Origin of the sequence: Pseudomonas sp. NFPP04, assembly GCF_900113815.1 — a bacterium.
Lineage (GTDB): Bacteria > Pseudomonadota > Gammaproteobacteria > Pseudomonadales > Pseudomonadaceae > Aquipseudomonas > Aquipseudomonas extremorientalis.
The window spans coordinates 57,672-173,014 of sequence record NZ_FOQS01000004.1 but is presented as its reverse complement, the minus strand read 5'-3'; the positions used below and the strand labels follow the sequence as shown (position 1 = coordinate 173,014).

At 60.8% G+C, this 115,343-nt stretch carries 95 protein-coding genes and 1 pseudogene (1 of these 96 only partly in view); 43 read left to right on the top strand and 53 right to left on the bottom strand.

What is annotated here, in order from left to right:
• Positions 1–1,181, top strand: partial view of an alkyl hydroperoxide reductase subunit F gene (ahpF, locus tag BM017_RS10505; RefSeq protein WP_071488244.1) — the 3' portion only. 385 nt of this gene lie to the left of the window's left edge; only the last 1,181 of its 1,566 coding nucleotides appear in the window; its start codon lies beyond the left edge, outside the window; it ends in the stop codon at positions 1,179–1,181.
• Between the two features lie 52 nt (positions 1,182–1,233).
• Here the strand turns inward: ahpF and gloA are convergent, their stop codons facing one another.
• Positions 1,234–1,755: a lactoylglutathione lyase gene (gene gloA / locus BM017_RS10500; RefSeq protein ID WP_071488245.1), complete on the bottom strand. Its 522-nt coding sequence runs from the start codon at positions 1,753–1,755 to the stop codon at positions 1,234–1,236.
• 195 nt (positions 1,756–1,950) lie between these two features.
• On the opposite strand from gloA, the gene BM017_RS10495 reads away from it, so the two are divergent.
• Positions 1,951–2,487: a DUF4946 domain-containing protein gene (locus BM017_RS10495; protein ID WP_092244413.1), complete on the top strand. Its 537-nt coding sequence runs from the start codon at positions 1,951–1,953 to the stop codon at positions 2,485–2,487.
• 113 nt (positions 2,488–2,600) lie between these two features.
• Here BM017_RS10495 and BM017_RS10490 read toward each other — a convergent pair whose 3' ends face one another.
• The 3 genes from BM017_RS10490 to BM017_RS10480 form a co-directional block, all read right to left on the bottom strand.
• On the bottom strand, positions 2,601–2,963 hold the full coding sequence (locus BM017_RS10490; RefSeq protein ID WP_071488246.1) for a histone-like nucleoid-structuring protein, MvaT/MvaU family: 363 nt from the start codon (positions 2,961–2,963) through the stop codon (positions 2,601–2,603).
• Positions 2,964–3,161: 198 nt separating this feature from the next.
• Complete coding sequence (locus BM017_RS10485) at positions 3,162–4,703, bottom strand: EAL domain-containing protein (RefSeq protein ID WP_092243704.1); 1,542 nt, start codon at positions 4,701–4,703, stop codon at positions 3,162–3,164.
• Between the two features lie 346 nt (positions 4,704–5,049).
• Positions 5,050–5,937, bottom strand: coding sequence for a LysR family transcriptional regulator (locus tag BM017_RS10480; RefSeq protein WP_092243701.1), 888 nt, complete (start codon positions 5,935–5,937; stop codon positions 5,050–5,052).
• Between the two features lie 78 nt (positions 5,938–6,015).
• Here BM017_RS10480 and BM017_RS10475 point away from each other — a divergent pair, with 78 nt between their 5' ends.
• Together BM017_RS10475 and hppD are read left to right on the top strand one after the other, a co-directional pair.
• Positions 6,016–6,939 carry a DMT family transporter gene (locus tag BM017_RS10475; RefSeq protein WP_092243698.1) on the top strand — a complete coding sequence of 308 codons (924 nt, stop codon included), beginning with the start codon at positions 6,016–6,018 and terminating at the stop codon, positions 6,937–6,939.
• A 246-nt stretch (positions 6,940–7,185) separates the two neighbouring features.
• A complete protein-coding gene (gene hppD, locus BM017_RS10470; protein ID WP_058425843.1) occupies positions 7,186–8,262 on the top strand; it encodes a 4-hydroxyphenylpyruvate dioxygenase in 1,077 nt (358 codons plus the stop codon).
• A 57-nt stretch (positions 8,263–8,319) separates the two neighbouring features.
• Here hppD and rarD read toward each other — a convergent pair whose 3' ends face one another.
• The 3 genes from rarD to BM017_RS10455 all read right to left on the bottom strand — a co-directional run bounded on the left by rarD (position 8,320) and on the right by BM017_RS10455 (position 11,471).
• Complete coding sequence (rarD, locus tag BM017_RS10465; protein WP_092244410.1) at positions 8,320–9,201, bottom strand: EamA family transporter RarD; 882 nt, start codon at positions 9,199–9,201, stop codon at positions 8,320–8,322.
• A 275-nt stretch (positions 9,202–9,476) separates the two neighbouring features.
• Positions 9,477–10,487 (bottom strand): aldo/keto reductase, encoded by a 1,011-nt coding sequence (locus BM017_RS10460; RefSeq protein WP_092243695.1) that lies wholly within the window; start codon positions 10,485–10,487, stop codon positions 9,477–9,479.
• A gap of 81 nt (positions 10,488–10,568) precedes the next feature.
• Complete coding sequence (locus BM017_RS10455; RefSeq protein WP_092243692.1) at positions 10,569–11,471, bottom strand: LysR family transcriptional regulator; 903 nt, start codon at positions 11,469–11,471, stop codon at positions 10,569–10,571.
• Positions 11,472–11,571: 100 nt separating this feature from the next.
• On the opposite strand from BM017_RS10455, the gene BM017_RS10450 reads away from it, so the two are divergent.
• Positions 11,572–12,276: an SDR family oxidoreductase gene (locus BM017_RS10450; protein WP_092243688.1), complete on the top strand. Its 705-nt coding sequence runs from the start codon at positions 11,572–11,574 to the stop codon at positions 12,274–12,276.
• A 285-nt stretch (positions 12,277–12,561) separates the two neighbouring features.
• Here the strand turns inward: BM017_RS10450 and BM017_RS10440 are convergent, their stop codons facing one another.
• The gene (locus BM017_RS10440; protein WP_092243682.1) at positions 12,562–13,872 is read right to left on the bottom strand and encodes an MFS transporter; all 1,311 of its coding nucleotides are present in this window, start codon (positions 13,870–13,872) and stop codon (positions 12,562–12,564) included.
• 160 nt (positions 13,873–14,032) lie between these two features.
• Between BM017_RS10440 and BM017_RS10435 the strand changes: the two genes are divergently transcribed.
• From BM017_RS10435 to BM017_RS10410, 6 genes are all read left to right on the top strand, one after another.
• Entirely contained in the window at positions 14,033–15,139 is a 1,107-nt protein-coding gene (locus BM017_RS10435; protein WP_092243680.1) for a sugar diacid recognition domain-containing protein, read from the top strand.
• 91 nt (positions 15,140–15,230) lie between these two features.
• On the top strand, positions 15,231–16,370 hold the full coding sequence (locus BM017_RS10430) for a glycerate kinase (RefSeq protein ID WP_092243677.1): 1,140 nt from the start codon (positions 15,231–15,233) through the stop codon (positions 16,368–16,370).
• Positions 16,371–16,472: 102 nt separating this feature from the next.
• On the top strand, positions 16,473–17,750 hold the full coding sequence (locus tag BM017_RS10425; protein WP_092243674.1) for an AAA family ATPase: 1,278 nt from the start codon (positions 16,473–16,475) through the stop codon (positions 17,748–17,750).
• Entirely contained in the window at positions 17,747–18,469 is a 723-nt protein-coding gene (locus BM017_RS28805; protein ID WP_139216851.1) for an HNH endonuclease, read from the top strand. Before BM017_RS10425 ends, BM017_RS28805 begins: the two co-directional genes overlap by 4 nt.
• A gap of 62 nt (positions 18,470–18,531) precedes the next feature.
• Complete coding sequence (locus BM017_RS10415) at positions 18,532–19,596, top strand: DUF1176 domain-containing protein (RefSeq protein ID WP_092243669.1); 1,065 nt, start codon at positions 18,532–18,534, stop codon at positions 19,594–19,596.
• A gap of 61 nt (positions 19,597–19,657) precedes the next feature.
• Positions 19,658–20,170, top strand: coding sequence for a GNAT family N-acetyltransferase (locus BM017_RS10410; protein ID WP_092243666.1), 513 nt, complete (start codon positions 19,658–19,660; stop codon positions 20,168–20,170).
• Here the strand turns inward: BM017_RS10410 and BM017_RS10405 are convergent.
• The 3 genes from BM017_RS10405 to ccoN form a co-directional block, all read right to left on the bottom strand.
• Positions 20,167–20,859 carry an aspartate/glutamate racemase family protein gene (locus BM017_RS10405; RefSeq protein WP_092243663.1) on the bottom strand — a complete coding sequence of 231 codons (693 nt, stop codon included), beginning with the start codon at positions 20,857–20,859 and terminating at the stop codon, positions 20,167–20,169. The two genes, BM017_RS10410 and BM017_RS10405, sit on opposite strands and share 4 nt — an antisense overlap.
• 90 nt (positions 20,860–20,949) lie before the next feature.
• Complete coding sequence (locus BM017_RS10400) at positions 20,950–21,159, bottom strand: cbb3-type cytochrome c oxidase subunit 3 (RefSeq protein ID WP_092243660.1); 210 nt, start codon at positions 21,157–21,159, stop codon at positions 20,950–20,952.
• Between the two features lies 1 nt (position 21,160).
• Entirely contained in the window at positions 21,161–22,588 is a 1,428-nt protein-coding gene (gene ccoN, locus BM017_RS10395; protein WP_092243657.1) for a cytochrome-c oxidase, cbb3-type subunit I, read from the bottom strand.
• A gap of 166 nt (positions 22,589–22,754) precedes the next feature.
• Between ccoN and BM017_RS10390 the strand changes: the two genes are divergently transcribed.
• Complete coding sequence (locus tag BM017_RS10390) at positions 22,755–23,249, top strand: hypothetical protein (protein ID WP_092243654.1); 495 nt, start codon at positions 22,755–22,757, stop codon at positions 23,247–23,249.
• 90 nt (positions 23,250–23,339) lie between these two features.
• Positions 23,340–24,008, top strand: a complete 669-nt coding sequence (locus tag BM017_RS10385; protein WP_071488282.1) for a DUF3313 domain-containing protein — start codon at positions 23,340–23,342, stop codon at positions 24,006–24,008.
• Between the two features lie 60 nt (positions 24,009–24,068).
• Here BM017_RS10385 and BM017_RS10380 read toward each other — a convergent pair whose 3' ends face one another.
• The 3 genes from BM017_RS10380 to BM017_RS10370 all read right to left on the bottom strand — a co-directional run bounded on the left by BM017_RS10380 (position 24,069) and on the right by BM017_RS10370 (position 30,056).
• Entirely contained in the window at positions 24,069–25,469 is a 1,401-nt protein-coding gene (locus BM017_RS10380; RefSeq protein WP_092243651.1) for a DUF1254 domain-containing protein, read from the bottom strand.
• A gap of 159 nt (positions 25,470–25,628) precedes the next feature.
• Positions 25,629–25,994: a response regulator gene (locus tag BM017_RS10375; protein ID WP_092243648.1), complete on the bottom strand. Its 366-nt coding sequence runs from the start codon at positions 25,992–25,994 to the stop codon at positions 25,629–25,631.
• A 231-nt stretch (positions 25,995–26,225) separates the two neighbouring features.
• Positions 26,226–30,056, bottom strand: coding sequence for a hypothetical protein (locus tag BM017_RS10370; RefSeq protein WP_092243645.1), 3,831 nt, complete (start codon positions 30,054–30,056; stop codon positions 26,226–26,228).
• Positions 30,057–30,325: 269 nt separating this feature from the next.
• On the opposite strand from BM017_RS10370, the gene BM017_RS10365 reads away from it, so the two are divergent.
• From BM017_RS10365 to BM017_RS10345, 5 genes are all read left to right on the top strand, one after another.
• Positions 30,326–33,823: a response regulator gene (locus BM017_RS10365; RefSeq protein WP_092243642.1), complete on the top strand. Its 3,498-nt coding sequence runs from the start codon at positions 30,326–30,328 to the stop codon at positions 33,821–33,823.
• Entirely contained in the window at positions 33,824–34,654 is an 831-nt protein-coding gene (locus BM017_RS10360; RefSeq protein ID WP_012724198.1) for a CheR family methyltransferase, read from the top strand. It abuts the gene before it with no gap.
• The gene (locus tag BM017_RS10355; RefSeq protein WP_092243639.1) at positions 34,651–35,256 is read left to right on the top strand and encodes a chemotaxis protein CheB; all 606 of its coding nucleotides are present in this window, start codon (positions 34,651–34,653) and stop codon (positions 35,254–35,256) included. The genes BM017_RS10360 and BM017_RS10355 overlap by 4 nt, the downstream gene beginning before the upstream one ends.
• Positions 35,250–36,443: a hybrid sensor histidine kinase/response regulator gene (locus tag BM017_RS10350; protein ID WP_092243636.1), complete on the top strand. Its 1,194-nt coding sequence runs from the start codon at positions 35,250–35,252 to the stop codon at positions 36,441–36,443. The genes BM017_RS10355 and BM017_RS10350 overlap by 7 nt, the downstream gene beginning before the upstream one ends.
• A gap of 78 nt (positions 36,444–36,521) precedes the next feature.
• Positions 36,522–36,899 carry a response regulator gene (locus BM017_RS10345; protein ID WP_092243633.1) on the top strand — a complete coding sequence of 126 codons (378 nt, stop codon included), beginning with the start codon at positions 36,522–36,524 and terminating at the stop codon, positions 36,897–36,899.
• Positions 36,900–36,950: 51 nt separating this feature from the next.
• Here the strand turns inward: BM017_RS10345 and BM017_RS10340 are convergent, their stop codons facing one another.
• The 5 genes from BM017_RS10340 to BM017_RS10320 form a co-directional block, all read right to left on the bottom strand.
• The gene (locus BM017_RS10340; RefSeq protein ID WP_092243630.1) at positions 36,951–41,615 is read right to left on the bottom strand and encodes a hypothetical protein; all 4,665 of its coding nucleotides are present in this window, start codon (positions 41,613–41,615) and stop codon (positions 36,951–36,953) included.
• Between the two features lie 163 nt (positions 41,616–41,778).
• On the bottom strand, positions 41,779–43,449 hold the full coding sequence (locus BM017_RS10335; protein WP_092243627.1) for an ATP-binding protein: 1,671 nt from the start codon (positions 43,447–43,449) through the stop codon (positions 41,779–41,781).
• A complete protein-coding gene (locus BM017_RS10330; RefSeq protein WP_092243624.1) occupies positions 43,446–44,951 on the bottom strand; it encodes an ATPase domain-containing protein in 1,506 nt (501 codons plus the stop codon). The genes BM017_RS10335 and BM017_RS10330 overlap by 4 nt, the downstream gene beginning before the upstream one ends.
• Before the next feature lie 106 nt (positions 44,952–45,057).
• Positions 45,058–46,116, bottom strand: coding sequence for a tetratricopeptide repeat protein (locus tag BM017_RS10325; RefSeq protein ID WP_092243621.1), 1,059 nt, complete (start codon positions 46,114–46,116; stop codon positions 45,058–45,060).
• Positions 46,117–46,186: 70 nt separating this feature from the next.
• Positions 46,187–47,080 (bottom strand): bestrophin family protein, encoded by an 894-nt coding sequence (locus tag BM017_RS10320; protein WP_092243619.1) that lies wholly within the window; start codon positions 47,078–47,080, stop codon positions 46,187–46,189.
• Positions 47,081–47,281: 201 nt separating this feature from the next.
• Here BM017_RS10320 and BM017_RS10315 point away from each other — a divergent pair, with 201 nt between their 5' ends.
• Genes BM017_RS10315 through BM017_RS10300 form a run of 4 tightly spaced genes read left to right on the top strand, consistent with a single transcriptional unit; the run spans position 47,282 to position 51,168 of the window.
• Positions 47,282–48,049, top strand: a complete 768-nt coding sequence (locus tag BM017_RS10315; protein ID WP_071488294.1) for an SDR family NAD(P)-dependent oxidoreductase — start codon at positions 47,282–47,284, stop codon at positions 48,047–48,049.
• Positions 48,050–48,061: 12 nt separating this feature from the next.
• On the top strand, positions 48,062–49,246 hold the full coding sequence (locus BM017_RS10310; protein WP_092243616.1) for an acetyl-CoA C-acyltransferase: 1,185 nt from the start codon (positions 48,062–48,064) through the stop codon (positions 49,244–49,246).
• A 9-nt stretch (positions 49,247–49,255) separates the two neighbouring features.
• Complete coding sequence (locus BM017_RS10305; protein ID WP_092243613.1) at positions 49,256–50,383, top strand: acyl-CoA dehydrogenase; 1,128 nt, start codon at positions 49,256–49,258, stop codon at positions 50,381–50,383.
• An 11-nt stretch (positions 50,384–50,394) separates the two neighbouring features.
• Positions 50,395–51,168, top strand: a complete 774-nt coding sequence (locus BM017_RS10300; RefSeq protein ID WP_092243611.1) for an enoyl-CoA hydratase — start codon at positions 50,395–50,397, stop codon at positions 51,166–51,168.
• Between the two features lie 138 nt (positions 51,169–51,306).
• Here the strand turns inward: BM017_RS10300 and BM017_RS10295 are convergent, their stop codons facing one another.
• The 12 genes from BM017_RS10295 to arnC form a co-directional block, all read right to left on the bottom strand.
• Positions 51,307–52,458 (bottom strand): acyl-CoA dehydrogenase family protein, encoded by a 1,152-nt coding sequence (locus BM017_RS10295; RefSeq protein WP_092243608.1) that lies wholly within the window; start codon positions 52,456–52,458, stop codon positions 51,307–51,309.
• A 3-nt stretch (positions 52,459–52,461) separates the two neighbouring features.
• Positions 52,462–53,565, bottom strand: a complete 1,104-nt coding sequence (locus tag BM017_RS10290; protein WP_092243605.1) for an enoyl-CoA hydratase/isomerase family protein — start codon at positions 53,563–53,565, stop codon at positions 52,462–52,464.
• 141 nt (positions 53,566–53,706) lie between these two features.
• Positions 53,707–54,417 carry an HPP family protein gene (locus tag BM017_RS10285; protein ID WP_092243602.1) on the bottom strand — a complete coding sequence of 237 codons (711 nt, stop codon included), beginning with the start codon at positions 54,415–54,417 and terminating at the stop codon, positions 53,707–53,709.
• Positions 54,418–54,592: 175 nt separating this feature from the next.
• Positions 54,593–54,826 (bottom strand): type VI secretion system contractile sheath small subunit, encoded by a 234-nt coding sequence (locus BM017_RS10280; protein ID WP_139212853.1) that lies wholly within the window; start codon positions 54,824–54,826, stop codon positions 54,593–54,595.
• Positions 54,827–54,994: 168 nt separating this feature from the next.
• Positions 54,995–56,617, bottom strand: a complete 1,623-nt coding sequence (locus BM017_RS10275) for an ArnT family glycosyltransferase (protein ID WP_092243597.1) — start codon at positions 56,615–56,617, stop codon at positions 54,995–54,997.
• A 3-nt stretch (positions 56,618–56,620) separates the two neighbouring features.
• Positions 56,621–58,000, bottom strand: a complete 1,380-nt coding sequence (locus BM017_RS10270; RefSeq protein ID WP_092243595.1) for a UDP-glucose dehydrogenase family protein — start codon at positions 57,998–58,000, stop codon at positions 56,621–56,623.
• A complete protein-coding gene (gene arnF, locus BM017_RS10265; protein WP_092243593.1) occupies positions 57,997–58,410 on the bottom strand; it encodes a 4-amino-4-deoxy-L-arabinose-phosphoundecaprenol flippase subunit ArnF in 414 nt (137 codons plus the stop codon). Before arnF ends, BM017_RS10270 begins: the two co-directional genes overlap by 4 nt.
• Positions 58,407–58,754, bottom strand: coding sequence for a 4-amino-4-deoxy-L-arabinose-phosphoundecaprenol flippase subunit ArnE (arnE, locus tag BM017_RS10260; protein WP_092243590.1), 348 nt, complete (start codon positions 58,752–58,754; stop codon positions 58,407–58,409). The genes arnF and arnE overlap by 4 nt, the downstream gene beginning before the upstream one ends.
• On the bottom strand, positions 58,751–60,406 hold the full coding sequence (arnT, locus tag BM017_RS10255) for a lipid IV(A) 4-amino-4-deoxy-L-arabinosyltransferase (protein ID WP_092243588.1): 1,656 nt from the start codon (positions 60,404–60,406) through the stop codon (positions 58,751–58,753). The genes arnE and arnT overlap by 4 nt, the downstream gene beginning before the upstream one ends.
• Complete coding sequence (arnD, locus tag BM017_RS10250) at positions 60,403–61,287, bottom strand: 4-deoxy-4-formamido-L-arabinose-phosphoundecaprenol deformylase (protein WP_092243585.1); 885 nt, start codon at positions 61,285–61,287, stop codon at positions 60,403–60,405. The genes arnT and arnD overlap by 4 nt, the downstream gene beginning before the upstream one ends.
• Positions 61,287–63,278, bottom strand: a complete 1,992-nt coding sequence (gene arnA / locus BM017_RS10245; protein WP_092243582.1) for a bifunctional UDP-4-amino-4-deoxy-L-arabinose formyltransferase/UDP-glucuronic acid oxidase ArnA — start codon at positions 63,276–63,278, stop codon at positions 61,287–61,289. Before arnA ends, arnD begins: the two co-directional genes overlap by 1 nt.
• A gap of 2 nt (positions 63,279–63,280) precedes the next feature.
• Entirely contained in the window at positions 63,281–64,306 is a 1,026-nt protein-coding gene (gene arnC, locus BM017_RS10240) for an undecaprenyl-phosphate 4-deoxy-4-formamido-L-arabinose transferase (RefSeq protein WP_092243579.1), read from the bottom strand.
• Between the two features lie 377 nt (positions 64,307–64,683).
• Between arnC and BM017_RS10235 the strand changes: the two genes are divergently transcribed.
• Positions 64,684–65,481 (top strand): M949_RS01915 family surface polysaccharide biosynthesis protein, encoded by a 798-nt coding sequence (locus tag BM017_RS10235; protein WP_071488310.1) that lies wholly within the window; start codon positions 64,684–64,686, stop codon positions 65,479–65,481.
• A gap of 25 nt (positions 65,482–65,506) precedes the next feature.
• On the opposite strand, the gene BM017_RS10230 is transcribed toward BM017_RS10235, so the two are convergent.
• Positions 65,507–66,004, bottom strand: a complete 498-nt coding sequence (locus BM017_RS10230) for a hypothetical protein (protein ID WP_092243576.1) — start codon at positions 66,002–66,004, stop codon at positions 65,507–65,509.
• Positions 66,005–66,286: 282 nt separating this feature from the next.
• Here BM017_RS10230 and xerC point away from each other — a divergent pair, with 282 nt between their 5' ends.
• Complete coding sequence (gene xerC, locus BM017_RS10225; RefSeq protein ID WP_092243569.1) at positions 66,287–67,201, top strand: site-specific integrase; 915 nt, start codon at positions 66,287–66,289, stop codon at positions 67,199–67,201.
• Between the two features lie 42 nt (positions 67,202–67,243).
• On the opposite strand, the gene BM017_RS10220 is transcribed toward xerC, so the two are convergent.
• Positions 67,244–68,101, bottom strand: a complete 858-nt coding sequence (locus BM017_RS10220) for an SDR family oxidoreductase (protein WP_092243566.1) — start codon at positions 68,099–68,101, stop codon at positions 67,244–67,246.
• Between the two features lie 139 nt (positions 68,102–68,240).
• The gene (locus BM017_RS10215) at positions 68,241–69,449 is read right to left on the bottom strand and encodes a multidrug effflux MFS transporter (RefSeq protein ID WP_092243563.1); all 1,209 of its coding nucleotides are present in this window, start codon (positions 69,447–69,449) and stop codon (positions 68,241–68,243) included.
• 131 nt (positions 69,450–69,580) lie between these two features.
• Here BM017_RS10215 and BM017_RS29605 point away from each other — a divergent pair.
• Positions 69,581–70,360, top strand: a pseudogene (locus tag BM017_RS29605) (MCP four helix bundle domain-containing protein); the annotation flags it as partial.
• Positions 70,355–71,218 (top strand): methyl-accepting chemotaxis protein, encoded by an 864-nt coding sequence (locus BM017_RS29600; RefSeq protein WP_371322057.1) that lies wholly within the window; start codon positions 70,355–70,357, stop codon positions 71,216–71,218. The pseudogene BM017_RS29605 and the gene BM017_RS29600, both read left to right, overlap by 6 nt.
• A 60-nt stretch (positions 71,219–71,278) precedes the next feature.
• On the opposite strand, the gene BM017_RS10205 is transcribed toward BM017_RS29600, so the two are convergent.
• Positions 71,279–71,638, bottom strand: coding sequence for a winged helix-turn-helix transcriptional regulator (locus BM017_RS10205; protein ID WP_092243557.1), 360 nt, complete (start codon positions 71,636–71,638; stop codon positions 71,279–71,281).
• Positions 71,639–71,739: 101 nt separating this feature from the next.
• Between BM017_RS10205 and BM017_RS10200 the strand changes: the two genes are divergently transcribed.
• Positions 71,740–72,489, top strand: a complete 750-nt coding sequence (locus tag BM017_RS10200; RefSeq protein WP_092243554.1) for an SDR family NAD(P)-dependent oxidoreductase — start codon at positions 71,740–71,742, stop codon at positions 72,487–72,489.
• Positions 72,490–72,596: 107 nt separating this feature from the next.
• On the opposite strand, the gene BM017_RS10195 is transcribed toward BM017_RS10200, so the two are convergent.
• Positions 72,597–73,211: a dTMP kinase gene (locus BM017_RS10195; protein WP_092243551.1), complete on the bottom strand. Its 615-nt coding sequence runs from the start codon at positions 73,209–73,211 to the stop codon at positions 72,597–72,599.
• 204 nt (positions 73,212–73,415) lie between these two features.
• On the opposite strand from BM017_RS10195, the gene BM017_RS10190 reads away from it, so the two are divergent.
• The 3 genes from BM017_RS10190 to BM017_RS10180 all read left to right on the top strand — a co-directional run bounded on the left by BM017_RS10190 (position 73,416) and on the right by BM017_RS10180 (position 81,096).
• Positions 73,416–74,618, top strand: a complete 1,203-nt coding sequence (locus BM017_RS10190) for a M48 family metalloprotease (RefSeq protein WP_092243548.1) — start codon at positions 73,416–73,418, stop codon at positions 74,616–74,618.
• On the top strand, positions 74,606–80,044 hold the full coding sequence (locus BM017_RS10185) for an AAA domain-containing protein (RefSeq protein ID WP_092243545.1): 5,439 nt from the start codon (positions 74,606–74,608) through the stop codon (positions 80,042–80,044). The genes BM017_RS10190 and BM017_RS10185 overlap by 13 nt, the downstream gene beginning before the upstream one ends.
• Positions 80,045–80,226: 182 nt before the next feature.
• Complete coding sequence (locus BM017_RS10180; protein WP_092243542.1) at positions 80,227–81,096, top strand: isocitrate lyase/PEP mutase family protein; 870 nt, start codon at positions 80,227–80,229, stop codon at positions 81,094–81,096.
• A gap of 43 nt (positions 81,097–81,139) precedes the next feature.
• Here BM017_RS10180 and BM017_RS10175 read toward each other — a convergent pair whose 3' ends face one another.
• Positions 81,140–84,139: a type III effector HrpK domain-containing protein gene (locus BM017_RS10175; RefSeq protein ID WP_092243539.1), complete on the bottom strand. Its 3,000-nt coding sequence runs from the start codon at positions 84,137–84,139 to the stop codon at positions 81,140–81,142.
• A gap of 492 nt (positions 84,140–84,631) precedes the next feature.
• On the opposite strand from BM017_RS10175, the gene BM017_RS10170 reads away from it, so the two are divergent.
• Positions 84,632–85,954 carry an OprD family porin gene (locus BM017_RS10170; protein WP_092243535.1) on the top strand — a complete coding sequence of 441 codons (1,323 nt, stop codon included), beginning with the start codon at positions 84,632–84,634 and terminating at the stop codon, positions 85,952–85,954.
• Between the two features lie 48 nt (positions 85,955–86,002).
• On the opposite strand, the gene BM017_RS29510 is transcribed toward BM017_RS10170, so the two are convergent.
• Both BM017_RS29510 and BM017_RS10160 read right to left on the bottom strand, forming a co-directional pair.
• A complete protein-coding gene (locus BM017_RS29510) occupies positions 86,003–87,358 on the bottom strand; it encodes a methyl-accepting chemotaxis protein (protein ID WP_092243530.1) in 1,356 nt (451 codons plus the stop codon).
• Between the two features lie 114 nt (positions 87,359–87,472).
• Complete coding sequence (locus BM017_RS10160; protein WP_092243524.1) at positions 87,473–87,961, bottom strand: winged helix-turn-helix transcriptional regulator; 489 nt, start codon at positions 87,959–87,961, stop codon at positions 87,473–87,475.
• Between the two features lie 107 nt (positions 87,962–88,068).
• Between BM017_RS10160 and fabF the strand changes: the two genes are divergently transcribed.
• The 3 genes from fabF to BM017_RS10145 all read left to right on the top strand — a co-directional run bounded on the left by fabF (position 88,069) and on the right by BM017_RS10145 (position 91,832).
• Positions 88,069–89,337, top strand: coding sequence for a beta-ketoacyl-ACP synthase II (gene fabF / locus BM017_RS10155; protein ID WP_092243522.1), 1,269 nt, complete (start codon positions 88,069–88,071; stop codon positions 89,335–89,337).
• Between the two features lie 64 nt (positions 89,338–89,401).
• Positions 89,402–89,782, top strand: coding sequence for a RidA family protein (locus tag BM017_RS10150; RefSeq protein ID WP_028616142.1), 381 nt, complete (start codon positions 89,402–89,404; stop codon positions 89,780–89,782).
• Between the two features lie 70 nt (positions 89,783–89,852).
• Positions 89,853–91,832, top strand: a complete 1,980-nt coding sequence (locus tag BM017_RS10145) for a peptidase U32 family protein (protein ID WP_092243520.1) — start codon at positions 89,853–89,855, stop codon at positions 91,830–91,832.
• Here BM017_RS10145 and BM017_RS10140 read toward each other — a convergent pair.
• A complete protein-coding gene (locus BM017_RS10140; RefSeq protein ID WP_092243518.1) occupies positions 91,810–92,712 on the bottom strand; it encodes a DMT family transporter in 903 nt (300 codons plus the stop codon). The two genes, BM017_RS10145 and BM017_RS10140, sit on opposite strands and share 23 nt — an antisense overlap.
• Positions 92,713–92,821: 109 nt before the next feature.
• On the opposite strand from BM017_RS10140, the gene BM017_RS10135 reads away from it, so the two are divergent.
• Positions 92,822–93,262 carry an Lrp/AsnC family transcriptional regulator gene (locus tag BM017_RS10135; protein WP_071488330.1) on the top strand — a complete coding sequence of 147 codons (441 nt, stop codon included), beginning with the start codon at positions 92,822–92,824 and terminating at the stop codon, positions 93,260–93,262.
• Positions 93,263–93,494: 232 nt separating this feature from the next.
• Here the strand turns inward: BM017_RS10135 and xylB are convergent, their stop codons facing one another.
• Genes xylB through BM017_RS10110 form a run of 5 tightly spaced genes read right to left on the bottom strand, consistent with a single transcriptional unit; the run spans position 93,495 to position 99,455 of the window.
• Positions 93,495–94,955, bottom strand: a complete 1,461-nt coding sequence (gene xylB / locus BM017_RS10130; RefSeq protein ID WP_092243516.1) for a xylulokinase — start codon at positions 94,953–94,955, stop codon at positions 93,495–93,497.
• Positions 94,956–94,962: 7 nt separating this feature from the next.
• Complete coding sequence (locus tag BM017_RS10125) at positions 94,963–95,964, bottom strand: LacI family DNA-binding transcriptional regulator (RefSeq protein WP_092243513.1); 1,002 nt, start codon at positions 95,962–95,964, stop codon at positions 94,963–94,965.
• A gap of 21 nt (positions 95,965–95,985) precedes the next feature.
• Entirely contained in the window at positions 95,986–96,918 is a 933-nt protein-coding gene (locus tag BM017_RS10120; RefSeq protein WP_092243510.1) for an ABC transporter substrate-binding protein, read from the bottom strand.
• Positions 96,919–96,952: 34 nt separating this feature from the next.
• Positions 96,953–97,930 carry an ABC transporter permease subunit gene (locus BM017_RS10115; RefSeq protein WP_025854715.1) on the bottom strand — a complete coding sequence of 326 codons (978 nt, stop codon included), beginning with the start codon at positions 97,928–97,930 and terminating at the stop codon, positions 96,953–96,955.
• Positions 97,923–99,455, bottom strand: coding sequence for a sugar ABC transporter ATP-binding protein (locus BM017_RS10110; RefSeq protein WP_092243508.1), 1,533 nt, complete (start codon positions 99,453–99,455; stop codon positions 97,923–97,925). Before BM017_RS10110 ends, BM017_RS10115 begins: the two co-directional genes overlap by 8 nt.
• Before the next feature lie 323 nt (positions 99,456–99,778).
• Between BM017_RS10110 and BM017_RS10105 the strand changes: the two genes are divergently transcribed.
• Genes BM017_RS10105 through BM017_RS10095 form a run of 3 tightly spaced genes read left to right on the top strand, consistent with a single transcriptional unit; the run spans position 99,779 to position 102,726 of the window.
• Positions 99,779–101,119, top strand: a complete 1,341-nt coding sequence (locus BM017_RS10105; protein ID WP_071488336.1) for a sensor histidine kinase — start codon at positions 99,779–99,781, stop codon at positions 101,117–101,119.
• Entirely contained in the window at positions 101,104–101,487 is a 384-nt protein-coding gene (locus BM017_RS10100) for a response regulator (RefSeq protein WP_071488337.1), read from the top strand. Before BM017_RS10105 ends, BM017_RS10100 begins: the two co-directional genes overlap by 16 nt.
• 9 nt (positions 101,488–101,496) lie before the next feature.
• Entirely contained in the window at positions 101,497–102,726 is a 1,230-nt protein-coding gene (locus BM017_RS10095; RefSeq protein WP_092243506.1) for an EAL domain-containing response regulator, read from the top strand.
• Positions 102,727–102,958: 232 nt separating this feature from the next.
• Here BM017_RS10095 and BM017_RS10090 read toward each other — a convergent pair whose 3' ends face one another.
• Entirely contained in the window at positions 102,959–103,957 is a 999-nt protein-coding gene (locus tag BM017_RS10090) for a M14 family metallopeptidase (protein ID WP_092243503.1), read from the bottom strand.
• A gap of 91 nt (positions 103,958–104,048) precedes the next feature.
• On the opposite strand from BM017_RS10090, the gene BM017_RS10085 reads away from it, so the two are divergent.
• Complete coding sequence (locus BM017_RS10085; protein ID WP_092243500.1) at positions 104,049–104,684, top strand: TetR/AcrR family transcriptional regulator; 636 nt, start codon at positions 104,049–104,051, stop codon at positions 104,682–104,684.
• A gap of 7 nt (positions 104,685–104,691) precedes the next feature.
• Here the strand turns inward: BM017_RS10085 and BM017_RS10080 are convergent, their stop codons facing one another.
• From BM017_RS10080 to BM017_RS29505, 4 genes are read right to left on the bottom strand one after another with little or no spacing between them, the layout of a single operon-like run.
• Positions 104,692–105,390 carry an ABC transporter permease gene (locus tag BM017_RS10080; RefSeq protein WP_092243497.1) on the bottom strand — a complete coding sequence of 233 codons (699 nt, stop codon included), beginning with the start codon at positions 105,388–105,390 and terminating at the stop codon, positions 104,692–104,694.
• A 7-nt stretch (positions 105,391–105,397) separates the two neighbouring features.
• Entirely contained in the window at positions 105,398–106,102 is a 705-nt protein-coding gene (locus tag BM017_RS10075) for an ABC transporter permease (RefSeq protein WP_092243494.1), read from the bottom strand.
• Positions 106,103–106,104: 2 nt separating this feature from the next.
• Positions 106,105–106,959: a transporter substrate-binding domain-containing protein gene (locus BM017_RS10070; RefSeq protein WP_170856065.1), complete on the bottom strand. Its 855-nt coding sequence runs from the start codon at positions 106,957–106,959 to the stop codon at positions 106,105–106,107.
• Positions 106,960–106,984: 25 nt separating this feature from the next.
• The gene (locus BM017_RS29505) at positions 106,985–108,979 is read right to left on the bottom strand and encodes an aminotransferase class I/II-fold pyridoxal phosphate-dependent enzyme (RefSeq protein WP_092243489.1); all 1,995 of its coding nucleotides are present in this window, start codon (positions 108,977–108,979) and stop codon (positions 106,985–106,987) included.
• Between the two features lie 306 nt (positions 108,980–109,285).
• Here BM017_RS29505 and BM017_RS10060 point away from each other — a divergent pair, with 306 nt between their 5' ends.
• Complete coding sequence (locus BM017_RS10060) at positions 109,286–110,212, top strand: LysR family transcriptional regulator (RefSeq protein WP_092243486.1); 927 nt, start codon at positions 109,286–109,288, stop codon at positions 110,210–110,212.
• A gap of 58 nt (positions 110,213–110,270) precedes the next feature.
• On the top strand, positions 110,271–111,623 hold the full coding sequence (locus BM017_RS10055) for a cation:proton antiporter (RefSeq protein WP_092243483.1): 1,353 nt from the start codon (positions 110,271–110,273) through the stop codon (positions 111,621–111,623).
• On the opposite strand, the gene BM017_RS29305 is transcribed toward BM017_RS10055, so the two are convergent.
• The 3 genes from BM017_RS29305 to BM017_RS10045 form a co-directional block, all read right to left on the bottom strand.
• A complete protein-coding gene (locus tag BM017_RS29305) occupies positions 111,614–111,748 on the bottom strand; it encodes a hypothetical protein (protein WP_010210499.1) in 135 nt (44 codons plus the stop codon). The two genes, BM017_RS10055 and BM017_RS29305, sit on opposite strands and share 10 nt — an antisense overlap.
• Positions 111,749–111,759: 11 nt before the next feature.
• Positions 111,760–111,972 carry a hypothetical protein gene (locus tag BM017_RS10050; protein ID WP_071488344.1) on the bottom strand — a complete coding sequence of 71 codons (213 nt, stop codon included), beginning with the start codon at positions 111,970–111,972 and terminating at the stop codon, positions 111,760–111,762.
• A gap of 85 nt (positions 111,973–112,057) precedes the next feature.
• Complete coding sequence (locus BM017_RS10045) at positions 112,058–112,603, bottom strand: hypothetical protein (protein ID WP_092243481.1); 546 nt, start codon at positions 112,601–112,603, stop codon at positions 112,058–112,060.
• A 372-nt stretch (positions 112,604–112,975) separates the two neighbouring features.
• Here BM017_RS10045 and BM017_RS10040 point away from each other — a divergent pair, with 372 nt between their 5' ends.
• Complete coding sequence (locus tag BM017_RS10040; RefSeq protein WP_092243478.1) at positions 112,976–114,385, top strand: circularly permuted type 2 ATP-grasp protein; 1,410 nt, start codon at positions 112,976–112,978, stop codon at positions 114,383–114,385.
• A 2-nt stretch (positions 114,386–114,387) separates the two neighbouring features.
• Complete coding sequence (locus tag BM017_RS10035) at positions 114,388–115,338, top strand: alpha-E domain-containing protein (protein WP_092243475.1); 951 nt, start codon at positions 114,388–114,390, stop codon at positions 115,336–115,338.
• Positions 115,339–115,343: the final 5 nt, after the last annotated feature.

The following is a 115,343-nucleotide window of genomic DNA, read 5'->3' as shown; positions in this document are numbered from 1 at the left end:
AGAACTGCCCGGACGTAGTCCAGGCGTTGAACCTGATGGCCGTGCTCAACCCTAACATCCGCCACGTCGCCATCGACGGCGCACTGTTCCAGGCTGAGGTGGACGAGCGCCAGGTCATGGCAGTGCCCAGTGTGTACCTTAATGGTGTGAACTTCGGCCAGGGTCGCATGGGCCTGGAAGAGATCCTCGCCAAGCTCGACACCAGCGGCATCGAAAAAGCCGCCGAGAAAATCAGCGCCAAAGAGGCCTTCGATGTACTCGTCGTCGGCGGCGGTCCTGCCGGTTCATCGGCTGCGATCTACGCCGCACGCAAAGGTATTCGCACCGGCGTCGCCGCCGAGCGTTTCGGCGGGCAAGTGCTGGACACCATGTCCATCGAGAACTTCATTTCGGTACAGGAAACCGAAGGCCCGAAATTGGCCAGCGCCCTGGAAGCCCACGTGCGCCAGTACGACGTGGACATCATGAACCTGCAGCGCGCCAGTGCCTTGATTCCGGCGAAAAACGCCGGTGACCTGCACGAAATTCGCTTCGAAAGCGGTGCGACTCTCAAATCCAAGACCGTGATCCTGGCGACCGGCGCCCGCTGGAGAGAAATGGGTGTCCCGGGCGAGCAGGAATACAAGGCCAAGGGTGTGTGCTTCTGCCCGCACTGTGACGGTCCGTTATTCAAGGGCAAGCGTGTAGCGGTGATCGGCGGCGGCAACTCCGGCGTGGAAGCGGCCATCGATCTGGCCGGTATCGTCAGCCACGTGACCTTGCTCGAGTTCGACAGCAAGTTGCGCGCAGACGCCGTGTTGCAGCGCAAGCTCTACAGCTTGCCGAACGTCGATGTGATCACCAGCGCGCTGACCAGCGAAGTGAAAGGCGATGGCCAGAAAGTTACCGGTCTGGCGTACAAGGACCGTGACAGCGGCGAGTTCAAGACCATCGACCTGGAAGGGATCTTTGTGCAAATCGGCCTGCTGCCCAACACCGACTGGCTCAAGGGCACCGTGGAACTGACGCCGCGTGGCGAGATCATCGTCGATGCGCGTGGCGAGACGTCACTGCCGGGCGTATTCGCTGCCGGTGATGTCACCACAGTGCCGTACAAGCAGATCGTGATTGCGGTGGGCGAGGGCGCCAAGGCTTCCCTCAGTGCGTTCGATCATCTGATCCGGACTTCTGCCCCGGCGTAAGGAAGGCCGCGCAAATGAAAAAACCCCATGAGCGATCATGGGGTTTTTTTCGTTACAGCGGCGCCGGCTGGATAATTTCGACCCAATACCCATCCGGGTCCTTGATGAAGGCCAGGCTCTTCATGCGACCGTCGGTCAGGCGCTTCTGGAAATCGCAGCCCAAAGCTTCGAAGCGCTCGCAGGCAGCGACGATATCCGGCACCGAGATACAGATATGGCCAAAACCACGTGGGTCGGTATTGCCGTTGTGATAGGCGAAGTCAGCGTCGTTTTCGGTGCCGTGGTTGTGGGTCAGTTCCAGGATGCCTGGAATCGACTTCATCCACTGGGTGCGCTCGGCAGCGTCGGCCGGAATCTGTGATTTATCGACCAGAGCGAGGAAGTACAGGCTGAATTCGGCTTCCGGGAAGTCGCGTTTTTCAACCAGGGAAAAGCCCAAGACACGGGTGTAGAAGTCCAGCGACTTGGTGATGTCCTTGACCCGCAGCATGGTGTGGTTGAACACGAAATTGGCGGTGGCGGTGTCAGGTTGGGCAGTGACGCCCGGGAAAGTGTTCAGTTCGTGCAGGCTCATGGGCCCTCCAGAAAAAATGGGGCAAACGCGGCTCTGAAATGTGAGCGGTTCCTTGGCTTGCGGCTGGCATCCGTGCAGCCGCTCCATGATACGCAAGGCTCGGTCCGGTCGCCAGATGAAAAAGCCACGCAGGCCTTGCGGCCTGTGGAGGCTGGGGCTCAAACTTTGGCCATTGAACCTTGGGTGTTTTTGGTAATGACTGAATTTCGTAAACCGCTGTTGGGCATGCTGTGCGTGTGGTTGGGCAGTTCCTGCGTAGTGGCCGCCGAGCCCGAAATTCATTGGCCTGGTGGGTGGCAGGTCGAGGAAGTCGTCGCGGATGAACAGGCACCTGTAAAACCCCAAGCAGTATCACGCCAGCGGGCAATCAAGAATGATGAAAACGGTACGACCCTGATGGTCATGGAGTTGACCGGGACACCGATTGAAGTTGGCCACAAGGTTAATCTTCAAGGCGTACTGCTGGAGATGCGCAAATCCATCCAGAAGGATTTTGCCCAGGGCGGTTATCAAAGCGTGTGCAGCAAGATGCGCCCTTCAACATTGAGCCGTCTTGAAGCGCTGGAAACTACTTGCGTGATAACCGAGAACGGGCGGCACGTGCTCTCGCAAACATTGGTGGGCGCGGTTGATACCGATAAGGCGTATGTTTTTTCATACGCAGGTCGGGCCGATGCGTATGAAGCAAGCAAGGAGGAAGTCAGTTCGGTACGCGATAGCCTGAAACTTTAAGTGCGTGAGGCATGTCGATTTTGAACAAAGTGAAATGTTATTTAAGTTCGATTTCGAACCTTATAAGATAAAAAAGCCCCGCGTCAGCGGGGCTCTTTATAAATCCGGTACGATCAGCCGCGAAGCCAGGAATCTACAGTGGCAGGGCCGTACTGTTCTTTCCAGGCCTTGAGGCCACGGTGGTTACCGCCTTTGGTTTCGATCAGTTCACCGGTGTGCGGGTTCTGGTAAACCTTGACCACTCGCGCACGGCGCTGTTTGGGTGCGGCAGCAGCGGCGCTGGACTTGCCCGGGTTTGGATCAAGGATGGAAATGATGTCGCGCAGGCCTTTGCCATAGCTCTTCATCAGGGCTTGAAGCTTTTCTTCGAATTCGATTTCTTTCTTCAGGCCAGCATCGTTCTTCAGGGATTCCAGCTGGGCAAGCTGCTCTTGAAGGGCTTTTTCTGCTGCGCGAAATTCGGCGAGTCTGGACAAAATCTGTACTCCAATAGTGTAGTTGGCTGATATCAACTGCAGACAAAGCTATAAGCCAAGCGCTTTAAGGCGACCCAGGAAAGAAGTCGTCTCGCGAGTTCTGCACAGGCAGGAAAAATTGTAGTAGTTAATGCGCCACGAGTAAATCATGTCTTTTCTCCAGACCCAACTATTTCAGTACAGGTAGTGCATGGCTATTCAATGACGCGCCAGCGATTTAATAAATTCATCACAGGGTAAAGGCTTTCCAAACAGGTAGCCTTGCAGGAAGTCCACCCCTTGAGCGGCCAGGTAATCACACTGTTCGCGCGTCTCCACACCTTCTGCAACAATGCCCAAGTCGAGCTTGCCCGACAGCTCTATGATGCTGTCCAGAATATGCCCCGATAGTGCATCTGCACCGATCATGGCGACAAAACTCTGGTCAATCTTCAAGTAGTCCACATTGAAGTTGCGTAAATAGCCCAGGCTGGAATGGCCGGTGCCAAAATCGTCAATGGCAATCATCACCCCCAATTGATGCAAGGCGTCGAACAAGCGGCGGGTAATCTCGGTGGGTTCGATCAACTCGCGTTCGGTCAACTCCAGCACCAGAGTCACCTGGCCTACGGGAAAGGCGGCGAGAAACTCACGGCAGTCCTCCACCAGTGCCAGGTCCTGGCAGTGGCGTGCAGTGATGTTCACACCAATATGGAATCCCGGGCTGAAACGCGTGGCATGGGGCGCCAGTTGCGCGGCGGTCTGGCGCAGGAGAGCACGAGTCATCGGCACGATCAGGCCCGAATGCTCGGCCAGGGGGATAAACAGATCGGGTCGCACCAGCCCTTCCTTAGGGTGTTGCCAGCGCATCAGTACCTCGCAGCCTGCCCATTCACGGGTATCACCGCGCACCACGGGCTGGAAGTACGGAATGAATTCGTTGGCGGCCAATGCCCGATACAGTTCATGGGTGGGGGCCGAAGAGCGTTTTTGCAGCCAATGCGCCAGCGCCCCAGCCAGCAGGCCAAAGAACACCAGCAGGCTGAACAACGCCGGGTATCGAGCCTGCATGTAGCGCCAGACTTCGCCAGCCGGCATGCCTGCGTCGACGCTGTAGTGATAACGCGAGGATGCAAGATGATGGTGCGCCACGGCAAATAGCGGCACCGCGGTGTCATGCACTTTTCCATCGGCCCCCAGCCAATGGGGCCCGACTTGCAGTACCAGGTCGGCGTAACGACTGATCAGGCGCAAGGCGTTGGTCAGGTGGTAGCCGTCGATCGACGCAAATGCGGCCTTGTCACCCTCGACCAGCCGGTACACCAGCAGAGCGGTATCCGGCGTCACCGGGTTGCCATCCATCAACCACAACTTGCCGTCTACATAATCATCCGGATTGACCGGCGACGCGTATTGGTCGCCAAACAACGAGCTGCAGTAGATGTTTCTCTGCCAGGACAAGGTGGTCGCCCGCACGAATGGACGGCGCGTGACCTGCTCGCGCAATGCCAGCTGCGCGCCGTTATCACAGGGTTGACCTGCCAGTGGCAGCAACGCCTGGGCGGCGAGGGCGGTGTTATCGAGCATCAAGTCGAATTGGCGCACAGCTTCCTGCGCGGTCTGGGCGGTGCTTTGTTCAAGGGTGCGTTCGGCCTGCCAATGGAGGATCGCCACGCCCAATGCAACGGGCACCATGGCGCAAAATACGCTGATCAGGTTACGGGTGGCACGGCTGCGCGGGCCTTGGACGGTCAGGGGCATGGGGTAAAAGCCTGGTACGAGGTGAGAGAGGCGTCAGTACGGCGGGTCGGACATGACTCGATGATAGTTGCAGTCGCCGCAATAAGCTCGGGATACCTACCCGTTCGGTCAGTAGGCAGCCTTGCGGGCGTTATCTGGGACTGCTACTGGCAGTGCTGCTGCACGGTGGACCGGCGACGGTAAATGCCGGTGTGATCATCAACGGCACGCGCCATATCTACTGATCGCCCCACGGTCCGCCACCCGCCTGTCCTTCGACGCGATCCTGAAGTTGCCATCCGGCGCTGCCAGCCTGCGCTTCAGTACCGTGGATGACAACGGCGCGCTGCGCCATCATCGCCACCCGCTATAGCGGTGTGACATGCCCATAGTCCAGGCCTTGTGCCACGCGAATAAACGCCAGGGTGGCGGGTGACGCCTGGCGGCGGTCCAGCACCGCCAGTCCAATCGAACGGGTAATGGCCGGTGCCAGTGGGCGTGCCACATAACGCGGGTCTGGCGTAACCGGCAGGGAACCCTGGGCCACCACGCTGACGCCATCGCCACGGCTCACCGCTTCCAGCGTGCTGAGCAACTGCGCGCAACGGTAACGCACCTTCGGGGTCAACCGGGCATCGGCGAACAGGCGCGAGACCAGCTCCGACGAGCCGGCCTCGGTCAGGATGAAGGGCGCCTCGCAGAGATCTCCAAGGCGCAGGGCAGGGTGTGCGACCAGGGGGTGGTTGGCCGGCAACAGCGCGACCATCTGATCGGTGAACAGCGTGAAGGTGTCGAATCGCTCTTGCTCCAGCACCACGAAACCCACGTCGATGCGCCGCTCATCCAGCCATTGGATGACCTGGCGGTCCGGGCCTTCATCGACATGCACCTCAATGTCGGGGTAGGCCTGGCGAAACGGCCGAAGGATCTGCGGCAACAGCCGATTGGACGACGTTGGCCCGAAGGAGCCGATGCGCAGCGTGCCGCGCTTCAAGCCCCGGGCATCGGCGGCCTCCTGTTCAAGGGTGCCGGCCAGGCCGAGCATGGCGCGGGCGCGCAGCAGCAATTGTTCGCCAATGTCGGTCAACGCCACATGGGCTTGATGACGACGGAACAGCTCCACCCCCAGTTCCTGCTCCAGGCCCTTGATGGCATGGGACACCGCCGATTGGCTGATACCCAGGCGGTTGGCCGCATGGGTAAAGCCTTGCAGCTCAGCGACCAGGGAGAAAATTTCAAGTTGGGTCAGGGTCATGAGTATTTACTCATTTTACGATGATCAAGTATCAGGCAAACACTAGGCTAACTCGTTCAGCACCAGAGCAATACCACCATGAAACCTTCCACCGATTGTTTGACCTACTTGAAGCTCGCTGCCGTCTCCATGATCTGGGGCGGCACCTTCGTCGCCGGGCGCTACCTGTCCGGTGCCATCGACCCGCTGCTGGCGGCCAGCCTGCGTTTTCTGCTGGCCAGCGTCGCGCTGTTGCTGTTCATGGCGTCTGCGCGCATTCCCCTGGCCCGTCCAAACCTGGAGCAGTTGGGGCGACTGGCATTGCTGGGATTTTTCGGCATCTTTTTCTACAACCTGTGCTTCTTCTACGGCTTGCAGTACATCGGCGCCTCGCGGGCATCGCTGATCGTCGCCTTGAACCCAGCGGTGATTGGCCTGACGTCCTGGCTGTTATTCAAGGAACGCCTGGGGCTTGGCAAGGCACTGGGGATCGGGTTGTGCCTGGCGGGCGCGGCGGTTGTCATCATCAACCGCGACCCACTGGGGCTGCAGGGTGCGACCAACGACTGGCGCGGCGATCTGCTGATCGCCGGCTGCGTGGCGGGGTGGGGCGTCTATTCGCTGGGCGCACGCGCGCTTAACCAGCGCCTGGGGCCCTTGCAGACCGTCACCTGGTCGGTGTTGCTGGGAACGCTGATGCTTACGCTCATCACGCTGTTGAGCGGGCGACTGACTCTGGTTGCGCTCAGTGCTATCCACCTGCCGCAGTTGTACAGCCTGCTCTACCTCGGGGTACTGGGCTCGGCCCTGGCGTATATCGGCTATTACGATGGCATCCGGCGTATTGGCGCGACCCGCAGTGGTGTATTCATCGCGCTCAATCCGCTGACGGCGGTGATCTGTGGCGCCGTGCTGCTGGACGAGCCTTTCACCCTGCCCATGCTGATGGGCGGTGCGATCATCCTGGCGGGCATCTACCTGTGCAATAAACCCCTTGCACGGGTGCGGGTAATGGGGATTTGATAAGAGTACGGACAAACGCAGTTACGCTGTGTAGAATCGATTTACGCATACAAGAATATGGACTTGTGCTCACGCAAGCCTAAGCCGTCAGAGACCGATGACATCATGAAGCTACTCGGCTCCCCCCTCATCTTTGGTGACTTCCTCGCCCGCAGTGTGCGAGGTCTTTCCTGTGCGCCGCCCGTGCTCCCCATCCTTGCTGGCAATTGAAACCTTCAAAACACAAGAATGATGAGGCGCCAAATCATGGCAGATCTATACGAAAACCCAATGGGCCTGATGGGCTTTGAATTCATCGAATTCGCGTCTCCGACGCCAGGCACCCTGGAGCCGATCTTCGAGATCATGGGCTTCACCAAGGTCGCGACCCACCGTTCCAAGAACGTGCACCTGTATCGCCAGGGCGAGATCAACCTGATCCTCAACAACGAACCCAACAGCATCGCTTCCTACTTCGCTGCCGAACACGGCCCGTCGGTGTGCGGCATGGCGTTCCGCGTCAAGGACTCGCAAAAAGCCTACAACCGCGCGCTGGAACTGGGCGCCCAGCCGATCCACATCGAAACCGGCCCGATGGAGCTGAACCTGCCAGCCATCAAGGGTATCGGCGGCGCGCCGCTGTACCTGATCGACCGTTTCGGCGAAGGCAGCTCGATCTACGACATCGACTTCGTCTACCTCGAAGGCGTGGAGCGCAACCCGGTGGGTGCGGGACTGAAGGTCATCGACCATCTGACCCACAACGTGTATCGCGGCCGCATGGTTTACTGGGCGAACTTCTACGAGAAGCTGTTCAACTTCCGTGAAGCGCGTTACTTCGATATCAAGGGCGAGTACACCGGCCTGACGTCCAAGGCCATGAGCGCGCCGGATGGCATGATCCGCATCCCGCTGAACGAAGAGTCGTCCAAGGGCGCCGGCCAGATCGAAGAGTTCCTGATGCAGTTCAACGGCGAGGGCATCCAGCACGTGGCGTTCCTCACCGACGACCTGGTCAAGACCTGGGACGCGTTGAAGAAGATCGGCATGCGCTTTATGACAGCGCCGCCGGACACCTACTACGAAATGCTCGAAGGCCGCTTGCCGAACCATGGCGAGCCGGTGGATCAACTGCAGGCACGCGGCATTCTGCTGGACGGTTCCTCGGTTGAAGGCGACAAGCGCCTGCTGCTGCAGATCTTCTCGGAAACCTTGATGGGGCCGGTGTTCTTCGAGTTCATCCAGCGCAAGGGCGATGATGGGTTTGGCGAGGGTAACTTCAAGGCGCTGTTCGAGTCGATCGAACGCGACCAGGTGCGTCGTGGGGTGTTGACCACCGACTAACGCACACGAAAAAGCCCGGCCATGGGTAACCTGGCCGGGCTTTTTGCTGTCTGCCGATCAGGCTTTACGCTGGCGTACCAAGTGCTTGAACCCTTCAAACACCAGCACCATCACCGCCAGCCAGATCGGGATGTAGGTCAACCATTCGCCGCCCTTGATCCCTTCACCCAGGATCAACGCCACTCCCAGCAGTAGCACTGGCTCAACGTAGCTGAGCAGCCCGAACAGGCTGAACGTCAGCAGGCGGCTGGCGATGATGTAGCTCACCAGTGCTGACGCGCTGATCAGGCCCAGCGTCGGAATCAGCGCGTATAGCTTGGGGTGCGCATCCAGCACCGCAAAGCCTTGCTCGCCGCTTTGCACAAACCACCAGGCCACCGGCAGCATCAACGCCATGTCCAGCCAGAGCCCACCCAAATGGTCGGTCTTGAGGTACTTGCGCACGATGAAATAGACCGGGTAGCCGATGATCACCACCAGCGTGGCCCAGGAAAAACCACCGGCCTGGTACAGCTCGTTGAGCACCCCAAGGCCGGCGAAACAGACGGCGATCTGTTGTAAGTACGACAGCTGTTCGCCCCACACCAGGCGGCCGGTCAGGACCATGGTCAGCGGCAACAGGAAGTACCCCACCGACACATCCAGGCTGCGTCCATTCAGCGGTGCCCACATGAATAACCACAACTGCACGCCCAGCAAAGCCGAAGACACCAGCACGCCCGCGATCAAGGCAGGTCGGGCCGCCAACATCCGCAGCAGCTCCCACACCCGTCGCCATTCGCCGCTGACGATCATGAACACCGTCATGCACGGCACGGTGAGCAACATGCGCCAGCCGAAAATTTCCAGGCCGCTCAAAGGCGTGAGCAGTGACGTGAAGTAATACATCACGGCAAACAACACCGAGGCCAAGATCGATAACACGACACCTTTAGACACGCTGTCCTCGCGAAAAACCATTGATACGAAAAGAGGGGAAATTTCAGGAGGGGATTATGGTGCTTTTAGCAGGAGAGGGGTGCGCTGTTTTGGGGCGTTTTTCAGCAAATTTTCGCGTTAGTCCGCTGCGGGGGCGGGCTAACTGTGGCGAGCGGGCTTGCCCCGCGTTGGGTTGCGTAGCAGCCCCAAAAAAACTGGGAGCGCTGCGCACTCCAACGCGGGGCAAGCCCGCTCGCCACAATACTGTGTTCTGCTCAGTAACAGGGCTACCGGGCTTAAGCTCGCGCCACGCGCCCCGACACAAAATGCCCGACGTCATTGAACCCTGGCGTCGACGAATGCCCCGGCGTCACCAGCGAATCGATGAACGCTTCATCCTCGATCGTGATCTTCACGTCCAACGCCCCGAGGTAGGCATCCCATTGCGCTTCGGTGCGCGGCCCGACAATCGCCGAGCTCACCGCCGAATTGTTCAATACCCAGGCAATCGCAAACTCCACGATCCCCACACCACGCCCTTGGGTGTACTGCTGGATCTGCTGGGCGATGCGCAGCGATTCCACGCGCCATTCGGTTTCCAGGATGCGCTTGTCCTGGCGCGCCGCACGGCTGCCGGCCTCGGGGGTGACGTCCGGCGCGTATTTGCCACTGAGCACGCCACGGGCCAATGGGCTGTAAGGCACCACACCCAGGCCATAGGCGGCTGCGGCAGTGAGCTGCTCGACTTCGGCCTGGCGGTTGACGATGTTGTACAGCGGCTGGCTGATGATCGGCTTGTCGACACCCAGGCGTTCGGCCACGCGAATCACCTCGGCAATGCGCCAGCCGCGATAGTTCGACAGGCCCCAGTAGCGGATCTTGCCCTGGCGGATCAGGTCGCCGATCGCCGATACCGTCACTTCCAGCGGGGTGTTGTGGTCTTCGCGGTGCAGGTAGTAGATGTCCAGGTAATCGGTATCGAGCCGGGTCAGGCTGGCTTCCAGTGCATTGAAAATACGTTTGCGGCTCAAGCCGCTGCGGTTGGGCAAACCGTCCACCGGGCCGATGCCAACCTTGGACGCCACCACCCAGTCCTGGCGATTGCGCACGATGGCTTCGCCGACGATTTCCTCGGAACGTCCGCCGGTGTAGACGTCCGCCGTGTCGATAAAATTGATGCCTTGGTCCCAGGCCTTGTCGATGATGCGCAGCGAGTCCTCGGTGTTGGTCTGTTCGCCAAACATCATGGTGCCCAGGGTCAAGGCGCTGACCTTCAACCCGGACTGGCCCAATGTGCGGTAAATCATGGAAAACTCCTCAAGGCAGGGAAACGTGCCCAATGCAATACCAGACTCGGCCGCTCTGGGACAAGCCCTGCACGCGTTTCTTCATGGACTCAGCAGCACCTGACAACGCTGCTGCAGGAAACGGTGCAGCACCTTCACCCGTTCCGACACCTGCAGCCGGTGCGGGCACATCAGGTTGAAGGGCGTCGGTTCGCCCTGCCAGTCAGGCAGCAACGGCACCAGCCGACCGGCCTTGATGTCCTGGGCAATATCCAGGTTGGCCTTGTAGGCGATGCCGTGACCGGCCAATGCCCAGCGCCGCACGATTTCGCCGTCATCGCTCAAGTAGTCCCCCGACACTTCGACCTCCTGCAACACCGCGCCCTGGCGGAAATACCAGGTATTGTTGGCACGGCCCCGACGCATGTAGCGCAGCGTGTTGTGTTGTGCCAGGTCGGCCGGAGTCCGGGGCGTGCCGTGACGCGCCAGGTAATCCGGGCTGGCGCAGGGGATGCGGTGGTGGTCGGGCACCACTGGCAGTGCCACTAGGCTGGAGTCCCGGGGGACACCAAAGCGCAGGGCAATGTCCACGGTGTCGCGGAACAGGTCGGCATTGCTGTCGTTGAGCAGCAATTGCAGGCGGATATTCGGGTGTTCGAGCTTGAACGCATCCAGCCAGCCCAGCAGCACATTGCGCCCGAAGTCCGAGGGCGCCGCCAGTTGCAGCAAACCGCTGAGGCTCTGGCCCTGCTGCTTGATCGCCTGTTCGCCCTCGGACAGTGCCTCCAGTGCGACGCGCACGCTCTCCAGGTAGCGCCGACCTTCTTCGGTCAAGCGCATGCTGCGGGTCGAGCGCGCCAGCAGGCGAATGCCCAGGCGGGTTTCCAGGCGCTTGAGGGCGATACTGGCGGCGGCCGGGGTCAAGCCGAGCCCGCGGGCGGCGGCAGACAGGCTGCCGGTGTCGGCGGTGCGCACGAAGACTTCAAGGTCGAGGGTTGAGCTCATTTGTAAAAATCCTTTAAAGATCTTGTCGTTTTACCGGGATTTTTCGTCGATTGCCAAGCTGGGAAAATGAACCCTCACTTTCTCAATCAGGAATTTCCCCATGACTTCTTCCCTCAACGGCAAAACCGTCATCGTGATTGGCGGCAGCAGCGGAATCGGCGCAGCCGTGGCCAAGGCCGCCGCTGCGCGCGGGGCGCAGGTGGTGTTGGCCGGGCGGCGCTTGGTCAGCGGCGTGGTAAACGGCCTGCGCAGCGAACCGGTGGACGTCACTGATGCAGGGTCTTTGCAACAATTGTTCGAACGCGTGGGGCGGTTCGACCACCTGGTCTACACCTCAGGGCCAACCGTGCGTGCCAAGACCTTGATCGAAACCGATCTGACCGAGGCTCAGGACAACTTCAACTTGAAACTCTGGGGCTCGTTACGGGCGATCCAACTGGCGCTGCCATTCCTGGATAAGCACGGCAGCATCAGCCTGACCTCTGGGCAACTGGGACGTAAATTGGCGCCGGGCCAGTTCATCAAGACCGGGATCAACGCCGCCACCGAAGCTCTGGGCAAACAGTTGGCCAAAGAACTGGCCCCGCGTCGGGTCAATGTGATCAGCCCAGGCGTGATTGATACGCCAGCGTATGGGGGGTTGTCTGAAGAACAACGTCTGGCGATGTTCGCCAAGGTGGGAGAGGGGGTGCCGGTAGGGCGAGTGGGACAGGCTGAAGAAGTAGCACAGGTCTATGTGTTGGCGATGGAGAATGGGTTTATGACCGGTGCTGTGATCGATATCGACGGCGGCGGTACGCTGTAGCTTGTTGAGAAAGGTGATTGAACGAAATTGTCCGGCAGACCACATAGCCCATGAGGGCTGCTCGAGCCGAGCAGCCCTTCACGTTCATTTTCTGGAGAGAGCCCATGTCAACAGTGAATCACCCCACACCGTTCCCAGGGGCCAACGCCCTCATCGAGTCGATTATCGGCACGATTCAAGGCCGGCAACCCACCGAACAAAGACCACTGACGGATGACCAGAAGCGAGTGCTGGAGGGGAAACCCGTAGCACCCGATTCGAAAATCACTTATTGACGCAGGCCGCTTAGCCCTTAAGGGTACGCGTCATCCGCAACGCCAACACGCTGCCGGCGACAATCACCGCCGCCAGCAGGTACAGCGCCACATCCGTGGACCCGGTGGCATCCTTCACAAAACCCACGATATACGGGCTGAGGAAGCCGGCCATCTGGCCCATGGAATTGATCAACGCCAGGCCGCCTGCCGCCGCGCCCGCACTGAGCATGGCGGTGGGCACCGGCCAGAACATTGGCAGGCCGGTGAGGGCGCCCATGGTGGCGATGGTCAGGCCAAGGATCGCAATCGCCGGCGTGGTGGCGAAGTTCACCGCGATTACCAGGCCGATTGCGCCCATCAGCATCGGCACCACCAAGTGCCAGCGACGCTCCTTGCGCAAGTCGGCGGAACGGCCCACCAGCAGCATGAATACCGCCGCCAGCAGGTAGGGGATAGCACTGAGCCAGCCGATCACCAGGTTATCGCTGAACCCCAGGTTCTTGATGATTGACGGCAGCCAGAAGTTGATGGCGTACACGCCGCTCTGGATGCAGAAGTAGATCAGGCCGAACGCCCAGATCGCCGGGTTCTTGAACACTTCGGCCAGCGAATCGGTGGTGGTTTTCGGCTTATTGGCCAGGTCAGTCGCCTGGTCGGCTTCCAGCACCGCGCGTTCGTGGGGCTTGAGCCACTTGGCGTTGGCGAAACTGTCGCTGAGCAGGAAGTAGGCAAGGGCGCCCAGAATCACGGTCGGGATGCCTTGCAGCAGGAACATCCACTGCCAGCCTGCAAGGCCACCCTGGCCGGCAGCGAAGTGGTTGAGGATCCAGCCGGAGAACGGGCTGCCGAGCAAACCGGACACCGGAATGGCCGACATGAACAACGCCATGATCCGCCCACGGCGGAACGTCGGGAACCACTGCGAGAGGTACAGCACCACACCGGGGAAGAAGCCCGCTTCAGCGGCACCGGTGAACAGGCGCAGGGTGTAGAAGTGCGTCGGTGTGGTGACGAACAGCAGGCAGGTGGACAGCGTGCCCCAGACGATCATCATCAACGCAATCCAGCGTCGCGGACCGAACCTGGTCAACGCCAGGTTGCTCGGCACCCCGCACAGCACGTAGCCGATAAAGAAGATCCCGGCCCCGAGGCCGTACACGGTTTCGCTGAATTTCAACGCGTCGAGCATCTGCAGCTTGGCAAAGCCGACGTTTACCCGGTCCAGGTAGTTGAACAGATAGCAGATGAAAATGAAGGGGATCAGGCGCAGGGTAATGCGCTTGTAGATGGCGTTTTTATCGTCATCGGTGGCCAGTGTGGCTGCGGCGCTCTGTGACATGGGAGTCTCTCTTTATTATGATTTTTCGCGATGCGAGGGTAACGTTGATCGCCTGAAGAGTCTCGGCCCTCTGGCAGGCCGCTGTCTTTGTGCTTGCGCACAGCGAACCCTGCTTTGCGCTGTGCCGATGAACAATCACCCTTTCAAGGAATTTAGCCGCATGTTCGAGCTGGATCATGACCTGGCGCAGGATATCGTCGATCGGACCATGGCGATCCTGCCTCACAACGTCAATGTCATGGACAGCCAGGGCCTGATTCTCGGCAGCGGCGAACCCGAGCGTATCAATACCCGCCATGAGGGCGCGCAACTGGTGCTCGCCAATGGCCGAGTGGTGGAAATCGACGGCCAGACCGCCAAGCACCTCAAGGGCGTGCAGCCGGGTATCAACCTGCCGCTGCTGCACGACGGCCGCCTGATCGGCGTGCTGGGCATCACCGGCGAACCGGAAGGCCTGCGTACCTACGCCGAACTGGTGCGCATGACCGCCGAAATGCTGGTGAGCCATCGCCACCAGCAGGCCGAACAACAATGGCGGCGCCAGCGTTGCGATGACCTGCTGGCCCTGCTGCTGGCGGAAACCGGCGACTCGCCACGCCTGGTGGACGAAGCCCAGCAACTGGGGCTCAAGCCGCAGATGGCGCGCACCCCTTATCTGTTTGAACTCGGCGCGGGGCAATCGGCAGAGGCGTTGGGTAGCTGGCTGACCTCGCGTTATCCGGACAGCTGGTGTGTCAGCTCGGCGCAGTATTCATTGTTGTGGTGCCGGCCAGCCGCGGTGCCGGTCGACAACCCGCGCCTGCTGGAAAAACTCGACGGCCTCGGCTGGCATGTCCTGCGTGTCGCCGTGGGCGGGCAAGCGGATGGGCTGGCGGGGCTGCGTCGCTGCTATCGGCGTGTCGGTGATTTACTCGCCTACGGTCGCGATGTGTTGCCGCAGTCACGCTTGCTGACGCTCAACCGCTATCGCCTGCCGGTAATGCTCTGGCGCCATCGCAACGACGACGCCCTCGACGAACTGCTCAATCCGCTGCGCAAAGTGCTGGCCAAGGACGGCAATGGCCAACTACTGGCCACGCTGCGCAGCTGGTGCGAACACGACGGGCAAAGCCAGGCCTGCGCCGACGCCCTGGGCATTCACCGCAACAGCCTGCGTTACCGCATGGAGCGGATTGCCGAACTCAGTGGCGTCGACCCGTTGACCCTGGACGGCATGCTCGCCCTCTACCTGGGCGTACAGCTGTTGCCCCAGGCTTTGTCGGAATGAACAACAAAGCACCGCCACACTTGTGCATTGGACCGGCGTCAGCAGCCGTGCCAACTGGCAGCATGGGGGTTATAAAAACCGGAGAAAGCCCATGAAAATCATCATCGCCCCCGACTCGTTCAAGGACAGCCTCAGTGCCGAAGGCGTCGCCCAGGCTATTGCCGAAGGGCTGGCACAGGTGTGGCCCGATGCCGAGTTGGTCCAATGCCCAATGGCGGACGGTGGTGAAGGCACAGTGGATGCGGTGCTCGCGGCGTGCAACGGCCAATTGCGCCACCACGTCGTGCGTGGCCCGCTTGACAGCGCAGTTGAAGCACACTGGGGCTGGTTGGCCGACAGCCACACCGCGATCATCGAAATGGCCGAGGCCAGCGGCCTGCAGTTGGTACCGCCGGGCCAGCGCGACGCATGCACCACCACCACCCATGGCACTGGCGAACTGATCCGTGCGGCACTGGATGCCGGCGCTGAGCGCATCATCCTGGCGATTGGCGGCAGTGCCACCAACGATGGCGGTGCCGGCGCGATGCAGGCGCTCGGTGTGCAGCTGTTCGACGCCGACGACCAACCGCTGCCACCCGGTGGCCTGGCCCTGGCGCGCCTGGCGCGGATCAGCCTGGAACACCTCGACCCACGCCTGGCGCAGGTACGCTTTGAAATCGCCGCGGACGTGAACAATCCGCTGTGCGGCCCCCACGGCGCCTCGGCGATTTTCGGCCCGCAAAAAGGCGCGAATCCCGAGCAAGTCCAACAACTCGACGCCGCCCTTGGCCGCTTCGCCGATCACTGCGCCAACGTGCTATCCAAGGATGTACGCGATGAACCCGGCAGCGGCGCCGCAGGTGGCTTGGGCTTTGCGGCCAAGGCCTTTCTCGGCGCGCAGTTCCGCGCTGGCGTAGAGGTAGTGGCCGAACTGGTCGGCCTGGACGCCGCCGTACGCGGCGCCGACCTGGTGATCACCGGCGAAGGCCGTTTCGACGCCCAGACCCTGCGCGGCAAAACCCCGTTCGGCGTGGCGCGCATCGCCCGGCAGCACAAGGTGCCCGTTATCGTGATCGCCGGCACCTTGGGCGATGGCTACGAGCAGATGTATGCCCATGGCGTGGATGCGGCATTTGCCTTGCCCTCAGGACCGATGACTTTGGAACAGGCCTGCGCTGAGGCGCCGCGTTTGTTGCGCGAGCGCGCGGCGGCTATTGCACGGGTGTGGCGCGTAGCAACGGAGTGCTGATAGCGGCCACCGTCAGCGTCGTGACAGATCAGTCGATAATTACTATGATCCGTGCTTACTTTGAGGACTGGCTGACCCGGCCAGGCACGTTGGAAGCCGATCATGCAGATCAAGCGTTTTACCCTTGTCAATTTCCGCGGTATCGAGAAGATGGAGCTCGATTTCGAGGGTAGGCAGACTGTCGCTTTAGTGGGCGTCAATGGGGTGGGCAAGTCTTCGATTCTGGATGCGTTGGCTATTACGCTTTCGAATTTGACATGCCGGATCATTGATCAAGCTTCGAAATCCAGAGCCATTTCCAAAGACGACATCACAGTTGGCAAAGACTACTCGCGCCTGGCGGTTGTAGTCTCATTGGCTAATGAGGAGGTCGACTGGGCTATCGCGTTGAACCGACGCTCCGGTAAGGGTAAGCATCCTAAAGAGCAAAGTAGTGACTTGGTGCGTTTGAACAGGGCTATTGCTCCTGTTGAAACCAGTGCATTCAATTACGAGTTGATCGGCGGCGAGCCTGTCGAATTGCCGTTAGCTGTTTATTACGACGTCCATAGAGCTGTTCTGGATGTGCCGTTACGAGTCAGGGAGCGTTTGATCAATGCAATCGCTGAAGGTTATGACGATGCACTTGGCCACGGAGGTGCGGACTTCAAGAGATTTTTCATTTGGTTCCGCAATCAGGAAGATCTCGAAAATGAACGCAGCCGCGACTTGCCCGGGTATCGAGACTCGGAGCTTTCGGCAGTTCGTGATGCGATCGAAACGTTCACTGGTTTCAAGGACGTTAGGATTCGCCGTAAGCCAACCCTGAGAATGACTGTTCTTAAAGAAAACCTTGAATTCAACGTTTTACAGCTTTCTGATGGCGAGAAATGTCTGTTAGCGATGGTCGGGGATCTGGCGCGCAGGCTTACGTTACTCAACCGAGAAGTGCTTGAACCGCTTAAAGGAAAGGGGGTCGTGCTTATTGATGAGCTAGACCTGCACCTTCATCCAGGCTGGCAACGTACTGTCGTTGAAAAGCTTGAGCGCACGTTTCCCAATTGCCAGTTCATCATTACCACCCATTCTCCGCAAATCCTGGGTGAGCTGCCTGCCGGGGCCGTGATGCTTTTGAAAGACGGTCAATATCTGGGCCACCCAGAGCGCTCGCTGGGCCTTCGCAGTGGCGAAGTCATTGAAGAGCTGATGGGGGGCGTTGCCCAGAACAAACATGTCAGTCATCAACTCAGAAAAATCTACCGCGATCTCGACGATGACAATCTCGAATCGGCCCAAGCCCAACTAACGCAATTACGCGAGAGCGTCGGGAAAATACCTGATGTGCTCGAAGCCCAAGCCAATATCGACTCTCTGAGGTCAATCGAAGAGGGCGAAGCGTGAAGTCGATCAGAAAAGGGGCTGAACCACGAGCATTGATTGAGTGGCGAAGGGTAAATCGCGACACCCCCCACAACCTTTTCTACGGCAAGGGAAGCACCTTCCCGAGTGAAGCAGTGCGCCAGGCGCTCCTGAAGGAACAGTTTCATTTATGCGCCTATACCTTGCGACGGCTGCCGACAGCCGTTGAGTGTCAGGCTCGAGATCATGGCACGCAGTTCAGTTGCCATATCGAGCACATCATTCCACAAAAGCACCAACAGGCTGACAGCAACATTGCTTACAAAAACTTAGTCGCCTGCTATCCGTCCAGTCAAAGCAAAGTCGCTTGCGGCTACGGCGCGGTGGAAAAGGCCGATTACAACACGGTGACAAAGCCGTTTGTTTCACCGCTGACAGCCAATATCGAGCGGCAGTTTCGATATTCCCGTGATGGTTATGTAGAGGGCCTGACTCCCGAGGCGATTGCCACGGTCGAAGTGCTCAAACTCAACCATCCAACGCTGGTCAATGATCGGGCTGCCGTCATCAAAGGCCGTTTGAAACCACGCGGCACGCCTATTTCTGCCGCAACCGCTCGGCGTCTGGCCGATGACGTCGTAAAACCAGACGCTCAACATTGCCTGCCTGAGTACTGCCTGGCCCTCAAGCAGCAAGCCGAGCGTCACGCGCAAAACCTGGAAAAACGCGCAGCCCGAGTTCGTGGTCAAGCCAGACCCTGACAGCTACCGCCACAAACCCCGAACATGGGACAATCCGCGCCTTTTCGACACGGAGAGTCCCCATGCTGCGCCCCGCCTTCCTGGTCCTGTTACTCACTGGCGCCACCCCCCCGGTCTTCGCCCAACCACCCTCCGAAACCGTACCGCTGCTGCGTGAGATCAAGCAGTGGGTGGTCGGTTGCGACAACCTGCGCAATTGTCATGCCCTCAGCGCGCCCAGCGGCGTGGATGAAGAGGACTACAGCTCGTTGACGTTGCACATCTGGCATCAGGCCGGCCCGCAAGGGTATCCGCGTTTGCGCTTCGATCATCGAGGTCAGGACGTTGACCTTTCCACTTTGACGCTGGACGGCCAGCCCCTGGGCCTGGAGCTGACGCGGGAATTGCACGTTGAGCTGGATGACCAGGGCGGTGATCCCGAGGTGCAGTCGTACGGGGTGATTGATGACGCAGCGACGCGGCGCTGGTTGCAGCGTCTGCGCAATGGCCAGCGCCTGCAGTTGCCAGGCGAGGGCGCCGCGCACGTATCGCTGAGCGGGTTGAGTGCTTCGCTGCTGTTGATGGATGCAGTACAGGGACGCGTGGACAACGTGACGGCCCTGGCTCGACCTGGCAAGGGCGCGCCCAGCGAGGTGCCACCACAGGCGCCAACGCCGATATTGCGCAAGTTTACGCCAGCGCCGCCGTTGACCGCGCAGGAGCAGGCCGGGTTGGTGGCGGCTGCATTGCAGGCCGTCACGCCGGAAGAGGGTGAACCCGAGGCAAAAGCCGGTGCCCTGACGGCACGCCAGGCAATGACCGTGACACGTTATGACTGCGCGGCCTACAACTGCGAGTTCAATGTCAGCAGCCGTGAGCGGCAGGCGCCCTATACCGAAACGCTGATGGACCTGCAGCCGCTGCCTCTGGAAGACGCCGCGCTGCAAGGCTCGGTCGGCTATGACGAGGCTTCCGGCACACTGAGTTACTTCTACAAGCAGCGTGGCATCGGTGATTGCGGCGGCGGGGCCTCCTGGGTGTTCGACGGCAAGCGCTTCCAGCTCAGCGAGTTCCACCGGATGCCGCGTTGCACCGGGGTCGGTTACGGTGACTGGCCGTCGCTGTGGTCAACCGTGCCAGCCCCCTAGCCATCGGCTCAATGTCGCCCCTACACTGGCCGGCCACGTGTCTTTCAAAGGATGAAACACCATGCACACGCCTGAACCCCCTATCGTGATCCAGCGCTTCACCGAGGCCCACCTTGAAGGCGTCGCTGCGCTCTACAACGAACCGGCCGTGTGCCGTCAGGTGCTGCAAATGCCTTTCCAGTCAGTCGAGATGTGGCGCAAACGCCTGGTGATGGACAACGAGCGGCGGCTGCAACTGGTGGCGTTGCATGGCGGTGAGGTGGTCGGCCAGCTGGGCCTGGAACAGTACCTGCGCGTGCGCCAGGCCCATGTCGGTTCGTTCGGCATGGGCGTGGCAACGGCGTGGCAGGGCAAGGGCGTCGGTTCGCGGCTGCTGACGGCCGCGCTGGACGTGGCCGACAACTGGATGAACCTGCACCGCGTGGAACTCACGGTGTACGCCGACAACGAAGCGGCGCAGCGGCTGTACCGCAAGTTCGGCTTTGCGGTCGAAGGCGTATTGCGTGATTACGCCCTGCGTGACGGCCAGTTTGTCGACACCGTGAGCATGGCGCGCCTGCGCCAGTCGGTTTAATCCTGCAAAGCAAACGCCACCGCAGCCTGCGCATGCAGCTCGGTGGTGTCCAGTAATGGCAGGTCGCTGTGTTCAGGCTTGATCAGCAAACCGATTTCCGTGCAACCGAGGATGATCGCCTGGGCGCCACGTGCAGCCAGCGACTCGATGACACCTTGGTAGACTTTGCGTGACGCCTCGCTGATCACGCCGACGCATAATTCTTCATAGATGATCCGGTGCACGGCCTGGCGCTCGTCGGCCTCCGGCACCAGCACGGTCAGCCCCTGGGCGGCCAGGCGCGACTTGAGGAAATCCTGTTCCATGGTGAACGCCGTACCGAGCAGGCCGACCGTCAGCGTGCCGGCCTCAACGGCAGCCGCACCCGCCGCATCGGCGATGTGCAGGAAGGGGATCGACACTGCCGCCTCGATACGTGGCGCCACCAAATGCATGGTGTTGGTACACAGCACCACACAGTCGGCGCCACCGGCTTGCAGACGGCGCGCGGCGTCTTCGAGGATCAGCGCGGTGTCATCCCAGCGCCCGGCATGTTGCGCCTGCTCCACCGGGCCGAAGTCCACGCTGTACATCAACAGTTGTGCCGAGCGCAGCGGGCCGAGCTGGTCGCGCACGCGTTGGTTGATGATGCGGTAGTACTCGGCGCTGGACTCCCAGCTCATGCCGCCGATAAGGCCGATGGTGCGCATGCGATGCTCCTGGCAAGGAAAGTCGCTTCACCTTACCCATCGGCCATTGATTAGTCATACGCAGTTGCCCGCGAAATGACCGGTGCAGTTTCACATGTCCAGGCTGGTCCAGCCGGGCCTGGCCTCATCCAGTGCCACTGCGTGCACCCGCTTGCCGGTCGCCAACTCCACACGCCGCGCCACTTGCGGGTCATCGGCAAAGGGCATCAGGCTGGCGTCGTCCAGGCTCTTGTCCGATTGACCGCGCAAGCAATACTCCACCGCGCCATACAGGCATACCACCATCAATAGGCCCCACATTTCAGGCGATCCGCGCATCAAGCTGCGCCATTTGCAGATTCGCGACACGCACGGTGCGCCAGGTGTTGTAGGTCATCAGCAGCATGCCGGTGAGAAAGAACACACCACCGACAAAACGCACCACAAACCCCGGGTGGCTGGCCTGCAAGGCCTCGACAAATGAATAGGTGAGGGTGCCGTCATCGTTGACCGCACGCCACATCAAGCCCTGGGTGATGCCGTTGACCCACATCGACGCGATGTAGAGCACGGTGCCGATGGTGGCCAGCCAGAAGTGCAGGTTGATCAACCCCACGCTGTGCATCTGCTCGCGGCCGAACACTTTGGGGATCATGTGGTACAGCGAGCCGAAGGTGATCATCGCCACCCAGCCCAGCGCCCCGGCGTGTACGTGGCCGATGGTCCAGTCGGTGTAGTGGGAGAGGGCGTTGACGGTCTTGATCGCCATCATCGGCCCCTCGAACGTCGACATGCCGTAGAACGCCAGGGACAGCACCAGAAAGCGCAGGATCGGGTCGGTGCGCAACTGATGCCAGGCGCCGGCCAAGGTCATCATGCCGTTGATCATGCCGCCCCAGCTAGGCGCCAGCAGGATCAGCGACATGGCCATGCCCAGCGACTGCGCCCAGTCGGGCAGGGCGGTGTAGTGCAAATGGTGCGGACCGGCCCAGATATACAGGGTGATCAACGCCCAGAAGTGCACGATGGACAAGCGATAAGAGTACACCGGGCGCCCGACTTGTTTCGGCACGAAGTAATACATCATCCCCAGGAAACCTGTGGTCAGGAAAAACCCTACGGCGTTATGCCCGTACCACCATTGCACCATGGCATCGGTCGCCCCGGAATACACCGGATAGGACTTGAACCAATCCACCGGGATCGCCAGGTGGTTGACCACATGCAGCATGGCGATCACCAGTATGAACGCGCCGAAGAACCAGTTGCCCACGTAGATGTGCCGGGTTTGGCGTCGCACCACAGTGGTGAAAAACACTATGGCATACGCCACCCAGACCACCGCCATCCACACCGCGCCGGAGAATTCGATCTCGGCGTATTCCTTGGTGGTGGTGTAACCCAGCGGCAGGCTGACCAGCATGATCACGATCACCGACTGCCAACCCCAAAAGGTAAACGCCGCCAGGCGGTCGGAAAACAGCCGTACCTGGCAGGTACGCTGTACCGCGTAATAGCTGGCGGCGAACTGCGCGCTGCCGGCAAAACCGAAAATCACCAGGCTGGTGTGCAGGGGGCGTAGGCGGCCAAAGGTGGTCCATGGCAAATCCAGGTTCATCTGCGGCCAGACCAGTTGCGAGGCGATCCACACGCCCATGGCCATGCCCACCACGCCCCAGGCAATAGTGGCGATAACGAATTGACGGACGACTTTATAGTTATAGGCCTGTCCGATTGTTGCGCTGTTCATGCTCAGTCCTCCCACGGTTCCAAGTGGCGGCACTGTAGGAAGCATGGGTAAAACAAAACAGGCTCAGAAAAACCTCATTGTTGCGGATCAGTTTTTAGCCGTACGTCGAATGGCTGCATCTGCCATGATCAGGCTTCGCAACCAGGCTCACCCAAGGAACGCCGCAATGGATGATGTACAGCAACTGGGCGAGATGCTTCGTCATTACGCCGACAGCGAAGCGCACAAGAAGCAACAGTTCGACGTGCAGTCGGCCCGTTGGGCGCAGAAGCTCGATGAGCTGTTCGGGCAGATCGAGCAGTGGCTTGAGCCGGTGAAGACGGTGGGGTTGCTTGAAGTCCACCGTGAAGCTTACGTAGCCAGCGGCCCGAGCGTGCCAATGGAGACCTCGACATTCAAGACCGAGAAACTGACCGTGCAGATCACCGGCAAACCGGTGGAGTTCGTGCCGGATGTATTGGGCGCGGGCGGCTTGATCTCCGTGTCGGTCATGGGCCTGACCGCGGCGCGCCACGGCAGTGTGTCGCTGGTATTGCCCGCGGATAAGAACGACTGGTTGTGGAAGAAAACCAATGGCCTCAAAGATCCGGACACCTTTGGTTTCGACGCCAACTTCCTGGCCTCGCAGTTGCAAAGCCTGATCCCCCGCGAACGCAGCTGAAACGTCGAATGATGGGAACAGGGTTATTTTGCCAGGATTGGCTATACCTACAGCTCAGTGTTCCAACGTCGACCGCCAGGGAGTTCAGACATGACACTTAGGCATTTGCTCTGCACGTTGTGCATCGCTTCGCTCGGGCTGGCGGGGTGTGCCAGCAAGATCACCGCGCCGGATGAGTATTCCGGCTTTCTCTCGGACTACAGCCGGCTCAAGGAAGCCAAGTCTCCATCGGGGGCCGAGGTGATGCGCTGGGTCGATCCCGAGCTGGATCTGAGCCGCTATCACGCGGTGTACGTCGAACCGACCCAGTTCTACCCTAAGCCCCAGGCCACCGCGAAAATTCCGCTAACCACCCTCAACGGCATCAATACCTACTACAACCAGGCACTCAAGCGTGAGCTGGAAAAATCCCTGCCCCTGGCCAATGCGCCAGGTCCAGGCGTGATCGTGGTGCGCGCAGCAATCACCGCCGTGAGCAGCAAGACCGAAGGCCTCAAACCCTATGAGTACATTCCGGTGGCCTTCGTCGTGGCGGCGGTAAGCACCGGCACCGGGATCCGTGATCAGGAAACCACCCTGGGCACCGAGGCGCAGTTCCTCGATGGTGCCAATGGCAAGGTGCTCGCCCAGGTGGTGCGCAAAGGCACTGGCAAGCCGCTGTCCAACGATTCGCAGGTGATGAAGGCCGATGACGTGAAAAGCGTGATTGACGGCTGGGCGTCGGACCTGCATCAGTCGTACGTGAAACTTACACGCTAGAACGTGCGAGAAGGTGAGGGCTGCGGTGCCCTCACCCTTGTTGCGACCGGGCGCGTGACGTTACTTGAGCGGCGTCAACGGCGGCAGCTTCCATTGGCCGTTACCCACCTCAGGCTTGGGCAGGTAAATGCGCAATACCGCATAGAACGGACCGGGTGGTGCCGGCAACCAGTTGCTTTGCTCGGCTTTCGGCGGCTCGTGGTGCTGCAGGGCCAGTGTCAGGCCGCCATCGGCGTCACGCTTGAGGGTGGGCAGCATTCGCGAATTGATCAGGTAGCGCTTCTTGTGGTTGGGCACCAAAAGCTTGGTCTTGGCGTCGTACATGGTCAGCGACCAGAACGCATCGGCCGGCGGCAGTTGGTCCTTGGCAAAGTGCACGGTGTAGCTGTGTCGTGCGCCGTTGGCAGGCTTGCCTTCGCTGTCGACGAAGTAGCTCATGTAGACGGCTTCGTCGGCGGAGTTGCCGAAAATGCCCAGGTTGGCGCCAGCATAGCGGTACAGGTAATTGTTGTTCAGGTGGTCGCGGCTGCCGAACAGATCACCGCTGGTGACCTGGTGAGTGTCCACTTTGTCTTTCTTGAACGCGGCAAATTCGGCATGGGCGTCGGCAATGCCTTCATCCAGAGCCTTGCGCTGTTCGACGGTCAACTCCTTGACCTTGAACGGCGCGCCCGGGGCAATTCCGATCTTGGCAAACCGGGCCAGCAGGTCTTTTTCGCTGTCCTGCGGGGCTGCGAAGGCCAGCATGAAGTTCAGGTAGCGAAACAGTTGCGGGCCTTCGGTCATGGTCGCCGTGGGCTTTGGCCATTCGACCTTGGGCGCCTTGGCTGGCGCGGGTTGTTTCACGTAGCTGCTCAGTGGCTGCACTTTGTAGCCGGCCTGGATCTGCTTGACCTTGCCCAGGTCTTTTTCATCAAACAACTGCGTCCGGTACAGGGCGTAGGCGATATTGCTTTCGCTGTAGATCACGCGGTCGACATTCACCGGCTGCTGACCCTTCCAGTCGGGGCCGGCGATCATGTAGTGGCCGCCGTTGTTACCGGTGCTGCGGGTGCCCAGGTAAGCGAAGTTCTGCGTATAAAGATCGATCAACTGCACCGAGTAGTAGCGATCGTCTTCGATCTTGGGCAGGGTCAGCACCAGTGGTTCGCGGCGCAGGTCCATCCAGACGAACGAGTAGGGCGTGTCGGCGTTGGGCGTGACGAAGGCCGTGTCCTTGGGCGTGAACACCTGCGCGGTATTGCCGATCTGGTTGAACGGCGCCTTGAAGTTGGCACCGCCCTTGTCAACGGCCTGGGTATAGAGCGTCTTGTACATGTCCACCACCGGAAACCCATACAGATAGGCTTCCTTGGCAATGGCCCGGGCTTCGGCCGGGGTTGCCGTGAAGTCGGCCCAGGCGCCGGTACTCATGAGTATCGAGAGGCTCGCCAACAGCAGGCGCGTCGGTTTTCCAATCATGTTGTTGCGTCCTTCCTGAGTGCAGGTTGCAGGGTCGCGCTGAATGGCGCGCGAATGCGCCGAGTTTCCGATTTTATTCACCGAACGTCACGTTAATCTCTGAGCACCTGACGCGAAGATGCCGCCCATGCAGGCGGCATCGAGGAGTACAGGCTGGAATTAACGTGCGGGCAGCATCGATTTGACTTTGTCGCGTAATTGATCGATCGAGAACGGCTTGGCGATCACGTGCATGCCAGTCGGCACCTCGATGTTTTCCGCATAGCCGCTGGCGAACAGGATCGGCAGGTCCGCACGCAGTTCGCGCACCTTGGTGGCAAGTTGCTTGCCATCCATGTCCGGCAAACCGACGTCGGTCATCATCAGGTCGATCACCTGGTCGGTGTTTCGCACCAGGGTCAGCGCTTCTTCAGCATCGCCGGCCTCCAGTACGTTGAATTCCAACTCCTCCAGGACATCGACGATGAGCATGCGCACGATGGCATCGTCTTCGACGACAAGGATGGTGGAGGCGGTGACGGACATAAAAAATTCCCGAGAGTGAAAAGGATTGGCCGTGAGCGGTGCAAAGACCATCCTCTAATGAGTCGCGGCGATCTCGGCAAGTTCCCTCACCGAAGCCGGTATTGTGCCGGTGTTGGAAAAGAATGTCCCGCATGAGTCTGCGACCGATATTCTACAGGGGCGCAGCGCAATACTAATGAGAGTCCCCGGCATCTGCGGGAAGCGCAGGATGCCGGTTCTTCACCTCGCACCTCAGCCGGCATTTGATACCGATCTGGAGGAGGCGATTGAGATCTTATTGGATACCATATCATGCACGCCGTTGATGCTCTCGACGGTGTTCATCAAGTGCAACTCACTGAATTGCGAAACAGAATAGGTCAAGGAGCCCGGATTGGGTGGAAACCAGTGGCTCGTTGACCCCGAGATCATCGCGCTTTCTATTCCAGCGCGCATGGAGGCCTCGGAGTTGAATGTGGCCAACCCGAAGTTGGGGTCGAAGTAGAACCATTCTTTTTTGCCGCCATTGATGACAACCCCGGCGGTAATTCCGTGTGTTGTATTACCTATCATCAGGCTGGTCGACGTACTGGCATTCGCCAGTTGCTCGATGATTTCTGCAGCCGTCTGCTGCTGCTTATATTGGCCCACATGAAAGTCATGCCTGAGCTTGGCCTGGAAGCGTTGCATGTTTTGTTGAAACACCAGTGTGGCCGGATGCTCGGGATTAGCCATTACCGTGAATAAATTCTCCAGCAGGGTGGCTTGCTTGCCTTCCTGAATGGCATAGGCCATCGAGTTCGCAAACACGGCACATTGCCCCCCCGAGATAGGACTGACTTGGCTGAGGTAAAAGCCCTGTGGCATTGGAATGAAGGTTCCGCCTGCCGTCTTGATGTTTTCACTGAAGTGTTTGGCAAGGGAAAGATTCAACTCGATCGCGCGCTTTTCAACCTGTCGGTACAGACACCCCATTTCTTGAGTCGTCAACCCGGGTTGCAAGGCCAGTTCCTGAAGTTGTGGGATTCTCAGGCCAGGCCTGTACCCCTTTATCGAATCGGGCGTTCCCGCCTTGTAACCCTGCTTGAAACTGTCCGCCTCGAACGCCTTGAGGCTTTCCATTTTGGTGTAGAACGTGTTCGGCAGTTCTTCCAGATCATCTATGCGGCGCTTCAGGCGTCCCAACTCTTGCGCGCTCGGATTGGCTTGCAGTGCAAGTCGCTTGAGCTGCTCAACGTTCAGGGAGGTTGAGTAACCCTCAATCGACGGCGGTGTCCGGCTGTTGAGACCAAGGTGGAAGCCGTCGGGATCCGTTTTCAACGCGTCCGCCTTCAAGTTCGTGAATTTCTCGGCGTAATTGGGGTCTGGCTGGGCGGCAGGAGGCGGGGAGCCCCACCAACTGGCGAACCACTCGGTCGTCGCCGACTCCGTCAACCCTTTGATTTCACCCCCGGAGGCTGCGACAGAGGGCGTGAAGTTTTCCAGAGGTGCCCCGTAGGGTTGAGCCTTGACCGGGTCGTAGCGGTACCATTGCCCATCGTTGAACACGGCAGCCGTATGCATCTTTGTCTCGCCGACCTTGTAGCTGCCTATCGCGGCTACGTCGTACTGGTTGCTGAGGCTTTTCAGCAACCCGTAACTGTCTGATGTACCTCGCAGTATTTGTACGCCTTTAGCCAGTGCCCGAGGGCTTTTGCCCAATAGTCTTACACCGCCAAATACCACGTCGTCTGCGCCCCCCAGCGGATTGAACGCACTGACGGTCGCCGCTCCAATCACGCGCGCACCCTTGGCCAGCTTTGTAGCCGCAGAGGCGGTGATAGCCCCTACCTTGACCAGCTTGGCAGCGGTCGCTGCGCCAGCGGTCAGGAACCCCATGACATCCATCGTCAGATCAAGAGCGCCCGCCACATAGTTGCCGTTTATGAAGTTGACGATGGCCGATCTCAGCGGGATCAGGTCCAGGAAGAAGTTGGCCGCGCGATCCTGTGCTTCAAACTGTTTGTCCAACTGCGTAGAACCTTTGGCCGCTTTTACAACATCGGCATTGTCGATATCCAGGTGCTCGACGAACGCATCGGCAATGTAGGTGCTCCGGTCACTGCTGAAGCTTTTCGGCGTGACTGACGTGTCGCCGGTGTTTTCCTTTTGATTTTCCTGACTATAGCGGGTCGGCCGGAACTCGGTTCGGTGAATTTGCCGTGAGCCTGGACCATAGCGTGTTTCATCGTAATGGTTGCCGCTCCCCAGCTTGGTGATCGTGCCTTTCTGGATGTCAACTTCATAAACAGACGACACGCCGTCGCGTTCGGTTTTTATCGAAAAGGTGGAGTATTTGTGGAGAAGTGTTTTATCCGTGAGATTGATTCTGTACTCGGACTCATGAAAGAAGCGCAGCTTTCCATATTCCAGGTCTTTGCGTTGATCCAGGGGAAGTTTGGAAATGAGGTGCCTGACGGTCGCACTCAAACCTTTCTTTCGCGAAGCAATGGCCTCGTCGAAGTGTTGCTTGAAAGCTGCATTCACGCCGAGCACAGGATTATCATTGATTTCGGCGAGGGGGATACGAGGGTCCTCGGTCGTCCAGGTGTAATGACGGTTTTCCATCATCGCAATGTCCAGCATCGAGAAATACCCTTCAGGCCGCAAGTTCGGGTCATAAAGCGGCATCGCCGTGGATTGATGGCCGGATGTCTGGAGTTTCAACAGGGGTTGTTCAAACGGAATACCTTCACCAAAACGTTCTTTCAGTTTGGCAAGGGCGATGTCCTTACGGTTGGGTATTTCAGCATTGGCTAACGCTTGTGCGTCAATCTGCTCGGCAAACTCGCGGTTGTATTGGGTTCTTAACTGATCCAGTTCTTGATTCGTGTACTGTTTGTCATCTTTTCTCTTGATCAGGCCGTTGACGACCCCCCAATCGACCAGTGCGGTTTGCTGGGCGAGCTCGGTCACCGCCGGATCGGCCTGGGCGGCCTTTTCGGCCTTGATCATGATTTCGTCGAAGCCCATGGTCATCGCCGACCCGGGTGACTCAGCTTCCTGGGTCGCCACCGCGATCTCCAATCGGGTCCAGGCCGGGCTGCCATAAGTGACGTTGTCGGGAATGCCTTTGACCAGGAATGCGGGCGCTGCCTGCGCGAGCAATATCATGGCGGCAACCTTGGCCATCTCCGGGCCAGCCAGGCCGCGCTCAATCAGGTGTTTGACCAACGCCTCGACCACGGCTGACGGGTGCAAGCCCCAATGGGCCGACTGCGCCAGGTCGAACCCGGCTACTTTGTTTCGCTGCGGGTTTGTAAGCGCTTCGGGGTTCAGGATCCGGTTGATCAATACCAGGAGATAGTCATGGATGCTGATGTCTGTGTCGAATCCCTTTATAACTGCTCGCATCGCCCGACCCAGTGCCTGGCCTGTGGGACCGTTCACCATGGATTCAAACGCTTTGACGGGGTCTGTCTTGGCGTCACCAGATAGGGGTTTATTGTCATTGAGGAGTTCAAGGATACCCTGTCCATTGCCCGTCTCGGATGAGTTGGTGTGATCCTTGATGTATTGGAGGGCCGCTGTGTGCAACGTTTGTTGATCGTCCGGACTCAAAGGTGCGGGCCAGGACAGAGCTCCCCCGAAATCGCCAAACGGGTTCGCCAGCGCTCTCTCGCTGACGGCATCCGCCAGCGCGGTCAAGGAAAAATGATTGGTGGGCAGGCCAAGACCAATGCCGCGGATGAAACTCTCCAATGTGACGAGTGTGTCGGGCTGCGTTGGAAAGGATGAATGCGGGTGGATTTCCATCGCGGTGGTTTTGAGTGCGTTCGAGACGGCCGGGGGAGAAGCATTGTGCCCCAGTGTCTTGGCAATTTTGTGCAGCGCTTGCGACAGGGTATGCAGGTTACGCGCATTGCCAATCAGGGTTTTGCTGGAGAGGTTGGCTGTTGTGAGAGAAGTCGGTTGTGGCGCCGGGTTTGCCTGTTGTTGCGCAATGCTCCCAGGCGAAGTGGGTTGGGACAGCTGATGGGTTTGACTGAACGCACGCATGGATGGGTTGGGGGCTGACAAAGACACCGCGTAGAGACTGGTCATGGCTGGGTACCCTTTAGAGATGGACTTGATTCAGTCTTTGCCTGTGGACGTTCCGTATCGCCACGGCGCTTTACTGAGTGCCGGCCTCTGCCACCTGCGTTCCTGCGTCCGCTCGTTCGCTCGGTAAAAGCGACGTATATGGCCTGGTTTGACGTGCGGTTCTCACAATCGGCTGTCATTCATCTCACGGTCCTTTGGCATAAAAATAGCGTTCAACCCCAACTTTGGGGCAAACTCCTGAGTTTTCTGCACTTGGCCAAGGCATGCCCATGACTCCCGCTTCGTCCGTCGATGAAAAGAGCTTTCGTAATCTGCTGAGCCGAAACGTTGCATTGCCCCTGGGCGTGGGCGTGCTCAGCGCGGTGTTTTTCGTGTGCCTGATCACCTACCTGTTGTCGGTGATCCAGTGGGTTGAACACACCGACCGGGTTATCAATAACCTCAATGAATCGTCCAAGCTGACCGTGGACCTGGAAACCGGCATGCGTGGCTTCCTGATCACCGGCGACGAGCATTTCCTCGACCCGTATGAAGTGGCCAAGCCGCGCATCATCGCCGACCTGCGTAACCTGCAGGAGCTGGTAGCGGACAACCCGCAGCAGGTGGATCGCCTCAAGCGCCTGGAAGCCCTGCAGGCCGAGTGGAACAACTACGCCCAGTCGATGATAGATATGCAGCGCACCAGCGGTGACTACCGCAGCGCGGTCAAGGCCGGCCGCGGCAAGCGCCTGACCGATGAAATCCGCAAGGAATACGAAGACGCGGTGGCGATGGAGCAGCAGTTCCGCATCACCCGCAACGAACAAGTCACCCGCACCACGGTGATCAGCGTCACCCTGTATTTGGTCTTTGTGCTGGGCTTGAGTGGCTTCCTGGCGTATATCGGTCGTAAAAATCTTGTTTCTTTATCAGATAGTTACAGCGCAAACCTCATGTCACAACAGAAGATTGCGCGACGCCTCGAACAACAAGCCTGGCTGCGTAATGGCCAGACCGAACTGGCCGAGCAGGTGCTCGGCCAGTTGACCCTGAATATGCTCGGGCGCAACATCCTTCAATTTTTTGCCCAGTACATGGGCTCGGCTGTTGCCGCGCTGTATGTGCGCGAAGAACACGGCGGTCTCAAGCGCGTGGCAACCTATGGCTTCTCCCGCGAGCAGGAGCAACGGGAACAGGCGATCTACAGCGACGAAGGCATTGTCGGCCAGGCTGCCCAGCTCGATCGCCTGATTCGCCTGGATGATGTGCCGGTGGATTACTTCAAGGTCAGCTCCGGTCTGGGTGAAGGGCCGACGCGCAGCGTGCTGGTCATGCCCACCAGTGATGATGACCGCGTCAACGGCGTGGTCGAACTGGGCTTCCTGCGCCCGCTGGAAGAGCGTGACGAAGAGCTGCTGGAGCTGATCGCCGGCAATATCGGCACCTCCATCGAAGCGGCGCGGTACCGCCAGCGCCTGCAGGAAGTGCTGGCCGAAACCCAGCAGCTCAACGAAGAGCTGCAAGTGCAGCAGGAAGAACTCAAGACCGCCAACGAAGAGCTGGAAGAGCAGTCGCGCATCCTCAAGGAGTCCCAGGCCCACCTGGAAACCCAGCAGGCCGAGCTGGAACAGACCAACGAGCAACTCGCCGAACAGACCGAGACCCTGGCCGAACAACGCGACGCCATGGACCGCAAGAACATCGAGCTCAACCAGGCCCAGCTCGAACTGGAAGAACGCGCCGAAGAACTGCAGCGCTCCAGCAAGTACAAGTCCGAATTCCTCGCCAATATGTCCCACGAGCTGCGCACGCCGCTGAACAGCTCGTTGATCCTGGCCAAGTTGCTGGCCGAGAACCCCCAGGAAAACCTCAGCGCCGAACAGGTCAAGTTTGCCGAGTCGATCTATTCCGCCGGCAATGACCTGCTCAACCTGATCAATGACATCCTGGATATTTCCAAGGTGGAGGCCGGCAAGCTGGAGATGCGCCCGGAAAACTCCAGCGTGGCACGGCTTGTCGACGGCCTGCGCGGCATGTTCGAGCCGCTGGCGGCTGATCGCAAGCTGGGCTTCCAGGTAGAGGTGCAGGAAGGCACGCCGACCATGCTGTTCACCGACCGCCAGCGATTGGAGCAGATCCTGAAGAACCTGCTGTCCAACGCGGTCAAGTTCACCGAACAGGGCGAGGTCAGCCTGTCGGTGTCGCGAGCATCGGAGGAGGGCATTGCCTTTACGGTACGCGACTCCGGCATCGGCATTGCGCCAGACCAGCAGGAAAGCATCTTCGAAGCCTTCCGCCAGGCCGACGGCACCACCAACCGCCGTTACGGCGGCACCGGCCTGGGCCTGTCGATTTCCCGCGACCTGGCGGCCCTGTTGGGTGGCTATATCAGCGTGACCAGTGCCCCGGGCAAAGGCAGCACCTTTACGCTGGTGCTGCCGGAACATTATGCAGAGCCAGGGGAGGACGCAGCACCGATCGAGCCGCCGCGCCAAGTGGTGGTGGTGCCCGCACCGGCTCCAGCCAAGGTGTCGCCGCTGCCGGTGGCCGATGCCAGCCAGATCCCGCGTTTCGCCGATGACCGCGACAAGGCCCCGTTCACCACACGCTGTATCCTGGTGGTGGAAGACGAACCTAACTTCGCCCGCATCCTGTTCGACCTGGCCCATGAGCTGGGCTACCACTGCCTGGTGGCCCACGGTGCGGACGAAGGCTACAGCCTGGCCGAGGAATATGTGCCCGACGCCATCCTGCTGGACATGCGCCTGCCGGACCATTCCGGGTTGACCGTGCTGCAGCGCCTCAAGGAACACGCCAATACCCGGCACATCCCGGTGCATGTGATTTCTGTGGAAGACCGCGTGGAAGCCGCCATGCACATGGGCGCCATCGGTTATGCGGTCAAACCCACCACCCGCGAAGAGCTCAAGGACGTGTTCGCGCGCCTGGAAGCCAAGCTGACCCAGAAGGTCAAGCGCGTGCTGCTGGTAGAGGATGATGACCTGCAACGCGACAGCATTGCCCGCCTGATCGGTGACGATGACATCGAGATCACCGACGTCGGCTACGCACAGGCCGCCCTGGACCTGCTGCGCACTAACGTCTATGACTGCATGATCATCGACCTCAAGCTGCCGGACATGCTCGGCAACGAACTGCTCAAGCGCATGGCCACGGAGGATATCTGCTCGTTCCCGCCGGTGATCGTCTATACCGGGCGCAACCTGACCCGCGATGAAGAAGCCGAACTGCGCAAGTATTCGCGCTCGATCATCATCAAGGGCGCCCGCTCGCCGGAGCGCCTGCTGGATGAGGTCACACTCTTTCTGCACAAAGTCGAATCCCAGCTGTCCCATGATCGCCAGAAGATGCTCAAGACCGCCCGCAGCCGCGACAAGGTCTTCGAGGGGCGCAAGATCCTGCTGGTGGACGACGATGTGCGCAACATCTTCGCCCTGACCAGCGCCCTGGAGCACAAAGGCGCGGTGGTGGTCATCGGGCGTAACGGCCGTGAGGCCATCGACAAACTCAATGAAGTCGAAGATATCGACCTGGTGCTGATGGACGTGATGATGCCGGAAATGGATGGTTACGAGGCCACTGCCTTGATCCGCCAGGACCCGCGCTGGAAAAAGCTGCCTATCATCGCGGTGACGGCCAAGGCCATGAAAGACGATCAGGAGCGCTGCCTCGCGGCCGGTTCCAACGATTACCTGGCCAAGCCGATCGACCTGGATCGCCTGTTCTCACTGATTCGCGTGTGGCTACCGAAGATGGAACGCATTTAAGTGGAGCGAAGTTTCTTGGAAAAAAGCAGCGATATTGAGCTGCGCCTGTTGATCGAGGCGATTTACCTCAAGTACAGCTACGACTTCCGGGATTACTCCGGGGCGTCGGTCAAGCGCCGCGTGGCTCATGCCTTGCGCCAGTTTGATTGCGCGACCATTTCCGCCTTGCAGGAGCGCGTGTTGCACGACCCGGCGGCGTTCATGCAGTTGCTGCAGTTCCTGACGATCCCGGTAAGCGAGATGTTTCGCGACCCGTCGCACTTTCTCGCGATCCGCCAGGAAGTGGTGCCGCTGCTCAAGACCTACCCGTCGATCAAGATCTGGATCGCCGGCTGCAGCACCGGCGAGGAGGTGTACTCCATGGCCATCCTGCTGCGCGAGGAGGGGTTGCTGGAGCGTACGATCATCTACGCCACCGATATCAACCCGGCGTCGCTGGACAAGGCCAAGCAGGGCATCTTTTCCCTGGAGAACGTACGCGCCTATACCGCCAACTATCAGCAGGCCGGTGGGCAACGTTCATTTGCCGACTACTACACCGCAGCTTACGATTACGCGATCTTCGATAAAACGCTGCGTGAGAATGTGACCTTTGCCGATCACAGCCTGGCGACCGATAGTGTATTCTCGGAAACTCAATTAATTTCGTGTCGTAACGTACTGATTTATTTCAATAAAAAATTGCAAGATCGAGCGTTTGGATTGTTCCATGAGTCGCTGTGTCATCGCGGCTTCCTGGTGCTGGGCAGCAAGGAGACCCTGGATTTCTCCGCGTACGGCAAGCAATTCGAACCGTTGGTCAAACAGGAACGGATCTACCGAAAGCTATGAATCAAGCGGCTGCCAACCCGGCACAGGTCCGGGGCATAGAGGCTATTGTGATCGGCGCCTCCGCCGGTGGCGTAGAGGCGTTGCTGACGGTATTTGCCCAATTGCCTGCGGACTTCGGCCTGCCGATCATCACCGTGCTGCACCTGCCCGACGAGCGCCGCAGCCAGTTGGCCGAAGTGTTTGATCGCCGCGTCGCCATGTCGGTGGTGGAGGCGCGCGACAAGGAAGTGCTCAAGCCCGGCACGCTGTACTTTGCCGGGCCTGGTTATCACCTGTCGGTGGAACATGATCGCAGCCTGTCCCTGAGTCAGGAAGACCGCGTGCACCATTCGCGGCCCGCAATCGACTTCCTGTTTGAGTCCGCCGCCGATGCCTACGGCACGGGCTTGCTCGCCATCCTGTTGACCGGCGCCAACCAGGACGGCGCCCGTGGCCTGGCCCACGTCAAGCAGCAGGGCGGAACCACCGTGGTGCAGGAGCCCACTGAAGCACGTGTCGCCGTCATGCCCCGAGCAGCCCTGGCGCTGCACACACCCGACCACATTCTGACGTTGAGCCGCATTGGCTCATTGCTGGCTTCGCTGGAATATTCCCCATGTTAAGTACTGTCCAGGCCAAACTGCTGATCGTCGACGATCTGCCGGAAAACCTGCTCGCCCTCGAAGCGCTGATCAAGCGCGAGGACCGCCAGGTATTCAAGGCATTGAGCGCCGACGAGGCCTTGTCCCTGTTGCTGGAGCACGAGTTCGCCATGGCGATTCTCGACGTGCAGATGCCCGGCATGAACGGGTTCGAGCTGGCCGAACTGATGCGCGGCACCGAGAAAACCAAGAACATCCCGATTGTGTTCGTCAGCGCCGCCGGCCGCGAACTCAATTACGCCTTCAAGGGCTACGAAAGCGGTGCCGTGGACTTCCTGCACAAGCCGCTGGATATCCATGCGGTGAAGAGCAAGGTCAACGTGTTCGTCGACCTGTACCGCCAGAGCAAGGCCATGAAGCTACAGGTCGAAGCCCTGGAGCGCAGCCGTCGCGAGCAGGAACTGCTGCTGACGCGTCTGCAGGCCACCCAGGCCGAGCTGGAGCAGGCGGTGCGCATGCGTGATGACTTCATGTCGATCGTCGCCCACGAAGTGCGTACGCCCCTCAACGGGCTGATCCTCGAAACCCAGTTGCGCAAGATGCACCTGGCCCGCGACAACGCCGCCGCGTTCACCCTGGACAAGATGCACGCGATGGTCGACCGTGACGAACGGCAGATCCAGAGCCTGATCCGCCTGATTGAAGACATGCTCGACGTGTCGCGCATCCGCACCGGCAAACTGTCGATACGCCCGGCGCGGTTTGACCTCACACAGCTTGTCAGCAGCCTGGTGGAGAACTTCGCGCCCCAGGTCGCGGCGGCGGATTCATCCATGACCCTGACTGCCGAAGGCCCCGTGGAGGGTCACTGGGATGAGTTCCGCATTGAGCAGGTGGTCACCAACCTGTTGACCAACGCCTTGCGCTACGGGGCCAAGAGCCCGATAGAAGTGCGCGTGTACAGCGAGCATGACGAAGCCCGCGTAGAAGTGCGCGATCACGGCATTGGTATCAGTGAAGACAACCAGAAGCGTATCTTCCAGCAGTTCGAACGGGTATCGGCCAGTCAGGTTGCGGCTGGCCTGGGCCTGGGGCTGTTTATTTCCGAGCAGATCGTTGCAGCCCATGGCGGCACCATCGAAGTCGAGAGCCGGATAGGCGAGGGCGCCTTGTTCAGGGTGTGCCTGCCGTTGCAGGCGACGGCTTGAATTCAATCGTCACCTCGACGCAACCTCTGCGTGACCCCATGGTCGTAATTGCAGCTATTGACCGGACAAAGGCTTCCCATGAGTGAAGATGCACAAGATGTCGTTCTGATCGTCGAGGACGACGAATCCATTATGTTTGTGTTGGGTGAATACCTGGCCGGCCTGGGCTATCGGGTGTTGAAGGCAATCGACGGGGAGCAGGCTTTTGAAATTCTCGCGACCAAGCCGCACCTGGACCTGATGGTCACGGATTACCGTTTGCCGGGGGGGATCTCCGGGGTGCAGATTGCCGAGCCTGCGCTGTTATTGCGACCGGAATTGAAAGTGATCTTTATCAGTGGCTATCCGCAGGAGATCCTCGACTGTAAAAGCCCGATCACGCGCAATGCGCCGATCCTGGCCAAGCCGTTTGATCTCGATACATTGCAAGAGCATATCCAGCGGTTGTTGGCGTGATGACCTTTGCCATGGCGGGGATCCGCCAGCCATGGCAATCAACGACGCTCCTCAGTTTCTGGCTAAGTCCAGTATCTCCTTGACCTTATTGGCATCGAAGATGCCTTCCCCCCCGTCGTCACGCAGCTTGAACGTTCCATCAGGCGCCACTTCAACCCCGACGGAATTGGCGTAGGTAACGGACACATCCTTGCGTTGCAGCATCGCTAACAAGGGTTTGTTGTTATAGACGTCCTGTTGCCGAATCGCGCTGGCAACTCCGACGACACTTCGAGTACGAGTGCCTGCGACGAAGATGACTTTTCCACCGTTCGCCAAGTCTTTTTCAACACCGTTCAACCACGTAAACCCATTACTTCCATTGTTGACGGGCTGCGCCAGGTTGCTCTCGTTCAAGTGCACCAGTGTGCGTTTCTGGTAGATGCCGTCCTTCATGTCTGAGAGCACTACCACGGCCGAACAGTCACTCAGGCCATTGGTGCTGAGCACGGTAGTCCGGTCATTGACGGTATGCGACTGGCCCGTGAATACCTCAAATTTTTCAGCCTTCCCTGTTGTGATGGGGGCGTGTGGCGGCACCGGTTTTGATGGCATTGGCACGGACGTTTTAATGACGATTGGCATTTCACTCAACTCCTTCACGGTTTTGTCCGAGACGGCGGTAGTCTTTTTCCATGAGTCGTCATACACGCTGACTTCAAACTCCAACTTGTCCGGGTTTTTGCTGTGAGTTGTGTATTGAACCGGCAGGTCTTTATCGGTGAACACCTTGTGCAGGCCTCGCTTCATAGCCTCCGGGGTACTGAACGTTGCTATCCCAAAATTGGGGTCATAAAAAAACCACTTTTTATTCACGCCTTCGCCCATGACCCCTGCCATCATTGCGTGCCCAGGGATGCCAATCATCAGCGTTTTCGGTGTATCGGACGTCGCCAACTCATCAAGCATTTCGTGGTAACCCATTTCTCGGCGCATCTTGCCAGCATGAAATAACGTCGGACCGGTCAGTTGTTTTTGTACGGTCGTCAACTGGTCAATGAACGCCCGCGAAGCAGGGTCGGTCGGGTTTGCGGCGGCCGTGTACAAGTTGCCAATAAACTTAGCCTCGGTGCCTTGCTGCATGGCGCTCGCCATCAGTCTGGACATGGCTGAGCATTGGCCTTGGGAGAGTGGATTGGTCTGACTGAGATAGAACACCTGAGGGGCTGCTACAAAGCGGCCACCGGCTTCGCTGATACTTTCATAGAATCGGTTGACCCCTTTAAAACCGTGCTGTACCGCCAGCCGTTCTACGTGTCGAACCAACGTGCCGATCTGCTCCGGCGTCAGTTGTCCTTGGGTTGCCAGCTTCATGATGTCTTCAGATTTCATAGCCGCGCGATAACCCGGTACTGATTTCGGATCACCATTGTCATATCCCTTTTGGAATTGCGTCTTGTCTGCCGCGTTTTGATGGCGTTCAACCATCTCAGACCAGCGTTGACGCGTGCGTGCTGACGCCGGAGTCATTACTCGCTCTGTTGTTTCCCATTTGCCCAACGCCTGTTCCCCTGACAGAACTGAGGGTTGAAAGTCGTCCAGCGCCTTGCCAAATGGGAGACCCTTCACGCTGTCGAAGGCGTACCATTTGCCTCCGCTCAGGACGGCCGGGCCTTCCATGATCGTGTCTTGCAGCTTGAATGTTCCGAGAGCACTGGCGTCGAACCGTTTGCTGGCGTTGATCAGGTCATAACTGTTGGTTCCACGCAGCAGCCGATAGGCGTGAGTGGAGCCTTTCTTTCCGGCATTTGCCAGGGAGATGGCCAGGTCGCCTACGCCATCAAGCGGGTTGAGCGCACCGATCGCCGTTCGCCCCAGTATTTTCCCGCCATAAGCCGCTTTGGTCAGTATTGAAGCCCCCCCCTGGAGGGCCTTGATACCTTTTGCCGCCCCCGCTGCCCCTAGAAGGAAGCCGAAGGCATCAAGTGTCAGGTCCACGATACCGTCGCCATAGCGTCCCTCTTTGAAGTTATTGATTGCAGACCTCAAAGGAATCAGGTTCAGCATGAACTCCATGGCGTTCTTGTAAAAGGGCACCTCGACATCGAATGTGGTCTGGCCCGCGGCAAGTTGTCTGGACGATTCAGTATCCACCTCTTTTACCATGGCGTTCGCTATGTAAGATGTACGCTCGCTGCTGAAGCTGAGGGGGATACCCGCTGCACCCTTTGTTTCATCGGTTATTGTGTCAGCATAATTTCCCGATGGGATGACGGCCTGGTACTCCGTATAGCGCGAGACGCCTCTGGGACGGGCCTCGCCCACGACGAAATCCCCGAGGTCGTCACGGGTGCGGATCTTGTTTTGCTTGATATCGATTTCATAAATATTGACCTTGCCGGCGCGCTCGGTCCTGACCAGAAAACTATGACCTTCGGAGACCGTCGTGCTGCTCTTTGGGGCCTGACTGTAAGGCCAGTACTCATGAATGACGGGCTTGGCCAGCGTGATTTTTCCGAATTCGAAGTTTTGCCGATCTGACAGGCTTAGCCCTGCGATCAAATGCTTGACCTGGGTCGCCACGCTTCTATTTATTTTGTCTGAATAGTTCGGGAAGGCGACCCGAAAGTACTCTCGCAAGTTCGGAAGGCTTTTGAGCGTGTCTTGCATCGCGTCGAAGTCGACATCACGAGAGGTCGATACCCATTTGTTTGCTGAATCGGCCTGGTCGCGTGTGATTCCATCATAAAACCCAGGGGTTCCCCGTGCAGCGTCATGGATGTAAAGGTCCAGGACTGAATAGGGGCCTGGAAAGTCCAGATGCTGACGTTTCAACTGGATGCACTTCTTCTCGAAAAGTGCGGGGTCCATATCCGGGAAGGCTTTTTTCAGCTCTTCCAGGCCCTTCCTTTTGACGTCAGGTACTTCCATTGAGTGCGCTGCTGAAGCCGCCCTCAATTCGTTCAACTGTTGATCGAAGGCGACCTGCACCGCGCGCATCGCCTCAACAGTCTGTGGACAGTCCATGCCATTGACGACGGCCCAGTCCTTGAGTGCTTCTTGCTGGGCCAGGTACTCTGTCAGGCGTTCCTCTTGTGTAATGGGGGCGATGTCCGCAATACGCATGACATGCTCGTAGGTCATTGTTGCCGTTACACCAGGCGCAGCCTTTTCAAGGCGTCTGACGGCCGTGACCAAACTGACCCACATATGAGTGCCGAACTTCACCTCATTGGGAATCTCCTTGACCAGCATTTCCGGGGCTTTGACTGATAAATAAATATATGCTTGAAGTCGCGCTTTTTCGTAGGACGATGACTGGCCGGTATCGAGCAAGTGATTGGTGATATCCAGGATGAGATCCGACGCTGAGCAGCCACCGTTTCTCGCATCAGTCAACAGAAACCCTGCTACCTGATGTTTACCGTGCTCGGCGCGCGAGGAGTCCACATGCATAAGCGTGAACAGCCATTCAGTGAGCGTGCCCTTGACTGACCGGGCAGCGAACTTGGCTTGAACGGCTTGCCCCAGCGCCTGGCCTTTTGGCGATTTAATCCGTGTGTCAATCAAATCACGCGGTTTGTTGAAGGCTGAAGGCTCGATAAATTGCCCGTCCATCAAATACTCAAGTACGTTCTTGAAGCGCGTGAGGTCAATGTCGCCAAATTTGCCGTGTCGCAGGTCGGCTTCCAATTGAGTTACAGAGGTTTCATCCAGTGCAACAGGCCAGGCCAGCGCCCCCCCATAGTTACCATTGGGGGGACTTTGAAGCGGTGGGGTGCGTAGTTTTTTTATGAGGTTCTGCACTTGCGCCAGATCGGTTGGCACCTCCCACCCCTCGCTTTCGAAAAACTGCTTGAGAGTAGGGGTGGTGCCAGCGTGTACATTATGAGTGTCGCGATGAACCGAGAGATGATATTCCGCCATATATTCCGGTATGTCAGCGGGGCCAGACTCAAGCATTTTAGCCAATGACGTCATCAGCTCGACCACATTCAGACGGGTTTGGTTGCTCCCCAGCATAGCTTTATGAGCGGCCAATTCGTGTTCGCTGCGCGCCTCCTGCAACGCCGAAAACACTGGGTCATTCACCAGTTGGAAACCTGCTCCTGCCTCGAGTTGGGCTGCCCGCTCCTGATTGGAGGGGGCTGGATTAATGTGCAGTTCCTTGTAGAAATCCCTGATCAGCCCTAAGGGCGCGATATTGCTGGTTTTCGCTTGGGGAGGCTTGAATGTGAGGAAATACGCACCTGACGCAATAACACGCGCCGCGATCATCAACGGCTTACCAATCGCAGCCCATTCCGCGTCATCCTTTCCCAATGAGCGCTTGATCTGACGCGGATCCGAATGACGCTTGAGTTTGTAAAAAATCTTCCCCGTCCCCGGGTTGAGTTCTACCGAGTCGGGGTCGATGTCTTTGCTATTCATCCACTGGGCGAAGTCGGGCGCCTGGAAGGCGTGCCTCAACTGCGCCCACCATTGACCGAAGGTTGAATGGGGAGCAATAGGGGAGACAGGCATGTCAGAGTTGTAGCCGCTGGGTGCGCTGGCCAATGCCCGTCCATACTGCCTGGACAGCTCCAGATCACCTTCGGTCCGGCTGCTTTCGGCAACGGCTTGCGACGCTGCGCTTTCAAGGCGGGGAGCATGCTGCACTGTGATCGGGGGTGGAGGTTGAGTTAGCGAGATTGGCTTCGGGTTTTGCGTGGTCTGAACATGGGTTGCAGTCGTCATAGGCTCTCTCAACGGACGGGCTATTGAATACGGGTGAGCACGTGCGCTGCCCAGCCTGTTGAGCATTTGTATCCAAATAACTACTATCGATTCCGATTGAGCCACACTCAATGATTGCCGGAAATGTCGGCCAAGAGCCCGCACCACCATTTGACGCGGGCAGCTATTGCTTGATCATTTCTCGGACTTTTGCCGTCAATAGATCGAACGTGAACGGCTTTGTGATCAGTTGCATGCCCGGGTCGAGGAACCCACCCCGCACGGCTGCATGCTCGGCATACCCCGTAATGAACAGAACCTTGAGTTGCGGGCGTATCTGCCGGCCGATTTCCGCCAATTGACGACCATTCATACCGGGCAGGCCAACGTCGCTGATCATCAAATCTATACGCTGTTCCGACTCGATAATGGGCACGGCGGAGTTGGCGTCGACAGCTTCCACATACCCGTAGCCCAGCTCCTTCAGAACCGCGCTGACCAGCACCCGCACGGCCGGGTCGTCTTCAACAATCAGCACGGTTTCACCGGCATTGGCGAACGGCAGCAACGCCGGATCCACCACGGCATCGGCGACAACTTCACCGATAAACCGTGGCAGGAACAGGCTCACCGTGGTGCCTTTTCCCACTTCACTATGGATGGTCACATGGCCATGGGACTGGCGGGCGAAGCCATAGATCATCGAGAGCCCAAGGCCGGTGCCCTGGCCGATGGGCTTGGTGGTGAAAAAAGGGTCGAACACGCGGCCCATCACACTTTCCGGAATGCCACAGCCGGTGTCGCTGACGCTCAACTCAACGTAGTCACCGGGCTTCAAGGTGCCATAGGCGGCGGTGAACACGCTGTCGAGATGTCGGTTGGTGGTCTCCACGGACAGGCTGCCGCCACCGGGCATGGCGTCGCGGGCATTGATGACCAGGTTGAGCAGGGCGCTTTCCAATTGGTTGGGATCGGCCTCGGCCGTCCATAGATCAGTCGCCAGACGCATATCCAAGCGAATACTTTCGTTGATGCTGCGTTGCAGCAGCTCCCCCATGGAGGTAACCAGGCGGTTGATCTGCACCGGTTTGGAATCAAGGGATTGACGGCGCGAGAACGCCAGCAGGCGGTGGGTGAGGCCGGCGGCACGGTTGGCCGAGGTCACCCCCAGGTCGATCAGGCTGTCGAGGTCGTCCAACTTGCCTCGCGACACACGCCTGCGCAGCAGTTCCAGGCTGCCGATGATACCGGTGAGCATATTGTTGAAGTCATGGGCGATACCACCGGTCAATTGGCCGACGGCTTCCATTTTTTGTGATTGGCGCAGTGCCTCTTCATTGCTGCGCAGTTGGGCGGTACGTTCCTCGACTTGCTGTTCAAGGGTCTCCAGCGTGCGTTGCAGGCGCAGCTCACTTTCGCTGAGGTCGATCAGGCGGTCGCGGGCTTCGTATTGCCGACGGCGACCGCGCAAGGCAGTGCTCACCAGGCTGATCAGCGTTACCGGGTGGAAGGGGCGCTCCAGGAAGGTCACATTGCCCAGCAGGCCGCTCAGGTGGGAGGAGCCATTCTGTTCGGTCCCGCCGTGGTGGGTCATCAACACAATGGGCAAGTCCGACCATGCCGGCTGCTGGTGCAGGTAGGTCAACAGCGGGTCAAGATCCACCCCACGCAGGGCTTCGGCGGCGATGATCAGCAGCCCGGCGCCCTCATGCAGGGCCTCGCACAATGCCCCAAGGTTGCTGGCGACGATGCCGGCGTACCCGGCTTCATTGAGCATCATCAGCGCCAGCGAGCCATCGCGTCCCATTGGCGCCAATACGATTGCACGCTCGGAGACCGGAATGAGGCCCGTCACACCCCCTCATCCTTGAGCAGCGGGGAGCCGGCGCCCATGTAGGTCGGAATACCGCGCAGGACCCCCTGGAAATTATCCAGCGGTTCGCCAACCGTCATCCCCTGGGCGCCAATCCGGTATTCACGAATAGTGGCTTCATGGCTGCCGGTGCGCTTCTTGATGATCGAGATGGCGCGGCGCACCTTGCCCAATGCTTCGAAGTAGCGCAGCAGAATGACCGTATCGGCCAGATAGGTGATGTCCACAGGCGCCTGCATGTCGCCGACCAGCCCGTGTTGGGCGACGGTCATGAACGTCGCCGCGCCGCGGCGGTTGAGGTAGAGCAGCAACTCGTGCATATGCAGGATCAGCGCATTTTCTTCGGGCATGGCCGCCTGGTAGCCGTTGATGCTGTCGATCACCACCGTCTTGATGCCGCGCTCATCGACACAGCGGCGCACCCGGTGGGAAAACTCGCCCGGGGACAATTCGGCCGCATCCACCTGTTCGATCAGCAGGTTACCGGTCGCCTGCAGGGCGGCTAGATCGATCCCCATGTTTCTCATGCGCTCGAACAGCAGCCCCAGTTCTTCATCGAAGATAAACAACGCGGCTTTCTCGCCCCGCGCCACGGCCGCTGCGGCAAAGATCATCGAGATCAACGACTTGCCGGTACCGGCCGGGCCGAGGATCAGGCTGCTGGACCCGGTCTCGACACCGCCGCCCATCAACGCATCCAGCGCAGCGATGCCGCTGCTCAAGGTCTCGCGCTTGTAGCCGCCACGATGTTCGGCCGCCACCAGGCGCGGGAATACATGGACGCCGTCGCCCATGATGGTGAAGTCGTGAAAGCCGCCTCGGTATTTCTGGCCGCGGTACTTGACCACCCGCACGCGACGGCGCTCGGCACCGTAGTTGGGGGTCAGCTCTTCCAGGCGGATCACGCCATGCGCCACGCTGTGCACGGTTTTATCGAGGGATTCGGTAGTCAGGTCGTCCAGCAGCAGCACTGTGGTGTCGTAACGCACGAAATAGTGCTTGATCGCGAGGATCTGCCGACGGTAGCGCAGGGAGCTTTGTGCGAGCAGGCGGATCTCCGAAAGACTGTCGATGACCACACGCTTTGGCTTGACCTTTTCCACCACTTCAAAGATCTGGCGCGTGGCCTCGCCCAGTTCCAGGTCGGAGGAGTACAGCAGGCTCTGCTGGTGGTCGGCGTTGAGCAGGCTTTCCGGCGGCGTCAGTTCGAAGATATGGATATTGTCATCCAGGTCCCAGCCATGGGACTTGGCGCCTTGGCGCAACTCACGCTCGGTTTCCGACAGGGTGATGTACAGCGATCGCTCGCCGGCTCTGGCCCCGGCCTGCAGGAAGTGCAGGGCGACCGTGGTTTTACCGGTGCCGGGTTCACCTTCCAGCAGGAACAGGTGACTGCGCGAAAGCCCTCCGGCAAGAATGTCATCAAGACCGTCAATGCCAGTGGCCGCTTTCTCTTCGGGTAATTGCGCTTGGGATGTAGACAAGAAGTGCCCTCAGGTCACATACGAGTAGAGGATGCGCGCCCAAATGGACGCGCCATGTTCTCTTGACCGTAGCAATTTGTGGCGGTTCAACAAATTCCAGTCCGGCCTACAGGCCTTGCTGCAATGCAGGATCGTCCGGATTCTGTTGCTCGAGCTGGGCGAGCAGGACCTGGACGTTCTGCAACTGGCCGCTTTCTTTCCAATAATTGACCAGCAATACCCGGGCTTTGCGATTGGCCGGGTGGCGTTGGATGATCTCTTCGAGTTGGCGTTGCGCAGCCTCCAATTCCTCTTGCGCATGCAACGTCGTCGCGAGGTCGTAGCGGTAATCCTGATTATCCGGCTCCAGCTCCACCGCCTTGGACAGGCCGAGCAGGGCGTAGGGGCGTTCACCATGGTGCAGCAGCCACATGCCCAGCGCATGTTGCAGGTAGGCCGACTCCGGATGCGCGGCCAGCTGGCGTGCCAACAATTGGCGGGACTCCTCGGTCTTGCCTTGCTTGTCCAGCAGCTCGATCTGCGCGACCACGGCTTGCAGGTTATCCGGTTGCAGGCGCATGGCCTGCTCAAGCGCGTTTTGCGCGTCCGGCAGCAGGGCGCTGTGAATGTACAGGCGCGCCAGTTGAATCCAGCCTTCAGCGGTTTCGGGCTGGGCCTTGAGCTTTTTCACAAACTCATCCAGCACCTGCTGCAACGGCCCGAAGTACAGGCCCAGAGTATCGGGAGACAGGCCAAGCAAGGCATTGGCGGCGGCAAACCGTACCTCTTGCTCGGGATCATCCAACACCGGGCCGAGCAGCAGCGTGCGCTGGCCGGTGGGCACCAGGCCGACAATGCTGTGGATGGCAGCCTCGCGTACCAGCGGTGAGTCACTGGCCAGGTCTTTGTCCGCCAGTTTCAGCGCCTGGGGGCTGGGGTAGTTGGGCAGTTCGGCGTGCAACGCGGCGCGGCGCTCGGGCGACAGATCCGGCCGACCCAGTTGCTGATACAGCACGCGTGCCGCTCCAGGCTCACCGTTGCGCGCCTGTTTCAAGGCTTTTGAATAACCGTGGGCAATCGCGGGAGGCACGGCTACAGGGGTGGCGCGAGAGAAATACCAGGTGATCAGCACAATCAACAGCAGGGCGCACAGGCCGACGATGGAATAACGGCGTGACTTTGACATGCAGGCGTCCGAAAGCGAGGGCAGCAAAGCCGTCAGCTTCGGTCAGACCACGGCGGGTGTCAAACCCGCGTCAGGTGAGCACGTAGTCCACCGGCTCCAGGGGCGGCGGCAGGTCGGTTTCACCGAGGGCGGCCAATACTTCGCGTTCCAGGGTGCGCAGGAGGGCATTGCAGGGCAGGTCATTCTCGTCAAAACCGAACGGGTCCTCCAGGTCATCGCCGATTTCATCGAGGCCGAAGAAGGTGTAGCTGACAATCGCGGTGAACACTGGCGTCAACCATCCCAGCGGCTCGGCCATGGCAAACGGCAGCAAAATGCAGAACAGGTAAATGGTGCGATGCAGCAGCAGGGTGTAGGGGAAGGGCAGCGGCGTGCTCTTGATGCGCTCGCAGGACGCCTGCACCTGGCTGAGGCTCACCAGTCGGGTTTCCCATTGTGTGTAGCGCCACTCGCTGATCACACCTTGCTCGGCCAGCACTGAAAACCGGGCGCCCAGCCGTTGCAGCAGGCTGTCGGGGAGGTTGGGGTGACTGGCCTGGACCGTACCCCACGGCTTGATGGCCCGGGCTTCATCCTCATGGCGCAACCGTGCAACCAGGCCGTGGGCGAAGCCGCACAGGCTGCGCAGCAGGCCAGCACGCTCAGCCGGATCTGTGAGCACCTGGGTTTCGCGGATCAGCGAACGCACATCGATGATCATCTGCCCCAATTGCTTGCGGCCTTCCCACCAGCGGTCATAGCAGGCGTTGTTGCGAAAACTCATGAAAATCGACAACGACAGCCCGAGCAGGGTGAACGGCGTGGCATTGACCTTGGAGAAGTAGGCCGGGTGCAGGGTTTCCACCAGCACGATCACCGAGGCCAGCAGCGTGACCAGCAGGCTGCGCAGGGCGATGCGCTTGGCAATCGAACCCTTGAGCGAGAACAGGATGCCGAGGAGGTTGGGTTTGGGACGGACTATCATGCAGAGATGGGCTTCTTCAGGTGGCGCAAGCCATCAGGTTAGAAGCAAGCGTCGCAAGCGTCCAATCGCTTGGGCCGACCGGATGATCGGTGGGGTCGATGACTGGCCAAAACAGTCAGGCAGGTTGAAGGCTTTGACCATTGTCGGCGGGCGGCTCTGGCGCGACTATCTCGACGATTCGGACCGTTCAAGGAAACAACAATGCAGATTGAAAACAAGAGCTTCCTGGTCAGCGGGGGCGCATCGGGCTTGGGCGCGGCGACTGCCGAGATGCTGATTGGCGCTGGCGCCAAGGTCATGCTGGTGGACCTGAATGCCGACGCCGTGGCAGCCAAGGCCAGGCAGCTTGGCGACAACGCACGCAGCTGCGTGGCGGATATCAGCCAGGAAGCGGCTGCCGAAGCGGCGGTGCGGGCGACGCTTGCGGCGTTTGGCGGTTTGCATGGGCTGGTGAACTGCGCCGGTGTGGTGCGTGGCGAGAAAATCCTCGGCAAGAACGGCCCCCATGGGCTGGCGAGCTTTGCCCAGGTGATCAACGTCAACCTGATCGGTAGCTTCAACCTGCTGCGCCTGGCCGCCGCCGCCATCGCCGAAACCGAGGCAAATGCCGATGGCGAACGCGGCGTGATCATCAATACCGCTTCGGTAGCGGCGTTTGACGGGCAGATCGGCCAGGCGGCGTATGCCGCATCCAAGGGCGCCATTGCCAGCCTTACGCTGCCTGCAGCACGTGAGCTGGCGCGCTTTGGTATTCGCGTGATGACCATCGCCCCCGGCATCTTTGAGACCCCGATGATGGCCGGCATGACGCCGGAAGTGCGCGACTCCCTGGCCGCTGGCGTGCCATTCCCGCCGCGTCTGGGCAAACCCGCCGAATACGCCGCGCTGGTGCGGCACATCATTGAAAACAGCATGCTCAATGGCGAGGTGATCCGTCTCGACGGTGCCTTGCGCATGGCGGCCAAATAAGGAGCAATTCCCATGACCGATCCTATCGTTATCGTCAGCGCTGTGCGCACGCCCATGGGTGGGTTTCAGGGCGACCTCAAGGGCCTGACCGCGCCGCAGTTGGGTTCCGCTGCGATTCGCGCCGCCGTCGAGCGTGCCGGTGTCGCCCCCGACGCCGTGGATGAAGTACTGTTCGGCTGCGTACTGCCCGCAGGCCTCGGCCAGGCACCGGCACGTCAGGCTGCGCTGGGCGCCGGGCTGGACAAGGGCACGCGCTGCACCACCCTCAACAAGATGTGCGGTTCGGGCATGGAGGCCGCGATCCTGGCCCATGATTCACTGCTGGCCGGCAGCGTCGACGTGGTGATTGCCGGTGGCATGGAAAGCATGTCCAACGCGCCGTACCTGCTGGACCGTGCGCGCAGCGGCTACCGCATGGGCCACGGCAAGGTGCTCGATCACATGTTCCTCGACGGCCTCGAAGACGCCTACGACAAGGGCCGCCTGATGGGCACCTTTGCCGAAGACTGCGCCCTGCACAACGGTTTTACCCGCGAGGCCCAGGATGCGTTCGCCATCGCTTCGCTGACCCGGGCGCAAGAAGCTATTACCCATGGCAGCTTTGCCGCAGAAATCGTCCCGGTGCAGGTCACCTTGGGCAAAGAACAGAAAACCATCCTGCATGACGAACAGCCGCCCAAGGCCAAGCTGGACAAGATCACCAGCCTGAAACCGGCCTTCCGTGAAGGCGGCACCGTGACGGCGGCCAACTCCAGCTCGATTTCCGACGGTGCGGCGGCCTTGTTGCTGATGCGCCAGTCCGAGGCACAGAAACGTGGCCTCAAGCCCTTGGCGGTGATCCATGGGCATGCGGCGTTCGCCGACGAGCCAGGGCTGTTCCCGGTGGCGCCGGTGGGGGCGATCCGCAAACTGATGAGCAAGACCGGCTGGAGCCTGGGTGACGTCGATCTGTTCGAAATCAACGAAGCCTTTGCCGTGGTCAGCCTGGTGACCATGAGCAAGCTGGAGATCCCCCATGCCAAGGTCAATGTGCATGGCGGTGCCTGCGCCCTGGGCCATCCGATCGGTGCCTCCGGTGCACGGATCCTGGTGACCTTGCTTTCGGCCCTGCGCCAGAAAGGCCTCAAGCGTGGCGTCGCCGCCATCTGCATCGGCGGCGGTGAAGCCACGGCGATGGCCGTCGAATGCCTGTACTAAGGAACCACCATGCTGCCCAATGAAGAACAACTGCAAATCAGCGACGCCGCCCGGCAATTTGCCCAGGAACGCCTGAAACCCTTTGCCGCCGAGTGGGACCGCGAGCACCGGTTCCCCAGGGAAGCCATTGGTGAAATGGCCGAGCTGGGCTTTTTCGGCATGCTGGTGCCGGAACAGTGGGGCGGTTGCGACACCGGTTACCTGGCCTACGCGATGGCGCTGGAAGAAATTGCCGCCGGTGACGGGGCCTGCTCGACCATCATGAGCGTGCACAACTCTGTGGGTTGCGTGCCGATTCTCAAGTTCGGTAACGACCAGCAGAAAGAGCAATTCCTCAAGCCCCTGGCCAGTGGTGCCATGCTCGGTGCGTTCGCATTGACCGAGCCCCAGGCCGGCTCTGATGCCAGTAGCCTGAAGACCCGCGCACGCCTTGAAGGTGACCATTACGTACTCAATGGCTGCAAACAGTTCATCACCTCCGGACAGAACGCCGGCGTGGTGATTGTGTTTGCCGTGACCGACCCGGCGGCGGGCAAGCGCGGGATCAGCGCGTTTATCGTGCCGACCGACTCGCCGGGCTACAGCGTGGCGCGGGTTGAGGACAAACTGGGCCAGCATGCCTCCGATACCTGCCAGATCCTGTTTGAGGACGTGAAGGTTCCTGTCGCCAACCGTCTGGGGGAGGAGGGCGAAGGCTACAGGATTGCTCTGGCCAACCTGGAAGGTGGGCGCGTAGGCATTGCCTCGCAATCGGTGGGCATGGCCCGCGCCGCCTTTGAAGCAGCCCGCGACTACGCCCGCGAGCGCGAAAGCTTCGGCAAACCCATCATCGAGCACCAGGCCGTCGCTTTCCGTCTGGCGGACATGGCCACGCAAATCGCGGTTGCCCGGCAGATGGTGCATTACGCCGCTGCACTGCGCGACAGCGGCAAGCCGGCACTGGTGGAAGCCTCGATGGCCAAGCTGTTTGCTTCGGAAATGGCCGAGAAAGTCTGTTCGGCCGCCTTGCAAACCCTGGGCGGTTACGGTTACCTGAGCGACTTCCCTCTGGAGCGGATCTACCGCGACGTGCGGGTCTGCCAGATTTACGAAGGCACCAGCGATATCCAGCGCATGGTCATCTCACGCAATCTCTAAGGAGCCGATACATGAGTTACGAAACCATTTTGCTTGAAGTCCAGGGCCGCGTCGGGCTGATTACCCTCAATCGCCCGCAAGCCCTGAACGCCCTGAACGCGCAACTGGTCAGCGAGTTGAACCAGGCGCTGGACGGCCTTGAAGCCAACCCGGAGATCGGCTGCATCGTGTTGACCGGCTCGAAAAAAGCCTTCGCCGCCGGTGCCGACATCAAGGAAATGGCCGAGCTGACCTATCCGCAGATCTACCTCGACGATCTGTTCAGTGACAGCGACCGCGTGGCCAACCGCCGCAAGCCGATCATCGCCGCCGTCAACGGCTTCGCCCTGGGCGGCGGTTGCGAACTGGCGTTGATGTGCGACTTCATCCTGGCCGGTGACAGCGCCAAGTTCGGCCAGCCGGAAATCAACCTCGGCGTACTGCCCGGCATGGGCGGCACCCAGCGCCTGACCCGTGCGGTGGGCAAGGCCAAGGCCATGGAAATGTGCCTGACCGGGCGCTTTATCGATGCGGTGGAAGCGGAGCGCTGCGGGATTGTTGCGCGTATCGTACCCGCCGATGAACTGCTGGACGAAGCGCTGAAAGTCGCGACGCTGATTGCCGGCAAGTCGGTGCCGATCAGCATGATGGTCAAGGAAAGCGTGAACCGAGCGTTCGAAGTGAGCTTGTCGGAAGGCGTGCGCTTTGAGCGCCGGGTGTTCCATGCGGCGTTCGCCACGCAGGATCAGAAGGAAGGCATGGCGGCGTTTGTGGCCAAGCGCGCGCCGGAGTTCAAGGACAAATAACCCGGTGTCAAAGACACTGAGTATCAAAGGTGGGAGGGGGCTTGCCCCCGATAGCAGTGGTTCAGTCTTCACATCTGTTGACTGACCCACCGTCATCGGGGGCAAGCCCCCTCCCACATTATTTATGTGCTGTGGCAGTCAAAGTTGGTAGTTCTTCAGCTCCCTGGCAATCACCATCCGCTGAATCTCACTGGTCCCTTCGTAAATCTGCGTGATCCGCGCATCCCGGTAGTAACGCTCCACCGGATAATCTTCCAGGTATCCGTACCCACCGTGAATCTGCATCGCCGATGAGCAAACCTTCTCGGCCATTTCCGAGGCAAACAGTTTGGCCTGGGACGCTTCCGACAAGCAGGGTTTTCCGGCACTGCGCAGCCGTGCGGCGTGCAGGATCAGCAAGCGTGCGGCGTTAAGCTGGGTTTGCATGTCGGCCAGCAAATTGGCCACGCTCTGGTGCTCGATGATTGCCTTGTTGAACTGCACCCGATCACGGGCATAGGCCAGCGCTGCTTCAAATGCCGCGCGGGCGATGCCCAATGCCTGGGCGGCAATGCCGATGCGGCCACCCTCCAGGTTGGACAGCGCGATGGCCAGGCCTTTGCCACGCTCACCCAGCAGGTTGGCCTCGGGCACGCTGCACTGGTTCAGGGTCACGGCGCAGGTATCGGACGCACGGATGCCCATCTTGTGTTCGGTACGATCCACCACGAATCCCGGGGTTGCGGTGGGCACCAGGAACGCCGAGATGCCTTTCTTGCCCAGGTCGGGATCAGTCACCGCAAATACAATCGCCAGTTTGGCGCGTTTACCATTACTGACGAACTGCTTGGCCCCGTTGATTACCCACTGGCCGTCGCGCAGTTCGGCACGGGTACGCAGGTTGTGCGCTTCGGAACCGGCCTGGGGTTCGGTCAGGCAGAAGCAGCCAATCGCCTGGCCGCTGGCGAGGTCGCCCAGCCAGGTCTGTTTTTGTTCATCTGTGCCGTAGTTGAGAATCGGCCCGCAACCCACTGAATTATGGATACTCATCAGTGCGCCAGTGGCACCGTCACCTGCGGAAATCTCCTCGACGGCGAGGGCATAGGCGACGTAATCGACATAGGTGCCGCCCCATTCTTCCGGCACCACCATGCCCAGCAGGCCCAGTTCGCCCATCTTTGCCACCAGGGCGTCGTCGATCCAGCCGGCTTTCTCCCAGGCTTGGGCGTGCGGTGCGATTTCACCCCGGGCGAAGTCACGCGCCATGTCGCGGATCATTACTTGTTCTTCAGTGTATTCAATGTCTTGCATGGCTTATTTCGCAACCTTCTCGAAGTGATGAAAAAAGCTCTCAACGTGGCTGAGGGCCAGCCCGTGCAGGGTGGGCGGGTTCCAGCGCGGGCTTTTGTCTTTGTCGATGATCAGGGCGCGCACGCCTTCGATCAGGTCGCCGCGCTCGAACCATTGGCGGTCCAGGTGCAGCTCCAAGGCAAAACAGTCTTCCAGGGGCAGGCGCCGGCCGCGGCGCAACATCTCCAACGTAACGGCCATGGCAAGGGGGGAGCGGGTCAGCATGAGGGTAGCGGTGGTCAACGCCCATTCATGGCTGTCGGCCACGGTGACTTGCTGCAATTGTTCAACGATGCTCGGCACATCCGGCAGCGCGAAAAAGTGGTCGATGGCGGGGCGCAGAGCGGCCAACGGCGGATCGGGCAATTGCTGCACGGCCAGCTTGGCGAGCACGCCCTGCAGGTCTTTGAGCGGCGAGTCGTGCCATTGCAGGTGGTCGAGCTTCTGGTCAAGGTCGGCGAGCTTGTGGCTTTCCAGGTACCAATCAGCCAACCCGCAATACAGCGCGTCGGCCGCGCGGATCTGTACCCCGGTCACGCCCAGGTAGATCCCCAGTTCGCCGGGGATGCGCGGCAGAAAGTAGCTGCCACCCACGTCAGGGAAATAACCGATGGCCACTTCCGGCATCGCCAGGCGGCTGCGCTCGGTGACTACGCGCAAATCAGCGCCCTGCACCAGGCCCATGCCGCCGCCGAGGACAAACCCGTCCATCAGTGCCACGACTGGCTTGCGGTAGTGGTGGATGGCCAGATCCAGAGCATATTCCTCGACGAAGAAGTCCTGGTGCAGGGTGTCGCCGTTCTTGAAGCTGTCGTACAGAGAACGGATATCGCCACCTGCACAGAAGGCTTTTTCACCGGCACCGCGCAGGACCACGGCATACACCTGCGGATCGTCAGCCCATGCCTGCAAATGGGACGTGAGGCTGCGCACCATGTCCAGGGTAATGGCATTCAAGCCGGCGGGGCGATTGAGGGTGAGGTGGCCGATATGGTTGCGGACCTCGGCGAGGACTTCGTCCTGAAGTACTTGGGCGTGGCTTGCTTCGGATGAAACCTGAGCAGTCATCGATAACTCCCTGCTTTTATTGTTCTTTATCAAGATGTTCACGGATGAACCTTCTCGCGATCGTACCAGTGCAAATTTGCCTAGTACAACCTTCAATCCTGCAGGTCGTTTTTGCATTTATGCAGCAAGCGCACGACCGACTCAGGGTAACCGGCTGGCCAGTGTTTCGCCGATGCTACGGCGCCTGGCGTGGGTTTGCGCCGCGTGGATGAGTTGTTCCAGTTCGCTGGGCTCCACATCGTAGAACCGCTCCATTTGCGCCAGCGCCAGTGTCAAATCAGCGGCGGTAATACCAGGGTCTCGGTCGGCCCTGGGGGTGAACGGTAGCGGTGCCGGTGCTTCCACCGCGCCTTTGGGATAACGCGTACGCGTGGCGTTGTTATACGCCAGTGCGCAGGCCAGCAGCGCACCGGCGCCGAGCAATACCGCACCCAGTTCATACCAGCCCAGGGCGGCGGACGCCGGGTCTGCCAGGACCAGTGTCATGGCCAGGCCACCGGCGGGCGGGTGCAGGCAGCGCAACCAGCACATCAGTATTACGGTCATGCCGGCCGCCAGGCAGGCGCCGCCCAGGGACGGGCCGAGGACACGGGTGACCAGCAAGGCAATCACACCTGCGCACAGGTAGCTGCCGATAATCGACCAGGGTTGCGCCAAGGCGCCCGATGACACGGCGAACAACAGGACGGCCGACGCTCCCAGCGGGCCAAGCAGGTGCAACGCGACATCCATGCCAAACACCTGGGAGCACAACCAGACGCTGAACAAGGTGCCAAGGGCCATGCCGATCGCGGCACGGCTCCATTCGGTGGGGCGGGTATTGATAGCAGCGGGGAACCAGCGAGCGAGCATTGGGAGGCAGTCCATAAACGGCGGGCAAAAAAAAGGCTTGTCTGGTTGCCCGGAAAAGCCCTTTGAAAGTTCCAACATTTGGGGGATGGAACCCATGCAGTGTGTCGCGCGTGGAACAGAGGCGCCAATGCATATTAATGAGGGTTGAATGCAAAAATAATGAATTGGAATACGGTCAGACTACTATCGAGCAGCAGACTTTACCCAGCACCCGATTACTGAACTCTTCATCGAAAAAACGCTTGCGCAGGTTCTCCTGCAAACCGGGTTCACTGGCCAGCGGGCCTTTCAACGCCACCAACGCGTCGCGCAACCCCATCAGCCGGTCCAGCGGTGGCAGGGGAATATAGCCGACATGCACTTCGGTGCTGGTCAAGGCTGGGTTATCAAGCGAAGCATCATCTGGCACGGCGTTGTCCTCTCGTCCTTGTGGTCACCCATGACCTGTGGCGGTACATGAATACCGCACCAGGCAAGCGAGTTTACCGTTGGGTTTTGGACGCAGGAAAGAGAAACGGCACCAGTTATTACGTAAAGCTGCGTGGGAATTTTCCGCGCCGGCAGCGCTGGCGCAGACTCAAGGTTGCACAGGTTTGGCCAGGTGCAGCAGCACGTAAGGGTTGCGGTCGAATTCGCCGGTCAGGGTCGGCGTGATGGAACGAAAGCGCGGGTCTTGCAAGCCTTCGTAATCCACTTGGCTCATCACCAGCCAGGCGGGTCCCTGGAGTGGCTTGAGGTCGGCGGCTTGCTGAGTGAACAACGGCACTTGGTCGCAATCGAGGTTGACCATGTACTTGATGGCCTTGGCGTCTTTGCCCAAGCCATGCAGCACCACCGGCGCGCGTTGCTGCATCACCTGCTCATGAACCTGCAAGGTAAAGGTGCGGGTGTCGTAGATACTGCGCTCCAGCGGCTCGACCACCAGGATATAGGAGGCCCACACTGCCAGCACCGCGGCAAAAGCCGGCCCGACCGGACGCAGGCCGCTTTTGAAGAGTGTCACCAAGGCCAGCACCTGCAGGCCGCCCAGCACGCCCAACACCCAGCCGAGATGGCTCAATTGCTCAGGGTAGCGCGGTCGTGCTAACAGCAGGCCGACGATCAACAGCGTCGGCGACAACGTCCAGATCCCCAGCATCAGCCCACGCAGCCCGGCGAAGAGCCGTCCGTGTGCGACCTGGAACGGGTATGCCGCAATGATCGCCGCCATGGGCAACATCGGCAGCACGTAACGTGCTTTTTTCGCCTGGGGAATCGACAGGCCGACCATCACCAGCAAGCCTGCGGCGGCGCAATACCACACCAACTGCAATGCCGGTCCCGGCGCGCGGCGCCCGCTGAGCACCATGGCCAGCAGTACCAGCAGTGCCATCGGATACGCCAAGGCGTAATTGCCCAGCGAACTGGTGAAGTAGTACAGCAGGCCGCTCGAGCCTTCGCTGCCATCCATGCGGCCGAGGAACTGCATGCGGATCACGTCCTGCATGAAGCTTTCGCCACCGCTCAACTTGGCCATCAGCAGCAACAGGCCCACGCATGCCACCAGCAGCGCCAGCGCCAGCAAGCCGAAACTGAACAGCTGGCGCCATTGCCGGTTGATCAGGTAGTAGCTGCAGAGCACGCCCGTAGGAATCACCAGGCCAATCGGCCCACGCACGGCAAAGCCCAGGATCAGCAGCAGGTACAGCCAATGCAGGCGTTTAGCGGACCGGAAGTGATCATGGGCATAACCCAGGTAGAACACCGCCAGGGCGATGGCGGCCAGCATCTGGTCGAGGGACACCGCACGGGTTTCGGTGATGAAGTTGCTGCTCAACAACAGGAGCGCAATGCTCAGCAGCCCCCAGCGCTGGGAGTAGGGCGCCGTCAGGCGATACACCAGGGTGACGATAAACGCCGAGGCGATCGCCGTGGGCAACCAGGCCGTGAGGCTGGTGACCTGGCCCAGGGGCAGTGAAACCAGCCAGGTCAACAGTGTCGAGGTGGCCAGGTAATCCGCATAAGGCTGCCCATAGGTGGTGGGGAAGACGCTGGGGCCATGACGCAGCATTTCCTGGGCAAACAACACAAAGCGCGAGTCGAAGCCGATGATTGCCTGGTGCCAGTTGCCGGCGATAAACAGCAACAACGCCAGCAATCCCAGACCAAGGGATTGGCGGCGGATCGTTGCATTCAGCGGGGACGGTTGAGCTTTGTTCACGTCTCAGGCTTCCACAACCTGTGGCAGCCACTGTTGCTGGGGAATCGGCAACTGGCAGGAATCACCGCGGCCGATCGGGTAGTACTGGAAGCCTTTGCGTGCCAGGCGCTCGCCGTCGTAGAGGTTGCGGCCGTCGAAGATCACCGGGGTTTTCAGGCGCTGGTGGATCAGGTCGAAGTCCGGCGCCTTGAATTGCTGCCATTCGGTGCAGACGATCAGCGCATCGGCACCGCCCAGTGTGGATTCGGGGGTGCCCATGAGCATCAGCCGTGGGTCATCGCCATAGATACGTTGGGTTTCCTGCATGGCTTCCGGGTCGAATGCGCGCACGTTGGCGCCGGCGGCCCACAACGCTTCCATCAGCACGCGGCTGGGAGCATCGCGCATGTCGTCGGTGTTGGGCTTGAACGCCAGGCCCCACAGGGCAAAGGTCTTGCCGCGCAGGTCGCCCTTGAAGAACGCCTTGATCCGCTCGAACAACTTGCTCTTCTGGCGCTGGTTGATGGCTTCTACCGCTTCCAGCAGGTCGCTGGAGCAGTTGGCTTGCCGGGCGCTGTGGATCAGGGCGCGCATGTCCTTGGGGAAGCACGAACCGCCGTAGCCGCAGCCAGGGTAGATAAAGTGGTAGCCGATGCGCGAGTCGGCGCCAATGCCCAGGCGCACGGCTTCGATGTCCGCCCCCAGGTGTTCGGCCAGCTCGGCGATCTGGTTGATAAAGCTGATCTTGGTCGCCAGCATGCAGTTGGCGGCGTACTTGGTCAGCTCGGCGCTGCGCAGGTCCATGAAGATGATGCGGTCGTGGTTGCGGTTGAACGGTGCGTACAGGTCGCGCATCACGTCGCGCACTTCTTCGCGCTCACAACCGATGATGATGCGGTCCGGGCGGCGGCAGTCGGCAACAGCCGAGCCCTCCTTGAGGAATTCGGGGTTGGAGACGATATCGAACTCCAGGTGCCGGCCGGCCAGGTGCAGGGCTTTTTCGATGTGGGCGCGCAGGGTGTCGCCGGTGCCGACCGGCACGGTGGATTTTTCCACCAGGATCACCGGCTCTTTGCGGTGGCGGGCGACGGCGTCGCCTACCGACAGCACGTATTTCAGGTCGGCCGAGCCGTCTTCGTCCGAAGGCGTGCCCACGGCAATGAACAGGACTTCGCCGTGTTCCACCGCCAACTTTTCATCATGGGTGAAGTGCAGCCGCCCACTCTCCAGGTTTTCCTTGACCATCGCAGCCAGCCCCGGCTCGAAGATGGTCACATGGCCTTTTTGCAGTGACTCGACCTTGTTCTTGTCAACGTCCATGCAAATGACATCGTGGCCGACTTCAGCCAACACGGTGGCCTGCACCAGACCGACGTAACCGCTACCAAATACACTGATTTTCATGGGGCATTCCTGGGACTTGTGGCGCTAGCACGACGAGAGTTGATAACCAGAACACCGAGGATGACCAAGGCCACCCCCAGGGTTTTTGAAACGGAAAAATGTTCGTTGAACACCGGCAGGCTGGCCGCCAGCAGGTACACCAAGGCATAGCTGATGCTCAGTAGCGAATAGGCGCGGCCCAGCGGCAAATGCTTGAGCGCACCGAGCCAGCAGAGCATCGACAGTGCGTATGCCAGGATCGCCAGGGTCACGACGCCGAGGGCGCCCAGGTCGATGCTGTTCTGGCTCAAGGCATCCAGCCATGCGCTGGGCAGCGGCAGGCGCGTCATGCTCCAGCGCATGCCCAGTTGGGCCGCGCTGACCAGGCCGACGCTGCCCAGGGCCAGGGCAAACCCCTGGATCCGGCTCATACCTGGCGACCCAGCAGCACGACGCCGCCGATCACCAGCGCGACACCCAGCCAATGGCGGGTATCGATGTGCTCTTTGAACACAAAACGCGCGACCAGCGTGACCAGCACGAAGTTGAGGCTGAGCATCGGGTAGGCAGTACCGACTTCCAGGCGTTGCAACACCAGCAGCCACACCAGCAGGCCCAGGCCCAGGCACACCAGCGCCGACCACAACCAGGGCGAGCGCAGTTTCAGCGCCCAGCCATCCGGCAGGTCGCGCCAGCGTTCCACGGCGAACTTCTGGGAGACCTGTCCCATGCAGGTGAGCAGGCAGGCGGCCAGTAACAGCAGCAAGGTGATCATTGCGCGGCCTGCGGGAAGATCAGGATCACGATGTTGCCTTGTTCGTAGCGCTTGCCGTCCTTGGGCAGCAAGTCGACTTCGGCGATTTCGTCGTCGCCCTTGACCCGCATGACCACGCCGACCGGCCCCTTTTGGCGCGCATCGCTCATCCATTGCTGGACTTGGCTGGTATCCACCTTGTGGTGCGTGGCGTCCGCGTAGGCCAGGCCGTATTTGACTTCGCCGACGGTGTTGTAGAGCGTCACGTCCGGGCGCGCCAGGCGCCATGACAGCGCCGACGCTGCGCCCAGGTCATTGCTCAGCAGGGCCGTGGCTGGTTGCAGCTCTTGCAGGTGATCAATGATGAATTGGTCAGGCGTCTTGTTGTACACCACTGAATGCGGCAGGGCAGCTGGCAACAAGGCCACCATCAGCCAACTGCCGAGTACCGGTGCGGCCCACAGGTGCAAAGGCCGGGCCGCCTGCAGCAGGTTGACCAGGATCCAGGCAAACAGAAAGGTGAACACCAACACCAGGCTGAGGGTTTCCTGACCGTGCTCGTACACCGGCTTCTTCATTTGCAGCCAGGTCAGCGCGAGCAATGCCACTACACCGATGATCAGGTTCAGCCAGCCGTTGATGCGCAGCGCACGGCTGCGACCCTGGGCCAGTTTGTCCGCCAGGGTATTGCCCATCAACAAGGCCAGGGGCAGCAGGCACGGCATGATGTAGGACGGCAGCTTGCCCTTGGCCAGGCTGAAGAAGGCCAGGGGCATCAGCAGCCACAGCACTACAAAACCGATTTTTGCGCTGCGTTTGTCCCCCCACGCCTGTTTGAGGGTCGACGGCAACAACGCCACCCACGGCAGGCAGAACGCAACCAACAGCGGCAGGTAATACCAGAACGGCTCGGCGTGCTGGGCATCGTCACCGGCGAAGCGCTGGATATGCTCGTGCCAGAAGAAGAAATTCCAGTAGTCCGGCTCTTGCCGGTGCACCGCCAGCGCCCATGGCAAGCTGACGACAATCGCCACCACCACGGCGACCACGCCGTAGCCCAGCAGCTCACGCAAACGCTTCTGCCAGATCGCATAGGGCAGGGCGATCAACACCGGCAGCAACCACGCCAGAAAGCCCTTGGTCATAAAGCCCATGCCGCAGGCAAAACCGAGCAACGCCCAGGACCCCAGGCGCCCGTTGCGGGTGGTGCTGTCGAAGCAGAACCACAGGGCGGCTCCGGTCAGGTTGACCCAGAAGGTGAACTGCGGATCCAGATTGGCGTAGCCACCGAGCAAGGCCACGCTGACAAAACTCATGTACAGCACGGTGCTGACCAGGGTTTTGCGCGGGTCATTCCACAGCCGACGCGACACCCCGTACACCAGCAGGATGCTCAAGCCGGTGCTCAGGGCCGAGGCAAACCGCACGCCGAACAGGTTCTGCCCGAAGATCGCCTGGCCCAGCGCAATCATCCAGTAACCCGCCGCCGGTTTTTCGAAGTAGCGGATGCCCATGAAGTGCGGCGAAGCCCACTTGCCGGTCAGCAGCATTTCCTGGCTGATCTGCGCGTAGCGGGTTTCATCCGGGATCCACAGGCCATGGGTGGCCAGCGGCAGCAGGTAGAACAAGCCAAACGCCAACAGCAGCAGGGGCAAGGCCCAACGGCGGATCATGCCTGTTGCACTCCGAGCCAACCCTCGCGGCCCGGCAACGCACCGCGTACCAGTTGTTGCTGGGGCAGGGTGGTCACGTCCACCGGCAACAGGTCGCCCAGTGGTTTGAAGTCGATGCCGCGCTGCCCGGCCTGGGCGAGCAACTGGCGAAAATCGTTGGCCATCAGAATCCCTTCCACTTCGGCGTGGATCGTATAGACATTGAGTTTCGACTCGGCAAAACGGTCGAGGATGAACCCATTGAAGTCTTTGGCAGCCACCACCGGCCCGACAACTTCGTCGAAGGTCGGCAGGTCTACCGGAATTTGTGGGGTGCCCGCACTGCCATCGGCCAGGGTTGGACGAAACAGGCTGGTGCCCCGGCAATCGCTGTTGTAGCGAAAGTTGAAACCTTGCTTGGCTTGCACCACGCGCTCATCCGCGCGCCAACCGGCGGCGGCGGAACAGTCGATGCGCTCACCGAGGATGTCGCTGAGGGTGTCGACGCCACGGCGAATCTGTTCGATCAACTGCGCCTCGCTCCAGCGCCCGGTGTTGGCCTGCCAGCCGTGGTGATCCCAGGCGTGCAGGCCCACTTCGTGCCCGGCGGCCTTGGCCTGGCGCATCAAGTGCCCCAGGTCACGGCCGATCGGCTTGCCCGGCCAGGCGGTGCCGGCGAGCAGGATGTCCAGGCCATACAGGCCGACCGCATTGGAACGCAGCATCTTCCACAGGAATTGCGGGCGGATGAGACGCCACAAGTGGCGCCCCATGTTGTCAGGCCCGACACTGAAGAAGAACGTTGCCTTCACCGAGGCTTCATCCAGGGACTCGAGCAACCGTGGCACACCTTCACGGGTGCCGCGGTAGGTGTCGACGTCGATGCGAAGACCTGCATCCATTACTTTTTGTCCGCGATTTCGAGCATGGCTTCACGCAGGAAGAAGTCCAGGGTGTTGCCGATGGTTTCGCTCATTTCCACGGTCGGCTCCCAGTCCAGCAGGCGCTTGGCGTTTTCGATGCTTGGCTTGCGGTGCGCCACGTCCTGGTAACCGGTGCCGTAGAACGCCTTGCTTTCTACGTCGCGGAAACCGGCGAACGGTGGGAAGTTGCCACGCAACGGGTGCGCTTCGAACTGACGCAGCAGTTCTTCGCCCAACTGACGGATGCTGGCTTCGTTTTCCGGGTTGCCGATATTGATGATCTGGCCGTCGCACACGCCGTTTTCGTTATCAATGATGCGAGCCAGGGCTTCGATGCCGTCAGCGATGTCGGTAAAGCAACGCTTCTGCTCGCCGCCGTCGAACAGGCGGATCGGCGTACCTTCCACCAGGTTCAGGATCAATTGGGTGATTGCGCGGGAGCTGCCGATACGCGCCGAATCCAGGCGGTCCAGGCGTGGGCCCATCCAGTTGAACGGACGGAACAGGGTGAATTTCAGGCCCTTGTCACCGTACGCCCAGATCACACGGTCCAGCAGCTGCTTGGAAACCGAGTAGATCCAGCGCTGTTTGTTGACCGGACCCACCACCAGGTTGGAGGTGTCTTCGTCGAAGTACTGGTCCTGGCACATGCCATAGACTTCGGAGGTCGACGGGAAGATCACGCGCTTGTTGTACTTGACGCAGTAGCGCACCAGCTTGAGGTTTTCTTCGAAGTCCAGTTCGAACACGCGCAGCGGGTTGCGGGTGTATTCGATTGGCGTGGCGATGGCCACCAGCGGCAGGACCACGTCGCACTTCTTGATGTGGTACTCGATCCACTCGGTGTGGATGCTGATATCGCCTTCGACGTAATGGAAGTTCGGGTGGCTGCGCAGGCGCTCGATGGCGTCCGAACCGATGTCCAGGCCGTAGATTTCATAACGGTCGTCGCGCAGCAGGCGCTCGGACAGGTGGTTGCCGATAAAGCCGTTCACACCCAGGATCAGTACCCGGGTACGCCGTGGCTTGCGGCCGGACTCGGCGCCGCGCAGTACGGAACCGTCGACCAGGCCCAGTGCGTCCGCCAGGGCTGGGCCGGCGAGGAACAGGCCGTCGGCGTTGCGCTGGCCGAACTTGACCACCAGGGAGTCTTCACCGCAGGCGATGCGCAGCGGGTTGACGCTGATCACACGGCCCGGCGCCAGGCCTTCGTTGCCCTTGACCACTTCGGCCTGCCAGACGATCAACTTGTGTTCGCCCACGGCGCAGAAGGCGCCTGGGTACGGTTGGGTCACGGCGCGCACCAGGTTGAACAGTTCTTCAGCCGGTTTTTTCCACTCCAGCTTGCCATCGGCGGCAGTGCGGCGGCCGAAGTAAGTGGCCTGGCTTTCGTCCTGGGCGGTTTCCGTCAGCTTGCCCTGGGCCAGTTGCGGCAGGGCGTCGCGCAGCAGGGTGCTGGCGGCGTCGCGCAGTTTGGCGTGCAGGGTCAGGCCGGTGTCGTTGCGTTCGATGATGACTTTCTGCTGGGCCAGGATCGCGCCGGCATCGGCACGCCTGACCATGCGGTGCAGGGTGACGCCGGTTTCGGTCTCGCCGTTGACCAGTACCCAGTTGGCCGGGGCGCGGCCACGGTATTTCGGCAGCAACGAGCCGTGCAGGTTGAACGCGCCTTTGCTGGCGGTGGCCAGCAGGGCCTCGCTGAGCAGGTTGCGGTAGTAGAACGAGAAAATGTAGTCCGGGTTCAGCTTGGCGATGCGCTCGATCCACAGCGGGTGGTTGGCGTCTTCCGGGGCGTGCACCGGGATGCCATTGCGCGCGCACAGTTGTGCGACGGAACCGTAGAAGTTGTTTTCCTTGGGGTCATCGGCATGGGTGAACACGGCAGCAATTTCGTAACCGGTGTTGAGCAGCGCTTCAATGCCTGCACAACCAATATCGTGGTACGCGAATACAACAGCTTTTGAACTCATGATTAGACCTGATCAGCAGAAGTAGAAGTATGGGAGGACACCAGGCCGTCCACGACGACCACGGGAGCCGGTGCTGCCGGTTGGTTGCGCAGCACCTTTTCGATAAAGAAGCGCGGACGGGCGCGCACGTCGCTGTACATGCGGCCCAGGTATTCACCCAAGAGGCCCATGCCGATGAACTGGCCGCCGGTGAACACGAACAACACCGCGAACAGCACGAACAAACCGTCGCCAGCCCAGTCGGCGCCAAAGGCCAGGCGCAGGATGATCAATGCGAAGGCAAACAGCACACCCAGCGCCGCCAGGCTGAAGCCGACGATGGACAGCAGTCGCAGTGGGGTAGTGGTCATGCAGGTCAGCAAGTCGAACATCAGGCTGATCAGGCGCATGGCGCTGTATTTGGATTCGCCGTGTTCCCGCTCGGCGTGGTGCACCAGGATTTCCGTGGTGTGCCGGGCAAAGCCGTTGGCCAGGATCGGGATGAAGGTGCTGCGCTCACGGCAGGCGAGCATCGCGTCGACAATGGTGCGGCGGTAGGCGCGCAGCATGCAGCCGTAGTCGCTCATGGCCACGCCGGTGGAGCGCTGCACGGCCAGGTTGATCAGGCGCGACGGCCAGCGGCGAAAGGCCGAGTCCTGACGGTTGTTGCGCACGGTGGCAACCACGTCGTAGCCCAGGGCCGCTTGCTCGACCAGGCGCGGGATTTCTTCGGGCGGGTTTTGCAGGTCGGCGTCTAGGGTGATCACCACTTCGCCTCGGCATTGCTCGAAACCGGCCATGATCGCCGCGTGCTGGCCGTAGTTGCGGTTGAGAATTACCGCGACCACGTTGCTGCCGTCTTCCGAGGCGGCGTCTTCCAGCAGTTGGGCCGAATTGTCGCGGCTACCGTCATCCACCAGGATGATTTCGTATTCGTAGGCCAGTTGCTTGCAGGCTGCGGTGGTACGGCGCAGCAATTCAGGCAGGCTTTCTTGTTCGTTGTAGACCGGGATAACGATCGACACGCAATGAATAGGGTAGGGTTTCAAAGATTCATGACCTCGGGGTTAGAGCAACTTGGAGCGTGGAAACAGCAGCAATCATTAGGCAAACGTCCAGAATGCAGGTTGGAAAGCGGCACTGAAGATAGAACGTAATCAAGAGGTTAGACGATATAGCGCGGTTTGCTATGAAGTGCTGTATCCAAGATTAAGCGTAAAAATGTGGAACAGATATGAAAGGCAGATGAAAAACTCGTTTATTTGACAGGTAGACAGCTAGGGTTCAGCTAAGTGGACGAGGTGCCAGGCAAGGCGTCCGGGCGAGCGCGACGCGATGTTATTCAATCCGGTGATCAGTAAAGAATATTCTCTGCAATGCCCGCCAAGTGCCGGTAAAGTAAGCCGTCTCTTGCCAGGGTGAACGGATGAATAGCGTGCAGCTTTTACGCGGCCAATTGCGGCCAGTGTTGATGGGGTTGTTGATGAGCGTCGCGTGCATCACCACCGTATGCGCCGATGATGGGGTGGCGCTGACCAGCATCGACCAGGTGCCGGACGGCGTGGAAGTGCGCGGCAAGCAGATCGCCGCGTATACCTGGGACGATAAACAAGGCAAGAACCTGCTGGTGCTCGCCGAACAAGTCAGCGAGCGCGATGACGACGGCACCCAGTCGGCATTCGTGTATGCGGCCCAGTACCTGATCGACGGCAACCGCCCCAAGCGCGTGTGGATGCTCTACGACGATGTGCAGCACTGCGAATTCGATGCGTCCCTGCGCTTTGACCGGGCTGCAACCAAAGTCACCGACCTCACTGGCGACGGCATCACCCAGGCCACCGTGGGCTATTCGCGCACCTGCACCAGTGATGTCAGCCCCAACGAATTCAAGTTGATCATGCACGTCGGCAAGTCGCAGAAGTACCGCCTGCGTGGGGTCGACCGCGTCGGTGCGGCCTGGTGGGACGAAGAGGCCGGCGCCCTGCGCGGCATGCCGCTGCCCAAGGACTGCAGCGTGGCCGCTCAGCAGGCGCTGGTCAGCCAGTACAAGGAGCAGGGCACCGAGTTGCCGTTGCCGGGGTGTTATGGCGATGAGAAGGACTTTGCCAAGGCGCCCGCTCCGTACTTGGATTTCATGCGCACCCAATGGTTTGCGTTGATGCAGAAACAGGATGAGACTTGGAGCCAACCGCAAACCGAGGACGGCCCGGTTGAGCCCGACTAGCTGCCAAGGCCTCAAGGTAAAACCATCAGTATTTTTTTTGCTGCATATTTTCGACATCTGAAAGCAATTGCAGATTCTGAGCGAAAGCCGGCGTGCCATGTTCATTCTTCTGCACGCCCTGTAACGCTTTCAGTGCAATGGCTGTCGTTTGATTGTTGACCGTTTGGGCCAATGCCTGCATTTCATTGCTTTTGCCGTTCCCAGTCGCTACATGATTGCGCAGGTTGAGCATTGTCTGGCGCAATGTTTGAGTGTCTTTGCCTGTTATAGCGGCTGGATATCGGGTTGAAAATCGCTCTATCTTTTCGATTTTTCTATCGAGAGCATTGACCTGCTTATTGATCTGGTTGAAGTCATCCCGGGAGATATCAACCTTGGCTTTGTTTTCCACCGTCGCAAAATACGAGGGGGCATACAGTGTTGTGTTGTACGCAGGGGGCTGGCTGTCTGGAGCAATGGATGAGTGCTTGACAGCCCAGGGATTAGGGTTCGCATAACGCGAGGTAGGAGTGTCAATAGGCATAAAGTAACCTTTGTCTGAGTGAATGAGCAGGGATGAAAAGCTGAAAATAAAGCAAGGCGCCTACAAAGCAGCATAGGAAAATGCTTCGACCGGTAGTGATTAGGCTTATCGCCATAGGACAATACGGCGCGTACCTGACGCGTTGACGCACCGCCTCGCGGTACGTTTCAGTACTTTGTACTAGCGGCACTCATGGGCTAGACTTCTTTGCTCTGTTCAATCGTAAATATGTCGATTTAACAATCAGTTAAATGGTGTATTTAAACCAAAGGCTGATCTAGCTTGACTGAGTCTATCCGCAACCCGCTGACCCTCTACCTCACCCGCCTGGCCCCCTCCAGCCAATTGACCATGCGCTACGTGCTGCAAGATGCGGCCGATCGCCTGGGCTTCGAGGAGATCAACCTCGAAGACATCGACTGGCACTTGCTGCAGCCCGAACACGTCATTGCCCTGGTCGCCGCCTTGCGCGAAGACGGTTATGCGCCGAATACCTCCTCGTTGTATGTGAACGCGGTGCGCGGGGTGATGAATGAGGCGTGGCGCCTGAACCTGATCAGCCAGGAGCACCTGTTGCGCATGCGCACGGTCAAGGCTGCACCCGGCACGCGCCTGGGCCAGGGCCGCAACCTGCGGCGCAGCCTGATCCGCGAAATGATGGAAGTCTGCGCCGCCGACCCACGGCCCCAGGGCCTGCGAGACGCCGCAGTGATCGGTATTCTCTACGGCTCCGGCATGCGCAAGTCGGAATCGGTCAACCTCGACCTGGCCCAGATCAACTTCGAAGAGCGCAGCCTGCGGGTGATCGGCAAGGGCAACAAGGAGTTGATCAAGTACGCGCCGGACTGGGCGTTCGCCAAATTGCAGGCGTGGCTGGCGTTTCGGCGCGAACAGCTCAAGGAGGGCGAGCAGGATGACAGTTTCCTGTTCAACCGTATCCGCCGTGGCAGCCACATCACCCGCGAGCGCATCACCAAACATGCCATTTACTACATCGCCCGCCAGCGCGGCGACCAGGTGGGCGTGAAGATCATGCCCCATGACTTCCGTCGCTCGTTCATTACCCGGGTGATCGAGGAGCATGACCTGTCGATCGCGCAAAAGCTCGCACACCATACCAATATCCAGACCACCGCCAGCTATGACGTGCGTGACGACAATGAGCGACGGCAGGCGGTGGACCGGTTTGACCTGTAGGGTTGACGATTGCAGCCCCCCCTCAGGGGGGGCGATGCAGTTTTAGAGAATAGGTTTGCCGCCAGTGACCGCGTAGCGCGATCCGGAGATGTAGCTGGCTTCGTCCGAGGCCAACAACACATAGATCGGCGCGACTTCCACCGGTTGGCCAGGGCGGCCCAGCGGGGTTTCGCTGCCGAAGCTCTGCACGTCTTCATCGGTCATGGTCGCCACGATCAACGGCGTCCAGATCGGGCCCGGGGCTACGCTGTTGACGCGTATACCCTTGCTGCCGAGCAACTGCGCCAAGCCACCGGTGAAATTGGCAATCGCACCCTTGGTGGCCGCATACGGCATCAACGTCGGCTTGGGCATGTCTGAGTTGACGGACGTGGTGTTGATGATCGAACTGCCAGCCTTCATATGCGGCACCGCTGCCTTGCACAGGCGAAACATTGCAGTGATGTTGATATCGAAGGTCTTGACCCATTCCTCGTCCGAGATTTCTTCAAGAGTCTCGTGGCTCATCTGGAACGCTGCGTTATTGACCAGCACGTCGATACGACCGAATTGCTCGACCGTTTTATCGACCAGTTCGTGGCACACGCTTTTCTGAGCGATATCGCCGGGCAGCAGCAGGCATTGGCGACCGGCTTCCTCGACCCAACGCGCAGTTTCCCTGGCGTCCTCGTGCTCATCCAGATAAGCGATGGCCACATCGGCGCCTTCACGGGCAAACGCGATGGCGACGGCGCGCCCAATGCCGCTGTCGGCCCCCGTGATCAGAGCGATCTTGTTGGCCAACCGTCCGGAGCCCTTGTAGCTCTGTTCACCGCAATCCGGGTACGGGTCCATTTTCTTCTGCGAACCAGGTACTGTCTGCGCTTGGGGGGCGAAGGGAGGGCGAGGGTAATCAGTCATGTCAATCTCCATAGTTTCCAACGTGGCTATGGGATTAGTAGTTGCCGGCCGGTTGATAGTTGTAACGGATGCCGCCGAGGGCCGACGAGTGGTTGGCGTTGGCCCCAGGCAACGCCAACCTCAAGTGCATGGGCCGCCCTCAGGACGAGGGTGGGGCGCTCGCCAGGTGAGCCGGCAGGCGCCGCAGTGTCCACACCGTGGTGAACATCGCCGCTATGGCGCACAGCGCAATCCCGATCAGCATCGGCGCCGGCGTGTGATCGGCGAACACCCCGATCAGGGTCATGGACAGGGCCCCGATGATCATCTGGATCGCACCGAGCAAGGCCGAGGCAGAACCGGCCACGGCACCATGATCCTCCAGGGACAATACCCCGGCGGCCGGCAGCAGCAGGCCGAGAAAGCCGAAGCCGATAAACAGCGAGGCCATGGTCAGGGCCAGGCTGTCGACCCACAGCGTAGTGACGGCCAGGACAGCCATCACTGCAGCCACAGCCGCTACCGACCAAAGAATCAACGGCGCCAGGCCAAAGCGCGCACTGAGGCGCGCAGTGAGTTGGCTCATGGCGAAAAACGACGCGGCATTCAACGCAAAGGCCAGGCTGAACTGCGTGGGTGTGAGGCCGTAATGCTCGATGTACACGAACGGCGCGCTGCCGATAAACACGAAGAAGGTCGCCAGGCCAAAGCCGCACACCACCGACAGGCCGATGAATACCGGGTCACGCAACAACGCGCCATAACTGCTGAAGGCACTGCCCAGGGTCTTGCCCAACCGGCGTTCGGCAGGGTGGGTTTCGGGCAGTTGCACGATGGTCATTACCAGACACGCCAGCGCGAGCACCGCCAGCACGGCGAATACTTCGCGCCAGCTCCACAGCGAAATCACCAGGCTGCCGGCCAATGGCGCGAGAATCGGCGAGACGCTCATCACCAGCATCAGCAAGGACATCAACTTCGCGGCCTCATGCCCCGTGTACAGGTCACGCACGATGGCCCGGGGAATCACCATGCCGGCGCATGCGCCGAAAGCCTGCAGGGCGCGAAAGGCAATCAGGGTTTCGATCGTCGGCGCCAAGGCGCATCCGACACTGGCCACGGCAAAAATCACCAGGCCGGCATAGATCGGCGGTTTGCGCCCGAATACATCGCTGACCGGCCCGTAGAACAACTGGCATACGCCGACGATCACGAAGAACACCGTCAGGCTCATCTGCACCCGCGCCGGCGAGGCATGCAGGCTCGCGCCGAGGGTCGGCAGTGCGGGCAGGTAGATGTCGATGGCGAAAGGGCCGACGGCGGTGATCAACCCCAGTAGCAGGGCGAGGTGGGCGATACGTCGAGACATGAGCGGTTCCGCACGGAAAAGGGCGGTCAGCTTAAGGGATCCACGCAGATCCGCAAACTTAGGCTTCAATAACCAGGGACGGTGGCCGATAACATCAGAAGCGGGGCGTCTGCGGTTGGGCTCCCAACCGGATGACCAGGCAAGGGGATTTTTGCATGACGATCAAACTACGCTTGATGTTGTTGATAGCGACTGGCTTGCTCACTGCTTTGATCATGAGCCTTACCGGTTACCTGGGCAATTCACGGATGGGCGATGCCGTACAGGACAGCGAGGTCAGCATGACGGTGCTGCGCAACCACATGGAAGCCGACATGATGCACGACGCCCTGCGCGCCGATGTGCTGTCAGCGATGCTGGTGGGCCTGGGCAAAAGCACCAGCACACCGGCCGAGGTCAACGCTTCGCTCAAGGAACACGCCGAACACTTTCGCCAGGTACTGTCGGATAACCTCGCGCTTCCGCTGGACGCTGCGCTCAAGGCCAACCTGGAAAAAATCAAACCGAGCCTGGACAACTACATCGCCACCGGTGAGCGCATCGTCGCCCTGGCGCTGGACAGTCCCGAAGCCGCTCGCGCGGAACTGGGCACGTTCAATGCCGCTTTCACCCAGCTTGAAGATCAAATGGCCGCGCTGAGCGAACTGATCGAGACCAACACCCAGCAGACAAGTGTCGGCACACGGCAGACCATCAGCAACGCCAATTTCACCCTGGGCGCAGTGTTGATCGCCAGCCTTTTACTGCTGTTGGCCCAGGGGCGCTGGGTGATGCTCAGCATCATGGCGCCATTGCAAGCCGCCAGCCGCATTGCCGCCAGCATTGCGCGGGGCAACTTGAGCGAAGCGATTGTCGAACCCCGGCGCAAAGATGAAGCCAGCGCCTTGATTCGCAGCCTCGCCACCATGCAACGGGACTTGCGCGGCATGATCGAAGTGGTGCGCAGCAACGCCCACGGCGTCAGTGGCATGAGCGAGCAACTGAGCCACGGCTGCCATGAAGTGGCCGGCAGCAGCCAGCAACAGAGTGCGGCGGCCAGCACCATGGCCGCGGCGGCGAGTGAAATGACCGCCAGTATCGAGGAAATCACTCGGCATGCCGGGCGCGCATTGGACATGGCCAACCAGGCCGAGACCTTGGCCAAGGACGGTGGGCGAGTGATTCATCAGGTGGTCAACGACATGGGCGGCATTGCCCGCTCCGCGCAGCAGTCGGCCCAGGTGATTCGTACGCTGGACAAGGAGTCCGAGGCAATTTTCAGCATTATCCAAGTGATCAAGGGGATCGCCGACCAGACCAACCTGCTGGCCCTGAATGCCGCGATCGAGGCCGCCCGCGCCGGTGAACAGGGGCGGGGGTTCGCAGTGGTCGCCGATGAAGTTCGCAGTCTGGCCGGCCGCACCAGTGCTTCCACCCTGGAAATCGCCAGCATGGTCCAGCGTATCCAGCAGAGCACGCGCGAAGCGGTGACCAGCATGGAGGAGGGCGTGGCTCAGGTGGATAAGGGCATGGCGGTGACCGCCGAGGTGGAGCGGGCGATTCGCGAGATTCTGCAAGCCACCTTGAACACCACGGAAATGGTCAACGATATCTCCCGCACCATTGGTGAACAGAGCCTGGCCAGCAACGAAATTGCGCACCAGGTGGAGATGATTGCGGGCATGTCGGAAAACAACAGTCGCGTCATTGGCCAAACGGCGTCGACAACGGATGAGTTGTCCGGCCTGGCCGGTAAGCTTTCGCAGTCAGTTGATCGGTTTCATTTGTAACCTATTGATTTAACTCAACTAAATAGTCATTTAGTTGAGTTGGCAATCAGGGCAGGGGGCTCAGGAATGGGAGAGGGCAGACGTCCGCCGTGCTGCGATGCGCTCTACCGTTTGCATATGCTGCGTACCCCATTGGCACAATCCACCCAACGCCGACGCCAGGGACTCCCCGAACGGTGTCAGGGAATACTCGACTTTGGGCGGTATTTCCTGGAAATCCACGCGAAAAATGATCTCATCGCGCTCCAATTCCTTGAGTTGCTGGATCAGCACCTTATCGGTCACACCGCCAATCGCGCGTCTTAATTCTCCATATCGATGAACATTCTGCGCCAGGTTGAACAGCACCAGCGGCTTCCATTTGCCGCCAATCACCGCCAGGGCAGCCTCAAGTCCGCAGTTGAATGACTTATTTGCCATTATTGAGGTGTCTCCCAAGGGTACTTACTAAAAGGTGCATACTATTCAAAAGAATAGAGCGGATCTAGAGTTGCGCCTCAACATTCTTTCTTGGAGTCATCATGAGCAAGCTCAACGGGAAAATCGCAGTGGTTACCGGCGGCAACAGCGGCATCGGCCTGGCAACCGCGATTCGCTTTGCAGCTGAAGGCGCACAGGTGGTGATTGTAGGTCGTCGACAGTCAGAACTGGACAAGGCGCTGACGCTGATCGGGCCTGAAGCCATCGCCATCCAGGCCGACATTGCCAAGCTGGACGACCTGGACCGTGTGTTCACCCAGGTCAAAGCTGCCAAGGGCCGGGTTGACATACTGTTTGCCAATGCAGGCCTGGGGGATTTCCAACCGATCGGCTCGATCACCGAGGAATCATTCGACCGCACGTTCGGCATCAACGTCAAAGGCACGCTGTTCACCGTGCAAAAAGCCTTGCCACTCATGCAGGCCGGCGGTTCCGTGATCCTGACCGGATCGACCACCGGAACGATGGGCACCGCGGCGTTCAGCGTGTACAGCGCCACCAAAGCGGCGCTGCGCAATTTCGCCAGGAGCTGGGCGCTGGATCTCAAAGGCACCGGCATTCGTGTGAACGTACTGTCGCCAGGCCCGATCTCGACACCAGGTCTGGACTCGGCGTTGTCAGGCACTGGCCAGAAGGAAGCGATTATCGACGACATGACGGCACAGGTTCCACTGGGCCGCATTGGTCAACCTGAAGAAGTGGCAGCCGCCGCGTTGTTCCTGGCATCGGATGAGAGCAGCTTCATGACGGGCAGTGAAATGTTTGTCGATGGAGGCTTTGCTCAGGTTTAAGCATGACAGGGGTTTTGCCCGTTGAAATCTGACGGGCACTGCCTCTGATTGCGCAATACGACATTACGCATAATGTATATTATGTTAAATCATGTATTACTCTAGGCTTATCGCTCAGCTACTTTATGGATCTCAGCAACCACCTGCTTCACTGCCTCTTCAATCGCACCCTCATTACGACACAACACCCAGCCCTGACCCACAACCGCCCGCTCGAACATCTCTGTGCATGCAACATGCTCTGCATACTTCTGAATCACAGTGCCGCCCAATCCTCGTGAACGTGCCGTTGCTCTCGCCCATGAAATACCCGGCGCGGTGATAACACCGACATGCAGATCCGGTACTCGCACGCTTCGCTCCAGGTTCAACTGCAGAATCTCTGCAAATGGAATCGTGTGTCGAAACGCAGCCTCAGACGGATACCAGCGATCAATCAAGATGATGCTGCCCAACGGCTGCCGAGTCAGGACATTCCGGGATATCCAACTGCGACTGTCGGCAAAGCGCTCGCACACAGCCCATTCCAGATCCCGTGAAGGATTTCTGGCAAGTTCGTTCACCAGGGCCATGGTTTCCCCTCTATAGGGATCGCTTTTTCGCTCGCAAAGCCGGATGACTTTCTTGTTGTCCGCCCTAAGAGCTGCCGTTACGGCCTCCAGCAGCGTGGTTTTGCCGGTGCCTTTGGGGCCGTCCAGAGAAACAAAAAGCGGAGCATTCATTTTTCACACAGCGATCAAGATAATGATCACCACTCTAACTGCATTTGCAGCTGGCCAGGCATCCAAGCACTTTCACAAGTAATTTTCCTACCCCCTAGGTATGCTCCGCGTCTATTACCGATTACTGATACCGGGATGCCCGCCCAAGTCTCTGCTGCACAGTCGCAGTCTATGGAGCCGTATCCTCTCAAGGACGTTTGAAAGATGAGTACCCCTGCGCTGGATATCAGCAGCCTGACACCCTTGCCTTACCACCAGCGTGTGGTCGATTACCTGAAGACCCACGAACCCGTCGTGTGGGAGTGGGCTTCGTCTCTAGGGGTTCAGCAGGAGCACGCCCAGGATGTGCGCGCGCAGTTGCTGCGGGACACCTATCGCCTGAGCCCCGAGACCCACCCGCAGGCCTATCAGGCCTGTGAGACGGCGCTGCAATGCTTGCAGATCCAGGCGCCTGCGACCCTTTACCAGGCTGGCGACGGCGCGATGAATGCCAGCCTGTATTACCTGGCCGGTGAAGTGCATGTGGTGTTCTACGGACCGATTCTTGAACGGCTCGACGCTCAGGAGTTACTGGCGCTGTTGGGACATGAGCTGGCCCACTACCGCTTATGGTCTGAGCACGGTGGCGACTATCTCACCGCCGAGCGGATTCTCAAGCACGCCATGGCTGATATGAATACGCCTCCGAGCCTGGAACAGACCGCGCGTTTATATAGCCTGCACACCGAAATCTATGCCGACCGAGGCGCAGCCCTGGTGGCCGGCGGGCCGGAAGCGTCGATTACTTCGCTGGTCAAGGTTCACACCGGGATCGTCAGCGTCGATGCCGCCAGTTACCTGAAGCAGGCCCAGGAGCTGGATGGCAAGGATACACCGTTGTCCCAAGGCGTTTCTCACCCGGAGACGTTTCTGCGCTCCCAGGCGGTGGACAGTTGGTGGCGGCAGGTGCCGGAGACCGACAACTGGCTGCACGGCCGGTTGCGCGGGCCGTTGTCGCTCTATCGCTTGGATGTGACCGGCCAAGTCGAGCTGACCGCCCTCACCCGCAGCTTTATCGCCAGCTTCATCGACACCTCCGTGCTGCAATCGGAGGTGGTGCTCAATCAGGTACGTGGATTCTTTCCCGACTGGAAAGACAACGAAACCACGCTGGACCTGGGCACGCTGAATGCCGAGCGCGTCGACGCAAGCATCCACGAATACCTGCACTTCATCATGCTCGACCTGAGCCTGGTGGACCGCGACCTGCGGGATGAGGCCTTGTTGCACGCGGCGCGCACAGCCAAGAAGCTCGGCAGTACCGACGACTTCATCAACGTGCTCAAGCGCGATATCAAATTACCCAAACGTGAGCTCGACCCGATCGTTCGCGCGCTCAAAGCGGAGGTCGACACATGGAACCGATAACCCAACCCATCAATTTCACGCAATTGCTGCAGACCCACGATGGCGTCGCCGTCCCCATCGACGATGTGCTGTTCCTGGCGCTGCCGTTACTGCGCCAGGTTGCGCAATTGCATGAACTGGGACGTGTCGCCCAACTCAGTTATCTCGATGTGCTGCAAGGGCCGGAACGCACGCTGCAATTGCGCAATCCGGAGGGCGTCCCGCCACTGCTGGCGCTGGAAGCGATCAAGCAGGTGCAGCCTAATCCAGAGTCGGCACTGAATATCGTCGGCAAGGTCCGCCTGACCCGGGATTCGGAAAGTGGCGTGGCCGTGACCGACTTGCAAGTCCAGGAAGATCCGCATCAGGCCATTGACCACCCGGTGTTCCTCACCGACCTGCACAGTTGGGAGCATCGCCTCGGGCACCACGACGAGATCACCGATATTTTCCAGCTCGGCCAGTTGCTGGCCTGCCTGGCGTGCGGGTTGGATTTCGCCGATATCAACGACCTCAAGGCTTTTGCCCGGCACCGCCGTAACCTGTTCCAGCTCAACGGCCGGCTCAACCCGGTACTGGCCAATCTGATCGTTGAAATGACCGAGCTGAACCGCCATGAGCGCGCCACCGATGTCGGCTCACTGGTGCGACGCCTGGAATCCTGGCGCGAACAGCCGGCCAGCCTGGATGTCGAGCGTATATTGGCCCAGGCCGAAGGCCCGGCTTCACGGCGCACCGTAGTACTGGAGCATCTGCGTAATCGCTTGTTTGATCTTTCGCGGCGCAATCGCCTGCTGTACTTCCGGCCGACGCAAGCCAACGTCAACTTGACCGTGGCCAGCGTGCCCTTGGTGATGCGTGTCGAAAGTATCCGCCCCGAAGCCTTGTGCACCTGGCAGCCTACCTTCGGTGGCTTCTCCGAGCAGGTGTTGAGCGGCAAACCGGTTGGCCTGCAGCAATGGTTGCGGTTTGAAGACCAGACCTGGTTGCAAGCGTCGCTGGAACGCATCATCCAGGAAACCCGCCGCGACCGCGCCGAGTTCGGCTTCAGCAACCTGCGCCTGGTCGTGGCCTTCATGCGCTGGCACAACCTCAAGGACACGCCGGAAGAACGCATCGTCACTCCCCTGCTCTGGCTGCCGGTGGAACTGAGTCGCAAAAAGGGCGTGCGCGACCAGTTCATGTTGCAGTGCGATGAGACCGAGGCTGAGTTCAACCCGGTACTGCGGCATCAATTGCGCCAGCTCTACGACATCCAGTTGCCGGAAACCGTCGACCTGCAAAAGACGTCCCTGGAGGAAATCCACGCCGACATTGCGCGCCAGATCAAACTGACCGAGCCTGGCGTCGAGTTGCGCCTGCAAAGCAAACCGCAAATCGAACTGATCCACCAGAAGGCCGTGCAGCATCTGCACCACTTCCAACGCCGTCGCGCCCGCCAGCGCTCGACGATGCCCTTGGCCAGGCCGGATTTCAGCTACGACCGCGAAGACTACCGCCCGCTGGGCCTGCAATTGTTCCAGCAAAAGGTGCTGCCCAGCGAGTTACCGTTGCGCCTGGCCGTCGGCGCCAAACCCTTGCTGCGCAACCAGCATCCGCAGATGGTCGCCAGCAGCACCGAAAACAGCACCTTCGCCATGCCCGAGAATCAGGGGCACCGCTACGCCTGGGACATCGACCTGACCCAGGTGACCCTGGCCAACTTCAACTATCGAAAGATGTCGCTGGTGCGTGACTACGCACAGCTGATCGATGAGCCCGCGCAAAACGAAGCGTTTGACCGGATGTTCTCGATTGAGCCGCGAGACGTCGAAGTCCAGACTCCAGACCCGATCCCGCTGCCCGACCAGTGGAACGTGGTGGCCGGTGACGCGACGCAGAACGCTGCGGTCAGCCTGGCCCGGACCGGGCGTCACTTCATCATTCAGGGGCCACCGGGCACCGGCAAATCCCAGACCATCACCAACCTGATCGCGGACTATGCCGCACGCGGCCTGCGCGTATTGTTTGTGTGCGAAAAGCGCGCAGCGCTGGACGTGGTGTTCCATCGCCTGCAACAGAGTGAACTGGGCGAATTGTGTTGCCTGATTCACGACTCCCAGACGGACAAAAAAGCGTTCGTGGGCAACCTGCGCGAGTGTTATGAGCGCTGGATCGCCGGCGACGCCCAATCGGTGCAGTTGCAAGCGCGTCGCGACGCCACACTGGCCTCCTTGAGCCAACAACTGGGCCTGATAGAGCGCTTTGAACAGGCGATGGCCGGGGTGCCTGAGTCCTTGGCCTGCTCGGCGCGTGAGTTGGTCCGTCATTTGATCGAGCTGCCACCCGTTGCTGCACAGCTGCCGCCCGAAGCGCTGGAGCGCTTGCCCGAATGGCGGCACTGGCAGGCACAACACGAGCTGACCGGCCGGTTGTATCAGACCATCAAGGAACGCTTCGGCCTCGACAGTTTTGCGCGTCACCCCTTCAGCCACCTGGCCTCAAGCCTGGTCACCCACGAGCATGCCTACGGCCAGCTCAAGGCGTTTCTGGAGCAAGCCAGTGGGCTGATGGACAGCGTCGAGTCGTTCCTGGAGTCATCCTCCAGCCTGCTGTCCGGTGACACGCGCCTGACGGATGCGTGCGTGCTGACTCAAGCTGCCGAGCAACTGACCGGCGCCAACCTGGCGGCGCACCTCGACCTGCTGGAACCTGGCTCAACGAGTTCCCAAACGCTGCACGCCGAACAGGCCGCCTTGCAGGCACTGGCCGTGCAGCAACACAACGCCCGTGAAACCACCCGCCACTGGCGCGTGAAACTTGAGCCCCAGGATACCCAGGCGGCCCTGGAGCAGGTACAGCGCCAGGAAGGCTCGCTGCTGCGCTGGTTGCAACCCGGTTGGTGGCGCCTGCGTGGCGAACTTCAACGCCGCTACGACTTCAGTCAGCACGCGATTCGCCCCAGCCTGCGCGGCGTGCTCGACAACCTGGCCGGTGAACACCGCGCCACCGCCGAGCTGCACGCCGAGCAGCAACGCCTGCAAGGTCGCTACGGCATCCAGGATATCGACCTGTTCGTGCACAATCTGCACGCCCTGCTGCAGCAACTGAGCGCATCACCGTTGTTGCGCAAGTGGGTCGAAGGCCTGCGGGGCAATCCGAGCAGCTTGCCCGGTGTGCGCCAGGAAGCCAGCCTGCGCCAACCCATCGCGCGCCTGGCCGAGCTGGTTGCCCAGCATTGCGTATTCGACCCGGAGCCAAGCCTGGCCGAGCTGGCCGAGTACCTGCGCGACCTGCGTGAAGAGCTCGACGAACTGCCCGACACCCTGCCCCTGCTCAACGAGCTACACCAGGCCGATCCCGTCTGCCTGGCGGTCGTGCAACAGTATGCTTTGCCACAACCCGTGCTGGACGGGTTGATTGCCCAGGAAAACCTGACCCGCCTGTACCGTGCCAATCCGCAGATGGCCCGCTTCGATGGCCCGGCCTTGAGCCTGGCTGCGCGCCAGGTCAGCCAGGCCGAAAGCAGCCTGCTCAAGAACAACGCTCATGTGCTCAGCGCTACCCTGCACCAGCGTTTTCTGGAGCATGTGAAGCAATCGGCGATGTCGGTGACACAGCTGGACGCACCGGCCCGTGAGTTCAAGAAAGCCTATGCCAAAGGGCGCCGCGAACTGGAACATGAGCTGGGCAAGACTATGCGTTATCGTTCCATCCGCGAAATGGCCAGTGGTGACAGTGGTCGAGTGATCAACGATCTCAAGCCCATCTGGCTGATGAGCCCGCTGTCGGTGTCCGATACCCTGCCGTTGACCCCGGACCTGTTTGACGTGGTGATTTTCGACGAGGCCAGCCAGATCCCCAGCGAAGAAGCCGTGCCCGCCCTGAGCCGTGCGCAGCAGGTGATTGTGGTAGGCGACGAGATGCAGTTGCCACCCACCAACTTCTTCTCCAGTGCCGGTGACCAGGACGATAATGACCTGATTGCCATGGAGGACGGGGAACAGATCTCAATCAACCTCGATGCGGACAGCCTGCTGAGCCAGGCCGCACGCAACTTGCCAGCCACCCTGCTGGCCTGGCACTACCGCAGTCGCCACGAAGCGCTGATCAGTTTCTCCAACGCAGCGTTCTACGAAGGGCGCCTGATCACCATTCCCGACCGGCGTATCGAGCGCCCTGCCCCGGCCCACGCCGCTGTGGACTCCAGCGACGCCCAGGCCGTGATCCAGGGCGCCGACACGCTGCTCGACAGCCCGATCAGCTTCTTGAAGATGAGCGATGGCGTCTACCTCAGCCGTAGCAACCTGGCCGAAGCCCGCTACATCGCCAATCTGGTGCGTGAACTGCTGCAACGCGAGACTGGCCTGAGCCTGGGCATCGTGGCCTTTTCCGAGGCCCAGCAAGGCGCCATCGAGCAGGCCCTGGAAGACCTGGCCAGCAATGATTCGGCCTTTGCCACACGCCTTGAGCGCGAGTACGTGCGTGAAGATGCCGGACAGTTCAATGGCCTGTTCGTCAAGAACCTGGAGAACGTACAAGGTGATGAACGCGATGTGATCATCCTGAGCATATGTTACGCGCCGGGACCGAACGGCAAGATGCTGATGAACTTCGGCCCGATCAACCAGCGCGGCGGGGAAAAACGCCTTAACGTGATCTTCAGTCGTGCGCGCAAGCGCATGGCGATTGTCTCCAGCATTGAGTCCGAGGCCATCACCAATACCCACAACGATGGCGCTGCCGCATTGCGCGCGTTCCTGCAATTCGCCCAGGCCAGTGCCAGCGGCGATGCGCCACGCTCCCAGGGCATCCTGGCCAACCTCAACCCAGGCGCCAAGCAGTCCTTTGCCGTCAGCCTGCCCAGGGACACGCTGCGCAGCGCCCTCGCCGTCGCGTTGCGCCAACGCGGGCATTCGGTGCAGGAGTATGTCGGGCGTTCACAGTTCCGCTGTGACCTGGCGATCAGCGACGCCAGCGGTGAATACTTCAGTCTGGGGGTGCTGCTTGACAGCGACACGGCAGCCGCGACTGACGTGCGTGAGCGTTATATCTTCCGCCCGACGGTATTGCGCAGCTTCGGCTGGAAGATCATCGACGTGCTCAGCCATGACTGGCTGCGCGACCCGGAGGACGTACTCAAGCGCATCGAAGCGCTGCTTCGGGGTGAAGAAGCGCCTGCACTGCCAGCGCCGGAACTGACCGTGGAAACCGGCGAGATTGAAACCGAGCCACCGGCAACCCCTGAAGCGGCGCTGTCGATGCGCGAGTTCATCTATGGCGAAGGTAACTCCAATAAGTTCTGGCGTATTGGTGTCACCTACGCCGAGGTGGTGGTGAGTTTCGGCCGCATCGGCACCAAGGGCCAGACCCTGATCAAATCCCTGGAGAGTCCCGAACGCGCGTTGCGTGAAGCAGAAAAACTGATCGCGGAGAAACTGCGTAAAGGCTATCAAGAACAGGCATGAATGAAAGGACGGCGCCCACCCCGGGCGCCTGTCCACCCCCAAACCGTAAACCCACGCTCCATGCACCAGCCCCTGCCCTAATGCTGAAACGTCATCATCTCCCCCTCGCCCGCATGTTAATCTCGCCCCACCACGAATAGACATTGATCGTCACAAGACGATGACCAGAACCAGGAAAGCCCATGCCAAAGATTTCTCACTCAGCCCTGCGCCGCAACTTCCGTAAATTGCTCGCCAACCCAACCTGCGTTGAAACCGCTTCCGTCTTTGACCCGATGTCGGCGCGTATCGCCGCCGACCTGGGTTTCGAAGTCGGCATCCTCGGTGGCTCCGTTGCTTCGTTGCAGGTATTGGCCGCACCCGATTTTGCGTTGATCACCCTGAGTGAGTTCGTTGAGCAAGCCACCCGCATCGGCCGCGTTGCCCAGTTGCCGTTCATTGCCGACGCCGACCACGGCTACGGTAACGCCCTGAATGTGATGCGTACCGTCGAAGAACTCGAGCGGGCCGGTGTGGCGGCGTTGACCATTGAAGATACGTTGCTGCCGGCACAGTTCGGGCGCAAGTCCACCGATCTGATCTCCATTGAAGAAGGCATCGGCAAGGTCCGCGCGGCGTTGGAAGCACGTGTCGATCCCGAATTGTCGATCATTGCCCGGACCAACGCCGGTGTGTTGCCGACCGAAGCCGTTATCGAGCGCACCCAGGCCTACCAGAAAGCCGGGGCCGACGGGATTTGCATGGTGGGTGTGGCCGATTTCGAACACCTGGAGAAGATCGCGGAAAACCTGACGGTGCCGCTGATGCTGGTGACCTACGGCAACCCTAAGCTGAATGACGCCCAGCGTCTGGCCAGCCTCGGCGTGCGGGTGGTGGTTGCCGGCCACGGGGCTTATTTTGCAGCGATCAAGGCGACGTATGACAGCCTGCGTGCCCAGCGCCAGTTGACCCACAGCACCGATAACCTCAGTGCCACCGAGCTGACGCATACCTACACGTTGCCGGAAAGCTACGTGGCCTGGGCGGAAGAGTTCATGGACGTCAAAGAGTAAAGACAACCTCGGAGCGAGGGGGGCTCCCCCCCTCCTCCCGTTCTCACGATGTCCACTGCTCCCCGCCTGGCCAATCCTTGGTGGGAATATCCGCAATGGTCCCGCCCTTGACCCCATCGATGCCATAACGCTCGATTGAATCCCCCAATATCTCGCCGAACTTGTCCGACTTGGCCTGTGCCTGTCCTTCCTTGACCAGCCCGGGCACGATGGCCGCCAGTACCGCCACGCCAGCCGCCAGGAAGCCCAGCACGCCCGCCGTGGCCGCCAGGCCCGGGAGAAAGCGCGGCAGGTTCGCCCCGAGCAAGCCAAGGCCGCCCTCCGCGGCCGAGGCGCTGCCGGCCAGTACACCCAGCGAGCCTGCGGTAATACCGAAGCCACCGCTCAGCTTGTCACCACGACGCAGCGCGTTGACGCCATCAAAAATGCCATAAGCCCCGGCGACGATACCGGCCAGGCCGCCGATACCTTTGGCGGCTTCCTCAAAGTTCTTCGCCACGACTTTGGCGTGCTTGCCGTCCTTGACGTTGTCCTTGACCTCATCGAGCAGGTCGAGCATGACCTTGCCGTCCTTCATATCCTTGAGGGTCTGCTCACCGTTCTTGATCGACTTGGCGAGGTGTTCCTGGTAGCCCTTGGTGCCGCCCTCGATCAGCACGGTGGTGGTCTGCACGGAACCGGTGGTGATGTCGACGATGTTGCGCGTGGTCAACTTTCCACCGCTCTGCGCCCCGCGCGCAATGGTCACACCCGCCAGGAACAGCCCGCTCACCCCGTGCAGCACACCGCTGCCGTAGGCGCCCTTGGCGCCGCCGTTGGGATCGAAGTCCGACAGCTTGCCCATTTTGTCCAGGGCCTTGGTGCCCTGGCGGAGCATGTCCCAGTTACCACGAAAGCCCGCCAGGACCTGGTCGGTGGTGGCCACGGTCCCGTCCTGGTTCAGCAGCAGTTCGGGGCTTTCCTGGCGCATCTGGTCGACCAGCTTGCGGACCTTGTCTTCGTCCAGCTCCGCGCCGCCGTCCTTGCCGAATGCGGCCTCGATGTCGTCGAAGCCAGCCCCCTTGAACAGGTTCTGCTGGGCGATGCTGGAGAAATTGTCGTTGAGCTGTTGGTCATACTGGGCCGTGAAGGTCGGATCAAGCGCGGCGTTATAGAGCGCCACTTCCAGGCTGAACTCCGAAGCGGCCTGCTCCGGCGTGTTGTCCTTGAGCAACTCGCGCAGGCGGTCGCCACTGGCCAGCTGGTCCTTGTAGAAGGTCTTGAATGCTTCGTTATGCGAGGATTTGGCGACCGCGCCCTGGATCGCCTTGGCATCGTCAATGCCAAGCATCGACTGCAGGCTGGTGGCGGTGGCGTAGAAACCGGCCAGCGCTGTGTGCTGGTCGGTCTTGCCGTCCTTGGTGTTGGCGTCCCACGCGGTGTCCAGTGCCTTGCCCGACTTCACCTGATCCTCGTAGGTCTTGGTGACCGCATCCTTCAGGCCGGGATTGTCTTCAAACAACGTCTTCACCGCCTGGTCGCCTGCGTTCCTGATGTACTCGGCGGTGGGTTTGTCGCCCTGCAAGATGGCCATGTGGTCATTGATGTCCTGCAGCAGCTTTTGCGGCTCCCAGATTGCGCCGGAGCGGTTGGCGATGGAGACCTTGCCGTAATCGCTGTTCCAGACCCCGGCGTTGGCGCCGTCGACCACCAGTTTCTGCGCTTCCTGCAGTTCCAGCAGCACCGCAGCCTTTTGTTCGGCCGTGTAGTTTTCCGGATGTTCGAAGATGTCCTTGTCGAGCTTGCGGGTGTCGACCTGGCCCGTGACAGTGCCGGTGGCCACGTCGCTGATCAGGCTGGCCAGGCTCTGGGCATCGGTGGGGGCGGCGGTCTTCAGCCAGGCTTGCACGTCGCTGCGGCTGACCTTGCCGTCGGGCTTGTCGCCGATACTGTTGCCGGCCGTATCGAGCTTGCGGAAGGCGCCGGGCTGGGCAAAGAAGTTGAGGGCCTCTTTCTCTTCCTTGCTCAACTGCGGATTTTGCTTGAGGTAGTCCTGGATGTTCTGTTCGGTGACGGCACTCTCGCCGCCGGTCTTGCCACGGATCGAATCGAACCTGGCATCCAGGATTGCGCCGTATTGAGCGATCTGCCTGGAGCCCGCGTCGGCATCCGGATGGGTGTCGAGAAAATCCTTATAGCTACCGATCTGGTCATTGGCCGAGGGCTTGGCCAATCCCTCGAAACCGTACTTGCCGAAGTCCTGCAGGCGCCCCGCTTCGGTGCCATGGCGCGCTTCGCCGCTCTTGGTAAAACCGTCGATACTGCCGTTGGCCACGTCCTTGCCCGTCAGCGCGTTACCTTTCTCGTCAAAACCCACCACCCGGTCGAGCACCTGGCTGGCACGGAAGGCCGCGTTCGGGTCCTTGTCGAAATCGCCGACCTGCTCCTTCAATGCATCTTTCACCCCACTCTGGTTGCCAAGGTTTTTCAGCAATGGGTTGTCATTGATGATGTCCTGGGCCGAGCGCGTGTCACCCTCGGGCAGTTCCCAGACGATGCCGACCTTTTCTGCGGCCTCACGGCGCTGGCCGTCCTGGCCCACAGCGTCCACCTGTTGCCGTTCACCCTTGAGGTTCTCCCAACCATATTTGCCGAAGTCTTGCAGGCGTCCGGCCTCGGTGCCGTGCCTGGCGTCACCGCCTTTGGTGAAACCATCGACGCGGCCGTTGTCGATGGCATTGCCGGCCAGGCGTGAGCCGTTTTCGTCGAAGCGCTCGACATGCTCCAGCACCTGATTGGCGCGGTAGGCCGCGTCCGCATCGTGCTCGAAATCGCCGACCCGTTCGCGCAACTTGTCCTTCACCCCGCTCTGGTTGCCAAGGTTTTTCAGCAGTGGGCTGCCATCGATGATGTCCTGGGCCGAGCGAGAGTCATCCTTGGGCCGCTGCCACTCGATGCCGGCATCCCTGGCCTTGGCCCGATCAACCGCGTTGCCCCATTCGGCGCTGGTGTCTTTGCCCGTGACGCTCCTGATCGTGGGGGCCTTACTGACCGGTGCTGACATGCGTGTGCTCCTTTAGGACGGGAGGCCGAGGCACGATCGTCAAGGGCGATCATGTCGGGCCAGTCAGGAGAGCAAAGACCTTGAGGGTTACTGAAAGATGACAGGCTGACTCACCGGGCCGGTGCTGCATGCCTTTCTGGTCGCTGAGGTGCCCATGCTGAAGGGCCGAAACCCGGCTGTGAAATGTTGTGAAAAAACCGCCGCAGAGTCTGCGGCGGCAACCAAAGGATGTTGTCGAAGCAGAGCGGCTAAGACAGGTTCAACGTACACCCGCACGTGGTTAAACAGCGTGAAGTTTAATTAATCGAGTTTCATCCGCCCGCCCGCTGCAGGCCGTGCCGACTGTGCTTAGAATCAACCTCGGCAACCACGCCGGACACAATAAAAAACCGTAACAGCTCACCTGCAAACCTCTGCCCAAACAACGTTATGCACCATCCAGTCAGTGCGGTGTTTCTGCGCGCGCGTTCATTATTCCGGGGAAGTCACAACATGATTAAACAGTCGAGCCTGTTGGCACTGGCGGTGTGTGCCGGTATCAGCCAGATGGCCTTTGCCGAGTCGGTCACCGACCAGGCGGATGCCAAGGGATTTGTCGAGGGCAGCAGCGTCACCGGCCTGTTGCGCAACTACTACATGAACCGCAACCGTGAAGGCGGCCGGGCCGATAATATCGACTGGACCCAGGGCGCGATGCTCAACTACGCCTCGGGTTTTACCCAGGGCACCCTCGGTTTCGGCGTCGACGCCTATGCCTACGGCGGGCTGAAACTCGACGCCACCCACGCGGACGCCGGCACCGGCAACCTGCCCACCGACCGCCATGGCGATCCCGAAGACGCCTACGGCTCAGTCGGTGCGGCGGTAAAGATCAAAGTCTCCAAGACCCAACTCAAATTTGGCGACATGCAACCCACCGCCCCGGTCTTCGCCACCGGCGGCACGCGCCTGTTGCCCCAGACCGCCACCGGGTTTGACCTGACCAGCAGCGAAATCGCCGGCCTGGACCTGGAGGCCGGGCATTTCACCAGCACCAACAGTGGCATGACCAGCAACCATGACCACGATATCTACGCCACCTACGCCAACATCGCCGCCAACAGCGCCAGCTTCGTCGGCGGCAAATACACCTTCAGCCCGTCCCTGAGCGCGACGCTGTATGCCGGCGAGCTGGAAGATATCTGGCGCCAGTACTACACCAATCTCAATTACGTGATCCCGTTGGCGCATGACCAGTCCCTGGCGCTGGACGGCAACCTGTACCGCACCCTCGACACCGGCAGTGCCAAGGCGGGGGCAATCAACAACACCACCTACTCGGTGGCGGCGGCGTATTCGTTCCTGCAAGCGCACACCCTCACGCTGTCGTACCAGAAGGTGCATGGTGATACGCCGTTCGACTACATCGGCACCGGCAACAACGGCGCAGGCGAAGGCGGCGATTCGGTGTACCTGGCGAACTCGGTGCAATGGAACGACTTCAACGGCCCGGGCGAGCAGTCCTGGGGGATCCGCTATGACCTGAACATGGCCAGTTATGGCGTGCCGGGATTGAGCTTCATGGGCCGCTACATCAACGGCTCGGATATCGATGGCACCCATACGCCGGCCCATAGCGCTTATGTCGGCGACTACGGTGCAGATGGTGCGCACCACGAGACCGATCTGGAAGCCAAGTACGTGATCCAGAGCGGTCCGGCGAAGAATCTGTCGTTGCGCGTGCGTGATGCGATCGTGGCGTCGAATGCCGACCAGCGCGATGGTGACCTGAACGAGCTGCGGCTGATCGTCGACTATCCGTTTACCCTGCTCTAAACACGCCCCTGGAGGAGCGAGCTGGCTCGCTCCTCCCGCTGGAAAGCGTTAGCCCACCCAGCCGACCGCAGTCTTGGGAATGACTTCCGACTCATCCAGTTTCGACGCAAACATGCTCACCGCCTGCACCGCATCGCTGGTGCTGGTGCGAATCTGCAGGATCACCGACCCCGCCTGGTCGGCCAGGTTGACGCCGCGCTGTGCGCCTTCCTGGGTCGCGTTCATGCTGGTGACTGCGTCGCGGGTTTCCGAGAGGATCATGCCGATCATCTCGGCGATTTCCGCCGTGGAGCGGCTGGTGCGTCCGGCCAGTTGCCGGACCTCATCGGCCACCACCGCAAAGCCACGCCCCTGGTCCCCGGCGCGCGCCGCCTCGATGGCTGCGTTGAGCGCCAACAGGTTGGTCTGGTCGGCGATACCGCGAATGGTGTTGACGATGGCGGTGATCTGTTCGGAACGGTCGCCCAGTTGCCCCACCAGCCGCGCAGACGCGCCGATATTCTCGGCGATACGGCGCATTTCCGTGGCGGTCTCCTGGATCACCTGGGTGCCGTGCTCGGCAAAACGCTCGGTCTCGGAGGAAATATGGTAGGCCCGCGAGGCGCCACGGGAGTCTTCCTCGAACTTCTCTACGCGCTCGGTGATGTCGCTGGCAAACTTGGCGATCTTGATCAGTTTGCCGTCGCCGTCGTACACCGGGTTGTAGCTGGCCTCCAGCCACACCACACGCCCATGCTTGCCAAGGCGCTTGAATTGCCCGGTAAAGAACTCACCGTTATTCAAGCGGCGCCAGAAATCGGCGTACTCATGGCTGGTAACCAGCGCGGGCTCGCAAAACAACCGGTGGTGCTTGCCTTTGATTTCCGCCAGGGAGTAGCCCATGACATTGAGGAAATTCGCGTTGGCGTCCAGCACCTGGCCACTCAAATCGAACTCGATAACGGCCATCGCACGGTCCACGGCCGTCAATTTGCTGCGGGTGGCCGCGTCCTGCTCCACTTGTGCGGTGACGTCCAGTGCGTACTTGACCACCTTCAACACCTGGCCACGCTCATCCAGCACCGGGTTGTAGCTGGCTTCCAGCCAGATGGTCCGGCCGTTGGCATCCACGCGCTTGAACGTACCGGAGACAAACTTGCCGGCTTTCAAATCACTCCAGAACTGGCTGTAGGCCGGGCTGCTGGTCAGCGCCGGCAGGCAAAAATCGCGATGGGACTTGCCGGCCAGTTGATTGGCGCTGTAGCCCAGGGCCTTGAGGAAGTTGTCGTTGGCCCGCAACACGTTGCCGTTGAGGTCGAATTCGACCACGGCCATGGAGCGTTCCAGTGCGCTGATCAGTCCTTTGTACTCGGTGGCCTCGGCCGTCCTGGCCGCCAGTTCTGTTTTGAGTGTTGTGTTGAACATGACGTACCCTCAGCCGTGCGAAAAAACCCGTGTCTTGATAGGGCTATCGGCTGTGAAATACGCGACTTTACCGGCCTTGCGTGGATTATTTTCTGGCGTCAAATACTTGCGCAATCAGGGTTTTGCGCCTAGCAAAGCGAGGCGCTCGCGCATGCCGGCACTGGCCGCCGGACCAGCCTGCAACACGCACTGGTCAAACGCCACCAACTGCCCATCCGCGCGGGCGAGCGCCGGCTGCACCGGCCTGCCTGTTTTACGCTCCACCAACTCGACACTGGCGCCCTCCTCGGCGTAATGCCGGTTGCCCCAGGCAACCAGTGATATCAGCACCATGCCGAAATCCTCACCCTTGGCCGTCGGCACATATTCATGGCGCGGCGGTCGTTCGCTGTAGGCACGGCGCTCCAGCATGCCCGCCTCCACCAGCGCGTTCAGGCGGCGCGTGAGCATATTCGGCGCAATGCCCAGGCTGCGCGAGAACTCATCGAAGCGGCGCAGGCCGTGCAACGCATCGCGCATGATCAAAATGCTCCACCACTCCCCTACCCGCTCAAGGCTGCGGGCGATGGGGCATTCGTCGCTGATGAGGGACTTGCGTTGCATGGGGATTCCTGTGGGTCAGTGCCAATGTGCGTGATGCCATGTTACTTTCATGATGATAGTGACGTCCATAAGGTCTGTTCCTTCACCGCAACTGGAGTCGATTGATCATGAGTAAACGCATCGTTGTAACAGGTATGGGCGCACTGACGCCGTTGGGCGCTGACGTGGAATCTACCTGGCGACGCCTGTTGGCCGGGCAATCGGGTATTCGTCGCCTGCCGCAAACGTTGATCGGTGATTTGGCCGTCAGCATCGGTGGCCAGGTGCAGACCGTACTCGAGGACCCTGAAGCCGGATTTGATCCCGACCGCCTGCTGGCAGCCAAGGAACAGCGCAAGATGGACCGCTTCATCCTGTTCGCCCTGGCGGCGGCGGACGAAGCCTTGAAGCAGGCCGGCTGGGCGCCGAACACGCCTGAAGCGCAGGAGCGCACCGCGACCATCATCGCCTCGGGTGTCGGCGGCTTCCCGGCGATTGCCGACGCGGTACGCACCACCGACAGCAAAGGCCCACGGCGGTTGTCGCCGTTCACCATCCCGTCGTTCCTGAGCAACATGGCCGCCGGACACGTGTCGATCAACTACGGCTTGAAAGGCCCGCTGGGTGCGCCGGTGACGGCCTGTGCAGCGGGTGTACAGGCCATCGGCGATGCGGCGCGCATGATTCGCGCTGGTGAAGTGGATGTGGCGGTATGCGGCGGTGCCGAAGCGGCGATCCATCGGGTCAGCCTTGCCGGGTTCGCGGCGGCGCGGGCGCTGTCCAGTGACTTCAATGACAGCCCGGAGCAGGCTTCGCGGCCTTTCGACCAGGCGCGGGACGGTTTTGTCATGGGCGAAGGCGCCGGCATCCTGGTCATCGAGGAACTGGAGCACGCCCTGGCCCGAGGTGCGCAGCCGATTGCCGAATTGGTCGGCTACGGCACCAGTGCCGATGCCTATCACATGACCGCCGGCCCGGAAGACGGCGACGGTGCACGCCGGGCGATGCTGCAAGCCCTGCGCCAGGCCGGGATCGACGCGGACCAGGTGCAGTACTTGAATGCCCACGCCACCTCGACGCCGGTGGGTGACAAAGGCGAATTGGCCGCGATCAGGACGGTATTCGGTGCGAACGGCAGCCCTGCGATCAGCTCGACCAAATCCGCCACCGGCCATCTGCTGGGGGCTGCGGGCGGTATCGAGGCCATCTTCACCGTGCTTGCCCTGCGCGACCAGATCGCCCCGGTCACCCTCAACCTGCAACACCCCGACGCCCTCGCCGAGGGCCTCGACCTGCTGCGCGGTGCTGCCCGGCCGATGCCGATTGACTATGCACTGTCCAATGGCTTCGGGTTTGGCGGCGTGAATGCCAGCGTGCTGTTCCGCCGCTGGGCGTAGTTTGCCCCTGCCGTCATTTTCGGGGACCATGGCGCCTTTCTGAACCTGCCAACGAGAGGCGCCCATGGCCAACCACGACCTGCACTACACCCCGGACCCCGATGCCGATTCGATTTCCTCCGACGTGATCGGCTTCAACGGCATCCTGGTGTCCACCCAGATCCCGACCCGTGCCGATGGCAGCCTGGAACTGGGCGACATCACGCTGCAAAGCGAATGCACCCTGCAAGCCCTGAAAGTCGCCCTGGAAAAGGCCGGCAGCTCCATGGACCGGGTGATGCACCTGACCATTTATCTGACAGACATGGCCGATCGCGCCGCCTTCAACGAAGTCTACAAACGCTTCTTCGCCAAGCCCTGGCCCGTGCGCGCAGCGGTTGGCGTGGCCGCGCTGGCGGTAGACGGCATGCGCGTGGAAGTCACGGCGATGGCCGCTCAAGCCTGAGTGCGTGCCGGTCAGGCATTTCACAGCTACAATGCGCGCCTCAACCGTGACAAGCCTGACTAAAAAAACTATGTCCTTGCCCAAGCATCACCTGGAATTGCTCAGCCCTGCCCGCGATGTCGCCATCGCTCGCGAGGCCATCCTGCATGGCGCCGACGCCGTGTACATCGGCGGCCCGAGCTTCGGCGCGCGCCATAATGCCTGTAACGACGTGAGCGACATCGCGCAGTTGGTGGAATTCGCCCGCCGTTACCATGCCCGCGTGTTCACCACGATCAACACCATCCTGCACGACAACGAACTGGAACCCGCACGCAAGCTGATCCATCAGCTCTACGATGCCGGCGTCGATGCGTTGATCGTGCAAGACCTGGGCGTGATGGAGCTGGATATTCCGCCCATCGAGCTGCACGCCAGCACCCAGACCGATATCCGTACCCTGGGCCGCGCCAAGTTCCTCGACCAGGCCGGTTTTTCGCAGTTGGTATTGGCCCGTGAGCTGAACCTGCAAGAGATCCGCGCCATTGCCGACGAAACCGATGCCGCCATCGAGTTCTTTATCCACGGCGCGCTGTGCGTGGCGTTCTCCGGGCAGTGCAACATCTCCCACGCGCAGAACGGCCGCAGCGCCAACCGTGGCGATTGCTCCCAGGCTTGCCGCCTGCCGTATACCCTGAAGGACGATCAAGGCCGCGTCGTGGCCTTTGAGAAACACCTGCTGTCGATGAAAGACAACAACCAGAGCGCCAACATCCGTGCGTTGGTCGAAGCCGGCGTGCGTTCGTTCAAGATCGAAGGCCGCTACAAGGACATGGGCTATGTGAAGAACATCACCGCCTATTACCGCCAGCGCCTGGATGACGTGCTTGAAGACCGCCCGGACCTGGCCCGCGCCTCCAGCGGCCGTACCGCGCACTTCTTCCTGCCCGACCCGGAAAAGACCTTCCACCGGGGCAGCACCGACTATTTCGTCAATGACCGCAAGGTTGATATCGGCGCCTTCGACACCCCGACGTTCACCGGCCTGCCGGTGGGTGTGGTGGAAAAAGCCGGTAAGCGCGACCTGCAAGTGGTTACCCACGAGCCATTGTCGAATGGCGATGGCCTGAACGTGCTGATCAAGCGCGAAGTGGTGGGTTTCCGTGCCAACATCGCCGAGCCTAAAGGCGAGTTCGAGGAAGACGGCGAGAAGCGCTACCGCTACCGCGTGGAGCCGAACGAGATGCCGGCAGGCCTGCATCAATTGCGCCCGAACCACCCGCTGAACCGCAACCTGGACCACAACTGGCAACAGGCGCTGCTCAAGACCTCATCCGAGCGTCGTATAGGCCTGACCTGGGCCGTTCGCTTGCGCGAAGCGCAGCTGGAAGTCACCGCCACCAGCGAAGAAGGCATCAGCGCCAGCGTCACCCTGCCCGGCCCGTTCGGCGTGGCCAACAAGCCGGAACAGGCGCTGGACACCCTGCGCGACCTGCTGGGCCAACTGGGCACCACCGAATACCACGCGACCGACATCCAACTGGATGCGCCGCAGGCGTTCTTCATCCCCAACTCACAGCTCAAGGCCCTGCGCCGTGAAGTGATCGAGGCGCTGACCGCCGCACGCGTGGCTGCGCACCCACGGGGTGGCCGCAAGGCGGAAACAACGCCACCGCCGGTGTACCCGGACGCGCACCTGTCGTTCCTCGCCAACGTCTACAACCAGAAAGCCCGCGACTTCTACCACCGCCACGGGGTGAAGCTGATCGACGCCGCCTTCGAAGCGCACGAAGAAACCGGCGAAGTACCGGTGATGATCACCAAGCACTGCCTGCGTTTCTCGTTCAACCTGTGCCCTAAACAGGCCAAGGGGGTCACGGGCGTGAAGACCAAGGTAGCGCCGATGCAATTGATCCATGGCGATGAAGTGCTGACCCTGAAGTTCGACTGCAAACCCTGCGAGATGCACGTGGTGGGCAAGATCAAGGGGCATATCCTGGGCTTGCCACAACCGGGCAGCGCGGTAGAGCACTTCAACCCGGAAAACATTATTTTCCAGGGCACGCACTGACCCTTTGCACGCGGGGCCACCACCAGCCCCGCTGCAACCCGGCAGCCGCCAGTAGAATTGCCGCCACCCCGAACCATTGCAGCCAGCCCAGACGATGCCCGAAGGCGAACCAATCGACGAAGATCGCCGCAATCGGGTAGATAAACGACAGCGCACCGGTCAGGGCTGTCGGCAGTTTCTGGATCGCGCCATACAACAACACATACATCACGCCGGTGTGCACCACGCCGAGTGTCACCAGTGCGCCCCACGCGCTGGTTGTGGCCGGCAAGCTATTCCATGGCACCAGCGGCGCCAGTAACAACGCGCCGGTGGTTACCTGGATCAACGCCATCAAATGTGGCGGCACTGCCTTCAGACGTTTGATGATCAGCGCGGCAATCGCGTACAGCAACGCCGCGCCCAGTGCCAAGACGATGCCGGCCAGGTAATCGTCGCCGGTCGGTTGATCGCCATGGGCAGTGACAATCGCCAACATGCCCAGGAACGCCACGCTCAGCCAGGCGAGTTTCTGCACGGTGATCTTTTCACCTAGAAACACGGCAGCCAGCATCACCAGCATGAACGGCTGCACGTTATACACCGCCGTGCTGATGGCAATCGACGCGCGGGAATAGGATTCGAACAGCAGTAACCAGTTGCCGACAATTGCCACGCCACTGAGCATCGCCAGGCCGAGCCTGGTCCAACTGAGCAGGTCCAGGCGCAAATACCCCAGCAGTGCACACACCAACAACAACGTCAGCCCGCCGATCACACAGCGCCAGAACACCACTTCGATCACCGATACGCCGGAGACCAGGACAAACCAGCCAATGGTGCCCGAGATCAGCATGGCGGCAACCATTTCCCACGACCCGCGACGGATGGATGTATCCATGATTGAAGCTCCTCAAGTGAGGCTCAATTATGGCAATCTGGTCGAGACCGGCTCCAGCGACTAAAAAAGGCAAAAGCCTTGAGTTGCCTTTACTTATTAGGTGGACACCATGATTGACACCATCGACCAGCAACTGATCGCCGCTTTGATGGACGACTCGCGTCTGTCCCTCAAGGCCCTGGCCGGGATTACCGGGCTGTCTTCGCCGAGCGTCGGCGAACGCCTGCGGCGTCTCGAAGAGCGCGGCGTGCTGACCCACTACACCGTCGACATCGACCCCAGGCACTTCGGCTACCTGCTGCAGGCCATCGTGCGCATCCGCCCCTTGCCCGGCAAATTGCATGAGGTGGAGCGACAGATCCAGGCGATCCCCGAGTTTACCGAGTGTGACAAGGTGACTGGGGAGGATTGCTTCATCGCACGCCTGCATGTGCGCACCATGGATCACCTGGATAGCCTGCTTGACCGGCTCAACGCCTACGCTGAAACCAACACGGCCATTGTCAAGAAAACCCCGGTGAAACGGCGTCTGCCGCCCTTGGGCGACTAGCGGCAGTAGCTTGTTGTGGGTCCTGATGTGGAGAGCGGGCTTGTTGTGGCGAGCGGGCTTGCCCCGCGTTGGGGCGCGAAGCGGCCCCTTTTAGCATCACCGCGTTTCTACAGGAAAACCATGGCGCCTGGGTTTGGGGCTGCTTCGCAGCCCAACGCGGGGCAGGCCCGCTCGCCACAACAGGCCGTTCACCAAAACAGGCCACCCAGATAAGCCAGCTCACTACAGAAGGCTACTCGTGAAGGGCCTTGGCCGCGCTCAGCAAACCTTGAAACTTGCGATATCGCGCCTCCAATACGGGCTGCGGCGTAAGGTCTGGCCTGTACCGGGCCTTGACCCGCATCCCCGCCGCGAGCAATTGCGCGCCTTGCCCTATCGCCACAAACCCCAGCTTCGCCGCACCGATACACGCGCTCAATTCGCTGCCGTGCAGGGTGAAGATGTCCCGTTGCAGGATGTTGGCCAGCAACTGCGCCCAGTACTCACTGCGCGCACCACCACCCACCAACGCGCAGGCGCCCACGTCAGCCCCCGCTGATTGCACCGCGCGCAACGCATCCAGCAGCCCGAACCCCACGCCTTCCATCACCGCATAACCGAGCATCGCCGGCGTGCAGTCATGGCCCAGGCCCATGAAGCCACCGCGCAGCAGCGGGTCGTTATGCGGGGTGCGTTCACCGGCCAGGTACGGCAGGAACAACGGCGTACCGAGCGGTACTGCCTGTTCGATCGGCAGTTGCGCCTGCACCTGGTCCAGCAAGGTTTGCTCATCCGCGGTTCCCGTGAGACGCGTGACCCAACGCAGGCAACTGGCGCCGGCCAGCATGGCGCCCATGGTGTACCAGCGATCAGGCAGCGCATGGCAGAAGCTGTGCACGGCACTCGCGGGATTACCGGCTGCGTGATCGGTAATCGCGACAATGGCAGCGCTGGTGCCGAGGGTGATGAAGCCATCACCGGCACTGATCGCCCCGATCCCCACGGCCGCTACCGGGTTGTCACCACCTCCGCCGGCAATCACCACTGAGGAAGACAAGCCCAGCTCCTGCGCCGTCAACACAGCACTTGCGGCACCGCCCTCGACCAGTCTTGGCATCTGCTCCGGCGACAGGCCCGTCGCCCGCAGCATCGGCGCGAACCACTCACGCCGCGCCACATCCAGCCACAACGTCCCCGCTGCATCGGACATCTCGCTGATGCGCTCGCCACTCAGACGCAAGCGCAGGTAATCCTTGGGCGACAGCACACAATCAATGGCCTTGAACACCTCGGGCTCATGGCGTTGCAGCCACAGCAGTTTCGGCGCCGTCAGCCCGGCCATGGGCAGGCTGCCGGTGATGTCGGCAAACACCGGGCCCAACTCATCGGCCTCGGCGACGGCACGGGAGTCGTCCCACAGGATCGCCGGGTACAACACGCGGTTGTCCTTGCCCAGCAGCACCGCGCCATGCATCTGCCCCGACAGGCCGATACAGGCCACGCGGGCAAATCCGGGATGCTCGCGCAATTCGGCAAGCGCCTGCAAACACGCCTGCCACCAATCTTCCGGCGCCTGCTCGGACCAGCCGCTATGGCGCCGCGACACACTCAAGCGCACGCCAGCATGGGCCAGCACCGTACCGTCGAGGTCCATGAGGATGGCCTTGAGTTCCGAGGTGCCGAGGTCGATGCCGAGGGAAACGGGACTGCTCATAAGGGGGTCATTCCAATCCATTACAGCCACATGAATTACGCCATTGCAGGGTCGGCGCCAGGCGCACGCTGTGAGTGGGGGCGTCGGGCGACGCCATGCGCTGCAACAACAGGTTCACTGCCTGCGTGCCCAGTGCCTGGACCGGCTGCGCGATCAGGGTCAGGCGCGGCACGAAGAAATCCGCCCAATCGAAATCATCAAAACCCACCAGGGCCATCTGCGCCGGTACGTCGATCTGCGCATCACGCAGGGCCTGCATGGCGCCAAGGGTCATCAGGTTGTTGCCGGCCATGATCGCCGTGGGTGGCTGCGCCAGGCCCAGCAACTGCACCGTCGCCTGACGCGCTGGCTCGGTGTTGGAGCCGCCATTGACCAACAAGTGCGGATCGAACGCCAGCCCCGCGCCTTGCAGTGCCGCGCGGTACCCGGCAACCCGCTCATCGGTGGTGCTGAACCCCTCACGCCCGGCGATAAAGCCGATGCGCCGGTGCCCGTGTTTGATCAAGTGGGTAACCAAGGCCTGGGTGGACTGCGTGTTCTCCACCCCGACCTGGTCGAATTGTTCGCTCATCATGCGGTCCACCAATACCGCCGGGATTTCGTTGGCCCGCAGATACTCCAGGGCCTTGGAGCCGTTCGAGGGCGCCAGCACAATGCCGTCCACCCGCCGATGGTGCAATGCCGTGACGACCCGCAGCTCGTGTTCCGGGTCGTCGTGGGTATCGACAAACAGCATCATGTAGCCGTGCCTGGCGCACTCGGTTTCAATCGCGTGCACGGTTTCGCTGAAATAATGGTTGGACAGCGCAGAGATCGCCACGCCAATCGTGCTGGTGCTCGACCGTGCCAGCGAACGCGCCAGGGTGTTGGGGATGTAACCCAGCGCCTGGATCGCTTGCTGTACCGCGTGCACCGTTGCCGGACTGACCTTGCGGGTACCGTTCAACACATGGGACACCGTCGACGTCGACACCCCCGCCCTGCTTGCCACGTCATCCATGGTGACCACGACGCTGTTCCTCTCAAGGGATCAATGTTTGCTCGACCAACCGCTGTACGTAGCGACGTTGTCGCGGGTGATCAGTTTTGGCGTGAGCAGGGTAACCGCTTCGGCCGGGGCTTTCTCATTGAGAATATCGTTGCCCACGTTGACGGCGGTCTGCGCCATGGCCCAAGGGTCCTGGCTGGCCGACGCCTGAATCTGTGTGTCGGTTTTCAGCGCGTTCTCGATGTCCGGCGCACCGTCCACCGAGGTAATAATGATGCCGCTGCGCTTGAGCTGTTTGGCCGCCAGGTCGCTGCCGATGGCTTGCGGGTCGTTGATCGCGAACAGACCGTCGATTTTCGGGAAGCGCGTGAGGTAGCCCTGCATCACGTTCAGGCCGCCTTCGCGGGAGCCTTTGCCGTCCTGGTCATCGGACAGCACCTTGATCTGCGGCGCGGCGGCCAGTGCGGCCTTGCAACCCTTGACGCGATCGGTCACGGCGGTGACCTGCGGACCGTTCTGGATGATCACATTGCCCTTGCCGGAGAGCTTGTCCACCAGGTACTGGCAGGCCAGCTTTCCGGCTTCGACGTTGTCGGTCTGCACCGTGGCGTTCACCCCTTTCGCGTCCACATCCACGGCCACCACAACGATGCCGGCATCGCGGGCTTTCTTGATCGCCGAGGCCATGGCGGACGGGTCGACGGCGTTGATCAGGATCAGATCGACCTTGGACGAGATGAAGTTGTCGATCTGCGAAAACTGCTTACTCAGGTCATAGTCGGCCGACACCGAGGTGACCTTGACGTTGGGGTTCAGCTCCTTGGCCCGGGCGGTTGCGCCATCGGCCAGGGTCACGAAATACGGGTTGCCCAGCGAGCCCATGCTGATGCCGAGGGCCTTCAACTCGCGGGCTTCGACGGCTTGGGACATCAGGGCAGCCAAGGCAATGACCGGAAAGATACGTTTGAGGTTCATAGGGGTCTCTCTTGTGATTGTTGTTGGAGTGAGTTCAGGTCCGTGCGCCGGACTGGCGATAACGATCCAGCGCCACCGCGCCGATGATCACGATGCCTTTGATGATGTACTGCCAGATGTCCGAGACGCCCAGCAGCACCAGGCCGTTGGTGAGTACCGCGATGATCAGCGCGCCGATCAGCGTGCCGCCGATGGTGCCGACACCGCCGGTAAAGCTGGTGCCGCCGAGGATCACCGCGGCAATCGCATCCAGCTCGTAGGATTGCCCCAGTTGCAGGCCATTGGCAGCGAACAGGCGCGACGCGCTCATCACCGCGCCCAGCCCGGCCAACGCGCCGGACATGGCGTAGACGAACAGCAGCACCTTCCACACCTTGATCCCCGACAGCCGCGCCGCTTCCGGGTTGCCGCCCACCGAGTAGATCTGCACGCCCATCACGGTGCGGCGCAGGATGAACCACGACAACGCCACCACTGCCACGGCGATTACCACCAGCCACGGCACCCCGAGGATCGAGTCGTTGCCGATAAAGGCAAACGGCAGGTCCGGGTTGAACACGGTCTTGTCGTCCGCCAATAGCCGGGCCAGGCCGCGCATGGCCGTGAGTGCACCGAGGGTGACGATAAACGGCGGCAGGCGCATAAAGGCGATCAAGCCGCCATTGACCAGGCCCAGCAACAACCCGAAGCCGATACCGGCGGCAATCCCGAACATGCCGAACTGCGGCGACATCGACGCCTGCAGCGCCACCACCGCCGATGCGGCGAGGATCGCGCCCACCGAGAGGTCGATGCCCGCCGTGAGGATCACAAAGGTCATGCCCGCCGCCAGCACCACGTTCACCGACGCCTGCTGGGTGATGATCGACAGGTTCTGTACCGTCAGGAAGTTCTCGCTGGCCAGGGCAAAGCCCACCAGCAGCAAGATCAGTACCGGCAACATGCCGACCGTGCGCATCAGCTCGCGGGCGCGCTCTGCCTTGCCGGTTGTTGCAATATTCAATTCAGCCATGGGCCACCACCTGATCGCCACCGGTGGCGAGGTCAATAATACGTTCCTGGGAAATAGCGTCGCCGGAGGCGCCGCCGACTTCTGCGACCAACCGGCCTTCGCGCATGATCAGCACGCGGTCGCAGGTGCCGATGATTTCCGGCAGCTCGCTGGAGATCACCACGATGCCGACGCCGGCCTGGGCCAATTGGTTGATGATGCGGTAGATCTCGGACTTGGAGCCGATGTCGACGCCACGGGTGGGCTCATCGAGGATCAGCACGTGCGGCTTGACCTCCAGCAGCCGCGCCAGCAGCACCTTCTGTTGGTTGCCACCGGACAACGCACCGACGTTGACCTTGCCCGACGCCACCCGAATCGACAGCGACTTGATCGCCTCGGTGGCGCGCTGCGCGGCATGCCCGAGATCCAGCACACCGCCGGCATAAGCATCCGGCACGCAGGCGCAGACATTGATGTTGTCCGCCACGCTCATATCCAGGAACAGGCCCTGGGCCTTGCGGTCTTCGGTGAGGTAGACGACACCGGCACGGATCGCATCCGCCGGGGTGCGCAACTGGGTGACGGTCTTGCCGACCACTTCCAGGGTGCCCGAGGTGCGTGGGTCGGCGCCGAAGATCAGGCGCGCCAGTTCGGTGCGCCCTGCCCCGACCAGCCCGGCGATGCCCAGCACTTCACCGGCGTGCAGGTCGAAACTGCACTGACGCACGCGCTTGCCATCGGCCATGTCGCGCACGCGCATCACCACGTTGCCGGGGTTATAGGCGGCGTGCTCCTTCTTGTAGAACCCTGACAAGTCGCGACCCACCATCATCTTCACCAGCACTTCGGCCGACAGCGCCTCGCGGGTCAGTTCGCCGATGTACTGGCCGTCGCGCAGCACCGAGACGCGGTCCGACAACTCGTAGATCTCCGCCATGCGGTGGCTGATATAGATGATCGCCAGGCCCTGGTTGCGCAGCTGTTTGATCAGCGCGAACAGGCGGTCGGTCTCCCGGGATGACAGCGGCGTAGTCGGTTCGTCCATCACCAGGATCTTGGCGTGGGCGTGCAAGGCGCGGGCGATTTCCACCAATTGGCGCTCGGCAATCGACAGGCTGCTGACCTGCGTGGCTGGAGTGAACTCCGCGCCCAGACGTTGCAGCACTTCGATGCAACCGGCCTGCATGCCTTTGCGGTCGATGGTCCAGCCGCGTCGCAGTTCACGGCCCAGGTAGATGTTCTCGGCCACGCTCAGGTTGGGGCAAAGGCTCAGTTCCTGGTAGATCACGGCGATGCCAAGGGCTTTGGCGGTGGCGGGGTCGAACGTGGGGATGGGCTGGCCGGCGATACGGATTTCACCGCCGGGGTCGGCTTGGTAGGCGCCGGAAAGGATCTTCATCAGCGTCGATTTGCCGGCGCCGTTCTCCCCCATCAAGGCGTGGATTTCGCCGGGGTAGACCTTCAGGCCGACATTCTTGAGCACGCGCAAACCGTTGAAGGTTTTGCTGATGCCCTGCATCTCGAGCAAGGGTTCAAGGCTCATGGATGAGCTCCTGGTTTTATTATTTTTGTCGTCAGTGGGCCGACTCTAATGTAGAAACATTTCCTTACGCAAGCGCTTGCGTCGATCATTTATCGACAGATGAAACGTTTCATCAGCCATTAATCCGAAAAGTACCCAATTTCACCCGAGGGTATCCATTTGAAGCGAGATAGCCCGTAGCCCGCCATCAAAACGCCATAATCTCTGCTATTGTCCAAGGACCTCATCTCCTCCTCGTCGCCCCCCAGCGATCTTCTGTGAGCATGCTCTGCGCCATCGCCGCTTGACGATGGCGGGCCTGAACGTCACGGAACGCCAAAGCGATGGACACACCGTTACCCGAACAACCGCAATCGCGGGCTGAAAAGATCGTCGAGTTCAAGCGGCAGAAAACCCTGCTCAAGACCGGCGCCCTGCAAGACGCAATCTTCAACAGCGCGTACTTTTCCAGCATCGCCACCGACGAGAAAGGCGTGATCCAGATCTTCAACGTCGGCGCCGAACGCATGCTCGGTTATGCCGCCGCCGATGTGGTCAACCGCATCACGCCGGCCGATATTTCCGACCCGATCGAGCTGATCACCCGCGCCGCCGCCCTCAGCCTGGAACTGGATACGCCGATCACGCCGGGCTTCGAAGCGCTGGTATTCAAGGCCTCGCGGGGTATCGAAGACATCTACGAGCTGACCTACATCCGCAAGGACGGCAGTCGTCTGTCGGCCATGGTCTCGGTCACCGCCCTGCGCAACCGACATGACACCATCATCGGCTACTTGCTGATCGGCACCGACAACACCGCGCGCAAGCAGGAAGAAGCCGAGCGCAAAGGCTTCGAGCGGGCGCTGGAAGAAAAGAACCTGGAGCTGGAACACGCCAGTCACATGAAGTCCGAATTCCTCGCCACCATGTCCCATGAACTGCGCACGCCACTGAACGCGGTCATCGGCTTTTCCGAGGCGCTCAAGGATGGCCTGGTCGGCGACATGAGCGAGACCCAGCGCGAATACATCGGCGACATTTTCACCAGCGGCCAGCACTTGTTGTCGTTGATCAACGACATTCTCGACCTGTCCAAGGTCGAGGCCGGGATGATGGAGCTGGAACTGGAAAACGCAGAACTGGCGGGGCTGTTGGCCAACAGCCTGCTCATCGTGCGGGAAAAGGCGGCGCTGCAACGCATCCAATTGAAGCTGGAGTGTCCCGAAGACCTTGGCCTTTTGCAGCTGGACCTGCGCAAGACCAAACAGATCGTCTACAACCTGCTGGCCAACGCCGTAAAGTTCAGCGCACACGGCAGCTCAGTGACCTTGACAGTGCGCCAGGTGCCCCGCGCACAGGTCGGGCACATTCCCGGCGACTGGCCGGTGTACCGCTTTGCCTTGCCCGACGGCGCTCATCAGCCGTTCCTCGAACTCAGCGTCAGCGACACTGGCATCGGGATCGCCGAGGCGGACATGGACAAGTTGTTCAAGGCGTTCAGCCAGATCGACAGCAGCCTGGCACGCAAATTCGAAGGCACTGGCCTGGGGCTGGCGATGGTCAAGCGGTTGACCGACCTGCATGGCGGCAGTGTCGCCGTGGCCAGCCGTGAAGGCTGCGGGGCGCGGTTCGTCGCCTGGCTGCCGCTGCACCGCGCCCCGGAGGCTGCATGCCCCACATCCTGATTGTTGAAGACAACGAAGCCAACATGCGCCTGGCGCGTCTGTTACTCGTCAATGCCGGTCACACGGTGCTGTGGGCCGCGGATGCCGAAACCGGCCTGACCCTGGCCCGCGAACAGCAACCGGCGCTGATCCTGATGGACATCCAGTTGCCCGGCATGGACGGGCTGGCCGCCACCGCCCTGCTCAAGCGCGACCCGCTCACCGCTCACATCCCGGTGATCGCCCTGACGGCAATGGCGATGAAAGAAGACCGCGAAAAGACCCGACTCGCGGGGTGCGATGCCTACATCATCAAGCCGCTGCGTTACAAAGAGCTGTACCAGGTGATCGACACCTTGCTGCAACAGCACATCCGCCCTCTCACATGAGTCCTCTCCATGGCCAGCCAACCCGCAACGTTGTTGATCGTTGATGATGAACCCCAGGTGCGCAAACTCCTGGAAACCCTGCTGCAACATGAGGGCTACCAGACCCTGAGCGCGAGCAGCGGCGAAGAAGCCTTGCAGTTGGTGGCCCGGCAGCCGCCGGACCTGATCCTGCTGGACATCATGATGCCGGGCATGGACGGCTATGAAGTCGCCAGCCAATTGAAGGGCGATGAAACCACGGCGGGTATTCCGATCATCATGCTGTCGGCCCTCAGTGAACCGAGCGCCCGTGTCAGCGGGCTTGAAACCGGCGCCGAGGAATTCATCAGCAAGCCGGTGGAACGTGTCGAGCTATGGTTGCGGGTGCGCAACCTGCTGCGGCTCAAGGAACGCGGCGACCTGGCCAGCCACTCCCGTGAGCTGACGCAACGCCAGATCGGCATGAGCGTGCATGACCTGGCGCACCAGTCCCTGGAAAACGACTTGCGCCAAGCGGTAGCGCGTAATGACTTCACGGTGCATTACCAACCCAAGGTCGAGGTGCCGAGCGGTCGCATCTGCGCCCTCGAAGCGCTGCTGCGTTGGGAAAGGCCGGAATACGGCGCGGTGTCGCCAGCGGTATTTATACCGATCCTGGAAAGCCTGGGCTTGATCGTCCCCGTGGGGCGCTGGGTGATCGAGCAGGTCTGCCAGCAGATCGCAAAGTGGCAACGCGGCGCGATTGGCCCGGTGGAGGTGTCGGTGAACGTCTCCGGCCATCAATTGATCGAAGGCGACCTGATCGCCGATATCGCACGCACCCTGGCCCGCACCGGAGTCGAACCCCATTGGCTGGAAGTGGAACTGACCGAAGGTTCGTTGATGGAAAACACCCAGCACACCATCGCCAGCCTGCAGCGGCTGCACGCCATGGGGGTGAAGATTTCCATCGACGACTTCGGCACCGGCTATTCGAGCCTGGCGTACCTGCGGCGGTTTCCCATCGACACGCTGAAGATCGACATCGCGTTCATCCGCGAGGTAACCAGCAACCCGCAGGACGCGGCGATCACCCGTACCATCATCGAACTGGCCCACAGCCTCAGCCTGCGGGTAGTAGCCGAGGGCGTGGAAACCCAGGCGCAACTGGCGTTCTTGAAGGAGGCCGGCTGTGATCAGATCCAGGGCTATCTGTTCAGCCGGCCGCTGCCGGTGGAGACCCTGGAGCGGCTGTTGCTGGAGCGCTTAGAGAGTCCGTGAGATTTCCTCACGCAGGCACTCGATCAAGCCCCGGTAGATGGTGCATATCTGTGCCAGCCCGCACCTGGACAGTGCGATGTGGCGGTTGAAGCGGTTGGGATCACACTTCGAGCAATGACACACTGCGCTAAAAATGTGGGAGGGGGCTTGCCCCCGATAGCACCAGGCCAGTCAACTCATCTACAGCTGATCCACCGCAATCGGGGGCACGCCCCCTCCCACACAGACGCCGCTACGGGTCCAGCACGCCGCCGCTGTAGCTGGCGGATAGACGCGTCCCGGTGAACTTGGCGACTACCGCCCCCTGTGCCACCAGGCGTTCGCGGTGGCCGGTGACCATGCGGCCGGCCTGGGCGGCGTGCAGGATCACTTCGGAAGACGGGTCACCGGGGCGGCCGATGATGCGTGCAAAAGGCTGGCCTTCCTCCACGTAATCCCCCAGGGCTTTCTCGAACACCAGCACGCCGGCGCAAGGTGCCAGGATGGTTTCCATGCAGCCCATGTCGACCACGTCGCCCGGCCACTCGTTAATGGCGGCTACTTCGTCGACCACGCCATTGATGCACAACCACGCCCACAGGCCGTCGGCATCCTGTTGCGCCAGCGCATCGCTGACGTCCGCCTGCCCGCGCAGCTCAACGGTCGCGGCCAGTTGCGGCGATGCATGGTTGATGATGGTCTCTTCAAAGGAGCCATCACCGCCCTCATCCCAGACGATCACCAGGTCCACGCGCAAGGCCGCCGCCAACGCCAGGCCCTGGCCGGGCCAGAAGCTGCGGTGGATGTAGAGGTACGGCAGCGCTTCGTCATCGGTGTGCAGGTCCAGCACCAGGTCGGCCTCGGCGGCCAGTTGCACCAGGCGCTTTTGCCACTGCGCCAGGTTGCTCGCCGGGCGCGCCATGGCCAGGGAATGATCGAAGGCACGGTTGAAGTTCTGCCCGGTCGCTTCATGAAAGCGCCCCAGCAAACGCCCCTGGCGGAACTGGCCGATGCCGAACGGGTTGGCCTGGGGCACCACGGTGACGCAGCCCTTGAGGCGGCCTTGGTCCTGACACGCCTGTAAGCGCGGCAACAGCTGATGCAGTACCAGCATGCCGGCGATTTCATCCGCGTGCACCCCCGCCTGCAGGTGCACCCTTGGCCCGCTGCCGTCGCCTTCGAAGCGCCAGGCGCCGATGTGCAGCGGGTTGCCGGCGTCGCCGGTGACCTGCCACGAAAGGTCGTTTGCCATGCCTTGCCCTCTTCTCATCAATTAATCGCTAGAGAGTGAACAGACGTTCAACTAACCTGAGCGCTGTGGTGTTTCCATCAAAGGCCTGCCCATGACCGTCGACCCTCCCAAACTGCGCCGTGCCGACCCCGACGAGCGCCGCGACCTGCTGATCGCCGCCGCCCTCACCTGCCTGGCCCGCGACGGGCACGCGGGGATTTCCGTGCGCCGTATCGCCTCCGAAGCCGGTGTATCGGTGGGCTTGCTCAACCACCATTTCGGCAGCATCGACGCGTTGATCGCCGAGACCTACCACAAGCTCGCCGACGAACTGACCACTGCGCTGTGGGAACAGGTCGAGTTGGCTGACGGCGCCGCCGCACGGCTGGACGCGTTTCTCAGCGCCTCGTTCTCGCCACGGGTCATGGACCCCGACCTGCTCGGCGTGTGGGTGGTGTTCTGGAGCCTGATCCGCCACTCACCCCACGTTAACCAGTCCCACGAAAACAGTTACCACACCTACCTGGGGTTGATCCGACGCCTGCTGGACGACCTGGCCCGCAGCGAAAACCTGCTGATCCACGACAGCCACCTGGCCGCCATCGGCCTGTCGGCGATGCTCGACGGACTCTGGCTCGAGGGCTGCCTCAACCCCGGCACCTTCAGCCCCGCCAACGGGCTGCATATCTGCCGCTGCTGGGTACAAGGCTTGCGTCAGGGCGCATTCGGCGCCGACCACAGCCTGTGACAACGGTTTATCCGGCCGACCTGCGCAGCGGCGTACCGCGCCGTTCGGCGATGGCGTAGACGCCTTCGATGAGGAAGGTCAGGCACAGGTAGACGCCCGCCACCAGCAGCAGCGGCTGGTAGATCTGCAAGGTCTGCGCGCGCACCACGTTGGCGGCGCCGAGCAGGTCGACCACGGCAATGGTCGACGCCAGCGCGGTGGATTTGAGCAGCATCACCGTCTCCCCGGCCAGGGTCGGCAGCAACAGGCGCATCGCCCGTGGCAAGCGCACGCGCAGCAAGGCCTGACGCGGTGTCATGCCGAATGCCGAGGCCGCTTCCATCTCGCCTTTGGGCACCGCCAGCAGGCCACCGCGAATCACCTCGCCGACATAGGCGCCTACCGACAACACCAGGGCGAACACGATGTACCAGTAGCCATCGCGCAGATACGGCCAGAGTAAGCTGCCACGGATCATCGGGAACTGGGCGAACAGGCTGCCCAGGCCATAGTAGAAAATGTAGATCTGGATCAGCAGCGGCGTACCGCGCAGCACGCTGGTGTAGGCCAGTGCACTGCGCGCCAGCCACTTGCGCCGCGACAACCGTGCCAGCGCCACCAGGACCGCCAGGGCAAAACCGAGTACCGCCGAAATCACCAGCAGCGACAAGGTGGTCTGCAATCCCTTGGCGATGAGCCCGGCGTAGTAGCTTATCCACTCAGGCATGTGTGCCTCACTCGACAACCGGCATCCAGCGACGGATACGGCGCTCCAGGCGCCCGGACAGGTAGTTGGAAGCCAGCGTCACCAGGTAATACAAGGCGGCGGCCGTGAGGTAGAACAGCAGGTATTGGCGGGTCGACCCCGCCGCCTGCTTGGCGGTGTACAGCAGCTCGTTGGTGCCAACCACGCTGATCAAGGCGCTGTCCTTGATCAGGTTGATCCACAGGTTGGACATGCCGGCCAGGGCGAACGGCGCCATGATCGGCAGCGTCACCCGCCGGAACAGCCCCAGCCCGCTCAGGCCAAAAGCCCGCGCCGCTTCGATCTGCCCGTGAGGGATCGCCAAAATCGCCGCGCGAAAAATCTCCGAGGCGTAGGCGCCCTGCACCAGGCCCAGCACCAGGATCGCCACCAGCGGGCCGCTGATATTCACTTGGGCGAAGCCCAGCCACAGCATCAGCGCGTTGAGGCCCATGGAGCCGGCGTAATACAGCAGCAGAATCAGCAGCAGTTCCGGCACCGCGCGGAACACCGTGGTGTAGCCGCGCATCAGCAGCGCGATCGGGCGCGGCGCGCTGAGCTTGGCGCAGGCCACCACCAGGCCGATCAGCAAGCCCACCGCAAACGACCCGGCGGAGATCTGCAGGGTCATCCATAACCCCTTGAGCAACGCATGGCCCCACCCTTGTTCGCCGAAGCCGAGAAGATCGAACATGGTTATTCGGTCTTCTGGGCGATTTGCGGGTACGGGCTGTCACAGGTCTTGCTCACGAACGCCGGGGTATCGGTGCGCTTGCACGGGCTGACCGACAGGCCGAAATAGTGCTGCGACAGGTCGTCGTAGTCCTTGCTCACCAACAATTCGCCAATAGCCTTGTCCAGCCGGGCCTTGAGCGCGGTGTCTTCCTTGCGCAGGCCAGCGCCGACGCCACGGCCGATGATCGGGTCGTAGGGCACGCTGGCGATGTGCGCCAGGCCGCTGGCTTCCGGGGTCTTGACCATCATGGCGATGGCGGTGTCGTCGGCCATCATGTAGTCGATACGCCCGGCAATCAGGTCGGCGTTGGCCGATTCCTGGGTGTCGTAGTACTTGAGGTCGGCGATGTTTTCGTAATACTTTTTCAGGTAATTGGCGCTGACCGTGGAGATCTGCACGCCGATCAACTTGCCCTTGAGGCCCGCCGGGGAGATCTCGACTTCGCTGCCTTTCGGCCCCGCAACGCCCAGCAGGGAATCGTAGTAGGCGCGGCTGAACGCGATCTGTTTTTCGCGCTCGTCGGTCACCGACATCGACGAGAAAATCACGTCGATCTTCTTCGCCAGCAGCGAGGGAATAATGCCGTCCCACGCCAATTCCTTGATCTGGCATTCGGCTTTCATGCCTTCACAGAGCTTGTGGATCAGGTCCACCTCGAACCCGGACCACTGGCCGTTACCGCCCTTCACGGTAAACGGCGGGTAGGGTTCGGCCGCCACCGCAAACACGATGGGTTTGTCGGCCGCCCAGGAGAAACCTGCGGCCAGCATCAGCACTGCACTGCCCAACCATGTTGCCATACGCTTGGATTTCATGATTTTGCCCCGTCTTTTTCTGGAGTTAGCGAGTTTGATGCGCGTTGACGAACTGTCGGCAACGTTCACTGCGTGGGTCGATAAACACCGCGTCCGGCGAGCCGGTTTCTTCGATCATGCCTTGGTGCAGGAACGCCACTTTCGACGACACATCCCGGGCGAATGCCATTTCATGGGTGACCAGGATCATGGTGCGCCCCTCTTCAGCCAGGGAACGGATCACCCGCAGCACTTCGCCCACCAACTCCGGGTCGAGGGCCGAAGTGGGTTCGTCGAACAGCATGACTTTGGGCCGCATGGCCAGCGCCCGGGCAATCGCTACGCGCTGTTGCTGGCCACCGGAAAGGAAGGCCGGGTATTCGTTGCGCTTGGCGGCCAGGCCGACGCGGTCGAGCAGGCTTTCTGCGCGTTCGATGGCCTCGGCGCGGCTTTCGCGCAACACCTGGGTGGGGGCTTCGATGAGGTTTTCGAGCACCGTGCGATGGGGCCACAGGTTGAAGTTCTGGAACACCATGCCCAGGGTCGAGCGAATCCGTACCAACTGCCTGGCATCCGCGACCAGGGGCGCGCCGGGGCGGCCGTAGTTGAGCTTGATGCTCTCGCCGTCCACATGAATGCTGCCCTGGTCCGGCACTTCGAGCATGTTGATACAGCGCAGCAAGGTGCTTTTGCCCGAGCCGCTGGCGCCGATCAGCGAGATCACCTCGCCTTCGTGGGCCGTGAGGGAAATGCCCTTGAGCACTTCGATATTGCCGAAGCGCTTGTGCAGGTCGATGACCTCGATCATCTTCTTGGCTGCGACGGGTTGCGCCACTTCAACCCTGGACGTGGCGGCGATACGTGGCTCACCGGCCAGCTTGGCGACAAACTGCGCGATACGTTGGCAGGCCTGTGCCAGGCGCTCTTCACTGAGGGTGAACGACAACCGCACAAAACCTTGCGCGGGCTCGCCGAAGGCCGCCGCGTCCAGCACCGATACCCCGGCTTCGCGAAATAGACGCCAGGCAAAATCCAGGGAGCCCAAGCCGGTGCCGCGCACGTCCACCAGCACGAACATCCCCGCTTGCGGCACCTGTACCTGGATTCCGGGGCAGGCACTCAGCCCGGCCACCACCAGGTCGCGGCGGCGCCGGTAGATCTCGCGCATGCCCCGGGTCACTTCATCATGGGCCAGCACGGCGGCGGTGGCGGCTTCCATCACAAAGCCGGGCAAGCCGTACAGCATGCTGAGCACCAGGGTTTCGGCATGGGCGATCAGTTCGGGCGTGGCGATGAGCCAGCCGATGCGCCAACCGGTCATCGCGTGGGACTTGGACAGGCTGCCAATCACCACGCAGCGCTCGGCCATGCCCGGCAGCGCGGCGAGGCTGTGGTACTCGCCGTCGAACACCAGGCTTTCGTAGACCTCATCCACCACGACCCACAGGTCATGGGCGATGGCCAGTTCAGCGATGGCCTGCAACTCCTGTGCGTCAAGGACCACGCCGGTGGGGTTGTTCGGGTTGGAGAAGAAAATCGCCCGTGTCCGCGGGGTGATCGCGGCGGCGAGCAGCGCCGGATCGACGCGAAAGCCCGACTCAGGGTAACACGGCACGCGTACCAGTGTGGCGCCGCTGGCCTTGAGCGTGGCTTCGTAGGTGACGTACATCGGGTCGAGCACCAGCACCTCGTCACCGGCCTGCAACAGGCACAGCGACGTGACGAACAAGGCGTTCTGCGCGCCGGCCACCGTGATCACATTTGCGCCGTCCAGCGGGCGTGCCAGCGTCTGGCTGTAGCGTGCTGCAATCGCTTCGCGCAGTGCCGGGCGGCCAGGGATTTCGGTGTAGTGGGTGTCGCCTTCGCGCAAGGCGCTGACGGCAGCATCGGTAATAAAGGACGGCGTGGCGAAATCCGGGTCGCCGACGCTGAGAATGATGATGTCTTCGCCCTGGCTGGCGGCGTGAAACGCCGCGTGGTGGATGTCCCAGGCGGCTACGCCCTGCCCTGCAATTCGTTCGACGAAGGGGGAAAACCGCATGCCAGAGCCTCTCGTTCAAGAAGAAACAGCGCTAACCCGTTCTGTTGCAAACGGGCGGATGCGGTCAACATAGTTCAAGCTGAACACTCGTTCAATGGGCATGTCTGACCCGGTGTCGTTTATCGTCCAAAGAGGTCGCTATGGCGATTCCGCAGGAGGCGCGAGGCTAATTCGGATGGTCTCGACGCGCATGAAAAAATCCAGTGGCTTGCAATAATGCCTGGAAAAACAATTACCCTAAGTCATCCACGGTTGAATCGGGCTCAACGCCGCACCCAGCCGAACTCCTGCATAAGAGACTTGAAAATGGCTGCTTTCAACCGTTCCGAACTGGCCGATCTCAACGTGTTCATGGCGATCATCCGCCGTCGCAGCTTTCGCCATGCTGCCCACGAATTGGGTGTGACCACCTCGGCCCTGAGCCACACCATGCGCAACCTGGAAACCCGCCTGGGGGTCAAACTGCTGTACCGCACCAGCCGTGCCGTCGAACCCACCGATGCCGGCTCGCTGCTGGCAGAAAAACTCAACCAGGGCTTCGCCACCATCAAGGACGGCCTCGACACCCTGGAGTTGTACCGCGAAGCACCGATTGGCCGGCTGCGCTTGAACGTGCCGCGGGATGCGGCGGTATTGCTGCTGGCGCCGATCCTCGGGGACTTCTGCGCCACCTACCCGCAACTGCGCGTGGACCTGATCGTGCAGGACCAGATGATCGACATCATCGCCGAGGGCTACGACGCCGGTATCCGCTACGGTGCCACCGTGCCCCAGGACATGGTCGCCGTGCCCTTGACCGGTGAGTTGCGCTGGATCGTGGTCGCGTCGCCCGCCTACCTGGCCCGCCGGGGCACGCCGCAGGAGCCCAAAGACCTGCTACAACACGCCTGCATCCGCATGTACCTGGGCGACAACACTACCTATAAGTGGGAACTGGGCAACGGCAGTCGCCAGCAACGCATCGACGTGCCCGGCCACTTCAGCGCAGCCGACACCGAGACCATCGTCAATGCGGCGCTGCAAGGGGTGGGCATCGCCTACTGCCTGTCCAACCGCGTGCAGCAGGAGCTCAAGGACGGTCGCCTGGTGGAGGTCATGCCCGACTGGGCCTGCATGGGCGAGCCGTTGTGCATGTATTACCCGAGCCGGCGCCAGCCGCAGCCGGGATTGCGCCAGCTGATGGACATGATCCGCGTGAAAACCATTGGCTCGCAGTTGATCCAATCACATTGAACCCGTCACCGGCCGCGGTCCTCCAACCTGAACAGACCACGGCCTCGGTGCACGCTCGATGACTTTTATTCTATGGATGGCCGTACTGGGCACTGTCTTGCTCACCCTTGCCCTCACCTCCTCCTACCTGCGCTGGATGCCGGTCACCACCTCGGCGGTGTGCCTGTTGCTGGGGGTAGGCATCGGCCCGCTGGGCGTCGACCTGTTGCACCTGGACATCAAAAACTCTGCGCGCTGGATGGAGCACCTCACTGAAGTCGCGGTGCTGTTTTCGCTGTTCGTCAGCGGCTTGAAGCTGCGTCTGCCACTCAAGCACCGAACCTGGCGCATCGCGTTCGGCATGGCCGGGCCGGTGATGCTGTTGACCATCCTCGGCATCTGCCTGGCGCTGCATTACCTGTTTGCATTGTCGTGGGGTGTGTCACTGCTGGTCGGGGCGATTCTGGCCCCGACTGACCCGGTGCTGGCAGGCCTGGTGCAGGTCAATAATGCCCAGGACTATGACGCGCTGCGCTTCGGGCTGTCCGGCGAAGCGGGCCTGAACGACGGCACGGCCTTCCCGTTTGTGATTTTCGCCCTGCTGTTCATGCAGCACGGCGGGTTCGACGGTGACTGGCTGGGCGGTTGGGTGCTGAAGAATCTGCTCTGGGCGGTGCCGGCCGGGTTGTTGATCGGCTACTGGATGGGCCGTGGCATAGGCCGCGTGACCCTATGGTTGCGCATCAGCAACAGTGACAGCACGCTCTCGCCCAATGACTACCTGACGCTCGCACTGATCGCACTGGCCTATGTGGTCGCCGAGGCGGTGGGCGGCTATGGCTTCCTGTCAGTGTTCGCGGCGGGGCTTGGCTTGCGCCAGGCGGAGTTCCGCTCGACCGGGAACTCGCAGACCCCGTCGGAGCATTTGGCGCTGCCGGTGGTGGGTCACCTGGAAGTAGAGCCAGAACACGCATTGCAAGGTGATGTCAGCGAACTGAAAGACACCCAGATCGCCGCCGGCGTGATGATGGGCGACATGCTCTCGTTCGGCAGCCTGGTGGAGCGTTCGATGGAGGTGTTCCTGGTAACGGTGCTGGGCATCGTGCTGGTCAGCCACTGGGATTGGCGCGCACTGGCGGTGGCGGCACTGCTGTTCTGCGTGATCCGCCCGCTGGGCGTGCTGGCAATGCCTTGGGGCCGCTTGATTGATCTGCGCCAGCGCGGGCTGATGGGGTGGTTTGGTATTCGCGGGATCGGCAGTATTTACTACCTGTTCTACGCGCTCAACCACGGCTTGATTGGCACCAGCAGCGCGGTGGCGGTAAACCTGACCTTGTCAGTCATTGCCTTGAGCATCGTCGTTCATGGCCTGAGTACCCAGCCGATGCTGGTGTGGTATGAACGACGAGCCAAGGCGGACGCTCAGTCCTGACGCTCTGTATTGCCTACGTCTGCCGCGTCATCCAGGTCGTTGAGCGGCACTTCTGCATCATCCATCAAGGAACCGGGGTCTTCATTGCCCGGGTCGTTGAGTTCGTCGTCGAGTTCTTTGGACATGACCGTCTCCTCTAACCGCCCTGGGTATCGATATCGGCATCGGTTTCAGGCTTGGGCTCGCGCTCGGGCTTGAAGTCTGGACTGTAGTCGTTTTCCCTGGCTTTGGGGTCTTTGGCCGGGACCGGGTCTTTCGGTGCGTCGGCAGCGGTACCGGGAGCCGGTTCGCCGCCGTCGATGGCCGGGTCGTTGCGGTTATCGAGTTGCGGGTCTTTGCTTGTGCTCATGGGTCACCTCGTTACAGGCCGCAGGGAAATCAGCAGGGCCTACAGGTAAGGCGCTGCGCCACCCGGCGAAGTTCCGTCCGATTGCTCAGCGGATCGGGTTGTCGACCTGGATATAGAACGCGTATATCCCCAGCACCAGCCAGAACACCATGAACAGCCAGGGCGCACGCATGGAGAACAGCAGCGACTTGCGATAGCCCTTGTGGGACGACTCCATTTCGGAAAATAGCGGCGACTCATCATAGGCCATGCCCATCACCGGCTCGCCGCGCAGCAGTTCGCTCTGCTTGTAGTGCCAGTGATCGATGATTTCGTACGCCGCCCGAATGCCTGGCCAGGCATTCAGGGAGCTGAGAATGCCCAGCGAGACCAGGAACACCGGCACCACGAGGGTAAACAGCTTGCCCCACTCCGGGTTGAGGTTGCCCATGCCGGAAACAAAGGCGATCACCAGAAACGATTGCGCCGTGAGATAAGCGTCGGTGCGGTTGGCCAGGATGGTGGTTTCGTACTGGATCTCGCGCCGGTAGAAGTCCAGACGGTCCTTGGGCGAACCGAAGATCTTGGCGTTGTGTTCGCTGTGGTCGGTCAGGGCCGCTTCCGGTGTATGGGGAGAGATGATTCTGGGCATGACGGTGCTCCCTGCTGGTTCAAGTCCTGTTAGAAGAATCAGCGGCGAGTGAAGTTCAAGTTTGTTCATGCACCAAGTCGGGGCGCCTGCCAGGCACTGCCCCCTTCTGGTGAGCGGCCGTGTTGTTGTGAGCGGGCTTGCTCGCCACAACACGCCCCTCACTACAAGCAATTCAGGGTTTCGGCACAGGCATTGCTTTATCCATTCATCTACCCGGATACAGGAGCATTCGTTACCCCCCGACCCAGAGCCGACCCCACAAGAAAGTAAGGACCAGGCCCAGTGGCACCCTTAGCCACGGGCTCATAAAAAATGCGTTTTTTGAAACGGCAGTGCCACCCAAGCGTCCCTCGGCACTGACAAGGTACTGGAATGGCTCGATCTTTCTTCGATGAAATGAATGACGCAAACGGCGCCTGCCGTGCGCACTATCAGGACTTCTCCCGCTGGCTGGCGAATACGCCGCCGGAACTGCTGGCCCAGCGTCGCCGCGAAGCCGATTTGCTGTTTCACCGCGCCGGGATCACCTTCACCCTCTACGGCGACGAACAAGACACCGAGCGCCTGATCCCCTTCGACATCATCCCGCGCAGCATCCCTGCCAGTGAATGGAGCGTTATCGAACGCGGCTGTATCCAGCGCGTCAATGCGCTGAACATGTTCCTCGCCGACATCTACCATGACCAGCGCATCATCAAGGCCGGGATCATTCCGGCGGACCAGGTGCTGGGCAACGAGGGCTATCAGAAGGCCATGGTCGGCCTGGACCTGCACCGCGACATCTACTCGCATATCTCGGGTGTCGACCTGGTGCGTGACGCTGACGGCACCTATTACGTGCTCGAGGACAACCTGCGCACCCCCAGCGGCGTGAGCTACATGCTCGAAGACCGCAAGATGATGATGCGCCTGTTTCCCGAAGTATTCGCCAAGCAACGCATCGCGCCGGTGGACCACTACCCCAACCTGCTGCTCAAGACGTTGAAGAGCTCCAGCCGCCTGGACAACCCCAACGTGGTGGTACTGACCCCGGGCCGCTTCAACAGCGCGTTCTTCGAACATGCGTTCCTGGCCCGGGAAATGGGTGTGGAACTGGTGGAAGGCGCCGACCTGTTCGTACACGACCTCAAGGTGTTCATGCGCACCACCGACGGCCCCAAGCCGGTCGACGTGATTTACCGGCGCATCGATGACGCCTTCCTCGACCCCAAGGCCTTCAACCCCGAGTCGATGCTCGGCGTCCCCGGCCTGGTCGCGGCCTATTGCGCCGGCAATGTAGTGCTGGCCAATGCCATCGGCACCGGCGTGGCGGACGACAAGTCGATCTACCCCTATGTGCCGGAAATGATCCGTTTCTACCTGGACGAAGAACCGGTGCTACAAAACGTACCGACCTTCCAGTGCCGCAAGCCCGATGAACTGTCCCACGTACTGGCTCACCTGCCGGAACTGGTGGTCAAGGAAACCCAGGGTTCCGGTGGCTACGGCATGCTGGTCGGGCCGGCTTCCAGCGCCGCCGAGATCGAGGACTTCCGCCAGCGCATCAAGGCGCGTCCCCACGCCTACATCGCCCAACCGACGTTGAGCCTGTCCACCTGCCCCACCTTCGTTGAAAACGGTATCGCCCCACGGCATATCGACCTGCGGCCCTTTGTGCTGTCGGGCAAGGAAACCCGCCTGGTGCCCGGTGGGCTTACCCGCGTGGCATTGAAGGAAGGCTCGTTGATCGTCAACTCGTCGCAAGGCGGCGGAACCAAGGACACCTGGGTGGTGGAGGGCTGAGTATGTTGAGTAGAACCGCCGCAGATCTGTACTGGATGTCCCGTTACCTGGAGCGTGCCGAAAACCTGGCGCGCATGCTCGAAGTCAGTTACTCGCTGTCGTTGATGCCACAAGCCGGGCGCAGCGACGGTCTGGACGAACTGGCCATGTCGTTGCTCAGCAGCGGCACCCTGGACAGCTACCTTGAACGCCATAGACAGCTGGATGCCGAGCGCATGCTGCACTTCTTCGCCCTCGACGAAGAAAACCCCGCCAGCATCTACAACTGCCTGCGCGCCGCCCGTGGCAATGCCCACGCCGTACGCGGGCGCATCACCGCCGACATGTGGGAAAACCTCAACGCCACCTGGCTGGAAATGCGCAGCATCGCCGCCGGCGGCCTGGCGCGACACGGCATCAGCCACTTCTGTGATTGGGTCAAGCAGCGCTCGCACCTGTTTCGTGGGGCAACCTCGGGGACGATCATGCGCAATGACGCCTATCGGTTCATTCGCCTCGGCACCTTTGTCGAGCGTGCCGACAACACCCTGCGTTTGCTGGATGCGCGCTACGAGATGTTCGGCGAAGAATCGGAAGAAGTCAGTGACTTGTCGGCACGCGGTTATTACCAGTGGAGCGCCCTGCTCCGCGCGTTGTCGTCCTTCGAGGCGTATACGCAGCTGTACCCGAACGCGTTGAACGCCCGTTCCGTGTCCGAATTACTGCTGTTGCGCAGCGATGTGCCGCGCTCGTTGCATGCGTGCATCGAGGAGTTGAGCCATATCCTGGCGGACCTGCCTGGTAGTTATGGGCGCACGGCGCAGCGCCTGGCGGCGGAGTTCGAGGCGCGGCTGCGGTATACGGGGATTGATGAAATCCTTGAAGACGGCTTGCACAGCCGTCTCACCGAGTTTATCGACACCGTGCGCGAGTTGGCGCGAGCAATTCACAGCTCGTACCTGGAGGTTGTGTAATCCAC

Coding starts and splice junctions, on each gene's coding strand:
- gloA (WP_071488245.1), bottom strand. CDS start 1,755: ATGAGCCTGCACGAACTGAACACTTTCCCGGGCGTCACTGCCCAACCT.
- BM017_RS10495 (WP_092244413.1), top strand. CDS start 1,951: ATGACTGAATTTCGTAAACCGCTGTTGGGCATGCTGTGCGTGTGGTTG.
- BM017_RS10485 (WP_092243704.1), bottom strand. CDS start 4,703: ATGCCCCTGACCGTCCAAGGCCCGCGCAGCCGTGCCACCCGTAACCTG.
- BM017_RS10480 (WP_092243701.1), bottom strand. CDS start 5,937: ATGACCCTGACCCAACTTGAAATTTTCTCCCTGGTCGCTGAGCTGCAA.
- BM017_RS10475 (WP_092243698.1), top strand. CDS start 6,016: ATGAAACCTTCCACCGATTGTTTGACCTACTTGAAGCTCGCTGCCGTC.
- hppD (WP_058425843.1), top strand. CDS start 7,186: ATGGCAGATCTATACGAAAACCCAATGGGCCTGATGGGCTTTGAATTC.
- BM017_RS10460 (WP_092243695.1), bottom strand. CDS start 10,487: ATGATTTACCGCACATTGGGCCAGTCCGGGTTGAAGGTCAGCGCCTTG.
- BM017_RS10455 (WP_092243692.1), bottom strand. CDS start 11,471: ATGAGCTCAACCCTCGACCTTGAAGTCTTCGTGCGCACCGCCGACACC.
- BM017_RS10450 (WP_092243688.1), top strand. CDS start 11,572: ATGACTTCTTCCCTCAACGGCAAAACCGTCATCGTGATTGGCGGCAGC.
- BM017_RS10440 (WP_092243682.1), bottom strand. CDS start 13,872: ATGTCACAGAGCGCCGCAGCCACACTGGCCACCGATGACGATAAAAAC.
- BM017_RS10435 (WP_092243680.1), top strand. CDS start 14,033: ATGTTCGAGCTGGATCATGACCTGGCGCAGGATATCGTCGATCGGACC.
- BM017_RS10430 (WP_092243677.1), top strand. CDS start 15,231: ATGAAAATCATCATCGCCCCCGACTCGTTCAAGGACAGCCTCAGTGCC.
- BM017_RS10425 (WP_092243674.1), top strand. CDS start 16,473: ATGCAGATCAAGCGTTTTACCCTTGTCAATTTCCGCGGTATCGAGAAG.
- BM017_RS10415 (WP_092243669.1), top strand. CDS start 18,532: ATGCTGCGCCCCGCCTTCCTGGTCCTGTTACTCACTGGCGCCACCCCC.
- BM017_RS10410 (WP_092243666.1), top strand. CDS start 19,658: ATGCACACGCCTGAACCCCCTATCGTGATCCAGCGCTTCACCGAGGCC.
- BM017_RS10405 (WP_092243663.1), bottom strand. CDS start 20,859: ATGCGCACCATCGGCCTTATCGGCGGCATGAGCTGGGAGTCCAGCGCC.
- BM017_RS10400 (WP_092243660.1), bottom strand. CDS start 21,159: ATGTGGGGCCTATTGATGGTGGTATGCCTGTATGGCGCGGTGGAGTAT.
- ccoN (WP_092243657.1), bottom strand. CDS start 22,588: ATGAACAGCGCAACAATCGGACAGGCCTATAACTATAAAGTCGTCCGT.
- BM017_RS10390 (WP_092243654.1), top strand. CDS start 22,755: ATGGATGATGTACAGCAACTGGGCGAGATGCTTCGTCATTACGCCGAC.
- BM017_RS10385 (WP_071488282.1), top strand. CDS start 23,340: ATGACACTTAGGCATTTGCTCTGCACGTTGTGCATCGCTTCGCTCGGG.
- BM017_RS10380 (WP_092243651.1), bottom strand. CDS start 25,469: ATGATTGGAAAACCGACGCGCCTGCTGTTGGCGAGCCTCTCGATACTC.
- BM017_RS10375 (WP_092243648.1), bottom strand. CDS start 25,994: ATGTCCGTCACCGCCTCCACCATCCTTGTCGTCGAAGACGATGCCATC.
- BM017_RS10370 (WP_092243645.1), bottom strand. CDS start 30,056: ATGACCAGTCTCTACGCGGTGTCTTTGTCAGCCCCCAACCCATCCATG.
- BM017_RS10365 (WP_092243642.1), top strand. CDS start 30,326: ATGACTCCCGCTTCGTCCGTCGATGAAAAGAGCTTTCGTAATCTGCTG.
- BM017_RS10355 (WP_092243639.1), top strand. CDS start 34,651: ATGAATCAAGCGGCTGCCAACCCGGCACAGGTCCGGGGCATAGAGGCT.
- BM017_RS10350 (WP_092243636.1), top strand. CDS start 35,250: ATGTTAAGTACTGTCCAGGCCAAACTGCTGATCGTCGACGATCTGCCG.
- BM017_RS10345 (WP_092243633.1), top strand. CDS start 36,522: ATGAGTGAAGATGCACAAGATGTCGTTCTGATCGTCGAGGACGACGAA.
- BM017_RS10340 (WP_092243630.1), bottom strand. CDS start 41,615: ATGACGACTGCAACCCATGTTCAGACCACGCAAAACCCGAAGCCAATC.
- BM017_RS10325 (WP_092243621.1), bottom strand. CDS start 46,116: ATGTCAAAGTCACGCCGTTATTCCATCGTCGGCCTGTGCGCCCTGCTG.
- BM017_RS10320 (WP_092243619.1), bottom strand. CDS start 47,080: ATGATAGTCCGTCCCAAACCCAACCTCCTCGGCATCCTGTTCTCGCTC.
- BM017_RS10315 (WP_071488294.1), top strand. CDS start 47,282: ATGCAGATTGAAAACAAGAGCTTCCTGGTCAGCGGGGGCGCATCGGGC.
- BM017_RS10310 (WP_092243616.1), top strand. CDS start 48,062: ATGACCGATCCTATCGTTATCGTCAGCGCTGTGCGCACGCCCATGGGT.
- BM017_RS10305 (WP_092243613.1), top strand. CDS start 49,256: ATGCTGCCCAATGAAGAACAACTGCAAATCAGCGACGCCGCCCGGCAA.
- BM017_RS10300 (WP_092243611.1), top strand. CDS start 50,395: ATGAGTTACGAAACCATTTTGCTTGAAGTCCAGGGCCGCGTCGGGCTG.
- BM017_RS10295 (WP_092243608.1), bottom strand. CDS start 52,458: ATGCAAGACATTGAATACACTGAAGAACAAGTAATGATCCGCGACATG.
- BM017_RS10290 (WP_092243605.1), bottom strand. CDS start 53,565: ATGACTGCTCAGGTTTCATCCGAAGCAAGCCACGCCCAAGTACTTCAG.
- BM017_RS10285 (WP_092243602.1), bottom strand. CDS start 54,417: ATGCTCGCTCGCTGGTTCCCCGCTGCTATCAATACCCGCCCCACCGAA.
- BM017_RS10270 (WP_092243595.1), bottom strand. CDS start 58,000: ATGAAAATCAGTGTATTTGGTAGCGGTTACGTCGGTCTGGTGCAGGCC.
- arnF (WP_092243593.1), bottom strand. CDS start 58,410: ATGAGCCGGATCCAGGGGTTTGCCCTGGCCCTGGGCAGCGTCGGCCTG.
- arnE (WP_092243590.1), bottom strand. CDS start 58,754: ATGATCACCTTGCTGCTGTTACTGGCCGCCTGCCTGCTCACCTGCATG.
- arnT (WP_092243588.1), bottom strand. CDS start 60,406: ATGATCCGCCGTTGGGCCTTGCCCCTGCTGCTGTTGGCGTTTGGCTTG.
- arnD (WP_092243585.1), bottom strand. CDS start 61,287: ATGGATGCAGGTCTTCGCATCGACGTCGACACCTACCGCGGCACCCGT.
- arnA (WP_092243582.1), bottom strand. CDS start 63,278: ATGAGTTCAAAAGCTGTTGTATTCGCGTACCACGATATTGGTTGTGCA.
- BM017_RS10235 (WP_071488310.1), top strand. CDS start 64,684: ATGAATAGCGTGCAGCTTTTACGCGGCCAATTGCGGCCAGTGTTGATG.
- BM017_RS10230 (WP_092243576.1), bottom strand. CDS start 66,004: ATGCCTATTGACACTCCTACCTCGCGTTATGCGAACCCTAATCCCTGG.
- BM017_RS10220 (WP_092243566.1), bottom strand. CDS start 68,101: ATGACTGATTACCCTCGCCCTCCCTTCGCCCCCCAAGCGCAGACAGTA.
- BM017_RS10215 (WP_092243563.1), bottom strand. CDS start 69,449: ATGTCTCGACGTATCGCCCACCTCGCCCTGCTACTGGGGTTGATCACC.
- BM017_RS29600 (WP_371322057.1), top strand. CDS start 70,355: ATGCAACGGGACTTGCGCGGCATGATCGAAGTGGTGCGCAGCAACGCC.
- BM017_RS10205 (WP_092243557.1), bottom strand. CDS start 71,638: ATGGCAAATAAGTCATTCAACTGCGGACTTGAGGCTGCCCTGGCGGTG.
- BM017_RS10200 (WP_092243554.1), top strand. CDS start 71,740: ATGAGCAAGCTCAACGGGAAAATCGCAGTGGTTACCGGCGGCAACAGC.
- BM017_RS10195 (WP_092243551.1), bottom strand. CDS start 73,211: ATGAATGCTCCGCTTTTTGTTTCTCTGGACGGCCCCAAAGGCACCGGC.
- BM017_RS10190 (WP_092243548.1), top strand. CDS start 73,416: ATGAGTACCCCTGCGCTGGATATCAGCAGCCTGACACCCTTGCCTTAC.
- BM017_RS10185 (WP_092243545.1), top strand. CDS start 74,606: ATGGAACCGATAACCCAACCCATCAATTTCACGCAATTGCTGCAGACC.
- BM017_RS10180 (WP_092243542.1), top strand. CDS start 80,227: ATGCCAAAGATTTCTCACTCAGCCCTGCGCCGCAACTTCCGTAAATTG.
- BM017_RS10175 (WP_092243539.1), bottom strand. CDS start 84,139: ATGTCAGCACCGGTCAGTAAGGCCCCCACGATCAGGAGCGTCACGGGC.
- BM017_RS10170 (WP_092243535.1), top strand. CDS start 84,632: ATGATTAAACAGTCGAGCCTGTTGGCACTGGCGGTGTGTGCCGGTATC.
- BM017_RS29510 (WP_092243530.1), bottom strand. CDS start 87,358: ATGTTCAACACAACACTCAAAACAGAACTGGCGGCCAGGACGGCCGAG.
- BM017_RS10160 (WP_092243524.1), bottom strand. CDS start 87,961: ATGCAACGCAAGTCCCTCATCAGCGACGAATGCCCCATCGCCCGCAGC.
- fabF (WP_092243522.1), top strand. CDS start 88,069: ATGAGTAAACGCATCGTTGTAACAGGTATGGGCGCACTGACGCCGTTG.
- BM017_RS10150 (WP_028616142.1), top strand. CDS start 89,402: ATGGCCAACCACGACCTGCACTACACCCCGGACCCCGATGCCGATTCG.
- BM017_RS10145 (WP_092243520.1), top strand. CDS start 89,853: ATGTCCTTGCCCAAGCATCACCTGGAATTGCTCAGCCCTGCCCGCGAT.
- BM017_RS10140 (WP_092243518.1), bottom strand. CDS start 92,712: ATGGATACATCCATCCGTCGCGGGTCGTGGGAAATGGTTGCCGCCATG.
- BM017_RS10135 (WP_071488330.1), top strand. CDS start 92,822: ATGATTGACACCATCGACCAGCAACTGATCGCCGCTTTGATGGACGAC.
- xylB (WP_092243516.1), bottom strand. CDS start 94,955: ATGAGCAGTCCCGTTTCCCTCGGCATCGACCTCGGCACCTCGGAACTC.
- BM017_RS10120 (WP_092243510.1), bottom strand. CDS start 96,918: ATGAACCTCAAACGTATCTTTCCGGTCATTGCCTTGGCTGCCCTGATG.
- BM017_RS10115 (WP_025854715.1), bottom strand. CDS start 97,930: ATGGCTGAATTGAATATTGCAACAACCGGCAAGGCAGAGCGCGCCCGC.
- BM017_RS10110 (WP_092243508.1), bottom strand. CDS start 99,455: ATGAGCCTTGAACCCTTGCTCGAGATGCAGGGCATCAGCAAAACCTTC.
- BM017_RS10105 (WP_071488336.1), top strand. CDS start 99,779: ATGGACACACCGTTACCCGAACAACCGCAATCGCGGGCTGAAAAGATC.
- BM017_RS10100 (WP_071488337.1), top strand. CDS start 101,104: ATGCCCCACATCCTGATTGTTGAAGACAACGAAGCCAACATGCGCCTG.
- BM017_RS10095 (WP_092243506.1), top strand. CDS start 101,497: ATGGCCAGCCAACCCGCAACGTTGTTGATCGTTGATGATGAACCCCAG.
- BM017_RS10090 (WP_092243503.1), bottom strand. CDS start 103,957: ATGGCAAACGACCTTTCGTGGCAGGTCACCGGCGACGCCGGCAACCCG.
- BM017_RS10085 (WP_092243500.1), top strand. CDS start 104,049: ATGACCGTCGACCCTCCCAAACTGCGCCGTGCCGACCCCGACGAGCGC.
- BM017_RS10080 (WP_092243497.1), bottom strand. CDS start 105,390: ATGCCTGAGTGGATAAGCTACTACGCCGGGCTCATCGCCAAGGGATTG.
- BM017_RS10075 (WP_092243494.1), bottom strand. CDS start 106,102: ATGTTCGATCTTCTCGGCTTCGGCGAACAAGGGTGGGGCCATGCGTTG.
- BM017_RS10070 (WP_170856065.1), bottom strand. CDS start 106,959: ATGAAATCCAAGCGTATGGCAACATGGTTGGGCAGTGCAGTGCTGATG.
- BM017_RS29505 (WP_092243489.1), bottom strand. CDS start 108,979: ATGCGGTTTTCCCCCTTCGTCGAACGAATTGCAGGGCAGGGCGTAGCC.
- BM017_RS10060 (WP_092243486.1), top strand. CDS start 109,286: ATGGCTGCTTTCAACCGTTCCGAACTGGCCGATCTCAACGTGTTCATG.
- BM017_RS10055 (WP_092243483.1), top strand. CDS start 110,271: ATGACTTTTATTCTATGGATGGCCGTACTGGGCACTGTCTTGCTCACC.
- BM017_RS29305 (WP_010210499.1), bottom strand. CDS start 111,748: ATGTCCAAAGAACTCGACGACGAACTCAACGACCCGGGCAATGAAGAC.
- BM017_RS10050 (WP_071488344.1), bottom strand. CDS start 111,972: ATGAGCACAAGCAAAGACCCGCAACTCGATAACCGCAACGACCCGGCC.
- BM017_RS10045 (WP_092243481.1), bottom strand. CDS start 112,603: ATGCCCAGAATCATCTCTCCCCATACACCGGAAGCGGCCCTGACCGAC.
- BM017_RS10040 (WP_092243478.1), top strand. CDS start 112,976: ATGGCTCGATCTTTCTTCGATGAAATGAATGACGCAAACGGCGCCTGC.
- BM017_RS10035 (WP_092243475.1), top strand. CDS start 114,388: ATGTTGAGTAGAACCGCCGCAGATCTGTACTGGATGTCCCGTTACCTG.